The 114,229-nt window shown below is 61.6% G+C and carries 107 protein-coding genes, 1 tRNA gene and 1 pseudogene (1 of these 109 cut by a window edge); 75 read left to right on the top strand and 34 right to left on the bottom strand.

The window, feature by feature from the left end; all coding sequences use genetic code 11:
- Positions 1 to 754, top strand: the 3' portion of a protein-coding gene (tgt, locus tag V7714_RS02935) for a tRNA guanosine(34) transglycosylase Tgt (RefSeq protein ID WP_335387974.1). 374 nt of this gene lie to the left of the window's left edge; the window shows 754 of its 1,128 coding nt (coding positions 375-1,128); the start codon falls outside the window, past its left edge; it ends in the stop codon at positions 752 to 754.
- Positions 755 to 808: 54 nt separating this feature from the next.
- Here the strand turns inward: tgt and V7714_RS02930 are convergent, their stop codons facing one another.
- Entirely contained in the window at positions 809 to 1,393 is a 585-nt protein-coding gene (locus tag V7714_RS02930) for a glycine zipper 2TM domain-containing protein (RefSeq protein WP_335387972.1), read from the bottom strand.
- 191 nt (positions 1,394 to 1,584) lie between these two features.
- On the opposite strand from V7714_RS02930, the gene yajC reads away from it, so the two are divergent.
- From yajC to V7714_RS02875, 11 genes are all read left to right on the top strand, one after another.
- The gene (gene yajC / locus V7714_RS02925) at positions 1,585 to 1,911 is read left to right on the top strand and encodes a preprotein translocase subunit YajC (protein ID WP_284194656.1); all 327 of its coding nucleotides are present in this window, start codon (positions 1,585 to 1,587) and stop codon (positions 1,909 to 1,911) included.
- Between the two features lie 69 nt (positions 1,912 to 1,980).
- Positions 1,981 to 3,804: a protein translocase subunit SecD gene (secD, locus tag V7714_RS02920; RefSeq protein WP_335387970.1), complete on the top strand. Its 1,824-nt coding sequence runs from the start codon at positions 1,981 to 1,983 to the stop codon at positions 3,802 to 3,804.
- Positions 3,805 to 3,819: 15 nt separating this feature from the next.
- On the top strand, positions 3,820 to 4,767 hold the full coding sequence (secF, locus tag V7714_RS02915) for a protein translocase subunit SecF (protein WP_335708642.1): 948 nt from the start codon (positions 3,820 to 3,822) through the stop codon (positions 4,765 to 4,767).
- A gap of 139 nt (positions 4,768 to 4,906) precedes the next feature.
- Entirely contained in the window at positions 4,907 to 5,545 is a 639-nt protein-coding gene (locus V7714_RS02910; protein WP_335387967.1) for a DedA family protein, read from the top strand.
- 22 nt (positions 5,546 to 5,567) lie between these two features.
- Entirely contained in the window at positions 5,568 to 6,443 is an 876-nt protein-coding gene (gene bioC / locus V7714_RS02905) for a malonyl-ACP O-methyltransferase BioC (protein WP_335387965.1), read from the top strand.
- Positions 6,444 to 6,450: 7 nt separating this feature from the next.
- Positions 6,451 to 7,146: a dethiobiotin synthase gene (gene bioD / locus V7714_RS02900; RefSeq protein ID WP_335387963.1), complete on the top strand. Its 696-nt coding sequence runs from the start codon at positions 6,451 to 6,453 to the stop codon at positions 7,144 to 7,146.
- Between the two features lie 177 nt (positions 7,147 to 7,323).
- A complete protein-coding gene (coxB, locus tag V7714_RS02895; RefSeq protein WP_335387959.1) occupies positions 7,324 to 8,445 on the top strand; it encodes a cytochrome c oxidase subunit II in 1,122 nt (373 codons plus the stop codon).
- 26 nt (positions 8,446 to 8,471) lie between these two features.
- On the top strand, positions 8,472 to 10,106 hold the full coding sequence (ctaD, locus tag V7714_RS02890; protein ID WP_284194650.1) for a cytochrome c oxidase subunit I: 1,635 nt from the start codon (positions 8,472 to 8,474) through the stop codon (positions 10,104 to 10,106).
- A 110-nt stretch (positions 10,107 to 10,216) separates the two neighbouring features.
- Positions 10,217 to 10,756, top strand: a complete 540-nt coding sequence (locus V7714_RS02885) for a cytochrome c oxidase assembly protein (RefSeq protein ID WP_284194649.1) — start codon at positions 10,217 to 10,219, stop codon at positions 10,754 to 10,756.
- A 2-nt stretch (positions 10,757 to 10,758) separates the two neighbouring features.
- A complete protein-coding gene (locus V7714_RS02880) occupies positions 10,759 to 10,968 on the top strand; it encodes a DUF2970 domain-containing protein (RefSeq protein ID WP_335387956.1) in 210 nt (69 codons plus the stop codon).
- A 36-nt stretch (positions 10,969 to 11,004) separates the two neighbouring features.
- On the top strand, positions 11,005 to 11,859 hold the full coding sequence (locus V7714_RS02875; RefSeq protein ID WP_335387954.1) for a cytochrome c oxidase subunit 3: 855 nt from the start codon (positions 11,005 to 11,007) through the stop codon (positions 11,857 to 11,859).
- A gap of 103 nt (positions 11,860 to 11,962) precedes the next feature.
- Here V7714_RS02875 and V7714_RS02870 read toward each other — a convergent pair whose 3' ends face one another.
- Entirely contained in the window at positions 11,963 to 12,163 is a 201-nt protein-coding gene (locus V7714_RS02870) for a twin transmembrane helix small protein (protein ID WP_284194646.1), read from the bottom strand.
- An 89-nt stretch (positions 12,164 to 12,252) separates the two neighbouring features.
- Between V7714_RS02870 and V7714_RS02865 the strand changes: the two genes are divergently transcribed.
- The 6 genes from V7714_RS02865 (at position 12,253) to V7714_RS02840 (ending at position 16,893) form a co-directional block, all read left to right on the top strand.
- A complete protein-coding gene (locus V7714_RS02865; RefSeq protein WP_335387952.1) occupies positions 12,253 to 12,936 on the top strand; it encodes an SURF1 family protein in 684 nt (227 codons plus the stop codon).
- A complete protein-coding gene (locus tag V7714_RS02860; protein ID WP_335387950.1) occupies positions 12,933 to 13,502 on the top strand; it encodes an SCO family protein in 570 nt (189 codons plus the stop codon). Before V7714_RS02865 ends, V7714_RS02860 begins: the two co-directional genes overlap by 4 nt.
- Before the next feature lie 2 nt (positions 13,503 to 13,504).
- A complete protein-coding gene (locus V7714_RS02855) occupies positions 13,505 to 14,476 on the top strand; it encodes a COX15/CtaA family protein (protein WP_335387948.1) in 972 nt (323 codons plus the stop codon).
- Between the two features lie 23 nt (positions 14,477 to 14,499).
- On the top strand, positions 14,500 to 15,411 hold the full coding sequence (gene cyoE / locus V7714_RS02850; protein ID WP_335387947.1) for a heme o synthase: 912 nt from the start codon (positions 14,500 to 14,502) through the stop codon (positions 15,409 to 15,411).
- The gene (locus V7714_RS02845; protein ID WP_335387945.1) at positions 15,408 to 15,992 is read left to right on the top strand and encodes an SCO family protein; all 585 of its coding nucleotides are present in this window, start codon (positions 15,408 to 15,410) and stop codon (positions 15,990 to 15,992) included. Before cyoE ends, V7714_RS02845 begins: the two co-directional genes overlap by 4 nt.
- 118 nt (positions 15,993 to 16,110) lie before the next feature.
- Positions 16,111 to 16,893: a flagellar brake protein gene (locus V7714_RS02840; protein WP_284194640.1), complete on the top strand. Its 783-nt coding sequence runs from the start codon at positions 16,111 to 16,113 to the stop codon at positions 16,891 to 16,893.
- Here the strand turns inward: V7714_RS02840 and V7714_RS02835 are convergent, their stop codons facing one another.
- Positions 16,894 to 17,781: an NAD-dependent epimerase/dehydratase family protein gene (locus V7714_RS02835; RefSeq protein WP_335387943.1), complete on the bottom strand. Its 888-nt coding sequence runs from the start codon at positions 17,779 to 17,781 to the stop codon at positions 16,894 to 16,896.
- Between the two features lie 42 nt (positions 17,782 to 17,823).
- Here V7714_RS02835 and V7714_RS02830 point away from each other — a divergent pair, with 42 nt between their 5' ends.
- A complete protein-coding gene (locus tag V7714_RS02830; protein ID WP_284194638.1) occupies positions 17,824 to 18,849 on the top strand; it encodes a CDP-6-deoxy-delta-3,4-glucoseen reductase in 1,026 nt (341 codons plus the stop codon).
- A gap of 25 nt (positions 18,850 to 18,874) precedes the next feature.
- Positions 18,875 to 18,950, top strand: a tRNA-Thr gene (locus tag V7714_RS02825).
- 213 nt (positions 18,951 to 19,163) lie between these two features.
- On the opposite strand, the gene V7714_RS02820 is transcribed toward V7714_RS02825, so the two are convergent.
- The 6 genes from V7714_RS02820 to V7714_RS02795 form a co-directional block, all read right to left on the bottom strand.
- Complete coding sequence (locus tag V7714_RS02820; protein WP_335387939.1) at positions 19,164 to 19,745, bottom strand: DUF4276 family protein; 582 nt, start codon at positions 19,743 to 19,745, stop codon at positions 19,164 to 19,166.
- Entirely contained in the window at positions 19,738 to 20,973 is a 1,236-nt protein-coding gene (locus V7714_RS02815; protein WP_335387937.1) for an AAA family ATPase, read from the bottom strand. Before V7714_RS02815 ends, V7714_RS02820 begins: the two co-directional genes overlap by 8 nt.
- 351 nt (positions 20,974 to 21,324) lie before the next feature.
- A complete protein-coding gene (locus tag V7714_RS02810; RefSeq protein WP_335387935.1) occupies positions 21,325 to 21,765 on the bottom strand; it encodes a response regulator in 441 nt (146 codons plus the stop codon).
- Between the two features lie 21 nt (positions 21,766 to 21,786).
- A complete protein-coding gene (locus V7714_RS02805; RefSeq protein WP_335387933.1) occupies positions 21,787 to 23,679 on the bottom strand; it encodes an ATP-binding protein in 1,893 nt (630 codons plus the stop codon).
- Positions 23,676 to 24,338: a YfiR family protein gene (locus V7714_RS02800; protein ID WP_335387931.1), complete on the bottom strand. Its 663-nt coding sequence runs from the start codon at positions 24,336 to 24,338 to the stop codon at positions 23,676 to 23,678. The genes V7714_RS02805 and V7714_RS02800 overlap by 4 nt, the downstream gene beginning before the upstream one ends.
- Entirely contained in the window at positions 24,313 to 26,229 is a 1,917-nt protein-coding gene (locus V7714_RS02795; RefSeq protein ID WP_335387929.1) for a TonB-dependent receptor plug domain-containing protein, read from the bottom strand. Before V7714_RS02795 ends, V7714_RS02800 begins: the two co-directional genes overlap by 26 nt.
- Positions 26,230 to 26,541: 312 nt before the next feature.
- Here V7714_RS02795 and V7714_RS02790 point away from each other — a divergent pair, with 312 nt between their 5' ends.
- The 10 genes from V7714_RS02790 (at position 26,542) to V7714_RS02745 (ending at position 40,630) form a co-directional block, all read left to right on the top strand.
- On the top strand, positions 26,542 to 29,457 hold the full coding sequence (locus V7714_RS02790; RefSeq protein WP_335387927.1) for an ATP-binding protein: 2,916 nt from the start codon (positions 26,542 to 26,544) through the stop codon (positions 29,455 to 29,457).
- A complete protein-coding gene (locus V7714_RS02785; protein WP_335387925.1) occupies positions 29,454 to 29,903 on the top strand; it encodes a response regulator in 450 nt (149 codons plus the stop codon). Before V7714_RS02790 ends, V7714_RS02785 begins: the two co-directional genes overlap by 4 nt.
- Positions 29,900 to 31,018 (top strand): sensor histidine kinase, encoded by a 1,119-nt coding sequence (locus V7714_RS02780; RefSeq protein ID WP_335387922.1) that lies wholly within the window; start codon positions 29,900 to 29,902, stop codon positions 31,016 to 31,018. Before V7714_RS02785 ends, V7714_RS02780 begins: the two co-directional genes overlap by 4 nt.
- Before the next feature lie 12 nt (positions 31,019 to 31,030).
- A complete protein-coding gene (locus tag V7714_RS02775) occupies positions 31,031 to 33,532 on the top strand; it encodes an EAL domain-containing protein (protein WP_335387920.1) in 2,502 nt (833 codons plus the stop codon).
- Entirely contained in the window at positions 33,525 to 34,913 is a 1,389-nt protein-coding gene (locus V7714_RS02770) for an ATP-binding protein (protein ID WP_335387917.1), read from the top strand. Before V7714_RS02775 ends, V7714_RS02770 begins: the two co-directional genes overlap by 8 nt.
- A gap of 29 nt (positions 34,914 to 34,942) precedes the next feature.
- Complete coding sequence (locus V7714_RS02765) at positions 34,943 to 35,764, top strand: response regulator (RefSeq protein ID WP_335387915.1); 822 nt, start codon at positions 34,943 to 34,945, stop codon at positions 35,762 to 35,764.
- Positions 35,761 to 36,624, top strand: a complete 864-nt coding sequence (locus tag V7714_RS02760; protein ID WP_335387914.1) for an HDOD domain-containing protein — start codon at positions 35,761 to 35,763, stop codon at positions 36,622 to 36,624. Before V7714_RS02765 ends, V7714_RS02760 begins: the two co-directional genes overlap by 4 nt.
- A 12-nt stretch (positions 36,625 to 36,636) precedes the next feature.
- Entirely contained in the window at positions 36,637 to 37,965 is a 1,329-nt protein-coding gene (locus V7714_RS02755; RefSeq protein WP_335387911.1) for an HD domain-containing phosphohydrolase, read from the top strand.
- 40 nt (positions 37,966 to 38,005) lie between these two features.
- Positions 38,006 to 38,551, top strand: a complete 546-nt coding sequence (locus V7714_RS02750; RefSeq protein WP_335387909.1) for a response regulator — start codon at positions 38,006 to 38,008, stop codon at positions 38,549 to 38,551.
- Between the two features lie 66 nt (positions 38,552 to 38,617).
- Positions 38,618 to 40,630, top strand: coding sequence for an ATP-binding protein (locus tag V7714_RS02745; protein ID WP_335708641.1), 2,013 nt, complete (start codon positions 38,618 to 38,620; stop codon positions 40,628 to 40,630).
- Positions 40,631 to 40,680: 50 nt separating this feature from the next.
- Here V7714_RS02745 and V7714_RS02740 read toward each other — a convergent pair whose 3' ends face one another.
- Positions 40,681 to 41,415 carry an RCC1 domain-containing protein gene (locus V7714_RS02740; protein WP_335387907.1) on the bottom strand — a complete coding sequence of 245 codons (735 nt, stop codon included), beginning with the start codon at positions 41,413 to 41,415 and terminating at the stop codon, positions 40,681 to 40,683.
- 285 nt (positions 41,416 to 41,700) lie between these two features.
- On the opposite strand from V7714_RS02740, the gene V7714_RS02735 reads away from it, so the two are divergent.
- From V7714_RS02735 to glgX, 3 genes are all read left to right on the top strand, one after another.
- Positions 41,701 to 42,666: a succinylglutamate desuccinylase/aspartoacylase family protein gene (locus V7714_RS02735; protein ID WP_335387906.1), complete on the top strand. Its 966-nt coding sequence runs from the start codon at positions 41,701 to 41,703 to the stop codon at positions 42,664 to 42,666.
- A 746-nt stretch (positions 42,667 to 43,412) separates the two neighbouring features.
- A complete protein-coding gene (gene glgB, locus V7714_RS02730; protein WP_335387904.1) occupies positions 43,413 to 45,572 on the top strand; it encodes a 1,4-alpha-glucan branching protein GlgB in 2,160 nt (719 codons plus the stop codon).
- Entirely contained in the window at positions 45,569 to 47,653 is a 2,085-nt protein-coding gene (glgX, locus tag V7714_RS02725; RefSeq protein ID WP_335387902.1) for a glycogen debranching protein GlgX, read from the top strand. The genes glgB and glgX overlap by 4 nt, the downstream gene beginning before the upstream one ends.
- 46 nt (positions 47,654 to 47,699) lie before the next feature.
- Here the strand turns inward: glgX and V7714_RS02720 are convergent, their stop codons facing one another.
- The 3 genes from V7714_RS02720 to V7714_RS02710 all read right to left on the bottom strand — a co-directional run bounded on the left by V7714_RS02720 (position 47,700) and on the right by V7714_RS02710 (position 52,681).
- Positions 47,700 to 48,773, bottom strand: a complete 1,074-nt coding sequence (locus V7714_RS02720) for a SagB family peptide dehydrogenase (protein ID WP_335387900.1) — start codon at positions 48,771 to 48,773, stop codon at positions 47,700 to 47,702.
- A 223-nt stretch (positions 48,774 to 48,996) separates the two neighbouring features.
- On the bottom strand, positions 48,997 to 49,323 hold the full coding sequence (locus V7714_RS02715) for a hypothetical protein (RefSeq protein WP_335387899.1): 327 nt from the start codon (positions 49,321 to 49,323) through the stop codon (positions 48,997 to 48,999).
- Between the two features lie 184 nt (positions 49,324 to 49,507).
- Positions 49,508 to 52,681: a response regulator gene (locus V7714_RS02710; protein ID WP_335387897.1), complete on the bottom strand. Its 3,174-nt coding sequence runs from the start codon at positions 52,679 to 52,681 to the stop codon at positions 49,508 to 49,510.
- A gap of 226 nt (positions 52,682 to 52,907) precedes the next feature.
- Here V7714_RS02710 and V7714_RS02705 point away from each other — a divergent pair, with 226 nt between their 5' ends.
- From V7714_RS02705 to glgA, 3 genes are all read left to right on the top strand, one after another.
- Complete coding sequence (locus V7714_RS02705; protein WP_335387895.1) at positions 52,908 to 54,539, top strand: alpha-D-glucose phosphate-specific phosphoglucomutase; 1,632 nt, start codon at positions 52,908 to 52,910, stop codon at positions 54,537 to 54,539.
- Between the two features lie 164 nt (positions 54,540 to 54,703).
- Positions 54,704 to 55,987, top strand: coding sequence for a glucose-1-phosphate adenylyltransferase (gene glgC / locus V7714_RS02700; RefSeq protein ID WP_335387893.1), 1,284 nt, complete (start codon positions 54,704 to 54,706; stop codon positions 55,985 to 55,987).
- Between the two features lie 282 nt (positions 55,988 to 56,269).
- Positions 56,270 to 57,733: a glycogen synthase GlgA gene (glgA, locus tag V7714_RS02695; protein WP_335387891.1), complete on the top strand. Its 1,464-nt coding sequence runs from the start codon at positions 56,270 to 56,272 to the stop codon at positions 57,731 to 57,733.
- 168 nt (positions 57,734 to 57,901) lie between these two features.
- On the opposite strand, the gene V7714_RS02690 is transcribed toward glgA, so the two are convergent.
- Positions 57,902 to 58,492, bottom strand: coding sequence for an acyl-homoserine-lactone synthase (locus tag V7714_RS02690; protein WP_335387889.1), 591 nt, complete (start codon positions 58,490 to 58,492; stop codon positions 57,902 to 57,904).
- Positions 58,493 to 58,640: 148 nt separating this feature from the next.
- Here V7714_RS02690 and V7714_RS02685 point away from each other — a divergent pair, with 148 nt between their 5' ends.
- Positions 58,641 to 58,925 carry a hypothetical protein gene (locus V7714_RS02685; protein WP_335387887.1) on the top strand — a complete coding sequence of 95 codons (285 nt, stop codon included), beginning with the start codon at positions 58,641 to 58,643 and terminating at the stop codon, positions 58,923 to 58,925.
- A gap of 234 nt (positions 58,926 to 59,159) precedes the next feature.
- Here the strand turns inward: V7714_RS02685 and V7714_RS02680 are convergent, their stop codons facing one another.
- The 4 genes from V7714_RS02680 to V7714_RS02665 form a co-directional block, all read right to left on the bottom strand.
- On the bottom strand, positions 59,160 to 59,897 hold the full coding sequence (locus V7714_RS02680) for a helix-turn-helix transcriptional regulator (protein ID WP_335387885.1): 738 nt from the start codon (positions 59,895 to 59,897) through the stop codon (positions 59,160 to 59,162).
- Positions 59,898 to 60,508: 611 nt separating this feature from the next.
- On the bottom strand, positions 60,509 to 61,984 hold the full coding sequence (locus V7714_RS02675; RefSeq protein WP_335387883.1) for an amidase: 1,476 nt from the start codon (positions 61,982 to 61,984) through the stop codon (positions 60,509 to 60,511).
- A 50-nt stretch (positions 61,985 to 62,034) separates the two neighbouring features.
- Positions 62,035 to 62,916, bottom strand: coding sequence for an HDOD domain-containing protein (locus tag V7714_RS02670; protein WP_335387881.1), 882 nt, complete (start codon positions 62,914 to 62,916; stop codon positions 62,035 to 62,037).
- A 21-nt stretch (positions 62,917 to 62,937) separates the two neighbouring features.
- A complete protein-coding gene (locus tag V7714_RS02665) occupies positions 62,938 to 64,248 on the bottom strand; it encodes a putative bifunctional diguanylate cyclase/phosphodiesterase (RefSeq protein WP_335387878.1) in 1,311 nt (436 codons plus the stop codon).
- Between the two features lie 448 nt (positions 64,249 to 64,696).
- Here V7714_RS02665 and V7714_RS02660 point away from each other — a divergent pair, with 448 nt between their 5' ends.
- From V7714_RS02660 to V7714_RS02585, 16 genes are all read left to right on the top strand, one after another.
- Positions 64,697 to 66,187, top strand: a complete 1,491-nt coding sequence (locus V7714_RS02660; RefSeq protein ID WP_335387876.1) for a pyridoxal phosphate-dependent decarboxylase family protein — start codon at positions 64,697 to 64,699, stop codon at positions 66,185 to 66,187.
- Positions 66,184 to 66,741 carry a cob(I)yrinic acid a,c-diamide adenosyltransferase gene (locus V7714_RS02655; RefSeq protein ID WP_442890319.1) on the top strand — a complete coding sequence of 186 codons (558 nt, stop codon included), beginning with the start codon at positions 66,184 to 66,186 and terminating at the stop codon, positions 66,739 to 66,741. Before V7714_RS02660 ends, V7714_RS02655 begins: the two co-directional genes overlap by 4 nt.
- Positions 66,738 to 67,274 carry a GNAT family N-acetyltransferase gene (locus V7714_RS02650; RefSeq protein WP_335387874.1) on the top strand — a complete coding sequence of 179 codons (537 nt, stop codon included), beginning with the start codon at positions 66,738 to 66,740 and terminating at the stop codon, positions 67,272 to 67,274. The genes V7714_RS02655 and V7714_RS02650 overlap by 4 nt, the downstream gene beginning before the upstream one ends.
- Positions 67,274 to 67,909 (top strand): trimeric intracellular cation channel family protein, encoded by a 636-nt coding sequence (locus V7714_RS02645; protein ID WP_290332071.1) that lies wholly within the window; start codon positions 67,274 to 67,276, stop codon positions 67,907 to 67,909. Before V7714_RS02650 ends, V7714_RS02645 begins: the two co-directional genes overlap by 1 nt.
- An 88-nt stretch (positions 67,910 to 67,997) precedes the next feature.
- A complete protein-coding gene (locus V7714_RS02640) occupies positions 67,998 to 68,609 on the top strand; it encodes an NUDIX hydrolase (RefSeq protein ID WP_335387872.1) in 612 nt (203 codons plus the stop codon).
- A gap of 57 nt (positions 68,610 to 68,666) precedes the next feature.
- Positions 68,667 to 69,242, top strand: coding sequence for a GNAT family N-acetyltransferase (locus tag V7714_RS02635; RefSeq protein ID WP_335387870.1), 576 nt, complete (start codon positions 68,667 to 68,669; stop codon positions 69,240 to 69,242).
- Positions 69,239 to 69,679, top strand: a complete 441-nt coding sequence (gene rnhA / locus V7714_RS02630; RefSeq protein WP_335387868.1) for a ribonuclease HI — start codon at positions 69,239 to 69,241, stop codon at positions 69,677 to 69,679. The genes V7714_RS02635 and rnhA overlap by 4 nt, the downstream gene beginning before the upstream one ends.
- Positions 69,680 to 69,780: 101 nt before the next feature.
- Positions 69,781 to 70,128 carry a hypothetical protein gene (locus tag V7714_RS02625; protein WP_335387866.1) on the top strand — a complete coding sequence of 116 codons (348 nt, stop codon included), beginning with the start codon at positions 69,781 to 69,783 and terminating at the stop codon, positions 70,126 to 70,128.
- 15 nt (positions 70,129 to 70,143) lie between these two features.
- On the top strand, positions 70,144 to 70,884 hold the full coding sequence (gene dnaQ / locus V7714_RS02620) for a DNA polymerase III subunit epsilon (protein WP_335387864.1): 741 nt from the start codon (positions 70,144 to 70,146) through the stop codon (positions 70,882 to 70,884).
- Positions 70,881 to 71,576, top strand: a complete 696-nt coding sequence (ispD, locus tag V7714_RS02615; protein WP_335387862.1) for a 2-C-methyl-D-erythritol 4-phosphate cytidylyltransferase — start codon at positions 70,881 to 70,883, stop codon at positions 71,574 to 71,576. The genes dnaQ and ispD overlap by 4 nt, the downstream gene beginning before the upstream one ends.
- A complete protein-coding gene (gene ispF, locus V7714_RS02610) occupies positions 71,573 to 72,052 on the top strand; it encodes a 2-C-methyl-D-erythritol 2,4-cyclodiphosphate synthase (RefSeq protein WP_335387860.1) in 480 nt (159 codons plus the stop codon). The genes ispD and ispF overlap by 4 nt, the downstream gene beginning before the upstream one ends.
- A 178-nt stretch (positions 72,053 to 72,230) precedes the next feature.
- Positions 72,231 to 73,172, top strand: coding sequence for a DMT family transporter (locus tag V7714_RS02605; protein ID WP_335387857.1), 942 nt, complete (start codon positions 72,231 to 72,233; stop codon positions 73,170 to 73,172).
- Positions 73,160 to 74,005 carry a sulfurtransferase gene (locus V7714_RS02600; protein WP_335387854.1) on the top strand — a complete coding sequence of 282 codons (846 nt, stop codon included), beginning with the start codon at positions 73,160 to 73,162 and terminating at the stop codon, positions 74,003 to 74,005. The genes V7714_RS02605 and V7714_RS02600 overlap by 13 nt, the downstream gene beginning before the upstream one ends.
- 259 nt (positions 74,006 to 74,264) lie before the next feature.
- Positions 74,265 to 74,561 (top strand): hypothetical protein, encoded by a 297-nt coding sequence (locus V7714_RS02595; RefSeq protein WP_335387852.1) that lies wholly within the window; start codon positions 74,265 to 74,267, stop codon positions 74,559 to 74,561.
- Positions 74,562 to 74,776: 215 nt separating this feature from the next.
- Positions 74,777 to 76,072 (top strand): phthiocerol/phthiodiolone dimycocerosyl transferase family protein, encoded by a 1,296-nt coding sequence (locus V7714_RS02590; protein WP_335387851.1) that lies wholly within the window; start codon positions 74,777 to 74,779, stop codon positions 76,070 to 76,072.
- Positions 76,073 to 76,296: 224 nt separating this feature from the next.
- Positions 76,297 to 78,267 carry a PhoX family protein gene (locus tag V7714_RS02585; protein WP_335387849.1) on the top strand — a complete coding sequence of 657 codons (1,971 nt, stop codon included), beginning with the start codon at positions 76,297 to 76,299 and terminating at the stop codon, positions 78,265 to 78,267.
- 86 nt (positions 78,268 to 78,353) lie between these two features.
- Here V7714_RS02585 and V7714_RS02580 read toward each other — a convergent pair whose 3' ends face one another.
- Together V7714_RS02580 and V7714_RS02575 are read right to left on the bottom strand one after the other, a co-directional pair.
- The gene (locus V7714_RS02580) at positions 78,354 to 79,247 is read right to left on the bottom strand and encodes a cation diffusion facilitator family transporter (protein ID WP_335387848.1); all 894 of its coding nucleotides are present in this window, start codon (positions 79,245 to 79,247) and stop codon (positions 78,354 to 78,356) included.
- 2 nt (positions 79,248 to 79,249) lie between these two features.
- The gene (locus V7714_RS02575) at positions 79,250 to 80,158 is read right to left on the bottom strand and encodes a LysR family transcriptional regulator ArgP (RefSeq protein ID WP_335387846.1); all 909 of its coding nucleotides are present in this window, start codon (positions 80,156 to 80,158) and stop codon (positions 79,250 to 79,252) included.
- A 119-nt stretch (positions 80,159 to 80,277) separates the two neighbouring features.
- Between V7714_RS02575 and V7714_RS02570 the strand changes: the two genes are divergently transcribed.
- Complete coding sequence (locus V7714_RS02570; RefSeq protein ID WP_335387844.1) at positions 80,278 to 80,745, top strand: hypothetical protein; 468 nt, start codon at positions 80,278 to 80,280, stop codon at positions 80,743 to 80,745.
- A gap of 11 nt (positions 80,746 to 80,756) precedes the next feature.
- On the opposite strand, the gene V7714_RS02565 is transcribed toward V7714_RS02570, so the two are convergent.
- The 8 genes from V7714_RS02565 to fur all read right to left on the bottom strand — a co-directional run bounded on the left by V7714_RS02565 (position 80,757) and on the right by fur (position 88,668).
- Positions 80,757 to 81,803 (bottom strand): DUF1513 domain-containing protein, encoded by a 1,047-nt coding sequence (locus V7714_RS02565; RefSeq protein ID WP_335387842.1) that lies wholly within the window; start codon positions 81,801 to 81,803, stop codon positions 80,757 to 80,759.
- 112 nt (positions 81,804 to 81,915) lie between these two features.
- Entirely contained in the window at positions 81,916 to 82,950 is a 1,035-nt protein-coding gene (locus V7714_RS02560) for an imelysin family protein (protein WP_335387840.1), read from the bottom strand.
- A gap of 72 nt (positions 82,951 to 83,022) precedes the next feature.
- The gene (locus tag V7714_RS02555; protein ID WP_335387838.1) at positions 83,023 to 84,417 is read right to left on the bottom strand and encodes a di-heme oxidoreductase family protein; all 1,395 of its coding nucleotides are present in this window, start codon (positions 84,415 to 84,417) and stop codon (positions 83,023 to 83,025) included.
- Positions 84,418 to 84,506: 89 nt separating this feature from the next.
- A complete protein-coding gene (locus V7714_RS02550) occupies positions 84,507 to 85,655 on the bottom strand; it encodes an imelysin family protein (RefSeq protein WP_335387836.1) in 1,149 nt (382 codons plus the stop codon).
- A 187-nt stretch (positions 85,656 to 85,842) separates the two neighbouring features.
- On the bottom strand, positions 85,843 to 86,760 hold the full coding sequence (locus V7714_RS02545) for a hypothetical protein (protein WP_335387834.1): 918 nt from the start codon (positions 86,758 to 86,760) through the stop codon (positions 85,843 to 85,845).
- A complete protein-coding gene (locus V7714_RS02540) occupies positions 86,757 to 87,518 on the bottom strand; it encodes an arginyltransferase (RefSeq protein WP_335387832.1) in 762 nt (253 codons plus the stop codon). The genes V7714_RS02545 and V7714_RS02540 overlap by 4 nt, the downstream gene beginning before the upstream one ends.
- Positions 87,515 to 88,231 (bottom strand): leucyl/phenylalanyl-tRNA--protein transferase, encoded by a 717-nt coding sequence (aat, locus tag V7714_RS02535; protein WP_335387830.1) that lies wholly within the window; start codon positions 88,229 to 88,231, stop codon positions 87,515 to 87,517. Before aat ends, V7714_RS02540 begins: the two co-directional genes overlap by 4 nt.
- Positions 88,228 to 88,668, bottom strand: a complete 441-nt coding sequence (gene fur / locus V7714_RS02530) for a ferric iron uptake transcriptional regulator (protein WP_335387828.1) — start codon at positions 88,666 to 88,668, stop codon at positions 88,228 to 88,230. Before fur ends, aat begins: the two co-directional genes overlap by 4 nt.
- Positions 88,669 to 88,762: 94 nt before the next feature.
- Here fur and V7714_RS02525 point away from each other — a divergent pair, with 94 nt between their 5' ends.
- From V7714_RS02525 to V7714_RS02495, 7 genes are all read left to right on the top strand, one after another.
- Positions 88,763 to 89,155, top strand: a complete 393-nt coding sequence (locus tag V7714_RS02525) for an outer membrane protein assembly factor BamE (protein WP_335387826.1) — start codon at positions 88,763 to 88,765, stop codon at positions 89,153 to 89,155.
- A complete protein-coding gene (dapB, locus tag V7714_RS02520; protein WP_335387824.1) occupies positions 89,152 to 89,961 on the top strand; it encodes a 4-hydroxy-tetrahydrodipicolinate reductase in 810 nt (269 codons plus the stop codon). Before V7714_RS02525 ends, dapB begins: the two co-directional genes overlap by 4 nt.
- 183 nt (positions 89,962 to 90,144) lie before the next feature.
- Positions 90,145 to 90,624: a ribonuclease E activity regulator RraA gene (rraA, locus tag V7714_RS02515; RefSeq protein WP_335387822.1), complete on the top strand. Its 480-nt coding sequence runs from the start codon at positions 90,145 to 90,147 to the stop codon at positions 90,622 to 90,624.
- 71 nt (positions 90,625 to 90,695) lie between these two features.
- The gene (locus V7714_RS02510) at positions 90,696 to 92,354 is read left to right on the top strand and encodes a response regulator (RefSeq protein WP_335387819.1); all 1,659 of its coding nucleotides are present in this window, start codon (positions 90,696 to 90,698) and stop codon (positions 92,352 to 92,354) included.
- Positions 92,355 to 92,552: 198 nt separating this feature from the next.
- On the top strand, positions 92,553 to 93,131 hold the full coding sequence (locus tag V7714_RS02505) for an RNA polymerase sigma factor (RefSeq protein WP_335387816.1): 579 nt from the start codon (positions 92,553 to 92,555) through the stop codon (positions 93,129 to 93,131).
- Positions 93,128 to 93,658, top strand: coding sequence for a hypothetical protein (locus V7714_RS02500; RefSeq protein WP_335387813.1), 531 nt, complete (start codon positions 93,128 to 93,130; stop codon positions 93,656 to 93,658). The genes V7714_RS02505 and V7714_RS02500 overlap by 4 nt, the downstream gene beginning before the upstream one ends.
- A 10-nt stretch (positions 93,659 to 93,668) precedes the next feature.
- Positions 93,669 to 94,724, top strand: coding sequence for a hypothetical protein (locus tag V7714_RS02495; protein ID WP_335387811.1), 1,056 nt, complete (start codon positions 93,669 to 93,671; stop codon positions 94,722 to 94,724).
- A gap of 30 nt (positions 94,725 to 94,754) precedes the next feature.
- Here V7714_RS02495 and V7714_RS02490 read toward each other — a convergent pair whose 3' ends face one another.
- From V7714_RS02490 to V7714_RS02465, 6 genes are all read right to left on the bottom strand, one after another.
- Positions 94,755 to 95,666 (bottom strand): GNAT family N-acetyltransferase, encoded by a 912-nt coding sequence (locus tag V7714_RS02490; protein ID WP_335387808.1) that lies wholly within the window; start codon positions 95,664 to 95,666, stop codon positions 94,755 to 94,757.
- Entirely contained in the window at positions 95,663 to 96,235 is a 573-nt protein-coding gene (locus tag V7714_RS02485) for a DUF2087 domain-containing protein (protein WP_335387805.1), read from the bottom strand. Before V7714_RS02485 ends, V7714_RS02490 begins: the two co-directional genes overlap by 4 nt.
- A 217-nt stretch (positions 96,236 to 96,452) precedes the next feature.
- Complete coding sequence (locus tag V7714_RS02480) at positions 96,453 to 96,839, bottom strand: hypothetical protein (RefSeq protein WP_335387803.1); 387 nt, start codon at positions 96,837 to 96,839, stop codon at positions 96,453 to 96,455.
- A gap of 136 nt (positions 96,840 to 96,975) precedes the next feature.
- Positions 96,976 to 98,364: an aminopeptidase P family protein gene (locus V7714_RS02475; RefSeq protein ID WP_335387801.1), complete on the bottom strand. Its 1,389-nt coding sequence runs from the start codon at positions 98,362 to 98,364 to the stop codon at positions 96,976 to 96,978.
- A gap of 86 nt (positions 98,365 to 98,450) precedes the next feature.
- Complete coding sequence (locus V7714_RS02470) at positions 98,451 to 100,397, bottom strand: hypothetical protein (RefSeq protein ID WP_335387798.1); 1,947 nt, start codon at positions 100,395 to 100,397, stop codon at positions 98,451 to 98,453.
- A 176-nt stretch (positions 100,398 to 100,573) separates the two neighbouring features.
- On the bottom strand, positions 100,574 to 102,496 hold the full coding sequence (locus tag V7714_RS02465) for a hypothetical protein (RefSeq protein ID WP_335387796.1): 1,923 nt from the start codon (positions 102,494 to 102,496) through the stop codon (positions 100,574 to 100,576).
- A gap of 170 nt (positions 102,497 to 102,666) precedes the next feature.
- Here V7714_RS02465 and argJ point away from each other — a divergent pair, with 170 nt between their 5' ends.
- The 14 genes and pseudogenes from argJ to V7714_RS02395 form a co-directional block, all read left to right on the top strand.
- Positions 102,667 to 103,890: a bifunctional glutamate N-acetyltransferase/amino-acid acetyltransferase ArgJ gene (gene argJ / locus V7714_RS02460; protein ID WP_335387794.1), complete on the top strand. Its 1,224-nt coding sequence runs from the start codon at positions 102,667 to 102,669 to the stop codon at positions 103,888 to 103,890.
- The gene (locus V7714_RS02455; RefSeq protein WP_335387792.1) at positions 103,887 to 104,183 is read left to right on the top strand and encodes a hypothetical protein; all 297 of its coding nucleotides are present in this window, start codon (positions 103,887 to 103,889) and stop codon (positions 104,181 to 104,183) included. The genes argJ and V7714_RS02455 overlap by 4 nt, the downstream gene beginning before the upstream one ends.
- A complete protein-coding gene (locus tag V7714_RS02450; RefSeq protein ID WP_335387789.1) occupies positions 104,170 to 105,015 on the top strand; it encodes an ATP-binding protein in 846 nt (281 codons plus the stop codon). The genes V7714_RS02455 and V7714_RS02450 overlap by 14 nt, the downstream gene beginning before the upstream one ends.
- Positions 105,016 to 105,049: 34 nt before the next feature.
- The gene (locus V7714_RS02445) at positions 105,050 to 106,000 is read left to right on the top strand and encodes a Nudix family hydrolase (RefSeq protein WP_335387786.1); all 951 of its coding nucleotides are present in this window, start codon (positions 105,050 to 105,052) and stop codon (positions 105,998 to 106,000) included.
- Positions 105,997 to 106,416: a hypothetical protein gene (locus V7714_RS02440; RefSeq protein WP_335387783.1), complete on the top strand. Its 420-nt coding sequence runs from the start codon at positions 105,997 to 105,999 to the stop codon at positions 106,414 to 106,416. The genes V7714_RS02445 and V7714_RS02440 overlap by 4 nt, the downstream gene beginning before the upstream one ends.
- Before the next feature lie 208 nt (positions 106,417 to 106,624).
- The gene (locus V7714_RS02435; RefSeq protein ID WP_335387781.1) at positions 106,625 to 107,755 is read left to right on the top strand and encodes a D-alanyl-D-alanine carboxypeptidase family protein; all 1,131 of its coding nucleotides are present in this window, start codon (positions 106,625 to 106,627) and stop codon (positions 107,753 to 107,755) included.
- Positions 107,756 to 107,785: 30 nt separating this feature from the next.
- Complete coding sequence (locus V7714_RS02430) at positions 107,786 to 108,256, top strand: GNAT family N-acetyltransferase (RefSeq protein ID WP_335387777.1); 471 nt, start codon at positions 107,786 to 107,788, stop codon at positions 108,254 to 108,256.
- 9 nt (positions 108,257 to 108,265) lie between these two features.
- The gene (locus V7714_RS02425; RefSeq protein ID WP_335387775.1) at positions 108,266 to 109,123 is read left to right on the top strand and encodes a D-amino acid aminotransferase; all 858 of its coding nucleotides are present in this window, start codon (positions 108,266 to 108,268) and stop codon (positions 109,121 to 109,123) included.
- Between the two features lie 3 nt (positions 109,124 to 109,126).
- A complete protein-coding gene (locus V7714_RS02420; RefSeq protein WP_335387773.1) occupies positions 109,127 to 109,396 on the top strand; it encodes a YbeD family protein in 270 nt (89 codons plus the stop codon).
- A pseudogene (locus tag V7714_RS02415) lies at positions 109,393 to 109,773 on the top strand (GNAT family N-acetyltransferase); the annotation flags it as partial. The gene V7714_RS02420 and the pseudogene V7714_RS02415, both read left to right, overlap by 4 nt.
- 75 nt (positions 109,774 to 109,848) lie before the next feature.
- Positions 109,849 to 110,523 (top strand): lipoyl(octanoyl) transferase LipB, encoded by a 675-nt coding sequence (gene lipB, locus V7714_RS02410; RefSeq protein ID WP_335708639.1) that lies wholly within the window; start codon positions 109,849 to 109,851, stop codon positions 110,521 to 110,523.
- Positions 110,524 to 110,698: 175 nt separating this feature from the next.
- Positions 110,699 to 111,670, top strand: a complete 972-nt coding sequence (gene lipA / locus V7714_RS02405) for a lipoyl synthase (RefSeq protein ID WP_335387770.1) — start codon at positions 110,699 to 110,701, stop codon at positions 111,668 to 111,670.
- A 268-nt stretch (positions 111,671 to 111,938) separates the two neighbouring features.
- On the top strand, positions 111,939 to 113,195 hold the full coding sequence (locus V7714_RS02400; RefSeq protein WP_335387767.1) for an NADH:flavin oxidoreductase/NADH oxidase family protein: 1,257 nt from the start codon (positions 111,939 to 111,941) through the stop codon (positions 113,193 to 113,195).
- Positions 113,196 to 113,803: 608 nt separating this feature from the next.
- Positions 113,804 to 114,229: hypothetical protein (locus tag V7714_RS02395; RefSeq protein WP_335387762.1), on the top strand; the 426-nt coding region annotated here is incomplete at its 3' end.

The raw sequence follows: 114,229 nt of genomic DNA, 5'->3' as shown, positions 1-114,229 counted from the left end.
GTTCCTGACGCCCGAGGTGTCGATGCAGATACAGGATGTGCTCAACTCCGATATCGTCATGATCTTTGACGAGTGCACGCCCTATCCGGCCGATGAGAAGACGGCCGCCGCCTCCATGCGCATGTCGGCTCGCTGGGCGAGACGTTCCAAAGAAGAGTTCGAGCGCCTGCAGAACCCCAATGCCTTGTTCGGCATCGTGCAGGGTGGCATGCATGAGCGCTTGCGCGAAGAAAGCCTGGCGGGGCTGGAGGAGATAGGCTTCCACGGCTTTGCCATAGGTGGGCTGAGCGTGGGCGAGCCCAAGGAGGATTTTGCCCGCATCCTGGCGCATACCGCCCCCAGGCTGCCAGCCCACAAGCCCCGTTACCTGATGGGGGTGGGTACGCCGGAGGATCTGGTCTTCGGGGTGTCGCAGGGCATAGACATGTTCGACTGCGTCATGCCTACCCGCAATGCCCGTAACGGTTGGCTATTTACCCGCTGGGGCGATGTCAAGGTCAAGAATGCGCGTTACAAGGACGATGTGCGGCCGCTCGATGAAAGCTGTGGCTGCTACGCCTGCCGTAACTTCAGCCGGTCCTACCTGCACCATTTGTTCCGTACGGGCGAGATACTGGGTGCGCGGCTCAATACCATCCACAACCTCTACTACTACCAGTGGCTGATGGCGCAAATGCGTGCGGCCATCGAGGCCGGTCAGTTTGCCGAGTTTGTGGCGCAGTTCCATGCCGAACGTGGGCGCGGTGTGGACTGACCCAGGGAAGGGGCGCTGGGGCTAGCCGCCACCTCCTGCTCGTGCTTGGCCTGATCAGCGCTTCATCAGCTTGCCGTCCTTGACGGCCACCTTGTCGCCGGGTTGCATGCCGGGGTCTTCGTTGAACTCGGCATGGGCCACCTCGCCGTTGTACAGCCGGAAGCTCACCTGCCAGACCTTGTGGCGACGGGCCTTCTCCTCGATCTTCTTGCCCAGCAGGGCACCGCCTACAGCGCCGATGGCGGTGGCGACGTTCTTGGTGGAGCTGCTGGCATCGTTACCTGCCATCTGCCGGCCTATCACGGCACCGGCCACGCCGCCGCCCACTACGCCTACGCCCGTGCTATCACCATCACGCTCCTGTTGCTTCACCTCGGTGACCAGGCCGCAACTGTTGCGGCACTTGAGTGCGGCGTCGCGCTCGCGGCTGGCCATCTTGAGACTATCTTGCCGTGCGCGGTCCGCCGTCTTTTTACACTGCTTGTGCTGCGGGCCGCGTTGTTCCTTGCATTCCGCCACGGCTTGCTTGTAAGCGTCGGCGATGCGGGTTTTTTCGGCGTTGTAAGCCTCTGCCACGGCGTCGCCGGCCAGTGCAGGGGCGGCAATCAGGCAGGCCAGGAGTAAGGGGAGGATGCGCATGTCGGAGTCCTTTTTGTGGGTGGGCTGGCTTGGTGTGACCAGCATCTGCTGCTTATTTTAGTCGCCGGTCTTGTGAACTGTTGCGCCGACCATCATCTAATACGCTATCGTCATCGGTCGCTGGTGGATTTTGCCCCCGTGGGGGGCTAGAATGCGCGGCTTGTTTTTTCAATGCTTACCGGGATTTACCCATGTTCATTTCCCCCGCTTACGCTGCACCGGCCCAGGCTGCTGAGAGCTCGCTGTTGCTGCAATTGGCCCCCATGGCCGTCATCTTCGTGCTGTTCTACTTTATGCTGATACGTCCGCAGCAAAAGCGCATGAAGGAACAAAAGGCCATGATAGACGCCATCGGCAAGGGTGATGAGCTGGTCACCAATGGCGGTATCCTGGGTCGTGTGGTCAAGGCTGGCGAACAGCACCTGACCATAGAAATAGCCGATGGCGTGGAAATCGTCATTCAGCGTGGCGCTGTTGCCGCCAAGCTGGAAAAAGGCACGATCAAAGCTCAACGCTAAGTTTCAATCGGGCAGCCCTGTGGGCTGCCCGCTCTTCATTCGGCCATGTGCCGCACGGGTTGCCCCGCCATGAATCGTTATCCCCTCTGGAAAAACCTGATCATCCTGATCGCCCTGGTGGCCGGTTTGATCTACGCCCTGCCCAATCGCTATGGCGAAACCCCTGCTGTGCAGATATCCGGTACGCGCTCCAGCGTAAAGGTGGATACGGCCGTGATGGACAGGATCGAGAAGCTGCTGCAGGCAGCCAAGATCCAGCCAGAGGGTGCCTTCCTCGAGAACAATAGCCTGAAGGTGAAGTTTGCCGGCACCGAGGCGCAGCTGAAGGCCAAGACGGCCATACAAGAGGCGCTGGGCGACGACTATGTGGTGGCCCTGAACCTGCTGCCCAATACCCCGGGCTGGCTGGCTCAGTTGCATGCCAAGCCCATGGCGCTGGGCCTGGACTTGCGCGGTGGCGTGCATTTCCTGATGCAGGTGGATATGCGTGCCGCAGTCGACAAGGCCTATGAGCGGGTGGCCGGCGATGTACGGCGTGAACTCAAGGACAAGAAGATACGAGCCGGCAGCATCAAGCGCCTAGCCACCGGGGTGGAAATACAGCTGCGCGATGAGGCGACCTTGAAGGAGAGCCGCAAGGCGATCGAGCGTTCGCTGCCTACCGTGCAGATCGCCCAGCAAAGCGGTGAAGGCGGCTACCGTCTGTTGCTGACGCTGACGGATGAGGAGCAGCGCCGTATTCAATCCGATGCGGTGAAACAGAATATCGCCACCCTGCATAATCGGGTGAATGAGCTGGGCACCACCGAGCCCGTGATCCAGCAGCAGGGTGCTGATCGCATCGTGGTGCAGTTGCCAGGCGTGCAGGATACTGCCCGTGCCAAGGACATTATCGGCCGTACCGCCACGCTGGAAGTGCGCATGGTGGAGGAAGACAGCGCCAAGCTGGCCGAAGCCCTGGCTGGTAGGGTGCCGGCTGGCTACGAGTTGCTGGAGGAGTTGGATCCGCGTGGCAACCGCCCCATCCTGCTGAAGACCGATGTAGAGCTGACCGGTGAGAACATCAATGATGCCCAGGCTGGCTTTGACGACCAGAACCAGCCGGCCGTGCATATTGGCCTGGATTCGGCGGGCGCTAATATCTTCCGCCAACTGACGGCCGAGAATATCGGCAAGCGCATGGCCATGGTGCTGGTGGAAAAGGGCAAGGGCCAGGTGGTGACCGCCCCGGTCATACGCGGTGAAATTGGCGGTGGCCGGGTGCAGATCACCGGTTCCATGTCCACGGCTGATGCCAACGATACTGCACTGCTCTTGCGCGCCGGTTCGCTGGCTGCTCCCATGGAAGTGGTGGAAGAGCGCACCATAGGCCCTAGCCTGGGTAAGGAGAATATCGAGAAGGGTTTCAACTCGATGTTCTACGGCTTTGGTGCTGTGGTCCTGTTCATGATCATCTACTACCGCATGTTCGGCGTGACCGCTTCGCTGGCCCTGGGAGCCAACCTGGTGTTCCTGATCGCGCTGCTGTCGGTGCTGAGCACTACCCTGACCCTGCCAGGCATTGCCGCCATTGCGCTGACCCTGGGTATGGCGATTGACTCCAACGTGCTGATCAATGAGCGCATACGGGAAGAGGTGCGGGCTGGCGTGCCACCGCAAACGGCCATCAAGGCCGGTTACGAGCATGCCTGGGCCACCATCCTGGATTCCAACATCACCACCCTGATTGCCGGTGTGGCGCTGTTGATCTTTGGTTCGGGCGCGGTGCGTGGCTTTGCTGTGGTGCATTGCCTGGGCATCATCACCTCGATGTTCTCTGCCGTGGTGGTGTCGCGCGCTCTCGTCAACCTGATCTACGGCTACCGCCGCAAGGTCACGTCGCTGGCTGTATAAGGAAGCAAGATCATGTTGGAAATGTTCCACCTTAAAAAAGACATACCGTTCATGAGCTATGGGCGGCTGACGACGACCATCTCGCTCGCCACCTTCCTGCTCGCGGTGTTCTTCCTGTTCTACAAGGGGCTCAATCTCAGTATCGAGTTCACCGGCGGTACGGTACTGGAGGTGCGCTACAGCCAGCCGGCCGACCCTAACCAGGTGCGGCATACGGTCGAGGCCCTCAACCTCAGTGGCAAGCACCAGGAAATCCAGGTGCAACTCTTGGGCAGCCCGCGTGACGTAATGATACGTCTGCCCAATGTCAGCAATATCACCAGCGCCAAGTTGTCCGAGACGGTGATGGCCGAGCTGCGCAAGACCGATGCCAAGGTCGAGAGCCGCAAGGTGGAGTTCGTTGGTCCGTCGGTGGGCGAAGAGCTGGTGACCCATGGCCTGACTGCCCTGGCCCTGGTGTGCGTCGGCATCATCATCTACTTGGGTATACGCTTCGAGTGGCGTTTTGCTGTGTCGGCCATCATCGCCAACCTGCATGACGTGGTGATCATTCTCGGTGTATTCGCCTTCTTCCAGTGGGAGTTCTCGCTTACCGTGCTGGCGGCGGTGCTGGCGGTGCTGGGTTACTCCGTGAACGAATCGGTGGTGGTGTTCGACCGTATCCGCGAAAACTTCCGCAAGGCCGGCATGCGTGGCAAGGGCATCAATGAGGTGATAGACAACGCTATCACTGCCACCATGAGTCGTACCGTGATTACCCACGGCTCGACCGAAGTGATGGTGCTGGCCATGCTGCTGTTCGGTGGCCCGGCCCTGCATGGTTTCGCCATGGCGCTGACCATTGGTATCGTATTTGGTATCTACTCTTCCGTGCTGGTGGCCTCGCCCCTGCTGCTGCTGTTTGGCCTGACCCGCGAAAGCATGGTCAAGCCAGTCAGGGTCAAGGAAGAAGCGGTCGTTTGATTCGGGATGCTCGCCGGCAGTACGACCTGGGTTTGGGTTGTGCTGCCGGCTTTGTCCATTTGTAGCCTACCGCTTGTAGTCGACCGCTTGCTGGCCTTTGCCTAGGGTAAGGCCCTGATTCACCTGCCGGGATGTAGCCTTGGATTTCAACCTGATAGACATCATTCTCCATCTGGACCAGTTTCTGGCCATGATGGTGTCGCAGTATGGCCCCTGGATCTACGTCATCCTGTTCCTGGTCATCTTCTGTGAGACCGGGCTGGTCGTCATGCCCTTCCTGCCGGGCGATTCCTTGCTGTTTGTGGCGGGCGCGGTGGCGGCACAGGGCGGTATGGACCCCTTCCTGCTGGCTGGCTGCCTGATTGTGGCGGCCATACTGGGTGACAGCGTCAACTATGTGATAGGCCGCAGTGCTGGCGAGCGCCTGTTCAGCAACCCGTCGTCCAAGGTATTCCGGCGCGACTACCTGGAGCGCACCAAGGACTTCTATCAGCGCCATGGCGGCAAGACCGTGGCCATGGCACGCTTCCTGCCTATCGTCCGTACCTTTGCGCCTTTTGTGGCGGGTATGGCGCATATGGCGTATGGCAAGTTCCTGTTCTTCAGCGTGGTTGGTACCCTGGCCTGGGTGGGCTCGCTGGTGACGCTGGGCTACCAGTTTGGCCACGTCCCCTTCATCAAGAACAATCTGTCGCTGATGGTGGTGGTGGTGGTGGTGCTCTCCCTCTTGCCCATGTTGATCAAGCTGGTGCATAGCCGCATGGCTGCACGGGCCTGATGGATTGATGGTGGCAGTACCCATGGAAAGTTTCTACACCGATAAATCGCAGGTGCGCCGCGCCTTTGAGCGCTCGGCGCGCACCTATGATGGCGCGGCGGTATTGCAGCGCGAAGTGGCCGATCGTATGTTCGAGCGGCTGGAACTGGTCAAGCTGGCACCTGCACAGATGCTCGATGCAGGCTGCGGTACCGGTTATGCCGGCCCCAAGCTGCGTAGCCGCTATCCGGATGCCAGGCTGATCGAGCTGGACCTGGCCATGGCCATGCTCAAGGTGGCGGCTAGCCGGATAGGCTTGTTGGGCAAGGTATTCGGCAAACGCCACTGGCAGGTGTGCGCCGATCTGGAATCCCTGCCGCTGGCCAATGATTCGGTAGACCTGGTATGGAGCAGTCTGGCCATGCAATGGCTGAACGAGCCCGATGCGGCATTCCGCGAGTGCCATCGTGTGCTGCGGCCAGAGGGCTTGCTGATGTTCAGTACCTTCGGGCCGGATACCCTGCTGGAGCTGAAACAGGCTTTTGGCCAGGTGGATGACAAGCCCCATGTGAACCGTTTTATCGATATGCACGATCTGGGCGATGCCCTGAGTCATGCCGGTTTTTCTGCGCCCGTCATGGATATGGAAAAAATCGTGCTGACCTACGCAGATGTCCGCAGCGTGATGCGCGATCTAAAAGCTATCGGCGCCCACAATGTCGCCATGGGGCGTAGCCGTGGCCTGATGGGCAAGCAGGCTTTTGCCCGTGCCGAGGCGGCCTATGAGCAGTTGCGCCGTGATGGCAAGCTGCCAGCCACTTATGAAGTGGTCTATGGTCACGCCTGGAAGCCGCAACCCAAGCCGCAACTGGCTGATGGCCGTCAGGTCATCGAGTTCCGCCCCCGCCCCAAGACTTGAGGTTGGTATGGCCCATGGCTATTTCATCACCGGCACCGATACCGAGGTAGGCAAGACGGTTGCCACCTGCCTCCTGCTGCGTGCTGCCGTGGCGGGTGGCATGCAGGCGGTTGGCATGAAGCCGGTCGCCTCGGGCTGCGTGCCGGGGCCGCACGGTGGTCTGGATAACGAAGATGTGCTGGCCCATGAGGCTGCTGGCAATGTGGTGGCGCCCCGTACCCTGACCAATCCCTATGCCTTTGTGCCGCCTGTTTCGCCGCATCTGGCGGCACGCGGCGCCGGCGTGGCGATTGATATCGGCCTGATACAGGCACGCTACCAGCAACTGCAAAGACAGGCTGAGCTGGTGCTGGTGGAAGGGGCCGGGGGCTGGCTGGCGCCGCTGGACGACAACCATACCATGGCAGACCTGGCCGTCAGGCTGGGGCTGCCTGTGATCCTGGTGGTGGGCCTGCGGCTGGGTTGCCTGAACCACGCCATGCTGACAGTGGCGGCCATTGCGGCGCGCGGCTTGCCCATGGCGGGCTGGGTGGCCAACTGTGTGGATCCGGCCATGCGTGCGCGCGAAGACAATCTTGCCTATTTAACGCAACACATTGCGGCCCCCTGCCTTGGGGTGATCCCTAATTTCTCTGCCGGGCAAAAAGCCGAGTCGAATCAAGAGCAAATGCTCGGATTTGAGCTCAAAATGCTTATCAAATAAGGACTTCGGCCCTGAACTGCCGTTGAGCCGCCCCGACAGCTCTGCTAGCATACGTGCGACTTTTTGCCACATGCCTTGATCGTCATCAAGACATGTCGCGAAACAGACACGACGCCGGAACACCGGCGCAGAGGGAAAAGACGCCTGCATCCGTGGGCGTTCCGTCATGGGGACAACATGAAAAAACGCGCATCCTGGTCGTTTGCAGCGCTGGCGCTCGGCACCAGCCTATCTGCCTTGGCAGACTACAAGCTCAATCTGCAGACACCTGTTACCAAACTCGGTGAAGAGGTTTATGACCTCCATACCTTCCTGTTGGTGATCTGCTCGGTCATCTTCGTGGTGGTATTTGGAGCGATGTTCTACTCCATCTTCAAGCACCGTAAGGCAGCGGGCCACAAGGCCGCCAATTTCCACGAAAGCACCACGGTGGAAATCGTCTGGACCATTATCCCGGCGCTGATCCTGGTGGCCATGGCCTGGCCTGCCACCAAGGTCATCATTGCCCAGAAGGACACCCGTGGTGCCGATATGACCATCAAGGTCACCGGCTATCAGTGGAAGTGGGGCTATGACTACCTCGACGAGGGCATCAGCTTCCACAGCCGCCTGGCTACGCCGCAAGAACAATACGAGAACTACGAAGGCCAGAAGCCGGTACGCAATGCCGACTACATGCTGGAAGTGGACAACCCCGTTGTGGTGCCGGTGGGCAAGCGCGTACGCCTGCTGCTGACCGCCAATGATGTGATCCACTCTTGGTGGGTGCCGGCTTTCGCCGTCAAGCAGGATGCCATCCCCGGCTATATACGTGACACCTGGTTCAAGGCCGAGAAAGAAGGCGTGTACCGTGGTCAGTGCGTAGAGCTGTGTGGCAAGGACCATGGCTTCATGCCCATCGTGGTGAACGTGGTTTCGCAAGAGAAATACGATGCCTGGGTGGGCGAGCAGAAGAAGCTGATGGCCGCCAGCCAGGACGATCCGAACAAGGTCTGGACGCTGCCTGAGATGGTGGCGCGCGGCCAGAAGGTCTACGACAGCAACTGTGCCGTCTGCCACCAGGCCAACGGCAAGGGCCAGGGTGCCTTCCCGGCGTTGGATGGCTCCAAGATGGTGGTGGGCCCCAAGGCTGATCAGGTGCATCTGCTGCTGAAGGGCAAGGGCGCCATGCCGGCATGGGAAAAGACCCTGTCCGATACCGAAATCGCTGCGGCGATTACCTTTACCCGCAATAGCTGGGGCAACAAGACCGGTGAGCTGATCCAGCCTGCCGAGATCAAAGCCGCCCGTAGCATGTGACGGCAGCACAGAGCGAGGACAAGAATATGACCACTACCGTTCACACGCCTGATCACGCCCACGGCGATGATCACCACGATCACCATCCACATGGCCTGACCCGCTGGCTGGCTGCGACCAACCACAAGGACATCGGCACGCTGTACATGTGGTTTGCCTTCATCATGTTCCTTACAGGTGGCGTGATGGCGCTCTGCATCCGGGCCGAACTGTTCAGCCCCGGCCTGCAGTTCGTCCGGCCTGAGCTGTTCAACCAGTTCACCACCCTGCATGGCCTGATCATGGTGTTCGGCGCCATCATGCCGGCCTTTACCGGCCTGGCTAACTGGATGATTCCGCTCATGATAGGCGCGCCCGACATGGCGTTCGCCCGCATGAACAACTGGTCGTTCTGGCTGTTGCCACCGGCGGCCTTGTTGCTGATGATCAGCTTTGCCGTGCCTGGCGGTGCTGCTGCCGCCGGCTGGACCCTGTATGCCCCGCTGTCCACACAGATGGGCATGGGCATGGACCTGACCATCTTCGCCATCCACATCATGGGTATCTCGTCCATCATGGGCGCGATCAACATCATCACCACCATCCTCAATATGCGTGCCCCCGGCATGACCATGATGAAGATGCCGATGTTCGTGTGGACCTCGCTGATCACCGCCTACCTGCTGATTGCCGTGATGCCCGTGCTGGCTGGCGCTGTGACCATGGTGCTGACTGATCGTCACTTTGGCACCAGCTTCTTCAATGCTGCCGGTGGTGGCGATCCGGTGCTGTACCAGCATATCTTCTGGTTCTTCGGCCACCCCGAGGTGTACATCATGGCGCTGCCCGCATTCGGCGTGGTCAGCCAGGTGATCCCCACCTTCGCCCGCAAGACCCTGTTCGGCTACCACTCCATGGTGTACGCCACCTCGTCCATCGCCATCCTGTCGTTCATGGTGTGGGCGCACCACATGTATTCGGTGGGTATGCCGGTAACGGCCCAGCTGTTCTTCATGTATGCCACCACCCTGATTGCGGTGCCTACCGGTGTGAAGGTGTTCAACTGGATCGCCACCATGTGGAAGGGCTCGATGACATTCGAGACCCCCATGCTGTTTGCCATCGGCTTTGTCTGCCTGTTCACCATGGGCGGCTTCTCCGGCGTGGTGCTGTCGATTGCCGCTGTGGATATCCAGCTGCATGACACCTACTACGTGGTAGCCCACTTCCACTATGTGCTGGTGGCTGGTGCGCTGTTCTCGCTGTTCGCCGCCGTGTACTACTGGTTGCCCAAGTGGACCGGCTTCATGTACTCCGAAACCCGCGGCAAGATTCACTTCTGGTGGTCGATGATCGCCTTCAACGTGACCTTCTTCCCCATGCACTTCCTGGGTCTGGCTGGCATGCCGCGTCGTATCCCCGACTATGCCGTGCAGTTCACTGAATTCAATGCCCTGGCCTCGGTTGGCGCCTTTGCTTTCGGTATCGCCCAGATTTACTTCCTGTTCGCTGTGCTGCTGCCCACCATCCGCGGTGGTGCCGGCCCTGCACCGGCCAAGCCCTGGGAAGGTGGTAATACCCTGGAGTGGGAAGTGCCCTCGCCGGCGCCGTTCCACACCTGGGAGCAACCGCCGTCGCGTGAGCTGGTGGACAAGCTCGCCGCCCAGCAGCAGTTGCACTAAGCATGGCTGGCAAGAACCTGCGTACCGCCGTGGTGCTGGCTAGCGTTGCGGTGGTGCTATGCCTCGGCTTTGCCGCCCGTTTTTGGTTGTTTGGTCAATAAGGCCTGTTGATGGATACGCTGCAGTCCGATAACCGCCGATTGATGGCCAAGCTGATCGTGATTGCGGTTGGCATGTTCGGCTTTGGTTTTGCGCTGGTGCCGTTCTATGACCAGATCTGCGAAGCCACTGGCATCAACAACCTGTTGCGCCCCGACAAGGTGGAAAACACCCAGGTGGTGGCCAGCCGGACGGTGACGGTGGAACTGGATGCCAACCTGCGGGCCGACCTGCCCTGGCGCTTTGCGCCGGAGCAGCGCAAGCTGCAGGTGCATCCGGGCCAGATGGTGCAGGTGGTCTACGATATCGAGAACAACGGACCCCGTCCCATCGTGGCGCAAGCCATACCCAGCTATGGCCCCAAGCGGGCCGGTGAATACTTCAACAAGCTGGAGTGCTTCTGCTTCAGCAAGCAGCAATTTGCGGCCGGTGAGAAGCGCCGCATGCCGGTGGTGTTCGTGATTGATCCCAGCCTGCCTGAGGACATCCATACCATCACCCTGTCGTACAGCTTCTTTGAAGTGGCCGGCACGGCCCAACCGGCAGCCTGAATATGCGTGAGCAAGAGAAGTCCAGCCTGAATCCCCTGCGCGCCGTAGGCGCCGTGCTGGCTGCCTTTACCGGCATACGGCGAGGCAAGGATTCCAAGGAAGATCTGCAGAAACTCAAGCCGGTCCAGATCATTCTGGCCGCACTGATCTGTGCCGCGGTCTTGATCGCCGGCCTGATCATCCTGGTAAAAAGCATCGTGCCGGCGCAGTAGCGGCGGACACGCAAGACCGAAAAGGGAGCAGACAACATGGCAACAACGCAGCAGCCTGATTATTACGTACCCGCACCGTCCTGGTGGCCATTCAAGGGCGCCGTCGCGCTGTTCGGCATCGGCCTGGGCGCCTCCTTGCTGGTCAACTCGGTGCCGTTTTCCTGGGTGCCCCTTTCCATCGGCGTCGCCATCCTGCTGTGGATGCTGTTCGGCTGGTTTGGTGATGTGATCCGTGAGTCCGAAGGTGGCGTCTACTCCAAGCGGGTGGATATTTCCTTCCGCTGGGGCATGGGCTGGTTCATCTTCTCTGAGGTGATGTTCTTCGCCGCCTTCTTCGGCACCCTCTACTACCTGCGCAGTATCTCGGTGCCCGAGCTGGGCAATATGGAACACAAGATACTGTGGCCCGATTTCAAGGCCATGTGGCCCATGTCTGTCGCGCCCAATGGCACCGAACCCTACCAGGTGATGGGCCCATGGGGCTTGCCGGCCTGGAACACCCTGATCCTGCTGACCTCCGGCGTGACCCTCACCTGGGCGCACTGGGGCATGATGGAAAACAAGCGTGGCCAGCTCAAGCTGGGCCTGCTGCTCACCGTATTGCTGGGTGCCTTGTTCCTGGGCCTGCAGGTCTATGAATACGCCCACGCCTGGGGCGATCTGGGCCTGACGATGGCATCTGGTGTGTATGGCGCCTCGTTCTACATGATGACGGGCTTCCACGGCATGCATGTGTTCATCGGCGCGCTGATGCTGGCCGTCATGTATTTCCGCTCGGTCAAGGGCCACTTCACTGCCGAGCACCACTTCGCCTTCGAAGCCGCCGCCTGGTACTGGCACTTCGTGGATGTGGTGTGGCTGATACTGTTTGTATTCGTGTACTGGTTGTAAGGCCTGCCGCAAGGCGTAAAAATGGTGCAGCGCAGGCTGCACCATTTTGTTTGTAAAGGCCGGCTGCAGCGCCAACCAGTTTTGCCTGGCGGCGCCGATTGGCTCAGTACACGCCGTGTGGCTGTATCCAGCCCAGCCGGTAGGACAGCATCAGGAACAGGAACAGGGCGACCGACAGGCTAATGCGCAGGGTCAGTGCCTTGACGGTACGTTTGGAGCTGTCCTTGCTGCGTATCAGCGAGAACATGGCACTACCCAGTGCAAACAGGATGCCAAGTATCATCAGCACGACAATGATTTTCATGATGTAGGGCGTCAGCGGGAAAAACCCGAGTGTATGCCCAGTCTCCCCTCGGTATCCAACCCTATCGCCATCCCCGTCTGCTTCTTGCCATGCCCTTGCGTCGTCCCCGCCTGCTGATCATCATCGCTACCCTGTTGTTTGTGGCGTTGACCGTGCGTCTGGGCTACTGGCAACTGGGGCGAGGGCAGCACAAGCAGGCGCTGGCAGAGCGCCAGCAGGCCATGGACCAACTGGCACTGCTGCCCTGGCGGGGTGAGCTGGGCGATGCCGCCTGGCAAAGGCGCTATCGGGTTGAAGGTGTGTGGCTGGCCAGCGGCCAGATATTCCTGGACAACCGCATACACAAGGGCAGGGCAGGGTTCCATGCCCTGGCGCCGCTGCAATTGGCGGATGGCCGCCTGTTGCTGGTCAACCGGGGCTGGCTGCCCAAGGTGCCAGGGGTACAGCCACAGGTACCGCTACCGGCCGGGCCTGTGGTGTTGCAGATACGCCTGCAGCCGCCCCAGCAGCAGTATGTGGAGCTGGCGGCGGATCAGGCCGGTGGCGTGGTCTGGCAGAATCTGGACTGGGCACGTTACCGCAAGCTGGTGTCGGCATCGGTGGTGCCAGCGCTGGCGCAGCAATTAGGTGAGAGTGACGCGCTGGCGCGCGACTGGCCAGCCGTGGATTTTGGCGTGGAGAAGCACTACGCCTATGCAGGCCAGTGGTTTCTGTTTGCGGCCCTGGCCGTCGTTCTGTTTTTTATCTTGCACTGGAAGCGCCGTAACACATGAATGCTGCCACACAACCCAAGCGCAACGGCCGTTGGATATTGTTTGCCCTGATCGCTATCACCATCGCACCGGTGCTGGCTTCCTACCTGGCTTATTACGTCTGGCGGCCCGAGGGCGGCAAGACCTACGGCGAGTTGCTCAAGGTCGGCCCGGTGCCGGCGTTCCGGCAAGCTGGGCTGGACGGCAAGCCAGCATCACTGGCTGATCTGAAGGGGCGCTGGGTGTTGGTCATGGCGGCCAGCGGCGACTGCCAGCAAGCCTGCCAGAAAGATCTGCATGCCCTGCGCCAGATACGCATGGCGCAAGGCAAGTTCATGGACAGGGTAGAACGACTGTGGCTGGTGACCGATGCCGCCGTGCCGTCAAAGCAGGCCCTGGCCGCCGCCGATGGCGCCCGTACTGCGCGCGCGCTGGAGGTGATTCCCCTGCAGGGCGATGTGGCCACCGGCTACTACCTGATCGATCCGCTGGGCAACCAGGTGATCCGCTATCCGCGTAGCGCCGACCCGGTACGGGTGATCAAGGAAGTAGGCAAGTTTCTGAAGAATAATGAGAACCTGGGTTGATCATGTTTCGTAAACTCGCTCTCCTGGCCGTCGTCTGGACGCTTTGCGTGGTGGTGCTGGGCGCCTATGTGCGCCTGTCTGATGCCGGCCTGGGCTGCCCCGATTGGCCCGGCTGCTATGGCAAGGCTACCCCGATACATGCGGTGGACGAAATACTGGCGGCCCATGCCGAAGCACCCCATGGCCCGGTCAGCATGGCCAAGGCCTGGAAAGAGATGGTGCATCGCTATCTGGCCAGTGCATTAGGCCTGCTGGTGCTGGTGCTGGCCGTGATGGCAGTCAAGCATCGTGATCGGCTGCGGCAATCGCCCCTGCTGGCGGTTTCCATCTTTTTCGTGGTGTGCTTCCAGGGCGCGTTGGGCATGTGGACGGTGACCAAGCTGCTCAAGCCTGCCATTGTCACCAGCCACCTGATCGGCGGCATGACCCTGGTCGCCATGCTGACCTGGCTGGCCTTGCGGCAGCGGGACTGGGCCAGGGTGGAACGTGCAGGCGGATTTCGCTTGGCTGCCTTCGTGGGCCTGCTGGTGGTGTCCTGCCAGATCATCCTCGGTGGGTGGGTCAGCACCAACTACGCCGCAGTCGTCTGCACCGACTTCCCCACCTGCCAGGGTGCCCTGGTACCGCAGATGGATTTCCGCGATGCCTTCCATGTGCTGCGCGAACTGGGCCAGACGCCGGAAGGGGAGCTGCTGAGCATGGCCAACCTGACCGCCATACACTGGCTGCACAGACTGGGGGCGCTGGTGACCTTTTGTTTTATAGGCATACTGAGCTGGCGCTTGTATGCGCAGGGTGTTTTGCGTAGCCTTGCGCTCGCCATTGCTGGCATGTTGCTGCTGCAGGTAGGCCTGGGTATCAGCAATGTGGTCTTCCATCTGCCGCTGTCGGTTGCCGTGCTGCACAATGCTGGCGCTGCCATGCTGCTGCTGCTGATGGTGGTGCTGAATTACCGGCTGGCGCAGCGCCGCTAAGGGCAAAGCGCAGGAGAAATGTGATGAGTGCCGTGACCCTGACCAAACCGCCACTGGGCCTGAAAGCCCGGCTGCGTGAATTCCTTGCCCTGGCCAAGCCCAGGGTGGTGGCCCTGATCGTCTTCTGTGCGGTCATCGGCATGTTCCTGGCCACCCCCGCCTTGCCGCCCTGGCTGCCTGTGCTGGCCGCCACCGTCGGCATAGGCCTGGTGGCCGGTGCCGCTGCGGCCATCAACTGCCTGGTGGAGCAGAAGATCGACGCCCTGATGGCACGCACCCGTGCCCGCCCCCTGCCGCGTGGGCAGGTGACCAGCGGCCAGACGCTGGGCTTCGCCCTGGTGGTTGGCGGCATAGGCTTGTTTATTCTGCACCAATGGGCCAATCCGCTCACCATGTGGCTGACCCTGGCGACCTTTGTCGGCTACGCCATCATCTACACCGTCGTGCTCAAGCCCAGCACGCCGCAGAACATCGTGATCGGTGGGGCATCGGGTGCCATGCCGCCGATACTGGGCTGGGCGGCAGTCACGGGCGAAGTCAGTCATGATGCCATGATCCTGTTCCTCATCATCTTCGCCTGGACCCCACCCCACTTCTGGGCCCTGGCGCTCTACCGGCGCGATGACTATGCCCGTGCCGGACTGCCCATGTTGCCCGTCACCCACGGTGAAGCCTTCACCCGGCTGCATGTGCTGCTCTACACGCTGATACTGACGGCAGTCACCTTGCTGCCTGTGGCCACCGGCATGGGGGGCGGTATCTATCTGGTGTCCGCCCTGATACTCGATGCCATCTTCCTGGTCTATGCCTGGCGTATCTGGCGCAGCTATACCGATGAGTTGTCGCGCAGCACCTTCCGATATTCCATCCTCTACCTCTCGCTGCTGTTTGCCGCGCTGCTGGTGGATCACTATCTGCACATCCCACTACGATGATATCCCTGCGTAATCTGGGCGCCCTGCTGCTGACAGCCTGCCTGGCGCTCACCGCTTGCAGCGAGGCGCCCAAGCCGGCCTTTCTCTCCACCGACGTGACCGGCGCCCCCATAGGCGGCCCGTTTACGCTGACCGATCACCACGGCAAGCAACGGCGGCTGGAGGAGTTCAAGGGCAAGGTGGTGGTGATGTTCTTTGGCTACACCCATTGCCCCGATGTCTGCCCCACTACCATGAGCGAGCTGAAGGCGGCCATGACGCAATTGGGCGATAAGGCCAAACAGGTACAGGTGCTATTTGTGACGGTGGACCCGGAGCGGGACACCCAGGCCTTGCTGAGTCAGTACGTGCCGGCCTTCCATCCCGACTTTCTGGGATTGCGGGGCACCCCCGCCGAAATTCGGGCGGTGACCGACCGATTCCGCATTGTTTTTCAGCGGAATGGCACGGATGCGACAAATTACACCGTAGACCACAGCGCGGGCAGCTATATTCTGGACAGGGAAGGCAAGTTGCGCCTGTTCGTCAGCTATGGCGCTGGCGCAAAGGTGTTTTCTCATGACATTGGTCTATTGTTGTAAAAAAGGGTCGATGTGGTGCCGGACTTTGGGCTGTGGATAACATCGCGCTAGTGTGGATGCCTCGCCGGCTGTGGCAAAATCCCGAAATCATCAATATATAAACAGGCTCCCAAACACTGTGGCGGAAGCGGAAAACAACCCCTCTCAGGAAGGCAAGGCACCCGTTGCGCTGATTCCAGAAGGCGTGGACGTCAGCAGCTTTCTGCTGCGTACGCCGGTAGAAATCGGTTTCGTGCTCCGTTCACTGGCGCAAAAGGGTGATCTGGTCTCGGTGTACTTCGATCACGGCCAGTTCTCCTTCTTGTCCGCCATACTGGAGTGCGACACCAAGCAGCAACGCTTCTGGTTCGACATCTGCGGCGTAGAGGCTATCAACCGCTCGCTGCTGCGTGCCGATCACATCGTCTTCGCGGCCGCCCCCGAGGGCGTGCGTATCCAGTTCGTGCTCGATGGTGGTATCTCACTGGTCGATTACGACGAGCGCCCAGCCTTTGAGGCCAGCTTCCCCAATGATCTGATCAAGCTGCAGCGGCGCGAGTACTTCCGGCTCGATACCCCCATAGGCAAGCCACTGCTGTGCAAGCTGCGCCACCCCAATGGCCGGGTGCTGGACCTCCCCCTGCACGATATCTCCATCGGCGGCATGGGGCTGTGGATGCAAGGTCAGGTCGAAGTCGAGCAGCTGGATGTGTTCCCCGGCTGCCGTGTCGACCTCGGCACCTTCGGCATGGTGGAACTGACCATAGAGATACGCAGCAAGCGCCAGGTGACCAAGCGCGACGGCACGGTGCAGACCATGCTGGGCACCCGCTTTGTCGACCTGCCCCGGCAGACCGAGAACCTGCTCCAGCGCTATATTGCGCAATTGGAGCGCGAGCGCCATCAGCTGTTGCGCAATTGATTACCCGACCGCTCGATCGCCCAGCCGGTCGAGCAGGGTTTGCGGCGTAGGGTAGGCCAGCCGCAGTCGCAACTCCTTGCGCAGCCGCTGATTGCTCAGCTGGCGTGATTCCCGCATGAATGACCATAAAGCCGGAGATACCTGCTGTTCTGCCTCGGCGCGCGATAGCCGAGGTGGCCGGGGTAGGTGATAGGTATCGGCTACCTTGTCAAACCACTCTCCCATCTTCCAGCGGCTGTCGTCGCAAGCGTGGTAGACGCGGCCCTGGCGGCCACGGAACAAGGCCAGGCAGGCGGCGTGGGCCAGATCATCGGCATGGATATGGTTGCTGTAGCCATCGTCCTCCGGCCGTAGCGCGGCCGTGCCTTTATGCAGGCGCTCCAGCGGTAGCCGGTCTGCCGCATAGATGCCTGGGGCGCGCAGTATGCTTACCCGGCAAGCGCTACGCTGGCCAAAGCGCCGGAGCAAGGCCTCTGCCGCAACCCGGCGCCAGGCGCGGGCAGACTCCGGCCTGCAGGGCTGGCTTTCGGTCAGCAGTGCGCCGCCACAATCGCCATACACCCCGCTGGTACTGATGTAGCAGAGCCCCCGTGGTAGAATCGCGCCTTGCGCGAGCATTGCGGCCAATCGCATGCTGCGTGGGTCGTTGTTGCCGGTATTGGGTGGCGGGGCACTATGCAGTACATACTCGGCCAGCCCAGCCAGGCGTTGCAGGCTGCGGCGCTGGTCCAGGTCGCCGCGCACCGGCACCACGCCCTGGCTGCGCAGCCGCTGGGCCTGCTCGGTACTGCGGCACAAGGCATAAACACGGAAACGTGCCGTCAGCCAGGGCAAGGCCCGCTGCATCACGTCGCCGCAACCCACGATCAATAGTCTTCTTTTACGCATGGTGCGATTGTAGCCGTACCGTGTGTGCCAGCAGGAACCAACATGTCGCATCAGCTCACCATCGAACCGAGCAAGCAGCAAATTACCGTGGAAGAAGGCGAAACCCTGCTGGATGCCGCCATGCGTGTCGGCTTCAACATGCCTTATGGCTGCCGTAACGGCGCTTGCGGCGCCTGCAAGGGCCGCGTGTTGCAGGGCGAGATCAGCCATCGCGAACATTCCGGCTCTGCGCTCAACAAGACCGAAGAAGCCCAAGGCCTGGCCCTGTTCTGCTGTGCCGAGCCGCAAGGCGACGTGGTGATCGAATGCCGCGAAATCCAGGCCACCAAGGATATCCAGATACGCACCCTGCCATGCCGGGTAGAGAAGATAGACCGGGTATCGCACGATGTGGCCGTACTCTCGCTCAAGCTACCGACCAATGAGCGGCTGCAGTTCTTGGCCGGCCAGTACATCGATATCCATACCAAGGATGGCAAGAAGCGCAGCTTCTCGCTGGCCAACCCGCCCCACACCGAAGACTACCTGCAACTGCATGTGCGGCTGGTGCCCGGCGGCGAATTCTCCGAGTATGTCCACAACTCGATGCGCGAGCGCGAGATATTGCGCTTTACTGGCCCGCTGGGCTCCTTCTTCCTGCGCGAAGAGTCGGACAAGCCCATCATCTTCCTGGCCAGCGGCACCGGCTTCGCCCCCATCAAGAGCATAGTCGAGTACGCCATCAAGAAGAACATCCAGCGCGAGATGATTCTCTACTGGGGCGCCCGGACGCTGGACGACCTCTACATGCCCGAGCTGGCAGGCCAGTGGCAGGCCGAGATGCCCAATTTCACCTTTATCCCAGTGCTGTCCGAACCCAAGCCAGAAGATGCCTGGCATGGCCGTACCGGCTTTGTACACGAGGCCGTGCTGCACGATTTTGCCGACCTGGCGGGCTATCAGGTCTATGCCTGCGGCGCCCCGGTAATGGTGGAAGCCGCCCACGGCAGCTTCACAGGCCGCGGCCTGCCGGCAGACGAATTCTTCTCGGATGCATTTTTTCTGTCGAAAGATCTTCGCAAAAGCTGATAGATCGGTATAATTCGCCCCCTGTGCCGACATAGCTCAGTTGGTAGAGCAGCTGCCTTGTAATCAGCAGGTCACCAGTTCGATTCCGGTTGTCGGCACCAGAAAATCTAGGGGCTACGTGAAAACGTAGCCCCTTTCTGCTTTGCGGATTGCAGGCGGCTCCACAATTTTTGTCTTGACTGGGCGGTAAATCTAACTTCAGCCCTAGTCTTGCCCTGTGGGCAGAGGACGCTATTAAGAATATCGGCCTCGATACCCATAGACGAGGATGCGGGACTAGCTAGCCCTCAAGAGGGGAAGCAGAAATTTTACGCCTACTTCTTTGTGTTCAACTTAAATATTGATTTTTTTACATATTCATCAAATGCTATGAATGAATGACACCTGCGGAAATTATCTATGGAAGTCTTTTCGGCTATTTTCTTGTTGTGAGTGGTGTTTAGGTAGCGTTTTTTTTCAGCGGACCAAACAAGATTTTCCAAGTGTTCTTTGGGTGATTTTATAGATTCGCAGTCATTAATTCTTTTTGGTTTGATTTTGAGAGAGAAAACATCCTTGATGGCGTTTTCATCGGAAAGCAACCATGCTTCGATTTCTTCAACTGGAATAACAATTAACGACTTTGGGAATTTTAGTTGCGATACTTTGCTCTCAAGCATGGTGCGGAGGTCTGTCTCGTCATTTTTGTCCAAGTCATGAAAAACTAAAACGTGATGACAGCCGCTCTGGAACAAATTCGCAACCCAGATTTCACATTTATTTCTCAACTTTCCGCAACCGTTTCCAACGAATTTCTTAATTGAAAATGAATTGCGATCAACATATTTGCAGAGGATGCTAGAAATTACATCAACATCGCTCGCATCCTCTGCAATAATTCCTATTATTTTAGACATTTTCGAGATCGCCATGCTTCCAAAACTCACCAAGACTGCCTTCGTTGAGTAAGTAATTCTTAAGGGCGGTAAGTTCTTTAGTGCGTAAGTTTTCTCGTATATTTGATATCTGCGTCCCTAATTCTTTTTCCCTTCTTACTTTAAATACATTGTCTATGTCTAGTCTATCTAGAATGGAATCCGAGTGAGTTGATATGAATATTTGCTTGCTCTTTGAGTATATGCCAATTAGCTCCATTATGCTATTGAGTAAACCGTGATGTACACATACCTCTGGCTCTTCGATCATTAAGATAGAACTTTTGTCTGTGACTAGATAGAATATGAGTGCTAGTGTTTTAAATGTCCCTTCTGATAGTTGACTTGGGGATAAGCCATTCCCGGAGATAGTAATGCTTGGTACGATTAATAGATTTTGCTTTTCCCGTTTAAGTACCTTGCCTCCTGTCATGACACTGTAACTGGATTTCGATGTTTCAATTTCATTGAAATTTATGGACTCGACAAGGCCAATTCCATTTTCTCCAATTAGATCTATATACTCCAGGTAAGAGTCGGAGTTGGTTCTGTGTTCTTGGTATAAATCATATAAGAACTTTTTGTGGCCGGAAATTGATATTCCTGTTCGGCGATTGTTGGATCCTTCCATTTCAACTTCAAATGAAATAGGGCAATTTCCTGGGTTTGTGAACTGAGAGGCGCTGTAGTAACTGATGCCTGCCATCAGGCGAATGGCATGCTCTAGTACTGTAAGATCATTTTGAGAAATTCCTCTTTGGGTGAAAAACTCATTAAGGTGGGATTTTCTAATCCCAGATGAGGTGGTTTGAGCTTGTGGTTGCTTGACGAGTTCGTGCAAAATCCAAGATGGTGCATCAATTCTCTTTCTGCGCTTTTCGCCATTGGGGATGGTCCAGCTTTCATTTGAGCCTATAATTTCATCTTGATTCTTCTCATTTGTGGTTAGATATAATTTGGCGGTGTGAATTACAAAGGATGCATCTATCTCATACCATGTTTTAATTTCGCAAGTTGTTGATATTGGCTCCTCGCCGCCATAGTTGCGCCCGGGGTGATAACACAAAGCAGGCAGTAATCGCACTGCGGATAGAATGTTGGTCTTTCCGCTACCATTTGGCCCGATCAGCGCGGTTAGCGATTTGTGTGGGTTGAATTTTGCATCAACGCACGATCTGTAATTCTTAATGCTAATTTTATTAATGCGCATTGTACTTTCCGTCTATGGATATGACTGGCTAAGGGTGGGCCAAGCTAGCCCATCAACATTGTTTATAGCGAACATTGGTTGAATATCAATCTTTTGGTTCCGATTCTAATTGGTTTGCCTAGGCGTGAATGCAGTTTCTTCGTAAGTCCGGTCTGCCTCGGCGCACTCATTCGCATCACCGGTACACCTGTCTGTGTCATTCGGCGCAATTTATAGGCCTTAGCATACACCACTCGGACGGCTCTAGTTCAAGCAGTCGGCACGGTTTCCTGCCCCCCAAAAAAAATTGAGTTTTATATATACACTCTAAATGTGCGGTTTCGCATGTGAGACTCTCACTTGCCACCACCATCACCGCTGCAAATGCCGATTCACCACCATCCAGTAAAAGCCAGCCTGCTTGGCCACGTCGCTGATGCCGTCGAAATCGACCGGCTTCACCACATAGCTATTGGCGCCCAGGTCGTAACTGCGCAGGATATCCGACTCCTCGCGCGAGGAAGTCATGACCACCACGGGGATGCGGCGGGTGCGGCTGTCGGCCTTGACCTGTAGCAGCACTTCGGTGCCGTCTACCCTGGGCATTTTCAGATCCAGCAGTATCAGGCCGGGCATGGCGGCGTCCAGGTCCTGGTATTCGCCCTGGCGGAACAGGTAGTCCAGGGCTTCCTGCCCATCTTTTACCCAGGTAATGGTGTTGGCGATGGTGTTGCGCAGGCCGTACATGGTTAGCTCGGCGTCCAGCGGGTTGTCCTCGACCAGCAGTATGTGTATGTGCTCAATCTCTTCCATGATGCTGCTCCTGCAAGATATTCAATGGCTGCGTGGTAAGGTGAAGTAGAAGGTGGCGCCTTCACCGGGGGTACTGTCCGCCCATATGGTGCCGTTGTGGCGGTTGATGATGCGTTGTGCCAAGGCTAATCCTACGCCTGTGCCGGGGTAGTCGGCAGCGTCATGCAGGCGCTGGAATACGCCAAACAGCTTTTGCTTGTAGGCAGGGTCGAAGCCGGTGCCGTTGTCGCGCACATAGTAGGTATGCTTTTCGTCATCGCTGATGGCGCCGACCTCGATGGTGGGCTGTGCCTGCTTGCTGCTGAACTTGAGGGCATTGGACAGCAGGTTGACCCAGACCTGCCTGAGCAGGCTCATATCCCCCAGAGTATCGGGCAGGTTGCCCAGCCTGAACTGTACGGGCGGCCCCTGGTGCTGGTTTTGCAGATGGCTATAGGTGTTTTGCACCAGTGCCATCATGTCCAGCGGCTTCATTTGCATGGCCTGCCGCCCCAGCCGGGAGAAGGCCAGCAGATCGTCTATCAGGTAGCCCATGCGGGTGGCTTCGCTGCGGACTATGCCTAGCAGGCGCTGGCCCTCGGTGTTGAGCTGGGCGCCCTGGTGCTGGTTGAGCAGGGCCGCGAAGCCGCCGATGGCCCTGACCGGTGCGCGCAAATCGTGCGAGACCGAATAGCTGAAGCTTTCCAGTTCCTTGTTGGCGGTCTCCAGCTCTGCCGTGCGCTCGGCTACCCTTTGCTCCAATTCGGCATTCAACTGGACGACCGCCTGTTCGGCGGCGTAGCGATCGTCTGTATCGCTGATCCCGCCTATCCACTCCACCAGTTCGCCGGCTTGGTCAAACAGCGGGGCGGTGCGCAGGGTGATATGGCGGTGGCGGCCTGAGCCGGCATGCCACAGGCGTGCCGCCAGCTCAAACGAAGCAGGCTGGCTGATCGCTCTTGCCCAGGCCCGGTCCAGATGGCCCTGGTCATCCGGGTGAAAGGCGCTGCGCCATCCCAGGCCCTGGTATTCGGCAAGGGGCTGGCCGGTATAGTCTGCCCAGGCAGGTTGTTCGGCGGCGAACCCGCCCAGCTTGTCGCTGACCCAGATGGTCACCGACATGGCGGTCAGCAGCGAGCGGTTGCGACGTTCGCTATGCTGCAGGGCCAGCTGTGTTTCACGCCGTTCTGCCACCTCATGTTCCAGGGCTTGCTGTGATGCTTCGATGGCTTCGGTACGGCGGCCGATTTCGGCCAGCATCTCGTTGAAGGCATCGACCAGATAGCCTATTTCGTCGTCGGTGCTCTTGTGGGCACGCAGGCTGAAGTCGCGGCGGCTGACCACCTGCAGGGCCGTATCACTGACCGAGGTGATGGGCTTGCTGACATAGGTCTGTAGCCAGGTGGAGATCAGCAGGCTGGCCAGCAGGCTCAACAGGCCCACGCCTGCCAGGATGCCCAGGTTGTGCTGCAGTCGCTGCTGCAGGTCGTAGTGGGCTCGCAGATAGACGGTCCCCAGTATTTCCTGCTGGTTCACTACCCGTTTGTACAGCCACATCTCCTTGTCTGCGATCTGTATGCCATCGAGCCCTGGCAGGGGGGGGAAGCGATGGGGTTGCGAGCGCTGGCGGGAATAGCCGGCGAATAGGGTGCCGGTTGCCGTGTACAGTCCGGCAGCGATGATGCCGGGTTTGATTTTCAGCAGGGCCAGGTTCTCTTGCGCCACCTTGGGGTCGTTGAACTCCAGTGCGGCTATGCTGGCCTGCCCCAGTATCTCCGCCTGGGTATTGAGCTCGCTGCTGAGATTCAGCCGGTATTCTTGCAGGTCGTTGTAGATCAGCACGGCAGCGGCGACCAGCAGGGTGCAGAGATTGCTGGCCAGCAAGGTCAGCAGCAGCTTGTAGCGTATGGAGCGCAAGCCGTATCGGAGCCTCATGGCGCACCGTTCCTGACCTGCGTGGCCACGGCCAGCAAACGGGCGCTCAGTTTGAGCCCGCTGTGTTCTGCCTTACCCAGGGCAATCTCGAATCGTACCCGCTGATCCTGCAGGACAAAGTTGATGATGCTGCCTGCGGTCAGGGCGTTGGCCGATTCGGTGACCACCAGCACCGGTCGTGCTTGCATAGGCTGCAGCAGGGTTTTGAGATTGCTGGCCTCGCTCTTGCCTATGAAGAGTATGTGTATGCCAGCCAGGTCTGCCCCCGGCTGTAAGCGCTTCAGCAACAGGGGGTGCTGCTGGCTGCTGCGGTTTGCCAGCAACGATTCGAGCTCGTGCGCAACCGCATCAGCGCTCAAGACGCCGATAACCAGCGGGGCATCGGGCGAGGCAAATGCGCTCTCCGGCCATTCGATATAGCTGCTGAACTTGTACAGGTAGGCGGCCTTGACCTTGTACTCCAGCGCACTATCCGACGCGGCGGCCACCAAGGGCAGCAGGCAACACAGCATCAGCAGGCACCATGCGCGCCAATGCCAGGTGCTACCCGTGTCAGGTCGCCGTAGCCAGGCGATATCCGGGCCGGTGTCGCGGCAGCGCGATGGCATGCCGGATGGGGGTATGCCGTGGCGATCAGAATCGGTAGCGCAGCTGTACATGCGCCTCCCGTCCGTATTCACTGCGCGCCGGTGCGTTGGCGAACTCGGGGTGGTGATCGCCCAGCAGGTTCTGGGCGGTGAGTGCCAGCTCCAGCCCAGGCTGGGGCGACCACGACCAACTGGCGTCCAGCGTGGTGTAGGCGGGCACGGCTGGCCGGGGTATGGCGCCTACCCTGCGCAGGGCCAGGTCCAGCGTCATATTGGCGGCCAGGTCGTGCTGCGAGCGCAGGCTCCAGTAGTGGTTGGGGTCGGCGCCCATGTTCTGGGCGCCGTTGTTGTCGCGGCTGTCGGCCTTGCGGCTCAGGCGCTTGTGCTGGGCCACCCAGCCGCCGCTGAGTCGCCAGGAGGGCTTTACCTGCCAGTTTCCCCATAGCTCCATGCCGGTGATATGGCCGGCTATCTTGTTGGAGAGTACGGCGTTGCCTGCGCCGTTGGGGTTGGGTTCGCCGCTGCGCAGCTTGTCGTAGCGGGTATAAAACAGCGTAGCTGAATAGGACAGCACGCCGCTGGGCAGGCCCCGATAGCCCAGTTCTGCCGTATCGGCGGTCTCGGCGGCAAAGTTGGGGCCGCCGGCGATCATGTAGGGGGCTACGGCCGGGACGTAAAAATCCCGGTCTATGCGCGATGGCGCTCGGACGGCGCGAGAGACGGCTCCCCATAGTTGGTGCTTGTCGTCGAATGCCCAATTCCAGCGGAGATTGGGCATGGCTTCCAGTCCGCTGTAATTGTTGCACTCCAGCTTTACGCCCAGTATCAGCCGCAGGGTATCGCTCAGGCTGATTTCATCCTGGACATAGAGATGGCCCCAGTAGAGATCCTGCTTTACCGGCAGGAAGGCAAAGCCGCGAGTCTGTGGGCGGATATGGTCTTTGGCCTGGCGATAGCCGGCACCCCAGCTAAGCCGGTGATGCGCATTCAGAGGCTGATGGTGCTGGAATTCCAACTCAGTAGTGTTCAGCTCATCAATATAGGCACCGGGTTGGTCGCGCCTGGTGCGGTCGATATAGGCTTGCAGATAGAACTGGCCACCCTGGGCTAGCGTACGGCTCCAGCTCCCCAGCAGATTGTGGCCACGGGTCAGGATATTGCGGGTGCCCGCCTGGTGCAGCGCGGCCTGGTAGGTATCGCCCTGCAACCTGAAACCGCCATCCCAGTCGGCGCGGAAGCCATACTGGTTGCGCCGCATGCCGGTGGCGGTGCGGGTGCTGTTGGCGCGGTAGGTGTCGTCCTGTTCGGCATGTTTGGCATACAGGCGGAAGTGGCCGTTACTGGGCAGGGCGCTCCCCCAGCGGACGACGCCATTGCCCTGCTGGTGGCTGCGGTCCAGGCTGATCAGGCCGCCCTGGGTGTCCTGCGCCCGCTTGCTGATGATATTGATGACGCCATTGACGGCATTGGCGCCCCATTGCGTAGCACCGGGGCCGCTGATGACCTCGATGCGGGCGATGTCCTCCAGCACCACATCCTGGGCATCCCAGAATACGCCGGAGAACAGCGGCGAGTAGATCACCCGGCCATCGATCAGCACCAGCATCTTGTTGGTGAAGGCATCGTTCATGCCGCGTGCCGAGACGGCATAGTTGCGCGCATCAATCCGCGCTACCTGCAGATTGGGCGCCAGGCGCAAGGCTTCCGGCAGGGTGGTCTTGCCGCTGCGGCGCAGGTCTTCGCCGGTGATGACAAACAGCGAAGCGCTGGTCAGAGACAGGGATTCGGCCTGTTTGGATGCCGAGGTGACCTCGATATTCGCCAGCTCCTCTATGCTGAGGTCGGCCAGTTCGGCCGCAGGCATACCGTTGGCCAGCGTAGGCAGCGAGCACACCAAGGCGACTACCCACATGGCAGAGTGGTGGGTCAGGCGCGCTGATCCACCAAGGGGGTCGTCCCGCATCGCTATCCTCCTGCTTGATTTATGGGTGTTTCCTGCTCTATCCGGCAGGTCTATCGACTATAGGTGTTGCCCTTGGTGACGCAAGGCCTAACTGTTGTATGCCTACCCCACTGCCCGGCGGCGCGGCGAGGCTGTCGGGCGGCGGGAGGTATCTGATTCCTTGACTATTCCCTTGTCGCCAACTTGACTGCAAGAAGAGCAGAGCCATGCCGCCAAGGTAAAGGCTAGGCCTATAAAGACTTCCTGCAACGATGGGAGGCGCGGATCGCCGCTACGGCAGCGAGATTGGTATCGGAGAGAGGAAGTCTGTGTATGGTCACGCCGGCCTGTGCCACCGTTCCCATGCGCGAGCTGGTTCAGCAGATGGATTGGTCGCGCACCCCGCTAGGCGCCATGGCGCACTGGCCGCAAAGTCTCCAGACCCTGGCGGAACTCTGTCTGGCATCGCGTTTCCCTTCGGTGATCTTCTGGGGGGAGGAGCGGGTTCAGCTCTACAACGACGCCTACCGGGTCATCCTCGGCGCCAAGCATCCAGCGGCGTTGGGCCAGCGTGCGGCGGATTGCTGGTCCGAGATATGGCATCTGATACGCGACATGATGGCCAGCGTGTTCGACAGCGGCGAAGCGGTCTGGGTCGAGGCCTCTCCGTTCTCGGTTGAGCGTAACGGCTATCTTGAAGAAGCCTACTTTACTTTTTCCTATACCCCGGCGCGTGCTGAAGGTGGCGTGGTGGGGGGCATATTTGAGACCGTTGCCGAGGTCACCGAACAGGTGATTTCGCATCGCCGGCTTGCCGCCCTGCGCGAGCTGGGCGAGCAACTGGCCGCCCCCGGTTTTGACGAAGCCTGCATACAGGCCGCCGAGGTGCTGTCGCGCCATCAACACGATCTCCCCTTTGTGCTGTTCTACCTGTTGTCCGACGATGGCCAGACAGCCCGCCTGGCTGCCCAGGCCAATATGGTGGCGGGCGCTGCCGGTGCGCCCCTGGAGATATCGCTGTCCAGCACCGATGGCTGGGCGCCAGGTTTGGCGCTGCAAGGTGGGCAAGTGCAGGTGCTGCGTGATCTGGCAGCGCGATTTGGCCACCTGCCTGGCGGCCCCTGGCCAGAGTCGGCTTCCACGGCCGCCATGCTCCCCCTGGTGCGTGCTGGTGCAGGCCTGCCCTATGGCTGGCTGATTGCCGGCATCAGCCCACGGCGCGCGCTGGACGAGGCCTATATGGATTTCCTGCGCCTGGCGGCGCAACACCTGTCGCGGGTGTTGGGAAATGTCGATGCCTACCAGCATGAACGCCGGCGTGCCGAGCAGCTGGCGATGCTGGACAGGGCCAAGACCACGTTCTTCAACAATGTCAGCCATGAGTTTCGTACGCCGCTGACCCTGATACTGGGCCATGTCGAGTCGGCATTATCCGAGCCTGGGGGTACGCTGGATGGCGACCATCTGCAGGCGACACACCGCAGTGCGGTACGCTTGCTCAGCCTGGTCAACAGCTTGCTGGACTTCGCCCGCATCGAATCGGGCCGCCTGCAGGGGCGTTTTGCGCCGACCGATCTGGCAGGCCTGACCACAGGGCTGGCAGGTAGCTTCCAGTCGCTGCTGGAGCAAGCCGGCTTGCGGTTGGTGGTGGATTGCCCGGCCTTGCCGGAACCACTCTATGTCGATGCGGCGCTATGGGAAAAAATCGTACTCAATTTATTGTCCAATGCCTTCAAGTTCACCTGGCAGGGCGAGATAGGGGTAAGGCTGCGTTGGTTGGGGCAGGGCGCTGAGCTGGAGGTCTGGGATACAGGCTGTGGCATACCCGCCGCCGAGTTGCCGCGCATGTTCGAGCGTTTCCACCGGGTTGAGGGCACGCGGGGGCGCAGCTTTGAAGGCAGCGGCATAGGCTTGTCGCTGGTGCAGGAGTTCGTGGCATTGCATGGTGGCCGGGTGACGGTAGACAGTGTGGAAGGGCAAGGCAGCCGCTTCCGGGTTTTCCTGCCCAGCGGCCGTGCCCATCTGCCTGCCAGCCAATGCCAGGATGAAGCATGGATACCTGCATCGGACGGCAAGCGGGCCTACCTGCTGGATGCTGCAACCTGGCTGGGGCAGCCCGCTGGTGGCCAGGCCGCCGTGGCGGCACTGCCAGCCGAAGCTGCACCTGCCCAGATGGCACGCATCCTGGTGGTGGACGACAACCTGGACATGCGTCACTACCTGAGCGGGATATTGTCTGCGCACTGGCAGATAAGCCTGGCCGTGGATGGCGAGGACGCGCTGGCCCAGGCGCTGGCGGCACCCCCCGATATGGTGGTCAGCGATGTGATGATGCCCCGGCTAGATGGCGTAGGCCTGCTGCGCGCGCTCCGGCGGGCAAGCGCCACGGCGCAGATCCCGGTGCTGCTGTTGTCGGCCAGGGCCGGCGAGGAGCCGATGCTGGAGGGTATCGATACCGGCGCAGACGACTATATGGTCAAGCCGTTCTCCACCCGCGAGTTGCTGGCACGTGTGCGCACCCATCTGGGCATGGCACAGCGGCGCCGGCAATGGGCCAGGGAGCTGGAGAGCGTCAATGCCGAGCTGGAGTCGTTCAGCTACTCGGTATCGCACGATTTGCGGGCGCCGCTGCGCAGCATCGACGGTTTCAGCCGTGCCTTGCTCAGCCACGCCGGCGACAAGCTGGATGCGCAGGAACAGCACTATCTGGCTCGTGTACGCACGGCTGCGCAGCAGATGGGGCACTTGATAGATGACCTGCTCAATCTTGCCCATATTACCCGGCAGCACGTCCACCGCGAGCGGGTGGAACTAGCGGCCGTGGCCTCGCGCTTGCTGGCCTCGCTGGCCGAGCGCGATCCGACGCGCCAGGTAGCCACCACCCTGGCCGGGTCGCTGCCGGTACAGGCTGACGCACGGCTGGTGGGCATCCTGATGGAGAACCTGCTGGGAAACGCCTGGAAGTTCACCGCCCACCGGCAAGCCGCCCTGATTGAGGTGGGTGCAACGGTGAGTGATGGCTGCCCAGCATTCTATGTGCGGGATAACGGGGCCGGTTTTGACATGCGCTATGCCAGCAAGCTGTTCAGCCCCTTTCATCGCCTGCACGACGACAGCGAGTTCAGTGGCACCGGCATAGGGCTCAGCATCGTCCAGCGCATCGTAACCCGCCATGAAGGCCGGGTCTGGGCCGAGGCCACACCCGGCCAGGGTGCCTGCTTTTACTTCACGCTGGAGGCCGTGGCATGAACAACGAGCAGATCATCCTGCTGGTGGAAGACAGCGATGCCGATGCCGAGCTGACGGCCATGGCCTTTCAGGAGGCACGCATAGGCAACCCCATCCTGCGTATGCGCAACGGCCTGGCTGCGCTGGATTACCTGTTTGCCCAGGGAGACCATGCGGGCCGTGATGTGACGGATATGCCAGCCGTGGTGCTGCTGGATCTCAATCTGCCGCTATTGCCCGGACTGGAAGTATTGCGGGCCATACGCGGCGATGCACGCATACGCCATCTGCCGGTGATCATACTGACCTCGTCCAACGAGGATAGGGATCGGCTGGAGGCCTACGACCATTTTGCCAATAGCTATGTGCAAAAACCGGTGGATTACGACCAGTTTGTCCAGGCATCCCGCCAGTTGGGGCTGTACTGGCTGGTGCTGAACCGTCCCGCGCCCAGGAGGGATGTATGAATGCCGATAATGCGAATGCCGTGCTCGCCTCGACCAGGCCGCCTGTGGTGGTGACAGAGGGGGCGCAGGATGTGGCAACCGCCACCTTTGGCCGGGAAGGCGAGCTGCTGTTGGCCAACCATGCCTGGCAGGTAATGATGCAGCGTAGTGGCGTGGGGCCGGCCAGCATGAGCAATCTGCTGTCGCCACACTTGGCGCGGGGATGGGCGGGGGAGGAGGTCAACACCCGCTTGCAGCTGACCGACCGGCAAGGAGTGGGCTGCGACTACCAGATAGCCATAGAAGGCTTGCAGGACCGCGAGGGAAAGGTGATTGCCCTGCTGTTGAATTGCCGCGTAGTGCGCGATACACCCAGGCCGGATGGCCGCGAGCAGCTGCTGCAGGCACGCCTCGAGACCGTAACCCGTGAACTGGATGACCTGTGCTACTCGATTTCGCATGATCTGCGGGCGCCGCTCCGCGCCATAGACGGGTTCTCCGGCATGCTGGAGCGACGGGCGGCCGAACGGCTGGACGAGGAGGACAAGCGCCTGTTGGGGGTGGTGCGGGATAGCGGCCGTACGGTGTGCCGCTTGATCGACAAGCTCCTGCTGCTATCGCGCATTACCAACCAGCCCATGGCGCCGGCAACCACTGACATGACGTCGCTGGTGCGCGATGCCTGGCTGGACGTGGGTGGGGAGTTTGGCGGGGAGTTCGAGGTAGATGCACTGCCTTCGGTCTGGTGTGACCGCCCGCTGCTCAAACAGCTATGGCTGCAACTGCTGACGAATGCCATCAAGTACCAGCAACCTGGGCGCAATGCGCACATCACCATACGGGGGCGGCGGGAGGCAGGCGAATGCCTGTATGAGGTGTACGACAACGGTGTGGGCTTTGATCCGCGCTACGCTGCCAAGCTTTTCAAGGTATTCCAGCGTCTGCACGGGCCTGATGAGTTCCCTGGCGATGGTATCGGCCTTGCCATCGTGGCCCGTATTGTCAGTCGGCACGGTGGACGGGTATGGGCACAGGGGGAGCGCGGGCAGGGGGCGACTTTTGGCTTTGCGCTACCGCAAGAGGCGCTTTTCCCGGCGCCGGGCGAAGTTTATCCACCAGCCCTATCCGGGCATTGAGACGGGCTGGTCATGGAGCGCTCACTGATCAAGGTATTGATGCTGGAGGATGTGCCGGCGGATGTGGAGCTGACCAGCGACGCATTGAGGCGGGCTGGCCTGGTGATGGAAATACACCATGTCAGCAACGAGAGCGACTACCGCTCCGCCTTGCAGAGCTGGCAGCCGGATCTGATTTTGGGGGACTACACTCTGCCGCAATATGACGGCCTCTCGGCCCTATTGCTGCGGCGCGAGCTGGCACCCGATGTGCCTTTTGTGTTTGTGACAGGGTCGCTGGGCGAAGAGCGGGCAGTGGAAACCCTGCGGATGGGGGCAACCGATTATGTGCTCAAGCAGAATCTGGCCCGGCTACCGGTGGTGGTGCTACGTGCCCTGGCGGAGAGCGATGCCATGCGGGACCAGCGCCGCATGCAGCAGGAGCTGGATCACGAGCGGCAGTTGCTGCGGGCAGTGCTGAACACCACGGGTGCCTTGATTGTGGTGCTGGATCACGGGGGGCGTATTACCCGGCTGAACCCGGCGGCAGAGAGCGCAATAGGGCAGACGCAGGAGGCCGTGGCCGGGTTGGATTACTGGAACCTGTTTGCTGCAGAAGAGGAGCGCGAAGGGCTGCGGCAGCAGTTTGCCCAGCTGGATGCGGACGGGCACAGGGAGGCAGGTGGGCAGTCGCCCTGGCGCACCACCCTGGATGGTTGCCGCGCCATACTCTGGTCCGCCGGCAGGCTGCAGCGGCTGGGGTCGGAATCCGAATACGTGGTGCTGGCAGGCATCGATGTGACCGAGCAGGAAAAGGCTGAGCAGCAGGCTTATTTCCTGCGCCACTACGACAGCGTGACTGGCCTGCCCAACCGCGAACTGTTGCAGCACAGGTTGCAGCGCGCCACGCCCAAGCGCGAGCCTGACCAGCTGGCGCTGGTGCTGATAGGGATAGAGCGCTTGGCGGAAGTGCGCGACAGCATGGGTATCGCCACTTGCAACCAGTTGCTGCGGGAGGCCTCGCGCCGTCTGCAATCCTGGCAGCAGGCGGGGGATTGGCTGGCCAAGGTGGGTGAAAACAGTTTTGCCCTGATGCTGGAAGTACAGGACGAGGGAGAGCTGCCCAGGCAGTTGCAGCGCATGCTGGATCAACTGAGGCAGCCCTACCGCCTTGACCAGCGTGAATTCTTTCTGCCCGCCTACCTGGGGGCCACGCTGCATAGTGTGGGGGGCGACCCCATGGCATCAGTACAGGCGGCCGAGGCCGCGCTGCACCGGGCGGTGTTTGATCAGGCTTCTGGTTTTCAGCTTTACCGCGCCATCTTGTCTGACGAAGCACATGAGCGCTTGATACTAGAAGGCCAGTTGCACGAGGCGCTGCAAGGGGCGGGCCAGCTTGAACTGCACTACCAGCCGCAAGCCAGCCTGGCGTCGGGCCGTATCGTGGCGGTGGAGGCCTTGGTACGCTGGCGCCATCCCACCCGTGGGCTGATTCCGCCCGCGCAGTTCATTCCGCTGGCCGAGGCATCGGGCTTGATCATCGCCTTGGGCGAACGGGTGCTGCATACCGCCTGCCAACAGGCGGCAGATTGGCAACGCGCCGGCCTGCCGGCCATCACCATGGCGGTCAACCTGGCATCGGCGCAGTGGGCGCAGCCTGGCGCGCTGGTGGCCACGGTACGGTCTGCACTGTCGAGCAGCGGGCTGGAGCCGCAATGGCTGGAGCTGGAGCTGACCGAATCGACCTCCATGCATGCGCCCACCACCACCATCGAGGTCATGAAGCAGTTGCGCAAGATGGGAGTACATCTGTCTATCGATGACTTCGGTACCGGCTATTGCAACCTCAGCTACCTCAAGCGCTTCCCGGTCGACAAGCTGAAGATAGACCGCAGCTTTGTCAGTGACATCACCAACGATCCCGATGACCTGGCCATTTCCCGTACGGTGGCGGCCATGGCGCACCAGCTGGGGCTGGAGGTGGTGGCCGAAGGTGTGGAGACCGAGGGGCAATTGGCACTGCTGGCCGAGGCCGGTTGCGATCTGATACAGGGCTTTCTCTTCAGCCGGCCGCTACCACCCGATGCCTGTGCCAGCATGATGGCGGATCGCGCCACGCTGCCGCCATGGCGCAAGGAGCGCGAGCAACAGACCTTGCTGCTGCTGGATGATGAGCAGCACGTGCTGGCGGCCCTGCGCCGGCTGCTGCGTAGCGGCAGTTACTGTGTGCTGACAACCTCCAGCCCCACCGAGGCGTTCGAGCTGCTGGCTACCCATGAGGTCGGCGTCATTCTGGCCGATCAGCGCATGCCGGAACTGAGCGGTACCGAATTCCTCAACCGGGTCAAGGATATGTACCCCGCTACCGTGCGCATGATCCTGTCCGGCTACACCGATCTGAAAACGGTGACCGAGGCCATCAATCATGGTGCGATCTACAAGTTCCTGACCAAGCCCTGGGACGATGAGCAATTGCTGGCTGCGGTTGCCGAAGCCTTTATCAAATATGAGTTGGACAAGGATCGTCATGGATGAGATCGAGCACACACCGGCAGCACAGGCTGCGCTGGCGACACCGGCTACGGCCATGCCGTCCAGGCAGAATAGTTTCTGGGCTAACCTGAGCTTGCAACAACGCTTCCAGCTGCTGCTGTTCTTTTGCCTGGGTTCGCTGGGGGTATTGGGGTTCATCGCCCTGCAAGGTGTGGAACAGGTATTGCCGCCTGCTGAGGCCAAGCTCTATATGTTGCTGGTCTTGGTGCTGGCCGTTGTCGGTGGGGTCTACCTGATTGCCATGCTGACCAGGGGGGCCAGGCAGGCGATAACCGAAATTTATGATGGGCTGAACGAGATCAACGACAACCATGACTGGGACTTGCGCCTGCGCGTGCATGGTGATGATGAGTTCAGCAAGATCGCCGAGCGCCTGAACTACCTGTTCGAGAACATGGCGCAGATGGATAGGCATATCAAGAGCAAGACGCACCGGCTCAAGGAGGCCAATGCCGCCCTGATAGACGAAGTGGAGGCGCGCCGGCAGATTGAGCAGGAGCTGGAAGAGAAGGCCCATAGCCAGGCCCAGTTGATCAAGCGGCTGGAAGCGGCGCAGAGTCAGTTGATCCAGGCGGAGAAGCTGGCTTCCATCGGCCAGTTGGCGGCGGGGGTCGCGCACGAGATCAATAACCCCATCGGTTTCGTGAACTCCAACCTGGGCACTCTGCGGGACTACACCCGCAAGCTGATAGGCGCGCTGGATGCCTACAAGCAGATGGAAAACATCGAGGAGGGGGCCAAGCAACTGATCGGTGAGCGTTACGACCTAGCCTACATCACCGAGGACGTGCCGGTGCTGGTGCAGGAGTCGATGGAGGGGATAGACCGGGTCAAGAAGATAGTGCAGGACCTCAAGGATTTCTCGCACGTGGACTCGGGTGAGTGGGTCTCGGTCAACCTCAATAAGTCGATAGACAGCACTCTCAACATTGTTCGCAACGAGATCAAGTACAAGGCCGACGTGGTGAAGGAATACGCCGAGCTACCGGAAATACAGGTACTGGGCTCCCAGTTCAACCAGGTGGTGCTGAACCTGCTGGTCAACGCCGCACATGCCATCGAGAAGTTCGGCACCATCACCATCCGTACCCGCCTGGATGCCGAGAATGTGTTTGTCGAGGTGGCCGATAACGGCTGTGGCATTCCGCAAGAGAACCTCAAGCGGATATTTGATCCTTTCTTTACCACCAAGCCGATAGGGACAGGCACAGGCCTGGGTCTGTCACTGGCCTTCGGCATCATGAAGCGCATGCATGGCGAGGTATCGGTGCAGAGCGAGTTAGGGCAGGGCACCTGCTTCACGCTACGAATACCAGTCAATGCGGCTGAACTGGACCAGGACGCAGCGCAGCAAGCGGCCTGAGATCAACCCATCGAGATGACGGAAATTCCATGGACAGAGTACTGCTCGTGGTGGATGACGAGGCCAACATCCTGTCTGCGCTGGGCAGGCTGTTTCGCCGTGACGGCTACACCATCCTGTCGGCCGGGTCGGGCGAGGAGGGCTTGGCACTGCTTAACAAGACGACCGTGGGGGTGATTATCTCGGACCAGCGCATGCCTGGCATGACGGGCACCGAGTTTCTCAGCCTGGCCAAGGAGATACAGCCCGACAGCGTGCGCATTGTGCTGTCTGGCTACACCGAACTCAATTCGGTGACTGATGCCATCAACCGGGGCTCGGTATTCCGCTTTCTGACCAAGCCGTGGGAGGACGACCTGCTGCGCGAGCAGGTGGCGGCAGCGTTTGCCCACTATGAGCTGAAGATCAATTACGAGAACCTGTCAAAAGAGCTGTTGCTGAAGAATGCGGCGCTGGAGAAAGCAACGCAGTTGCTGGAAAGCGCGCTGGTTGGCGCCGAGGGCGAGCGTGACTTCGGCATGTCGGTGCTCAAGGTTACCCAGCAGGTGCTGCACCAGGCACCGGTGGCGGTGGTGGGCTATGCCCAGGACGGCACGGTGGCCGTTAGTAACCAGATGGCTAGTCGCTTGTTCCCGCAGCTATGTGTCGGCCTCAGTATCAATGGGGCGTTGCCGCCGGCCATACGCGCCACCCTTGCCAGTGGACTGGCGCAGGGCTACCACGCCCTGCCAGATGGCCACCGCTACTTTTACCAAGCCACGCCCTTCAAGGTCGGCGATGCCGAGCTGGGCATGATACTCACCCTGATCCCCTTGCTGGATAACGCTGCAAAGACAGGACTTGATTCATGACGACGGTGTCTGACGAGACCCAGGCAGGGCCTGCTTCGGCAGCCGAAACCTGGCTGAAACAGCATAGTGGAGAGCTGCCCAAGTTCAATCCGGCCTTTGCCAGCCTGATTGCCAAGCTTGATTGGGAGGCAGGCGATGTGCATGAGCTGGAGCGTGTGATCGCGACCGACCCCGGCAGCGTGGTATGCCTGTTGCGGGTGGCCAATTCGCCGTTCTTTGGCCTGAGCAAGCGGGTGGACTCGATACGGCATGCCTTGACGGTGCTGGGCATGTCCTCGGTACGCAGCATCGTGATGCGTGGCTACCTGATTGATACTTTTGGCTTGCAACTGGATGACCAATTGGCCGGAGACTTGGTCACCCATTCCATTGTGACCGGCCTGGCGGCGCGTGAGCTGGCGGGTGTGCTGAAGGCCCCCGAGGATGTCGCCTTTGTGGCGGGCATGCTGCACGGTGTGGGTAAATTGATGCTGCTGGTTTACGCGCGGGAGCTGATAGAGCGGATTTATCAGGATGGGGCGACCGCGACCGACTATACCGCTGATGAGATGGGTGTGCTGGGCTTTGACCACATCGAGCTGGGGGTGCTGACACTGAAGCTATGGCATATGCCCGACAACATCATAGAGGCCGTGCGTGACTACCAGGATATAGGCCGTTGCGATACACCGCTCAAGCAGACGCTGTTCGCGGCCTACCAGCTGGCACGTTACCTGGAGTGCCTGCGACGACAGAACCGGGAGGAAGCCGAGAGCCTGGGGCAGCAGTTGGTGGAGAGAATAGGCGAGAAGCGCTTTGGTGGCGTGGTGAAGCGCGTCAACGCCGAGGCGACAGCGATGTTTGCGCTGAGCGCGGGATAAAGGGAGCACGCCATGGATGCGAATGTACAGCCGGATACCCCTGCCGCCGTGAGTGGCCGACGATCTGTCATCCTGTTTGTCGACGACGAGGCGAACATCCTGTCTGCCATGCGCAGGCTGTTTCGCAGTGCTGATTACGAGATTGCCACCGCCGGTAGCGGCAGGGAGGCGCTGGCCTATCTGGAACAACACCCGGTCGATATGGTGGTCTCCGACATGCGTATGCCGGAGCAGAGCGGGGCGGAGCTGCTGTGCATCGTCAAGGAGCGCTGGCCGGATACCCTGCGCATCATCCTCACCGGTTACGCCGACATGACCGACACCATGCGGGCTATCAATCGGGGCGAGATCTATCGCTATCTGCTGAAGCCCTGGCAGGACGACGAGTTTGTCGCCGTGGTCAGGGATGCGCTGGTGGTGAAATCGCTCCGTGACGAGAAGGCAAGGCTGGAACAACTGGTCAGGCAGCAGAATCGGGAGCTGGAGCAGAAGGTCAAGGAGCGCACCGCCGAACTGCAGAAGGCCATGGGTCTGCTCAGCAACGCGCACGACAGCCTCAAGAAGAGCTTTGTCACCTCGATCAAGGTATTTACCTCGTTGATAGAAATGCGGGGGGGCAGCATAGGCGGACACTCGCGCCGGGTGGCCGACCTGGGCAAGCAACTGGCCAGGCAGATGGGCCTGAGTGATGCGGACGCGCAGGAGATCATGGTGGCGGGCCTGCTGCACGATATCGGCAAGCTGGGCCTGCCCGACAAATTGATACAGACCCCCTATGTCCTCTTGAGCCCGACCGAGAGGGCCGAGTATGAGAAGCACACGGTCAATGGCCAGGCGGCGCTGATGGCGCTGGAACAGCTGCAGAAGGCGGCATTGCTGATACGGCACCATCACGAGCGCTTTGATGGCAAGGGCTACCCGGATGGGCTCGCGATGGAGCAGATACCCGTGGGCGCTCGCATATTGGCACTGGCCAACGATTTCGACTCATTGCAGAGCGGCACGCTGGAGGAGCACGCCTTGAGCCGGGACGATGCCTACAAGAGCATCATTGCCCACGCCGGCAAGCGTTACGACCCCGCTGTGGTAGAGGCCTTTACCACGCTGCTGGGCAATACGCTGGCAGAGCCGTTACGGGTGGAGATGGCCATGCGCAGCAGTGAGCTCAAGCCTGGCATGGTGCTGGCACGCGACCTCAGCACACAGACTGGCATGCTGCTGCTGGCCAAGGATTACCCCCTGGATGAGCGCCTGATAGAGCAGATATACAGCTTCGAGCGCAGTGCGCGGCAACCCTTGCCGATCTATATCTACAAGCCTGAAGAGCCGGCACCTCAGTAGCGGAATCTGAAAACAGGATGGGCGAAGCCCGGAGGAAGCGATGTTCTACATACTGGTAGTCGACGATGAGCCCGGCATACTGAGCGCCCTGCGCCGCAGCCTCAATAATCTGGATGACGAGCAGGGCAACAGCATACCGCTGACGGTGGATTGCTACGCCGACCCGATGGAGGCGCTCAAGGCGGCAGATGTGAAGGCCTACGACGCCGTGATCTCGGACTACCGCATGCCGGGGATGAATGGTGTGGAATTCCTGCTGTTCTTCCGCACCAAGCAAAAGGATGCGGTGCGCATCCTGCTATCGGGCTATGCCGATATCGACGGCATCATCGGTGCCATCAACGAGGCACAGATATTCCGTTACATCACCAAGCCCTGGCATGAGGGCGAACTCAAGCATGTACTGCGGCAGGGGCTAGCCACCCGGCAGCTATTGCAGGAGAACAAGCGCCTGGCCGACATGGTGCGGGCCGAGCAGGCCAAGGTGAACAAGCATGAGTTGCTGCTGGCCAGGCTGGAGGCCGAGAGCCCTGGCATCACCCAGGTAAAGTGGGGGCCGAATGGCGAGGTACTGCTGGATGAGTGATTGCGCAGACCAGGGGAGGCCCTATGCTGGACAGTGCAGGGGACAAGCTCAGGCAAGGGCGTGCTGATGCTGTTCAAGGCGCTGAGGGCCTATCGCCAGGAGAGCCCGCTGAGCTGGCGCCTGCTGGTGTTCATACTGGGCTTCAGCGCCTTCGCCGCCTTGTTTTCCAGCGGTGTGCAGCTGGCATTCAATTATCGGCAGGAGGTATCGCAGGTAGACCTGCGCATACAGCAGTTCAACTATGTGAATCAGGCGGGCCTGGCTGCCGCAGTCTGGAATTTTGACCGCTACCAGATCAGCAGCCGGCTCAACGGCCTAGTGAGCCTGCCGGACATCAAATATGCCGAGGTGACCGACCCGCAAGGCAAGCCCATGATCGTGGCGGGGGTCAAGCCTAGCGTCTTGCCTGGCAAGGTGCACCGGCTGGATCTGACCTATATGGACAGCACCGGGCTGGTGACGCGGGTCGGGCAACTGGTCGTGATTCCCTCGCTGACCGGCGTGTATGAGCGGGTGTTGGATTATGGCCTGCTGATCGTGGCGGCCCAAAGCGCCAAAACTTTTTTCGTCTCCATTTTCATTCTCTATATCGTTACGCAATGGATCAGCCGCCCGCTCACCTTGCTGTCTAGGCAGATACGCGAGCGCAACATCGGCAAGCTGGATCAGCCCTGGTCCCTGTCGCGCCCCCGCTGGGCCGGCGAGAATGATGAGCTGAATGTGCTGGTCAGCGCCTTGAACAATATGCAAGAGACCTTGCGTGGCGAAGTGGCGGCGATTCGCCATATGCAATTTGCCCTGCAGCAGTCGGAAGAGCGTAACCGTGCCTTGCTGGAAACAACCCATGCCGTGCCCTGGATAGCGGATTGCCGAACCGCGGTATTTAGCTATATCGGGCCACAGTGCGCAGCAATACTGGGCATAGAAACCACGGCCTGGTTGCAGGCAGATTTTCTGCTGCAGCGTACCCACCCGGACGATTACGCCTTGTTGATGACGGTCTGGCAGGCAGAGGAGACTACGGCCCTGCAGCACGAGTTGCGACTGCGGCGAGATGACGGGGGCGAGCAATGGGTGGCCTTGCATGGTGGCCGATTTGAGCAGGATGGCGTGTTTCGGGGTTATCTGCTGAATATAGAAAAACAGAAAAGCGCCGAGCTGGCGCTGCATAACTATCAGGAGAAGCTGGAGCAGCAGGTGAGGGAACGTACGGTGCAATTGCAGTTGCGCAATACCGAATTGACCGAGCTGAACAATCGCTTGGCCAGTACCCAGTCACAATTGCTGCAGTCCGAGAAAATGGCATCCATAGGCCAGTTGGCTGCCGGTGTGGCACATGAGATCAATAACCCGATAGGCTTTGTCTCATCGAACGTCAATACGCTGAGCAGCTATGTGATGGACATACTTGAACTGTTGGGCCGGTATGAGGCCTGCCAGGCGCAATTGACCGAGCAGCAACGTGAGGATATTGCCCGCTTCAAGCAGAATATTGATTTCGCCTTCCTGCGCCAGGACATAGACGACCTGTTGGCGCAGTCTCGTGAAGGGCTGATGCGAGTGAAAAAGATCGTGCAGGATCTGCGTGAGTTTTCGCGGCTGGATAATCAGGACGGCTGGCAGCAGGTGGATATACACCAGTGTATAGACAGCACGCTGAGCATTGCCCACAACGAGATCAAGTACAAGGCAACCGTGAGCAAGGACTACGGCGATTTGCCCGAGGTCTATTGCCAGCCAGGACAGATCAATCAGGTATTGCTCAATCTGTTGGTGAATGCGGCCCAAGCCATGCAGGTGCCAGGCCATATCGGCATACGTACCGGGGTGGAAGGCGAGCAGGTGTGGCTGGAAATCAGCGACGACGGTGATGGTATCCCAGCCGAGGTGCTGCCCCGTATTTTCGAGCCCTTCTTTACCACCAAACCGGTGGGCAAGGGTACGGGGCTGGGCCTATCGATTTCTTATGGCATCATCCAGCGACACCGTGGCCAGATCATTTGCCGTAGCGAAGCCGGGCACGGTACGACCTTCCGCATCGTGTTGCCCATCCGGCCCGAGCTGATTGAGGGCGCCTAGCGCTGTGTAGGCATTCCTATGGGTAGGAGCAAGCAAGGCCCGGAAGGCCTTTACCGGGGTAGTTGATAGGCCGGCGCGGCCTGAGCCATCAGCTGGGCTGCCTGCAGAAAGCAGGTTTCATCCCCCAGGCTGATATCGTCGTACTGGACGCGGGTGGTGCCTAAGCTGTTGTCTTCGGATTCTTCGCCAGGGGTGACACCCCAGCGTATCAGCTGGCCGCTATGGTGCAGTGCCATGCTCTGGTAGTCAGTCGTGGCGATTTCACGGTAGCCGTGGCCCATGGGCGTGGGCAGTGTCTGCTTGGTATCCACGGTATGGCCCAATTGCCCCTGGCCGTTGTGGCCCCAGGCCCAGAGCGTGCCGTCGTGCTTCAGCAGCAAGGAGTGCAAGGCGCCGGCGGCAATGGCCATGCAGCCACGGGCTATCTGTACCGGCCGAGCCTGGTCAACCAGGCTGCCATCGCCCAACTGGCCATCGCCATTGTAGCCCCAAGCCCAAAGGCTGCCGTCGCGCTTCAATCCCAGGCTATGGAAGCGCCCCGCCGCAATGGCGCAGAAGTTGCGCCCTACCAGCACTGGCCGGCGCTGATCCTGGCGGCTACCATCGCCCAGCTGACCATAGCGGTTGTCGCCCGACGCCCACAGCGTGCCATCACGGCGTAGCTGCAACTGATGCCACAAGCCATGCGCCATCATGCTGGCCACTTGCGCCGAAGGGGTATCGCCCATCAGGCGATGCGGCAGGGTGGCTGGGGTGCTGAGATGCTGCAGGCTATCGAATTTCATGCGGTCTGGTCCTGGCGGGATAATGCGGGCGGCCTGTTTCTTTGGAGATGGCAACCCATAAGAGCGTTTTCAGCGCCCCAGTTTTGTCGCGGTACGGTATGGCTCATGAACAGGAATTTAGCGCCTGTGGTGCTGGAAGCCACCTTAAAGCGGCGCCATTATGCCTATAGCATGGGTAGAATGCTGTGAGGGAAATCACACCTGCGGTTATTTGTTGGTTTATGCCAACAGCATTGTGCAGTGCGGCTTATACTTGTTTCCCCTTTTCGCCTGACCAGCCTACCCATGCAACAGTTCAAATCCGTCACTTATGCCGGCTTGCAGCCGGGCCCTCGTCTGATTGTGCTGGGGGCGGTTCATGGCAATGAAATCTGCGGCACTCAGGGCATCACCCGCCTGATGGCAGAGCTGGACAGCGGTGTGGTGCAACTGCTGGCAGGCAAGCTGACGCTGGTGCCGATAACCAATCCGCTGGCCTATGAGCGCAAGCAGCGCATGGGCGATCGCAATCTCAACCGCAATCTGTGCCCTACCGATCAGCCGGTCGAATTTGAAGACCATATTGCCAACTGGCTGTGCCCCCTGCTGGCAGAACACGACGTGCTGCTTGATCTGCATTCCTTCCAGGCACAGGGGCGCCCCTTTGCCATGGTGGGGCCGGAAGACAATACCGGCACGCTGGAACCCTTTGCCCATGCGGCTGCGGAAGAAGCGTGGTCACTGCGGCTTGGGGTAGGACGCTTGGTCGATGGCTGGCTGAGCACCTACGCACGGGGCGTAGAACGCCGTCGTGCGGCCATGGGGCCGGATGCCAGCCGTAGCCAGCTATTGAATGCCGATGCACGCTATGGCGTAGGTACCACGGAATACATGCGTGCCCAGGGGGGTTATGCCCTGACCCTGGAGTGCGGCCAGCACGACGACCCGCATGCACCCGAGGTGGCTTACCAGGCCATACACAACACCCTGGCCCATTTGGGCCTGATTGCCGCCAACGCACCTCAGCCTGTCGCCGAAGTCGAGGCCCTGCATATCTATGAGGTGATTGATCGCGCCCACCCGGACGATGCCTTTGCCCATGGCTGGTCCAGCTTTGACCGCTTGTCCGCAGGCGACCTGATTGGCACCCGCCACGATGGCACGCCAGTCAGGGCGGATTGCGAGGGCTACATCCTGTTCCCCAACGCCCGGGCGCAGGCAGGGCAGGAATGGTTCTACCTGGCTCGGCCTACTCCGCGTTTTGCGGCCTGAATCCAGGCTGGGATGCCCCGTGGGAGCAGGCACTTGGCCTGTGCGTTATCTGCCAGCGATGATCGGCATCCATGACATAGAAGACAAGAGGCCGGACAACTGTCCGGCCCCTTGCTTTCTGCTACCCGCTCTGTAGGCGCGTCGGGCTCGCGGTATGCGGCCCTTGGTGCCTTACGGGTTCATCCTGCCACAGCTTCAGGTAATACACCCCACGCTTGCAGCACGTTTCAGCCGTGTAGCCCAGTGCCCGATACTGGGCCGCAACTTCGGCAACGGTGCGCATATCAGCTCGGCAAAACAGCTGGATCAGCATGGCGGGGCTCCTGGCGGAGCAGTCGCCCCGTACCTGACTTATCGGCAGGATTGCCCCGAAGTTGAGCGGTATTCCGACCCATGGCAAAACCCCCGACCCTGCAAACTGCCTGCAATAAAGCAAGGGCAGAATCCGCGCACGTTTCCGCTGCCGTTGGGCGGATGTGGCTCCTGCCCGGACGAGCCCATGGTACCGGGCACCAATCCTTGCCCCCGCGCTATGTGCGGGGGGCATTATTCTTGCAGCTACTGCCGGTGCCTGCTTGCCACTGACTGGCCTGTAGCTATGCGGTCAAGCTGCCTCTAACGCCCGTTGCTCACCCTGCCGTGCCACAGCCCTTGCATGGTGAGTAGTTGCCCAAGCGTGCCTACCTGGCCAATCCCATCTAGGATAAGGAGACGTCGATCTGGCGGCGTTTAATCGGGGAGCCGGCATGGCGGGCGCGATGCTCGATCACTGGGTGGTGGAGGCGATATGTCGGGGTGAGCATGGCGACCCCTTTGCCGTGCTGGGGCCTCATCCCGGCGAGTCGGGGGTGTGGCTGCGTACCTGGCAGCCGGAGGCCTGCCGGGTTGAGGTGACCGATGCCCTGGGCGCGCCTTTGGCGGTGCTCGATCAACTGGATGCGCGTGGGTTGTTCGCTGGTTGCTTGCCCAGCCTGCCGTCGAACTACCGCCTGCGCGTTGCCTGGCAGGCAGTACAGCTTGAGCTGGACGATCCTTACCGCTTCCCGCCGCAGCTCTCGGCCGAGGCCATGTGGCTTATCGGGGAGGGCAGCCACCGCCAGCTCTGGCAGGCCTTGGGTGCCCATCCGCAATGCCAGGATGGCATTGATGGCACCCTGTTCTGTGTCTGGGCGCCCAATGCCAAGCGGGTCAGCGTGGTGGGGGATTTCAACTTCTGGAACGGTGCGGCTCACCCCATGCGGCTGCGGCGTGAATGTGGGGTATGGGAGCTGTTCCTGCCTGGCGTGGCGGCGGGTGAGAAATACAAGTTCGATGTGCTCGATTGGGACGGTGTCGCCCTGCAGAAGGCCGACCCCTTTGCGTTTGCAGCCGAGCTGCGCCCGGCCAATGCCTCGGTAGTGACGAACCTGCCTACCGCGTTGCCGGCAGGGCCGCGGCAGGGGGGGCTGGATCAGCCCGTCAGTATTTACGAGGTGCATTTGGGCTCCTGGCGCAGGCGTGCCGATGGGGGCTGGCTGGGCTACCGGGAACTGGCTGATGTCCTGGTGCCCTATGTGCGAGAGATGGGTTTCAGCCATATCGAGCTGTTGCCGATCAGCGAGCATCCCTTCGATGGCTCCTGGGGTTATCAGCCCACCGGCCTGTATGCGCCCAGCGCCCGCTTTGGCACGCCTGCGGATTTTCGGCATTTTGTGGAGGCCGCGCATGCTGTAGGGCTGGGCGTGCTGCTCGATTGGGTGCCGGGGCATTTTCCGGCCGATGAGCACGGATTGGCTTGTTTCGATGGTACGCATCTGTATGAGCATGCCGATCCGCGCGAGGGCTTTCATCGCGATTGGCACACCCTGATCTACAACTATGGCCGGCGGGAAGTGGCCAATTACCTTAGCGCCAATGCCCTGTTCTGGCTAAGCCAGTACGGCCTGGATGGCTTGCGGGTCGACGCCGTGGCCTCCATGCTCTACCGCGACTACAGTCGGGCCGATGGCGAGTGGGTGCCCAATGTGCATGGTGGGCGGGAGAATCTGGAGGCCATTGCTTTCCTGCGCCAGACCAATCACTGGGTAGGTGTGGCGCAGCCGGGGGCCATTACCTTGGCTGAGGAGTCCACCGCTTTTCCGCAGGTCAGTCGGCCGCCCGAGCATGGTGGCCTGGGGTTCCATTACAAGTGGAACCTGGGGTGGATGCACGACACGCTGGACTATATGCGGCGCGAACCTGTGCATCGCAGCCATCACCATGGGCAGTTGGGCCTGGGCCTGACCTACGCATTCAGCGAGAACTATGTGCTGCCGCTGTCCCACGACGAAGTCGTCCACGGCAAGGGCTCGCTGCTGGGCAAGATGCCGGGCGATGACTGGCAGCGCTACGCCAATCTGCGTGCCTATCTGGGATATATGTGGGCGCATCCGGGCAAGAAGCTGCTGTTCATGGGGGGGGAGTTTGCCCAGCAGGCGGAGTGGAATCATGAGGCCAGCCTGGACTGGCACCTGCTGGAGGATGAGCGCCATGCCGGCATGCAGCGTCTGGTCAGGGATCTCAACCGCTGCTATCGGCAGGAGACGGCGCTGCATAGGCTTGATTGTGATCCGGCCGGGTTTGAGTGGATATGCTGGGATGACCAGACCCATTCGGTGCTCAGTTTTGTCCGCCATGATGGGCAGGGCGGCATGGTGCTGGTGGTGTGCAACTTCACCCCCGAGGTGCGTACCGCTTACCGGGTAGGGGTGCCGCAGGCCGGTTGCTGGGTAGAGATACTGAACACCGATTCGCGCCACTATGGCGGCAGCGATGTGGGCAATGGCGATGCCCGTAGCGAGCTGCAGCCAGGCCATGGCCGTATGCATACCGTATCGCTGACGCTGGGGCCGCTGGCGACCCAGTTCTTTCGCTGGATGCCATCATGACACTGGCGCTTGGACTGGTACCGGGCGATCCGTTCCGCCTGGGCGGCTACTGGGATGGCGCAGGGGTGAACTTTGCCGTCTATGCGCTCAATGCAGACCGGGTCGAACTCTGTCTGTTCGACCCGGCCGGGCACCGCGAGCTGGCGCGCCTGCCCTTGCCCGGCCACCATGCGGGCGTCTGGCATGGCTATCTGGCCGAGGCTGAGCCTGGCCTGATCTATGGTTTCCGTGCCCATGGCCTGTGGATGCCGCAACGCGGCCATCGCTACAATCCGGCCAAACTCCTGCTGGACCCTTACGCGCGCCGTCTGCATGGCCGCTATGCAGGCCAGGGGGATTTCTGCGATCACCTGCCGGGAGACCCGAGCCGGCCCGATCCGCGAGATAACGCCGCCCATGCGATCAAGAGCGTGGTCGATGCCCCTGACTACGGCAGCTATGCCTTTGACTGGCAGGAAGACAGGCGGCCGGAGATAGCCTGGGTTGATACGGTGATCTACGAGCTGCATGTCAAGGGTTTCAGCCAGCTGAACCCGGCGGTACCGGCGGCTTTGCGCGGCAGCTATGCTGGCCTGGCCCATCCGGCCAGCATAGATTGGCTCAAGTGGCTGGGCGTGACCACGGTGGAGCTGCTGCCTGTGGCGGCCTGTGCGGATGAGGGCCATTTGCTGGCCCGTGGCATGGTGAACTATTGGGGCTATAACCCGGTGGCGCTGATGGCGGTAGAGGCGCGCTATGCCGCTGGCAGCGACCCGGTGACGGAATTCAAGTCGGCTGTGCGGGCTTTGCACGCTGCAGGCATCGAGGTATTGCTGGATGTGGTCTACAACCACACGGCCGAAGGGGGCGTAGGTGGGCCCGTCTTCAACCTGCGCGGGCTGGACAACCGTAGCTATTACCGGCTGGCGCCAGACGGCCACTGTGAGAACTGGACGGGCTGCGGCAATACCCTCAACCTGGCCGAGCCACGTTGTCTGCAGTTGGTGTTGGACAGCCTGCGCTTCTGGGCGTTGGAGTGCCATGTCGATGGTTTCCGCTTTGACCTGGCGCCCATACTGGCGCGTGGCATGCATGGGCAGTTCGAGGCCTGGTCCGGTTTCTTTGCGGCCATACAGGCCGACCCCTTGCTATGCCGCCTGAAACTGGTGGCCGAGCCCTGGGATATCGGCCCCGATGGCTACCGGGTAGGGGGCTTTCCGCCCGGCTGGGCAGAGTGGAATGATCGCTACCGCGACAGCATGCGCAGCTTCTGGCTGCATCACGGCCCCACCCGTGGCGAATACGCCCGGCGGCTGACGGCCAGCAGCGACCTGTTCGAGCGGCGCGGCCGCCCGCCGTGGGCCAGTGTCAATTTCCTGACCGCCCACGATGGCTTCAACCTGCGAGATCTGGTCAGCTACAGTCAGAAGCATAACGAGGCCAATGGCGAGGAAAACCGCGATGGCCATGGCAACAACCACAGCTGGAATGGCGGCGTGGAAGGGCCTACTGACGACCCCGGCATTCTGCAGACCAGAGGGAGGCTGCAGCGGGCACTGCTGGCCTCGCTGGTCTTCAGCCAGGGTACGCCCATGCTGCTGGCGGGGGATGAGATGGGTCACACCCAGCAGGGCAATAACAACGCCTATTGCCAGGATGGCCCGATCAGCTGGCTGGACTGGCAGCATATCGACCTTGCCCAGGCGGCGTATGTGGCACGGCTGCTGGCCTTGCGCCGACAGTATCCGGCACTGCGCCATGGCCGCTGGTTCAGCGCCGAGGCCCACGGTGGTTACGAGCGCCGCGACGTGGACTGGCGCAATGCTGAGGGCCGTGCGATGACGCCGGCCGAGTGGGACGGCCGCGAGCAGTTCAGCCTGGCGGTGGAGCTGGGGCCGGAGGGAACCCGTGACCGCTGCTTGCTGCTGATCAACGCCGAGGCCGTTGCCACCGAGTTCAACCTGCGGCCAGGCCGCTGGCTGCGTGTGCTGGATACGGCCGAGCCCGATGCCGGTGATGCGCTGTTCCAGCAGCAGGTGGTGCTGCCAGCCAATACCGTATGGCTGCTGGTACTCGATACCGGCGGCAGGGTGACCTGGTAGCCAGGTTCGCCACCGGCACAAGGCAGTGCACGGCGGCCTTGGCGGCCTATTCCGGTTCGGTAGCGTCTGCGGCCTCGGCGGGGTGGCCCACACCGGTCACGAACAGGACGGACTCGCTAATCCCATCTATGCCCAGGTCCTGCTCGATCAGGCTATCGCGTAGGGCGGCTGTGCCCCACGGCGCCAGGCCCATGGCGGTTGCGGTGAGGCAGAAGGTCTGGCCCAGGTGGCCGGCATCCAGCATGACTACCCGGTAGGCGCGCGGCTTGTGGTACTTCCACATGGTGCGCTCAAACACCGCCGTCATCAGGAAAAGCGCAGCAGAATCAGCAAAGTATTCCTGATCGGCGCAATACAGGCTGGCTTGCGCGGGCGTGGCGACCGGGTTGACCAGGGTGAGTGTGTGGTGCAGGGGGTGGTAGTGATAGATGCCCGGCGCCAGCCCCGCCACCCTGAGCGCCATGACATAGACTTCGACCGGGTGGCGGGCGCCGCCCGAGGGGCTGGTCTTGAGTGGCAAGCGGCCAAAGGCTGCGCTGTCGACATGCCCCTGCACCCCCCAGACCAAGGCCAGCAAGCGGCTCAGTTCATCCAGGGCCAAGGCTTGTGGCGAGAATGCCCTATGGGTGCGGCGTGCCAGCAGTGCCTGGTGGAAGGCATCCTTGGGATAGGGGGCACGGGGCAGCTTGATGGGCGCTCCGCCCTGGGGGGAGCGGTAGAGAGCCGGCGGTTCGGAGGCCGGCACAATGGCTGCCAGCTCTTCTTCTGATGACGCTGCGGAGGCGAACGGGGTGTCCTTGGTGGCAAAGTGAAATGCCCCCTCGGGCAGCCAGGGCGCCCATTGTTCCGCCAGTAGTGCATCGCTGCTGGCCTGGGCAGACCCTTCTTCCAGCAATAGCTGTTCGGCCACCAACTGGTCCAAGGTCTTGCGCAGGCTCTGCGGGGAATACTGGGTGAAGTGGGCCACTACCTCATCCAGGCTGCGCCACTCCGAGAAATAGTCCAACACCTGCACGGTGAGCGGATGCCCGCTGACATAGTGCTGCTGCAGATAGTTGCTGAACGCCAGCTGTTCGTCCTGCCAGTGGATGCTCAGGGCGAGGGCGCGTTTATAGCGCATGGTTGCTTAGGCTCCGTTGACTGGCTGGGCGAGCTGGACCACGAAAAGGGGAAGGCGGGCCGCCATCAACCCGGCCTCCTGATGCTCGCAAGATGCACCATCGTGCCGTGTGGTGATGGGTCTCGCCGCGCTGTTGTCGAGCTGTGCTAACAAATAAAAGCGGCGTTATGTACCGCAGTACGATAACGCCGCAGACAAGCCAGCAGATGGCTCGCGCCGAGATTTACTTCTTCTTGGCGGCGGGCTTGGCAGCAGGTTTTGCTGCTGCAGGCTTGGCAGCGGGCTTTGCCGCTGCGGGTTTGGCGGCCGGCTTGGCTGCTGGCTTGGCTGCAGCAGCAGGCTTCGCGGCAGCGGGTTTGGCTGCTGGCTTGGCCGCAGCTTTGACGGGAGGGTCGACATGGAAGGGAGCGAGCTTGACGCCATCCGCAACACCTTTCACATGCTTCTTGATGGTCTTGAGTTCCAGTTCCAGGGTCTCAATGTGTTTGACCGCATTTTGCAGCGCGGCGAGCACGTCGTCTTTCTTGGGGGCGGCCTTTTTTTCTGCCATTGCTCTCTCCTATTTAGAGGTGGTGGTTCAGTCCGTTAGCACTCGCGCCCAAGCGCTGGTGTGCGGGCTGCTTGAGTATTGTACGCGGGCAAAAGATTAGCAATCCTGCATGTCCATATTTTGTGCGGGTTTGCGGGGTTTGTTCCGCCCCTGCAACGCTGCGCTCCGGTGGCAGCGGTGAGTATCAAGTGGCCGCTATCGAGGCCGCGGCATTCAGGCTGGCCAGTTTTGCCAAGTCGGTCAGCAGTGGTTGCAATACCCGGTCCAGCTCGGTCAGCACAGACAGGCAGTGATCAGTGGGTGTTTCTCCCTCGATAGGCAAGGTGGCCTCCAGCTCGGCAGCCACCTCCGAGACCTGCGTGGCGCCCATGCTGCCGGCCAAGCCGCGAAGCGTATGGGCCAGCCGCTTGGCTTCCTCATATTGCCCCTGTGCCAACTGGTCGCGCAGTAGCGCGACGGTATTGCCATAGCCGGTGGCAAACCGGGTCAGCAGGCGCAAATACAGGTGCTGCTTGCCGCCCATATAGCGCAGCCCCAAGGCCACGTCGACACCGCGCAGCACGGGCAGCGGCAGGTCGCCTGCCTCCTCATCGCCTGGTGCCGGCACTGCCTGATGGCCGCGATCCAGCCAATGCCCTACCAGCTTGTACAGCTGCTCGGGCTGTATGGGCTTGGTCAGGTAATCCTGCATGCCTTCTTCCATGCAGCGCTGACGCACATCGGAGATGGCGTGTGCGGTCAGGGCCACGATGGGGATGGCATCCAGCTGGCTGTGCTGGCGCAAGGCGAGGGTGGCGGCATGGCCATCCATCTGCGGCATTTCCAGGTCCATCAATATCATGGCGTAGTCGCCCGGCGCGGCGGCCAGGGCCATTTCCACGGCTTGCTGGCCATGCTCGGCCAGGTCCACCTCCAGTGCCATGGCGCTGAGCAGCTCTACCACGATCTGCTGGTTGATGGCGTTGTCCTCGGCCAGCAGTATGCGTTTGCCGGCATAGCTGCGGGCCGGCGGGGCGTGCTCGGCTGGGGCGGCAGCCGTGGGCGCCTGGTGGAATACGCCGGTGAGGGTATTGACCAGGGTGGATGGGCTGACAGGTTTGAACAGCAGGCCGTCTATGCCAGCCTGCTCTGCCGCATTGACGACGGATTCCAGCCCGAAGGCAGTTACCAGCACCAGCTTGGGTGGGTGACTCAAGCTGCCATCGCGCTGCAGGGTGTGTATCAGTTCCATACCGTCCATGTCGGGCATGTGCCAGTCCGTCAGCACCACGTCGTAGGGGTCGGTCTGGTCGGCTGTATGCAGATAGGCCAGTGCCTCGCGGGCCGAGCCTACTTCATCCACCCGCAAGGGGAGCGATGTCAGCATCTCCGCCATGATGGCGCGGGCGTGTTCGCTGTCGTCCACCACCAGTACGCGGGCATCGTTGAAGCGGGCCGGCAGCACCAGACTGGCCTGCGGTCCGGTGGGCAGGGGCAGCGTCAACTGGAAGTGGAAGGTGGAGCCCACACCGGTGTCGCTGCGCACGCCTATTTGCCCCCCCATCAGTTCCACCAGGCGGCGCGATATCGACAGGCCCAGGCCAGTACCACCATATTTGCGGGTGGTCGAGCCATCGGCCTGGGTAAAGGGCTGAAACAGACGCGCCTGCTGCTCAGCCGTCAGGCCTATGCCGGTATCGCGCACCTCGAAACCCAGTTGCACCTTGCCGGCCTCGGTTCCCAGCAGGTTGACGGCCAGTTCAATCTCGCCGCCAGGCTCGGTGAACTTGATGGCATTGTTGATCAGGTTGATCAGTACCTGGGTGAGTCGCAGTGCATCGCCCATCAGGTTGCGCGGCACATTGGGAGCGATGTGGAACAGGTACTCTATCTGTTTGTCGGCAGCCTTCTGGCTGGTCACGGTGGCCACATTGATGGCGACGTCGTCGAGGGTGAAGGGCTCGCTCTCCACATCCAGCTTGCCGGCTTCGATCTTGGAGAAATCCAGGATGTCGTTGATGATGGCCAGCAGGGATTTGCCGGCGCGGTGGATCTTGCTGACATAGTCACGCTGCTTGGCGCTGAGTTCGGTTTGCAAGGCCAGGTGGGCAAGGCCGATCACCGCATTCATCGGCGTACGTATTTCGTGGCTCATATTGGCCAGGAACTCGCTCTTGAGGCGGGTCGATTCTTCTGCCTTTTGCCGCCTCAGCCGCTCGGTATCCACATCATGCTGTATGGACATGCTTTGCAGGCGCAGGCTGTTGGCACTGTTGAGCATGGCTGCCTGGCGCCGGGCGTAGTCGACATGGGCCGCCAGTGCGGCGGCGTTGTCGCCGAGGGCGGCGTGGCACAGGTAGAGCTCATGCCGAGCATCTACCTGGATGAACATGGATTCGCACAGGTCGTAGACCAGGTCTGCTGCGTGCAATGCGGTGATGGCCTCGGCGAAGCGCCCCTGCCGCCGCCGCAGGCTGCCCTTGGCCCAGGCGTAGAACACACCGAACAAGTCCAGGCTGCCCATATCGTCGCTGGCACGGCGACGGGCAATTTCGAGCTCGACCCGCTTCAGCCAGATTTCTGCTGCAGCCCATTGCGACTCTTGCAGACCCCCCAGGTAGATGGCCATCAGGTTACCGATGAAATCGAAGTAACCCGGTGTGCGATTGCTTTCGCGACGCATCCAGTCATCCATCAGGCTGGCGGCCGTCGCGGCATCACCCAATGCGATATTGGCCATGGCCAGATAGGGGGGAACGCCCCATAGCCGGTTACGCAACTGGAATTGCTGCGCCAGCGCCAGCGCCTCACGCAGGCAGTCACGGGCTTCTTCGAAATTGCCGTAGTTCAGGTGGACTTCGGCAATATTGTGCAGGGCCAGGGCGATGCGGGGTGGGTCGTCCAACTGCCGGGCCAGCCGCAGCGAGGCGTAGTCATGGCGTAGCCGGGTGACTTCATCCTTGACGCCACCGGCCACGCAATGCAGGGCGATATAGGCGGTATAGCGGTGCAGTGGCGACAGCCTGTCCAGCTGCGGCTCGACCTTGTCCTGCAGTATGGCCCAGGCCTCGTCGCTGCGGCCGGTACTCCACAGTGTCATGCCCTGCTGCGCATAGGCCAGCAGTACGGCTTCCTCATCGCCCTGCTCACGGAAAGTCTGCAGCAGGCGCTCACAGATCTTGACGTGGGAGGCGTGGGGGTTTTCCAGCGTGGAGTGGGTCAGTATCAGGAAGCGCGCCATCGCTGCGTCACGCTGTGCCGTTGGCCCCCCGCAACTGGCCAGCGCAGCTTCGGCCAGCCGTCGCGCCTCACCCGCATCCTTGTAGCGGTACTGCCAATACTGTTCGATCAACTGGCTGGCTTGGGAGCGGGTGGTCATGGGCTGGTTCGGGTATCAGCAGGATTGGGCGCTGCACCAAAACCAACCCCAGGGCCGGTATGGCCTCAAACAGCAGGGTCATGGCGCGGTGCAATCAACAGGGTACAACAAGCAGCCTGCAGGCGTGATGAACACTTTGCTGCGATGGCGCCGACTGTTGCCTTTTCTGGCACGGATGGCGGGTGTGGACGGATAATCCCCCTGCTTACCCGGAGACAACCATTCCATGGCCGTACTGACATTTGCCACTACCCCCTTCCTGGACCAGAAGCCCGGCACCTCGGGATTGCGCAAGAAGGTCACCACCTTCAGCCAGCCGCACTATCTGGAAAACTTCGTCCAGGCCATCTTCAACGCGGTGCCGGCGCTCAAAGGTGGCTTGCTGGTGGTGGGGGGCGATGGCCGCTATTTCAATGATGGGGCCATACAGACCTTGCTGCGCATGGCGGCGGCCAATGGCGTAGGCAAGGTCATCGTGGGTCGGCATGGCCTGTTGTCCACCCCGGCGGCCTCGCTGTTGATACGACGTCATGGTGCGGTGGGCGGCATCATCCTGTCGGCTTCCCACAACCCAGGTGGCCCGGAGGGCGACTTTGGCATCAAGTTCAATGCGGCCAACGGCGGACCAGCACCAGAGCGACTGACCGAGGCCATGCATGCTGCCAGCCAGGTGCTGCAGTGCTTCTATTGCAGCGACAGCCAGGATATCGACCTGGGCAGCCTGGGACGCAGCCAGCTGGAGGCCATGCAGGTGGAGGTGATAGACCCGGTGGCCGACTATGCCGGACTGATGCAGACCCTGGTGGATTTCGATGCCATACGTGACTGGTTGCGCGCAGGCCATCGCGTGCGACTGGATGCCCTGCATGCAGTAGGCGGGCCCTACGCCGTCAAGCTATTTGAAGACCTATTGGGCGCCCCCTTGGGCAGTGTGCGCAATGCGGCGCCCCAGACCGACTTTGCGGGCGAGCATCCCGATCCGAATCCGGTGCATTGCGCGGGCCTGGTGGCCCACATGATGGGGTCGGGAGCAGCAGATTTTGCGGCCGCCTTTGATGGTGACGCGGATCGCAACATGATACTGGGCAGGGGCTGCGTAGTAACGCCGTCGGACAGCCTCGCCATTCTGGCGGCCAATGCCCGTACCTTGCCGCAGTTTCGCGATGGTCTGCCTGGCGTGGCCCGCTCCATGCCCACCTCCCGCGCAGTGGATGTGGTGGCGGCACGGTTGGGTTTCGATTGCTATGAAACCCCCACAGGCTGGAAATACTTTGGCAATCTGCTCGACGCTGGCCGGATAGCCCTGTGTGGTGAGGAGAGCTATGGCACCGGTGCCAGCCATGTCAGGGAGAAGGATGGCATCTGGGCGGCGCTGGCCTGGCTCAACCTGCTGGCAGTAAGGCGGCAGCCGGTGGCCGAGATCGTGCGCGAGCACTGGGCCAGCTATGGCCGGCATTGCTATAGCCGACACGACTATGAAGGTTTGCCCCTGGCGGCAGGCGAGGCTGTGATGGCGACCTTGCGCGGCAAGCTGGCCGCACTGCCTGGGCAGACGGTGCATGGCCTGCAGGTAAGCCTGGCAGATGATTTCTCCTATACCGATCCGGTCGACGGCACGGTCAGTGGGCAGCAAGGCATATGGGTGGCCTTGGCCGATGGATCGCGCGCAGTGTTTCGCCTGTCGGGCACGGGCACTGAGGGGGCCACATTGCGGGTCTACCTGGAGCGCTATCTGGCCGATGTGGCGCAACATGCGCAGCCTGCCCAGGCGGCCTTGGCCGAAGTGGCCCGGTTTGCTGCACAACTGGGCGACATCACCGCGCTCACCGGCAGGGTAAGGGCTGATGTAGTCACCTGATTCGGCATAACAAATTTCCCAAGGCCGGATTTTCTGCCAACAATGAACGGGTAGGCCGGCTTGCATGACAGGGCGGCAACAGGCGAGGCGGCAGTGGTGCTGCCGTCCCGGCCTGGAGGCGGAGCAGGGGGCCGGGCAGGGGGCCGGTAGTGCATGGGAGCCATATGGATGATCTGATCATTGCTCGGCAATTGCCGCGCCGCAGTATTGCCCTGGTGCTGGCCGGAGGGCGAGGTTCCAGGCTGATGCAGCTGACCGACAAGCGGGCCAAGCCGGCGGTGTACTTTGGCGGCAAGTTCCGTATCGTCGATTTTGCCCTGTCTAACTGCCTGAATTCCGGTATACGCCGCATAGGCGTGGTAACCCAGTACAAGTCGCACTCCCTGCTGCGCCACCTGCAGCGTGGCTGGGCCATGTTCCGCTCGGAGATGGGCGAGTTCATCGACCTGCTGCCCGCCCAGCAGCGGGTGGATGAAGACAGCTGGTACCGTGGCACGGCCGACGCCGTGTACCAGAACCTCGATATCGTCCGTAGCTACCGGCCCGAGTATGTGGTCATCCTGGCCGGTGACCATATCTACAAGATGGACTACGCCCGCATGCTGCTGGATCACGTCAAGTCGCTGGAGACCCTGGGCGTGAAGGGAGGTGTCACGGTGGCCTGCATCGAGGTACCGCTGGCCGAGGCCAAGGCCTTTGGAGTGATGGAGGTCGATGCCGACCGCAAGATCGTGGCCTTTGTCGAAAAGCCGGCGCAACCGCCTGCCATGCCTGGCAAGCCCGATAGGGCGCTGGCCAGCATGGGCATCTATGTATTTGATGCGGATTACCTTTACCACCTGCTGGAGGCGGATATCCATGACAGCAGCAGCGAGCACGACTTTGGCAAGAACCTGATCCCGGCTGCGGTAGCGGAAGGCCGGGCGGTGGCCCATCCGTTCTCGCTTTCCAGCGTGGCCAGTTATCCCCATGCCAAACCCTATTGGCGTGATGTGGGCACGATCGATGCCTATTGGGCGGCGAACCTGGACCTGGCTTCGATTACACCGGAATTGGACCTGTATGATCGCAACTGGCCAGTCTGGACCTATCAGGAGCAGTTGCCGCCGGCCAAGTTTGTGCAGGATGCTGGCGGCGAGCACCGGGTCTACAACACCATCGTGTCGGGCGGTTGTATCGTCTCCGTGGCGCAGGTGACCAACTCCGTGCTGTTCAACAAGGTGCGGGTGCATCCGCATTGTGTGATTGATCAGTCGGTGCTGCTGCCTGATGTGGATGTGGGCGAGGGTGCGCGCTTGACCAAGGTGATCGTGGATCGCGGCTGCAAGATACCGGCAGGCCTGGTCGTGGGAGACGATGCCGCCAGGGATGCCAAGTCGTTCCATCGCAGCGAGGGCGGTGTGGTGTTGATTACCCGTGACATGCTGGCGGGACTTGCTGTGTCGTGAGCGTTTGCCAGGGGCTCTGCTCATGGGTGGGTGGTGTCGAACTGGACGGGCATTGGTGCAGCCCTGGTGCTGGCGCGGCCTGTCGCGGCGGGTGCCCCGCTGATTACGCTCTCCCTGGCAGCGGCCGGCTATCAGCTGGATAGGTTGTCGGTTCAAAGAGCTAGTTTCATGGCAGGCTAGCTGCACCCGCCCTAGGCTGAACCTGGGCGCGCTGGTCTGGTCCGATGCCGAGATACCGTTTGGGTGTCATACCCCTGCGTTTTACCTACCGAGTGACCGCTGATGAAGGTTTTGCACGTCGCTGCTGAATGTTACCCCCTGCTCAAGACGGGCGGCCTTGCCGATGTGGTGGGGGCGCTCCCGGCGGCGCAGCGCCAACTGGGGCTGGATGCTCGTATCGTGTTGCCGGGCTTTCCGGCCATACGGGCAGGGCTGCAGGATGCCAGGGTACAGGCCAGCATGCCGCCGCGCTTGGGCAGCGGCCCCTTGACCCTGTGGCAAGGCAACCTGCCTGATGGCGTACCTGCCTATGTGATAGATGCACCGGGGCTGTATGACCGCGTGGGCAATCCCTATGCCGATGCCGAGCACCACCCCTATACCGATAACCATCGACGCTTTGCTTTGCTGGGTTGGGTGGCGGCACGCATGGCGCAGGGTTTGTTGCCGGATTGGCGGCCCGATGTATTGCATGGTCATGACTGGCATGCCGGCCTGGCTGCGGCCTACCTGAAGCAGACCCCGCCGACACCTGATATGGCCGACGCAGCCTGTGTGTTCACCATACACAATCTGGCTTATCAGGGGCTGTTCCCTGCCAGCCTGTTTGCCGAGCTGGGCTTGCCGGCGCACTGTTATGCCATGGATGGCATGGAGTTCCACGGGCAGCTGTCGTTTATCAAGGCCGGGCTGTATTACAGCGACCGGTTGGCGACGGTCAGCCCCAGTTATGCCGCAGAGATCCAGACCGCCGAGCATGGCTGTGGCCTGGAAGGCTTGCTGCGGCATAGGCGGGCTGCCTTGAGCGGCATACTCAACGGTGTGGATGAAACCCTGTGGAATCCAGCTACCGACCCCACCTTGCCGGGACATTTCGATGCCGAGAAAACTGGTGGCAAAGCACGCTGCAAGACTGCCTTGCAGGCAGAGCTGGGGCTGGCGGCAGAACCGACGGGCTTGCTGTTCTGTGTAGTGAGCCGGTTAACCGAGCAAAAGGGTTTGAACCTGGTGCTGGCCGGGGCTGAGGCCTTGCTGGCCCAAGGGGGACAACTGGCCGTGCTGGGGAGTGGTGAGCCTGAACTGGAAGCGGGCTTTAGCGAACTGCTGGGCCGCTATCCAGGCCGCGTGGCGGTAAGGTTGGGCTTTGACGAGCCTTTGTCACACCGGCTGTTTGCCGGTAGTGATGTGGTGCTGCTGCCCTCGCGTTTTGAACCCTGCGGACTGACCCAGATGTATGGGATGCGCTATGGTGCGCTGCCGTTGGCACGCCGCACCGGTGGACTGGCCGACAGTGTGCGGGATTGCAGCCTGGAGAACCTGCAGGACGGCAGCGCCACCGGCATGCTGTTCGAGCGATTTGAGCAGGCCGATTTCGGCGCCGCAGTGCGACGGGCATTTGCCCTGTATGCCAAGCCCCAAGCGTGGCGCGAGGTGAGGCGGCATGCCATGCAACAGCATTTTGGCTGGGTGGGTCCAGCCAAGGCTTACCAGGCTTTGTACCGCGCCGCGCTGAAGCAGGCGGCCTGATCGCTGCAGCAAGGCCAGGGTCAGTGCGCCCCACCTGAGGGTGGGGCGCCTGCCTCTTTTCTCCTCCTGCTCTTGCTCCGTGCTGCGTTTGATACTGTTACCTGCCAGCGGTATCCGGCTGTTCGGGCCTGTGGCGCCTATTTAGTCCATTAGCTGGTACTGGCTTGGCTAGTGTTTCAGGCCGAACAAGGCATGGTGCGTCTGATCGCCCAGTTCTATGGTCAGCGCCACGGCATTCTCGACACCGATGCGGATAGGCGGGCCGAAGCGGCTGATCTCAATGCCTGCGCGGCGCAGCATGCGCTCTATGGCGGTCGTGGTGACGGTGACATAGCGACGTATGCCGTTCTCGTCAGCAAAGCGGACGATCTCGCGCATGGCATCCAGTGCCTGGTCGGCAAAACCGAAGGTGTGCGAGCCGTCTGTTTCGATGGCAAAGCGGCTCAGTTCCCATACGTCGGCTTGTTCGGGCGCCTGCTGGCCGTGCAGCAGCTCGGGGAAGGTGTCCTTGAGCATATAGGGCCCCAGCGTAGGCAGCAGGCGCCAGCAGCCATAGACATCCTGGCTGGTATTGCGCAACACCATGTAGTGGGGCTCAAGGGCGTCATAGCCGTCGATTTCCATGCCTGCGAGCACCGGAACTTCCCAACCCATCCTGTCCCTGAAGACGCGGGCGCGCAGGCAATGTATGGCGCGCAAGTCGCCGCCGTTGAACTGCTGGCGCCGGCTGATCTGTATGGTTTGAGACATGGTTTGCATTTACATCCTCCCGTGATTAGGCATACCCAGGCCGCATAAAATATATGCAGTTAGGTTAATAGCGGTACTAGCTACCTTGCTAGGTGTGGCTGGATGGGGTGCATGACAGACTTTGCGCCCGTCGTTCACGGCAGAATAGCGAGGCGGTATGTCCGCACAGGCAATGTACGTGCTCAATGCACGAGAAAAGCGGGGCTTTGCCCTTCCTTTGGCTCATAAGGACAAATTGCGCTGCTTGCGCAAGATCCTGGGAGAGAACCAGACCGAGTTCTGGCGACGCTTTGGCGTCAGCCAGTCCAGCGGCAGCCGTTTCGAGCAAGGCCTGCCCTTGCCGGCATCGCTGCAGATCCTGATACACCTGTACCTGGATGGTCGTGTGACCGATCATGACTTATCCTTGGCGATGGCTAAGGTAGAAGTAGCCTGCGACTGAATCCAGTCCGGCTTGCAGCCTGATCCAGCAGCGGGACGTGCCCAGGCGCGCCTTGCTGCTGGGGGCGTGGTTTGCCTACGCGTCTTTCAGGCGGGCGATGCCCACGGTGATCGTGCCAGCCGCTGAATGAGTATCGGCGCGGCGGCGCGGCCTACATCTGCCATGTCAGGCGGCCGGTTCGGCCGGCCGCCTGGCAAGCCTTGAGCGCCGTGTCTGCCTAGTCCATCGACTGCGCTAGAGCGCAACCAAGCCCATCTGCAGGGCGCGGACGACCACGTCGGTACGTCGGCTGACGTCAAACTTGCGTCGCAGATTGGCGATATGGAAGCGTGCGCCAGCGACCGATACCCCCATGATGCGGGATATCTCCCAGTCGGTTTTCCCTGCAGTCAGCCACTTCAGGTACTCCATTTCCTTGCTGGTGAGGCTGGGCAGTATGGGTTCCGGCTGTTGCTTGGCCGGTGTCTGGGCGTGGATATGCGGACGCAATACTTCGAACGCGAGGTCGCGTAGCAAGGCCAGATCGCTCATTGAGGATCGCAGCGACTCGTAGAATCCCTGATTGGCCACTTCATCCCGTACCAGCGTCAACATGCCGACCTCGCCCCCAGGCCCGTGAAAGGGCAGGGTGATGCCAGCCTTGAGCCCATAGCCTGATGCTTCTTCATACAGGGCGCGCTCGTCCTGTGTCTTGAAGCTATCCGGACTCCATACCATGGGGGCTGAATGCGAGAAACAGTGCGACACGGTAGGGTCGATTGCGCCGAAGCCCCGCTTGTCGTAGGTTTCGCGCCATGCCGTATCGTAGGTGCTGCGCAGATAGGCTGTTTCGAGTGGTTGGCCGGGCGTGGGCACGGCTGCCAGCAATAGGCTGTCGTAACCATACTGGCTGGCGACATGGCTCAGTTGCTGCAAGGCCTCGGCTTCGGTTGAAGCCGAGATCAGGCTTTGATATTTCTCTAGGTACAGCATTCTCTGTGCTCATAGATGCTTTCGTACACTACGCTTCACCAAACACCTGCCGGCGCCCGAGTGCGCCACAGGTGTTTGATCCATTTCTCCCCTGATTGCAAACTACCGTCGGTGCAGGTTTATCCACCCGTCTACCGACGCAATCATTGCTGCTGCCACCTGGATGCCGAGTTGATTCTATCCAGGCAGGTGTTGCCGGCGTTTCATGCGTCCTCCATCTAACGCGCAGTGAAACCCCTTGCCAGACGATGCTGCGTGCCCAGCGTTGCCAGTGTATTCAAGCAGTTCGCTACTTGATATGGCCTTGCGGGAATCGAGGCAAAGCCACCACAACGCAGGATACCCGCAACCACCGAGACTGGGGTGAAGCAGGCTTTGTTGAAGGTGAATCTGTGTGTTTCAGAAGACGAACCGGCACTGGACACCACTGCCTCAAACCGGCTCGCCTGACCGTAGCATAACCTTGTCTACACCGGCTGCGATACGACCAGCTCTGGCAGGGTGTTCTACCAAATGATCGCAACGCCCCGGATGCCGACTCAGTATGGCGGCGAGCGCCAGGGTCTCCCTTGGCGCCCGCTCGGCGCCTTACCTGAGTGTATAACTGGCGTTTACGCTAACACCGGACGCCTATGTGCCCATGGGCGAGCAGCTTCCAGTTGGCAAGCCAGGGACAACAGGCAGTCCTCGCGGTTGGTGGCGGCGACGAACTGCACGCCTATGGGCAAGCCGGCGGCGTTCCAGTGCAGCGGCACCGACATGGCGGGTTGGCCTGTGAGGTTGGCCAACTGGGTGTAGGGCATGCGGGCGAAGTTGATGCAGGCTTGCTCATGTATGGCCTTGCGCAGCAGACCTATGCCACCCAGGGTGGCGATGGCCGACAGGGCTGCGCGCTGCATGGGTGGCGTCTTGAGTTCACCAATACGGGTAGGCGGTGCCGCCAGCGTGGGGGTGAGCAGCAGATCGTACTGTTGGTGAAAGCGCCCCATGGTCCGTGCGAGCAGATTCCAGTCGCGTTTGGCAGCGCTAAAATCGGCGGCGCGCAGTTGCTCGCCCATGCGCCCGAGTATCCAGGTTTCCAGCTCCACATCGCCACGGCGCAATGGTCGGCCCAGGTGGCGTGCCAGCCAACGCAGATCGGTGGCGGTTTCGCCGTAGTACATGGTGAGGTAGCAATCCAGCAACTGTGCATGGTCGTAAGGTAGGGTCACTTCTTTCACATCGTGACCCAGTTCGTGCAGCAGTGACATGGTGGTCTCAACTGCTGTGCGGCAGTCTGCATGCATGGGCGTGTCAGGCGTACTCAAGACGGCGCCTATGCGCAATCGGGGGGGCGGTTGGCTGGCTGCATGGGCAAAGGTGGTGGCTGGGCCGGCAATCACATAAGGTGCGCCCTGCTCGGGCCCGGCAATGCAATCGAGCATGGCGGCGGTATCGCGCACGCTACGGCTGACCACGCCTTCCTGCACCGCACCGGCCCAGACCTCGCCGAAATCCGGCCCCAGGGGGATGCGCCCACGGCTGGGTTTGAGCCCAAACAGGCCGCAATTGCTGGCGGGAATGCGTATGGAGCCACCGCCGTCTCCGCCGTGTGCCATGGGCACGATACCGGCTGCGACGGCCGCTGCTGCGCCGCCAGAGGAGCCTCCGGGTGAGTGGGCCAGTGACCAGGGATTACGGGTCGGCCCCCAGGCTTCGGGTTCGGTATAGCCCAGCAGGCCGAACTCCGGTGTATTGGTCTTGCCGAAAATCACCACCCCCGCCGCCTTGAAGCGCCTGACCAGTTCGCTGTCGTAATCGGGCACCCAGCCTTTGAGTGCCCGGCAGCCGTTGGCCAGGGGCGCTCCCTGCAGGGCGGCCAACAGATCCTTGAGCAGAAAGGGTACGCCGGCAAAGGGTGCCTGCGATGGTGGCTGGCGCGCCAGGCTGCGGGCCTGTTCGTAGAGTGGCACGATCACGGCATTGAGTGCTGGATTCACTGCCTCACAGCGGGCAATGGCGGCTTCCAGCAAGGCTGATGGTGTAGTTTCGCCTGTCTGTATCAGTTGGGCCAGGCCCAGGGCATCGTAGTCTTGGTATTCGCGCATGGCCTCTGTTGTAGCCTGCCTGGCGCAAAACTGGAAGTGCCCGGCGGTTTCTAATCGATATCTGCCTGTGCGCTGCGTGTTGCCACCTGTGCCACCAACTCGTCCAGTTGCACCTGTCCCAGCTCCAGGGTGCTGAGGCTGGCCGTACCCAGCTTGGCCCACTCCTCGGTCTGGTTCATGCCGCTATGCTGCTGGTGTATGTACTCGGCCAGTTGCGCCAGCGCCACCAGTCGCCGGCTGGCTGGCGGCAGGCTGATGGCGCCAGACTGCATCAGTAAAAAGTCGTGATGATGGCGGATGGCCAGGCAGATTTCCTCGGGCAACGACCAGCTTTGGGCCAGCAGGCAACCCACTATGGCATGGTTGGTGGGGAAGTCTTCGTCTTCTATGGTGGTGAAGCGCTTGTCGGGGTTGGCATTGGCGCGCAGCAGGGTGTCGCGATAGGCGGGGAACTTGCGCATCAGTACCGGCATGCCACAGTCGCGAAACAGGCCGAAGGTATAGGCATCGTCGCTGCGTATCCCCTCACGCACGCCCAGCAGCCCCACCAAATGGCCCGAGTATTCGGCAATGCGGGCGGAGGCATCCCAGAAGCGCTCTAGTGCCGGGCTGGCTGGGAAGGCATTGCGTAACGCCACCCCGGCGATGGCCTTGCCGGCGATATTGATGCCCAGCATGGTCAGCGCATGGGAGACCGTGCGGGCGCGGATACGGAAGCCGAAAAAAGGCGAATTGGCGGTCTTGATCAGGCCGGCCGACAGGCTGACGTCTTCGCTGACGCATTGGGCGATACGGCCAAAGTCGGGCTCGCCACTGCGCAATTCGCGCGCCAGTATGTCCAGTATGGTGGGCCGTGGCGGTATGCCGATATCCAGCACCGTTCTGGCATAGATTTCTTCCACCGAGGGCGGTTGGGCGGTTTCCGTAGTCATGTGCGATCGGTTCCCATCTGACTAGGCTTTCAGCAGGGCGGCTTGATGATCCAGCCAGCCGGTGACGGCATCGGCGCTCATGGGGCGGGCGTGCAGATACCCCTGGATGGCATCGACCCCGGCGTCCTGCAATGCGCAGGATTGCTGCTCGTTCTCCACGCCTTCTGCCACCACGGTCATGCCCAGCTCGCGTCCCAGCTGGCTGATGGCCTTGACCACAGCGTACACCCGCTTGTCCTCCGGCAGTGGCACCACGAAAGCACGGTCGAGCTTGAGCTTGCCGGCCGGAATATCCTTGAGCGTGGCTAGGCAGGAGTAACCGGTACCGAAGTCGTCTATGGACAGGCTGACGCCCATGGCGATGGCGGCGCGCATATTGGACTGCACCAGTTCGGACACGTCCATGAACAGCGATTCGGTGATTTCCAGCTCGATCAGCCTGGGTTCCACATCGCTGCAGAGCAGTGCAGCATAGAGCGCCTGGGAGAACTTGGGGGCGGTGAGCTGGGCGCGGGAAACATTGACTGCGACCTTGGTGGGCAGGCCCAGGTCGGATAGCCGCTTGGCCTGCATGGCGCCCTGCATCAGGCTCCACTCACCCAGGCGGATGACCAGGCCGGTTTTTTCTGCCACCGGGATGAACTTGACCGGCGGCACCATCTCGCCATTGAGTTCGCAACGCATCAAAGCCTCGATGGCCTCGATACGGCCATTGAAGCCGACGATGGGTTGGTAATGCAGGTACAGCCCGCCTATCTGCAGCGCGGCATGTAGCTTGTGCTCGACTTCGAGTTCTTCGCGGGCCAGCTTGATGCCCAGGCGGCCCGGTAATTGCTCGTCACCCGACTGCACAACCCGGCCGCCGCCCTGGCGCTTGGCTTCGTGCATGGCATGCTCGGCCCTTTGCAACAGGCTTTCTGCTTCCTCGGCATATTCCAGCGAGGCCACACCTACTGAGCAGGTAGGGTAGAGGCTCATGGCGCCCACTTCCATGGGCTGGGCGATCAGTTGCAGCAGTTCGCTGGCCAGGCTGGCGGCCTCCTCGCAACCGTGGGCTGGGGCAAGCAGCAGAAATTCATCACTACCCATGCGGGCAATATGGGTACGGTGCTCGTTGCGGCTGCGCAGGCGGTCGCCCATCTTGGCGATGACGGCATCACCACCGCCCATGCCGAGCGAGCCATTGATTTTACGGAAGCGATCCAGGTTGACCCAGATAGCCGACAGCGGCTTTTGATCGCGATGGGCGTGCTCGGTCAAGCGTGCTGCATTGCGCAGGCAGCCGTGCCTGTCCAGAAAACCGGTGAGAGGGTCGATGCCAGCAGTATCCAACGTCGCGCGCCCGTTCGTTGTTGTCGATCGCCCTGGCAGTCACGTCCTGGCCGAGTCGGGATTGCACGCGTCGTGGCGGGCTGATCCTGCCCAGTGACACCGCTCAGACACACCAGCCTGGGCTGTTGCGCAAACCTGCTGTATTGCTTGATGCCATCGTTTGCACATACAGCCTGAATCGCTAGGCTGGGTTTTGTTGGCGGCGCATTATGAATATTGGCGGACTTTTTATATCAGGCCTCTTAGCGTCGGCATAAAACCAGCAATAATCAAGTGCTTGCCTGACCGTATGTCCTGTTTTTACAGTGGTAATAATGGCGAGTGGCGCACGTGCATGGCCTGTGCACCGCGATGGCGCGGCGGCAGGGTGGATTTCATGAGAAAGCCTGCGCTGGCTGCGTTAGACTCGCCCCCCTTGCATCTGAACCGCGGCTCCGGCCAGACAACCATGCGTACGACCCAAGACACTCCCTTTACCGCCAAACCCGATACGCTGGACCCCCAGGACTGGGAGGCTGTCCGCAGCCTGGGGCATCGCATGGTGGACGATATGGTGGCGTTGCTGGCCGGTGTGGGCGATGGCCCGGTCTGGCAAGCCATGCCGGGTGAGGTACGAGAGGCATTCAAGACGCCGCTGCCACGAGAGGCCGGTGATCTGGCGGCTAGCTATGCTGAATTCCAGGCACTGGTGCAGCCCTATATCGGCGGCAATATCCACCCGCGCTTCGTCGGCTGGGTGCACGGCGGCGGCAACCCGGTGGGCATGCTGGCCGAGTTGCTGGCCGGTGGGCTCAACGCCAACCTGGGGGGACGGGATCACGCCCCGGTGGAGGTGGAGCGGCAGGTCATACGCTGGTCGGCTGAGATGCTGGGCTTTCCGGCTACTGCCAGTGGTGTCCTGGTTACCGGTACTTCGCTGGCCAATCTGATTGCCGTGCTGGTCGCACGCACCCGTGCGCTGGGTAAGGCAGTGCGCCAGGACGGTCTGCAGGGGCGTTCCCTGGTGGCCTATGCCTCGACTGAGGCACATAACTGCGTATCGCGGGCGATGGATATGGCTGGCCTGGGTACGGCCGCACTGCGGCTGATACCGTGCGATGCCCAGCACCGGATGGACATGGCTGTACTCGCAGCAGCCGTGGAGCATGACCAGGCACAGGGTCTGCAGCCCTTTATGCTGGTGGGTAGTGCGGGTACGGTGGATACCGGCGCCATTGATGACCTGGCGGCATTGTCACGCTTCAGTCGCCGGCATGGTTTGTGGTTCCATGTCGATGCCGCCTTTGGTGCGCTGGCCATGTTGTCGGCCCATAAGCGGCCCCTGTTGGCCGGTATTAGCGAAGCCGATTCGGTGGCGTTTGATTTTCATAAATGGGCACAGGTGCCCTATGACGCAGGTTGCATACTGGTACGGGATGCCGACCTGCATGCGGCCACCTTTGCTACCCAGCCGGCCTATCTGCGGCGGGAGGAGCGGGGCTTGGCTGCCGGCCGGCCCTGGCCAACCGATTTCGGGCCGGACCTGTCACGCGGCTTTAGGGCGCTCAAGGTATGGATGACCATCAAGGTCTATGGTGCAGACAAGCTGGGGGCCGTAATAGACCGCAGTTGTGAGTTGGCGCAGCAATTGGTGCAGCGGGTCTTGGCCGAGCCCGAGCTGGAGATGCTGGCGCCGGTGGCGCTCAACGTGGTGTGCTTCCGTTTCCGGGCCGCCGCAGTCGAGCTGGACCAATTGAATGCCGATATTGTGGCCGACCTGCAGGAAGAGGGACTGGCTGTGCCCTCGACTACCATGATCAACGGCCAACTGGCCATACGGGTGGCCTTGGTGAATCATCGTACTAGCGAGGCAGACCTGGCCCTGTTGGTGGATGGCTTACTGGCCGCAGGCCGTCGTCGTGCGGCAGCTAATCTGCATTTGAACTCGCAAGGAATATGATGGCAAACCGACTCAGCAAGATTGTGACGCGTACCGGCGATGACGGCAGTACCGGTCTGGGGGATGGTAGCCGGGTATCCAAAGCCAGCCACCGCATCCATGTACTGGGTGAGATAGACGAACTCAACAGCCACCTGGGCGTGGCCCTGGCTGAGAACCTGCCTGATACCTTGCGCAACAGCCTGGTGCGGGTACAGCACGATCTGTTCGATCTGGGGGGCGAGGTCTGCATACCTGGCCGCATTGCCCTGCAGGAGGTGCATCTGGCGCGGCTGGAGGCCGATGTGGCAACGTTCAACAGCACCCTGATGCCACTGAAGGAATTCATATTGCCCGGCGGCTGCCGTGCCGCGGCCGCGCTGCATGTGGCCCGTACTGTCTGCCGCCGCGCCGAGCGTGCGTTGGTGGCGTTGGCCGTAAACGAATCGGTATCGACACTGGCGCCGCAGTATCTTAATCGCCTGTCAGACCTGTTGTTCGTGCTGGCCCGCAGCGCCAACCAGGCCGCTGGCCAGGCCGATGTGTGTTGGCAACCAGGATTGAATGCAGCATGAATTACACGCTACGCGCGGCAACGCCGCAAGATACGGTATCACTGGCTGCACTGGCCATACAGGTATGGCTAGATACCTATGCCTTTGACGGCGTCAACCCTGCCATTGCCCGCTATGTGCTGGATACCTATACGCCGGCGCACTTCGAGCAGGTGCTGGCCCACCCGCTCCGGCGGGTGTTGGTGGTCGAAGCCCGCGGCTACCTGCTGGGCTACCTGAAGCTGAGTATGGCAACGCCCTGCCCGCAAGCCGAGGGCGGGTCGGTGGAATTGGAAACGCTTTATCTCTCCCGCCATTTCAAGCGACAAGGCCTGGGCTCGGCCCTGTTGCAGGCGGCAGATGAGCTGCTGCCTGAGCTGGGTGGCGCCGGGATGTGGCTCCGTGTTTACCACGGCAATGCCGATGCGCTGAGTTTCTATGCGGCACGCGGTTTTACCGCCTTGGGCAAGACGGTATTCGAGCTGGACGGCGAACAGCACGAGAACATTGTGCTCTACCGCGGTCTGCAACCCAGCCGGCAGGATGGGGGCTGATGGTGGATTGGCAAGGATTGTCCGGCCTGCTGTTCGATATGGACTGGCTGTTCCTGGTGGGGACGGCGGCGTTCAGTGTCTCGGGCTACCTGATAGGCGTGAAGAAACGTTTCGACCTGCTGGGCGTGCTGATCGTCGCCTTGCTCACTGCCATAGGCGGTGGGGTGATACGCGACATCCTACTCAATCGCATACCGGTCATCTTCTTTGATGCCAGCTCCGTCTGGGTCATCACCGCCACCTTGCTGGTGAGCTGGGCCATGAGTCTGCACAAGGTCTACGGCGTGGGTATGTACCGGGTGTTTATCGTCGCCGACTCCATCGGCCTGATTGCCTTCAGCCTGGCGGGTGCCGAGCTGGGCATCCATTACGGCCTCAATTTCTTTGGTGTGCTGTTCGTGGGCTTTGTCACCGCCATAGGCGGCGGCATCGTGCGCGACATGATGGTCAACGACGTGCCCTTTATCCTGCACAAGGATGTCTACGGCACCGTATCCATGCTGGTGGCTGGCCTGCTCTATGCCGCCAACAGCCTGGGCTGGAAGGGCGCCGCCGTCATCTGGAGCCTGTTTGCCCTGGGCCTGGCCATCAGGCTGATTGCCCATTGGCGCGATTTCCGGCTGCCGCAGGTGTAGGGGTGATGGCATTTATTATCAGCTGCCTATGGGTCTGATAATGAACGGTGTTCTGCCCTAGCAGGTTGCACGCTGGTAAAATAGACCGATGTTGATACTGCCCCCCGATTTCGATGCCGCACGCGACTGGCTTGCGCATAGGCTCGATACCGTCAGGCTGCCGGCAGGTGGTGATGTACACACTGACGATGACACCACGCCCGCTGCGGTGCTGGTGCCCATCGTCATGCACGCTGCAGGCCCCACCGTGCTGTTTACCAAGCGTACCGAGAAGCTGGCCAAGCATGCCGGCCAGATCAGTTTTCCCGGTGGGCGCATGGAGTTGGGTGAAACGCCGGAAGTGGCAGCACTGCGCGAGACCGAGGAAGAGGTCGGCATCGCTACCAGGCTGATGCAGCCGGTAGGGCGCCTGGCACAGTACACCACGATTACCCGCTACCGGGTGACCCCGGTGGTGGGCTTGCTGGCACCAGGTTTTGAAATGCGTCTGCAATCCGATGAGGTGGACGAGGCGTTTGAAGTGCCGCTGGCTTTTTTGCTGGATAAGGCCAATTACACCGAACGGGTGTTGAATTTCCCGGAGCGGCGGGCGGTGACTTACGCGCTCAATTGGGAAGGCAAGATTATCTGGGGGGCGACCGCGGGGATGCTGATGACCTTGTATCGGACCTTGCTGGATGAACCCCCTGTTACCCCCTAGCTTTATGGCTGGGGTTTCGTTTTTGTTTGTTTTATTTGAAGAGTTGAAGAGAACACCATGAGCGCAGCCAATACTGTACTTACCACCCAGCGCCTGACGCTCGAACCCCTTACTGCTGCGCATGCCGCCTTGCTGCACGATGGCTTTAGCGATGCCAGCCTGTTCAGCTTTGTGCCACAGAACCCGCCCGCCTCGCTGGAGGCGCTGACCGCACGCTATCAGCGGCTGGAAAGCCGCAGTTCGCCCGATGGCGCCGAATGGTGGCTGAACTGGGCGGTGCGCCTGACCGATGGCGAGTATGTCGGCCTGGTGGAGGCGACGGTGGATGAAGACAATGTGGCCAGCATGGGCTGGTTCATCTTCACACCGCACCAGCGCAAGGGCTATGCGGCCGAAGCCGTGGCCAAGCTGCGCGAGCATCTGATGGGCCCATTCATGGCCGAGGAATTCAAGATATTCATCGATACCCGTAACAAGGCCTCGATTGCCCTGGTGGAAGCGCTGGGCTTCAAGCGCGAGGCCTTGCTGCCCAATGCCGACAACTTCAAGGGCAGCAAGAGCGATGAGTACCGCTACAGCTTCAAGCCGGCTGCGGCCAAGGCCAGTGGCGGTGCGAAGAAGGCCAAGCGATGAGCGAGGATGTGGTTGTCGCCTATACCGATGGCGCCTGCAAGGGTAACCCTGGCCCCGGCGGCTGGGGGGCGCTGCTGGTCTACAAAGGCCAGGAGAAGGAGGTATTCGGCGGCGAGCGCGATACGACCAATAACCGCATGGAGCTGATGGCCGTCATCATGGCGCTGGAAACCCTGAAGCGGCCGTGCAAGGTCAAGGTCTGGCTGGATTCGCAGTATGTGAAGAACGGTATCGAGACCTGGATACACGGCTGGAAGCGCAATGGCTGGAAGACCGCCGACAAGAAGCCGGTCAAGAATGCTGAGCTATGGCAGCGGCTGGATATCGCCCGCAACCAGCATCAGGTCGAGTGGGCCTGGGTGAAGGGCCATGCTGGCCATGCCGGTAACGAAAGGGCAGACAGCCTGGCCAATCGCGGGGTTGACTCCCTGCGTTGATCGACTTGCCCGGCACGGGGGCATGGCGCCTGCGCCAGCCCGGTGCCGGGTTTCTGAGCCACCTCAGCAGCTAGCCTACCTACACACATCAAGGAAGCCCCATGGCTACTCTTTGCATACAGATACAGCCTGATCGCATTGCCAACTTCGATCACCCCGCCGTGGTAGCGGCCTGCGAGGCTTTGCGGGTACACAAGCCACTGATCAGCGGTTTTCAGCGTGAAGAAGGGGACGATGACGGCCCTTACGTGAACCTGATGTTCGAGACCGAACAGCCTGGCCGTGTCTGGCCGCTGCTGGAGGCGGCGTTCTACGGTGCCGGTGCCCTGGGCGATGCCTTGCGCGCCACCTCGATGGCCATGTGTACGGGCGAAGAGGGCTGGGAGGACTACCTGCTGCTTTACCATTATGACGATAACCTGCCGCTGGATACCCTGCCGTTGGATTGAACAAAGGAACACCCCGTGCGCCAGATTATTCTTGATACCGAAACCACCGGCCTAAGGGTGGAAGACGGCAACCGCATACTGGAAATTGCCGCAGTCGAGATGGTGAACCGCAAGCTGTCGCCGCCAGACCGCCACCTGCACCGCTATATCAACCCCGGCCGCGACAGCGAGGAAGGGGCGCTGAATGTGCACGGCCTGACCACCAGTTTTCTGGCCGACAAGCCCAAGTTTGCTGATATCGCCCAGGAGTTCATCGAGTTCGTGCGCGATGCCGAGTTGATTATCCATAACGCCCCGTTTGACGTGGGGTTTCTCAATATGGAACTGGGCAAGCTGGGTCTGGGCAAGATCACTGATTACGTCAGCGGCATCATCGACACGCTGAAAGAGGCCAAGGAGCTGTTCCCCGGCAAGCGCAACAATCTGGATGCCTTGTGCGATCGCTATGAGGTGGACAGGAGCGCCCGTACCCTGCACGGTGCACTGATAGACTGCGAGCTGCTCAGTGAAGTCTATCTGTGCATGACGCGTGGTCAGGACAGCCTGCTGATGGACTTTGTCGCTGCCGACGACACCGGCTCGGCCCATGAGGCCGCGTTGGGGCTGGCCAAGGTGGCCCGAGGCCCGCTCCGGGTACGCGCAGCCACTGCGGCCGAGCTGGCCGAACATGCAGCCTATCTGGACGGGCTGGATAAAGCGGTCAAGGGCAGCTGCCTGTGGCGTACCCTGGAGCCCAAGCCGGAAGCAGCTGCATGAGCCGCTACGTCGCCCTGCTGCCCGCAGCGGGTGCGGGCAGCCGCATGGCATCCAATGTGCCCAAGCAGTACCTGCCCTTGTTGGGCGAACCGCTGTTGCTGCATACCGTGCGGGCCATGCTGGCGGTGGCCGAGCTGGACAAGGTGGTGCTGGTGCTGTCTGCTGAAGACAGCTGGTTCGAGCCGGCCTGGGTGGTGGATATGCCCCGCTTGACCGTGCTGCGCTGCGGTGGTGCCAGCCGTGCCGAAACCGTGCGCAATGGCTTGCAGGCACTGGCGGGCGAGCTGGCGGCAGACGACTGGGTACTGGTGCATGATGCAGCCCGACCCTGCATCGCCCCCGCCGATGTGGCCCGTCTGATTGCCGCTCTGAGGGACGACAGTGTGGGGGGCCTGCTGGCCGTGCCGGTGGCCGATACCCTCAAGCGTGCCGATGCGGCTTGCCGGGTAGCCGGCACGGTGCCGCGCGATGGTCTGTGGCGCGCCCAGACACCCCAGATGTTCCGCCATGGCGTGTTGTGCAGGGCCTTGGCCGAGGGCGCCTGCGAGGCGATTACCGACGAGGCCAGCGCCATTGAGGCTGCAGGCATGTCGCCCCGATTGGTGGTGGGCGACGAGCGCAATATCAAGGTGACCTATCCGCAGGATTTGGCGCTGGCCGCGCTATACCTGCAAGCAAGGACGACACGATGAGCATACGTATAGGCCAGGGCTGGGACGTGCACCGGCTGGTGGCGGGGCGGCCACTGATACTGGGTGGCGTGACCATTCCCTTCGACAAGGGGCTGCTGGGGCATTCCGATGCCGATGCCTTGCTGCACGCGATTACCGACGCCATCCTGGGCGCTGCGGGCTTGGGCGATATTGGTCGGCATTTTCCCGACACGGATGCCAGCTTCAAGGGGGCCGATAGCCGTGCCTTGCTGCGCGAGGCCTATCGCCGGGTACAGGCTGCAGGCTGGCAACTGGGTAATATCGATGCCTCCATCCTGGTGCAGGCACCCAAGATGGCGCCGCATATTCCGGCCATGGTGGCCAATATCGCGGCCGACCTGGGGGTGGCGCAAGGGCAGGTCAACGTCAAGGCCAAAACCTATGAAAAGCTGGGGCCGGTGGGGGCGGGTGACAGCATAGAGGCGCAGGCTGTCTGCCTGCTGCTGCAGGCCTGAGCCGACCACAGACTGGCGCGTGGCAGCAACGGTGCTGTCTGTAACGGCTTATATTCTGGTGCGGTGGTGCCGGCAGCGGCAGTGGCTGATGCACAATAGGACGTCGGTACAAGTGTCGCCCATCGGCGGTGACCCCGCCCCTTGGGCGGCCCGTCGTACCGACTAGCCCGAGCCGCCCATGAATCGCACCATCGCCTGTGCCTGTCTTGCCCTCAGCATGTCGCTGGTGGGGAGTTATGTTGCGCTCTCCAAGCCATTGACGGCCGTGTTCCCCGTTTTCCTGCTGGCCTGGCTGCGTTTTGGCATTGGCGGCCTGGCCATGCTGCATTGGCTCAGGAAGCCGGTAGATGAACCGGCGATGACCTCCCACACCCGCTGGTTGCTGTTCCTGGAGTCATTTGTCGGCAACTTCCTGTTCTCTCTCTGCATGCTGTTTGGTGTCAGCCTGACCAGCGCAGTCTCGGCCGGCGTTATCATGGCGGCCATCCCCGCTGTGGTGGCACTGATGAGCTGGGTCTTCCTGGGCGAGCGTGTCGGCCTGCGCATCTGGCTGGCGATAGCCTGCGCAGCCCTGGGCATAGGGCTGCTGGCACTGGCCAAGCCGGCCCATGCAGTGACTGCCAGCCAGCATGGCCAGGCCTGGTTGGGCAACCTGCTGGTACTGGGCGCCGTGCTGTGCGAAGCAGCCTATGCCGTTATCGGCAAGAAACTGACTGGCAGCCTGGGGCCGCGCCGCATCAGCGCCTTGATCAATCTCTGGGGCTTTGTGCTGATGACACCCATGGGCTTCTATGTCGCCCTGCAGTTTGATTTTGCCGGGGTCGCAGGCCCGACCTGGGTGCTGCTGGTGTTTTACGCCCTGGCTGCCAGTGTCTGGACTGTCTGGCTATGGATGACGGGGCTCAAGGCGATTCCCGCCAGCGAAGGCGGCGTATTTGCCGTGATGCTGCCGGTTTCGGCTGCCCTGGTGGGGGTGTGGTGGCTGGGTGAGCGACTGGGCGGCATGCAGTTGCTGGCTTTTGGCTTTGCCCTGTTGGGCGTGATACTTGCCACCGTGCCGGCCCGGTTCTTGGGCCTGGGCGGTGCTGATAAGACGGAGAAGGCTGTATGTCCCCCTTGATTTCCGTAACAGAACTGTTGGCGCTGCAAGGGCGCGCCAAGGTGGTGCTGGTGGATTGCCGGCATGATCTGATGAATCCGCAGGCCGGTCGTGAGGCGTATGCCCTGGGCCATTTGCCCGGTGCCGTGTTCGCCCATCTGGATGCAGACCTGTCTGGCAGCAAGACCGGTAGCAACGGCCGCCATCCGCTGCCCGAGCCTGCAGCGCTGGCGGCCCGGCTGGGGCAGCTGGGCATAGGTGATGATAGCCATGTGGTGGCCTACGATGCCCACGGCGGCCCCTATGCCGCCAGGCTGTGGTGGCTGCTGCGCTGGCTGGGGCATGACGCGGTGCAGGTGCTCGATGGTGGCTTGCCTGCCTGGCAGGCCGCAGGTGGCAGCATGGAAAGCAGCGCGTCTACCTTGCCGGCACAGCAACTGAGTGCCAGGGTGCAGGATGGCTGGATAGTCGACGTCGATACGGTGTTGGCCAATCTGGACAGGGCCGAATTCACCGTGGTCGATGCCCGAGCACCAGGTCGATATGCCGGCGAGGGCGAGACCATAGACCCGGTGGCAGGCCATATCCCCGGCGCGCTGAATCGCTTCTTTCAGCTCAACCTGCAGGCCGATGGTAGTTTCAAGCCAGCCGGCGAACTACGCGCCGAGTGGCAGGCTTTGCTGGCCGGGCAGGATGCGCATGATACGGTGCAGCAATGTGGTTCAGGCGTCACGGCCTGCCACAATCTGCTGGCGCTGGAAGTGGCGGGTTTACCTGGCGCACGGCTGTACCCGGGCTCCTGGAGCGAATGGTGCAGCAGTCCTGATAGGCCAGTGGCTGTCGGAGTCGAATAAAAGTGATTGTTGCCGCCAAGTGGCAAGCGGTTGGAAGCGGGGGCCGTGTGGTGGGTTAGGCTGGCGCCACGGAGTGGCTACCCAATCAAAGCCTGCGGTTGAACGATTGCCACCACCATGGCTTGGTCTTGTGAGTGCGGTGCCATACAAGGTTCATCCGGCCCCTGCAGTGTCGTCAGCGCCTGAAGCGGCTGGCAACTGGCGCCAGCCCGACTATGCTGTCTGGGTCGTTACATACTAGCGAGGAGAGAGGGCGGCCATGAGCAAAACAGACAGGATAGACCCGCTGGCGGGGCTGATAGCGCAGGAGATGAGCGCGGCGCAGAAGGCAGACCGCTGGGCTGGCCGCTTGCTGAAACTGACCTTGCTGCTGGTGTTTGCGGCCATTGCCTTGTTTATCCTGGTGCTGCTGGTCAATGTAGGAGTGCTGTCAGAGTCGCTGCTGGCACCCGTGCTGCCCTATTGGTCCTGGTTGGCGGGGGCGACGCTGGCGACGGTGCTGGCGACCCTGATCACCGGTCTGCTCAAGATGAGCTACGAGATGACAGAGCAGTGACGGCAGTCGCTTTGAGCCGGGTTACAACCTGTTTGCGTTCAGATCGTTGAATACCGGAAGGCAAGCCTGGAGCGGGTTGCCGACCTGCTCGCCAAGTAATGGCTGTCGGACGGGCAATGCCGCCCTCTGCGCGCCCGGCGCCGCACACCGCAAAACTGCTGCCAAGCTGGCAGGTGCTGGTTATAGTGGTGGCCTTGCCGCCCAGGTTTGCCACCATGTCTATCGCACGACCGCTGGACCCCGCCGAGTCCCTGTTCTGGATGCTGGATCGTGTGTCGTCCATGAACTTTGCCGTCTATGCCGAGGGGCGGACGGTGCTGGAAGAGCAGGCTTTGCGACCGGCGTTACAGGCTGTTCAGGCGGCTCATCCGCTGCTCAATGTGGCCATCCATCTTGATACGGCCGAGCAGCTGCAATTTGTACCCCAGGCGGACGCAGTGAGACTGGACATCAGCTATCCGGCGGATGACGGCAGGCAGGCGCTGGCACAGTGGGTGGTACAACCCTTCGCCCTCGATAGCGCCCCCTTGTGGCGGGTGCTATGGCAGCGTTGGTCAGATGGGCGCTGGCGCTTGGCATTGCTGTTCCATCATAGCGTGGCGGATGGCCGCTCTGGCCTGGCACTGCTGCTTGAACTGCTGGCCTTGGCGGTCAAGCGACAGGCCGTGGCGCCATCCAGGCCGGCAGCAATGCCGCTGCATGCCTGTTATCCCACCGCTTGGCGGGATCAAGCGGGAGAAGCGGCGGCGCAGGCGATCAAGGCTGCGCGCAAGGCCGAGTTTGGGCCGTTGGGCAAACCGGCTGAACTGCCCGGTTACGATGGTGGTTCAAACCGGGCACTGCAGCCAGGTACGCATGCGCTGCAACTGGATGCGGCAGAGTTGGACTGCCTGCAGCACCGGGCGCGTGCTGCGGCTACCACCGTGCATGGCGCCATCTGCGCGGCACAGCTGCTGGCCTTGTACGGGCGTTTTGGCGATGGAGATGCCCATACCCTGGCATTGACCAGCCCGGTGGATCTGCGCAGCCAACTGGCCCTTCCGCTGGCGGCGGATACCCCGGCCTTTGGCGTAACCTTGTTGACCAGCCGCGCCTGCCTGGCGTCAGGCCTGGATTTCTGGACGCTGGCGCGCACGCTATCGGCCGACCTCAAGCATTGCCTGCAGCGTGGTGACGGGCATCTGTTCTACCGTTTGATGCCTGGCGCTGCGCGTCTTGGCGCGGGAGAGCAAGGGCAGCTGCGTTTTGCCGCACTACTGGCGGCAAGCCCGCAAACCAGCCTGGTCAGCAATGTCGGCAGATTGGCGCTGGAAGAGGATTACCCGCTAGCGCTAGACGATGTGGGCTTTGTGCTGTTCCCCATGCCGAATCAACCCCTGTTCACCGCCGTGACCACCCATGCCGGCAGGCTGGGCTTGAACATCAACTACGACCGCAGCCGCTGGCAAGCCGATGCCTTGGCAGCAGTCCTGCGCGATATGGAGACCTGGTTGCGGCAGGCCTGCCACTAGCCAGCAGGTGCCGGGTTGCGCGCGGTGTTGTCTGTTACCCAACTGGTGTACTGCGGCTACACGGCTGTCTCCAGTGTCCGCCAGGTGTCGCCTTTAGCGGGGTTTTCTGTATGGCGTGTCTGCAACAGGAAGCCACCATGTAGTCCTGTGTGTGCAATCTGTCACGGTCCTGTCATGCTCGGGCATTAGCGTGCTGCGTCTTCTTCCCGATCAGGACGCGCACCATGTCGCACCTCAACAAACAAGACGAGCTGGTCAGCAACGGCTCGGATAATCCCAGCCTGTCGCAATTGATCGACGCCCATCTGAGCCGCCGTACCGTGTTGGCTGGCGGCGCCGGCCTATCGGCGGCAGGCCTGTTTGCCGGGCTGCTGCCCTTGCAGGCACTGGCGGCCAAGCCCGCGCTGCCGGCCATGCCGCGCAAGGCCACGGCCCTGGGTTTCCAGTCCGTGCCGTTCTCGACTGCCGACAAGGTGGTGGTACCTGAGGGTTACACGGCGGAGGTGCTCTATGCCTGGGGCGACCCTGTTGGTATCAAGGGCAATATGCCGGCTTTCAAGCACGATGCCAGCAATAGTGCGGCAGAGCAGGGGGTGCAGGCCGGCATGCACCATGACGGCATGCACTTCTTTCCGCTGCCCATGGGCTCACGGGCAGCCAAGCATGGCCTGCTGTGCATGAATCACGAGTACATCGATCCGGGTTTGCTGACGCCTGACGGCAACAAGCAGATGACTGAAGAGAAGTACAAGAAGGCGTTGGCGGCGGTAGGCGCATCAGTGATCGAGGTGGCCAAGCAGAAAGATGGCAGCTGGCAAGTGGTGCGTCCGTCCCGCTATGCTCGCCGTATCACCCTGGAGACGCCGATGGTGCTGCAGGGGCCGGCCGCTGGTCATCCGCTGATGCAGACCCAGGACGACCCCACGGGTCGTGAAGTGCTGGGTACCTTTAACAATTGTGCCAATGGCTGGACACCTTGGGGTACCTACCTGACCTGCGAAGAGAACTTCGACGCCGCCTTCTGTGATTTCAGCCAGAAGCAGGATCACGATTTCAACAAGACACGCTATGGTGTGCAGGACGAAGAAAAGCTCTATAAATGGGCCGATGTCGACCTGCGCTGGGACAGGCAGATCAATCGCAACGAGATCAACCGCTTTGGCTGGGTGGTGGAGATCGACCCCTATGATCCCGCTGCCAAGCCGGTGAAGCGTACTGCCCTGGGGCGTATCAAGCACGAAGGGGCGACGCCTGCCCTGGCCAAGGATGGCCGGGTGGTGATCTATATGGGCGATGACCAACGCTTCGAGTACATCTACAAGTTTGTCAGCGCCAAGGCCTGGAACCCCAAGAACCGCAAGGCCAATCGCGATCTGCTGGACGAAGGCACGTTGTATGTGGCCCGCTTCAACGAGGATGGCAGCGGCAACTGGCTGGAACTGACCCAGGGCAAGAACGGCCTGACGGCCGACAAGGGCTTTGCCAGCCAGGGCGAGCTGTTGATCAAGACACGCTTGGCGGCTGACCTGGTGGGTGCCACCAAGATGGACAGGCCGGAGTGGATATCGGTCAACCCCCATAAGGCGGGTGAGGTTTACTGCACGCTCACCAACAACAACCAGCGCGGCGCCGAGGGCAAGCCTGGGGTGGATGCCGCCAATCCACGCAAGAACAACCTGTTCGGCCAGATCATCCGCTGGCAGGAGCGCGACGGTGATGTGGCCGCAGCGGATTTCAAGTGGGATATCTTTGCCATGGGCGGCCGGCCTGACGCGGCAGCCGAAGAGCACAAGAACCACAAGCAGCTGGGCGATCTGTTTGGCAGCCCCGATGGCCTGGCCTTCTCGGATAGCGGCATTCTGTGGATACAGACCGACATCAGCACCAGCATACTGAACCAGAAGGAATATGCAGGCATGGGCAACAATATGATGCTGGCCGCGTTGCCCGAAACGGGCGAAGTACGCCGATTCCTGACCGGCCCGAATGGCAGTGAGATCACTGGTATCAGTTTCACCCCAGATCAAACCACGCTGTTTATCAATATCCAGCATCCTGGCGAGCCCGCCAGCGAAGTATCGGATCCGGCCAAGCCGACGGCGGTTTCTGCCTGGCCCGATGCCAACCCCGCAGGCCGGCCGCGCTCGGCAACGGTGGTGGTGCGTAAGCTCGATGGCGGGGTAATTGGCCTGTAGTTTGGCTAGCTAGCCGACAGGGCGGTACAGACAAAAAGGCCGGTGATGAAACCGGCCTTTTTGCGTCCAAGACCACACCGAGGGGATCAGGAGGTCAGCGGTTCCACATGGATGGTGACTTGGCAGCGGTTCAGCTCAGCCATGATGGCCGCCTCCAGTGCGTCGCAGAATGTATGGCTATCGGCCACGGTCATATCGGGTGCCACCAGCAACTTGAATTCGACGAAGCGCCGATTGCCTGCCTTGCGGGTGCGCAAGCCCGTGTAACCCAAGCCAGGGGCGAGTTGCTGCTCCAGTATCCGGCGGATGCTGTCCAGCTCTTCGGCGGGCAGTGCTGCGTCCATCAGGCCGTCGGCGGATCGGCGCAGCAGGTCGGCGCCGGTACGAACAATGTTGGCGGCCACCACGATGGCGATCAGCGGGTCCAGCCACCACCAACTGGGCGGCAGCACCAGCAGCAGGCAAAGCGCGGCTACCACGCCGGCCGAGGTCCAGACATCGGTCAGCAGGTGCTTGGCATCGGCTTCTAGCACGATGCTGTCGTGCTTGCGTGCGTAACCCAGCATCAGCCAAGCCAGCCCACCATTGACTGCGCTGGCCACCAGCGAAATCAGCATGCCCACGCCCAGCTGGGCCACCGGCGTGGGATGCAGCAGCCGCTGCACGGCTTCGTACGCGATGGCCAGGGCGGCGACGAAGATCAAACCACCTTCCAGACCGCTGGCAAAGTATTCGGCTTTTTCGTGCCCGAAAGGGTGGCCGGGGTCGGCGGGCAGGGCGGCGATGGTCAGCGCCACCAGCGCCGCAATAGCGGCGGCCAGGTTGACGAACGACTCCATGGCGTCTGAGTACAGGCCGACCGAGCCTGTCAAATGGTAGGCCCAGAACTTCAGCCCCAGGGTAAGGCAGGCCGCCGCGATGGAGAGCATGGCCAGGTGGCGGGGTTGCAGGCCGGAGGGGGCGGGGTGCGGGCTGGACATGATCAGTGCGTGGTGTGTGGGAGTTGAACAAGGGCCTGTTGCCCTGCCGCCATCACGGCCTGGCTCAGCCGCTGTGCGGCTTCGGGCTCCAGCCGCCAATGCTGCCAGTAAAGCATCACCCGCTGGCGCTGCGCGGGGGCGAGTTCGATCAGCTCGGCCTCATGGGCCAGGTTCGGCAACTGTAATACCGGCACAAAGCCGTAGCCCAGCCCCAGCCGTATGGCAGACAGGAAGGCCTCGGGCGAGGGTAGCAGATGGCGCGGAAACTGGGCGGCCGCTACGCCAAAATGCTGTTCGATAAATTGGGTGTGCAGGGTGTCCTTGCGATTGAAACTGATGGCGGGAGCCTGCTGCCAGCAAAGGCCCTGCAAACCGTGGGGAAGCCATTGCGCGGCAAAGCTGCGGGTGGCCACGCAGGCATACTCCATCATGCCCAGGGGTTCTGCCACGCCCCCGGCCAGCGGTGTGGCCAGGGCCGTGATGCAGCCGCTGACCTCACCGCGTTGCAGCCAGCTGTGTGTGTGGTTTTCATCATCGAGCATCACCTCCAGCAGCAGGCCTTGGCGCACGCAAGCGGGCTGTACGCCGGGCAGGAACCAGGTGGCCAGGCTGTCGGCATTTACCGCAACGCTGAGGCTGATGCTGCGGCCCGGTGCCGGGCATAGCTGATCGGCCACGGCCGCCTCCATCAGGCGTAGCTGGCGTATATGCCGCAGCAGGGTGTGGCCGGCCGCCGTGGGTTGCGGCGGCGATGTGCGTATCAGCAGGGCGCAGCCCAGGGTCTGCTCCAAGGTGCGCAGGCGCTGTGAGATGGCGCTTTGTGATAGGTGGAGGTGCTGGGCCGCGCGCTCGAAACCGCCTTCATCGAGTATGCAGGCAAACGCTTCCAGTTGTTGTCTATCTAGGTTCATCAGTTTTGCTAATGATTTATTCAATGTCTTGATAATAAGTGATGCTGGCCGACTTGCGGCCTAGGCTATGTCTGCCAACCATGCAGAGAGGCTGCAGGGGGCAAGACAAGGAAACAGGTATGGCTTTTCTGCCACGTGAGTTTGTGGTGCCGGCAACGCTGGTCACCGAGCGCTGGAAGATGCGCAGCATCAACATCAATGATGTGGTGAAGGATTTCGATGCGGTGATGAGCAGCCGTGAACATCTGCGCGCCCGCTTTGGCGATATCTGGGGCTGGCCCAGTGATGACTGGACGCTGGAACAGAACCTGGTGCACCTGGGCTGGCACCAGCATGAGTTCGTGCTGCGGTCCTCATTCGACTATGCGGTGATGAGCCTGGACGACAGCCGCCTGCTGGGCTGCGTGTATGTGGATCCACCGTACGGTGGGGCGCCGGGCATAGAGGCCGAGGTCTGGTTCTGGGGCCGGCAGAGCGAGCTGGCCAGTGGCCTGGAGGGGCATATGGAGGCGGTACTACGAGCCTGGTTGGCCAGCCACTGGCCATTCAAGCGGGTGCTGTTTCAGGGGCAGGCGCTGGATATCTAGCCTGCTCCGCGCTACACCACCGTCAGATGGTTGTCCCAATGGTGGGGGTAACGCTGGCTGGCCTGTACCGTCAGCTTGCCCGGCACAAGCTGCCAAAGCTCGCCTTGCTCGCCGCTTGCCAGCCAGCGGTCAGGCAGGGCTGCTGCGCCGAATACCCTGGGCAGGCTCAGTTGGGCGGTAGCCTGGCCTTCGCTGCTCCATTCGGTCAGCAGGTTGCCTGTGGGGCAAGGCATGAGGAAACGATTGCCCAGGGCAGCCAGGCTGGCGGCGTATCCCTGCATGGCCTGGGCCAGTTCGGGCGGCGTACTGGCATAGGCAAACTGGCCGTCGCGCAGGATGGCCAGCATGGGGGAGGTATTGCTGCCCTCGTTCTGCAGCGCCGTGCCTACCGTACCATCGGCCGTGACGGCCAGGTGGCGGATAGAGAGCTTGCTGTCGGGTAGCCGGTATTCTTGCAGCAGTCCGCCATCACGGCTGTCTATCAGCACCAGCGAGGGGTCCATGCGGTCGAGATTGCGTTTGTAGCGCCCTGTCTCGGGCAGGGTGAGGATGCCACCGTTGGCTACCACCAGGGTATGTGGGTTCAGCCAGAGGATTTCATGTGGGCCGACGCCATGACTGGGGCGGTCTTCCAGGCGTTTGAAACTGCGGGCATCCCGGATTGCCAGACGGCCAGCACCGGTATTCTCGTCGGTCTCGGCGGTGATCAGATGCCGTCCATCCTGGCTAAAGACTGCATGGCCCACCAGGTTGCGTTCATCTTCCAATGCAAACTGCTTGAGCAGCTTGCCACGGCGCCAGTCTATCCGCGCCAGGTAGTAACCTGGCCGGCGGGCAACCACGATGGCTTCGCCATAGCGCTGCGGGTCGGGGACCAGTACATGACCGCGTGCCGGCAAGGGTGCACTGGCACGCTCCAGGGTACCGGCGCACCATTGTTCATCGCCATCCCAGCCGGCGGACAGTACGACGGGCTGGCGTTGGCGGCCGGCTGCCAGCAGGGGCAGGGTGGCCAGCGTCAGGCCGGCGCCGAGCAGCTGGCGGCGGCTTAGGCGCATGTTTGCTGTCCTGGGGGCATGGCAAGCGCCGGCAAGCCTGGGTTGCCGCGATGGGGCTCAAGCATGGCTAGCTGGTGCGCCACGCAGTGGGTGCAAGCGACGGATGTCACGGCTAGTCACCGTCGCTGTCCTTGAAGCCTATGGTCACGCCTACCGCATCGGCTACTTGCAATTCGATGATGCCTTGCAGCTTCTTGATGCTATCGAGAAAGGGTTGGATGCTGGCAGGCTTGGCGGCTGCGCTGGCGGCCATATCGGCAGGCAGCTTGGCCAGGTGTTCGCGGGCGATGGCAAATTCTTCGCGCAGGTGCTGGGCCAGCAGGGGTTTTTCTACCGCCAGCCGGTCGACGAAGCTGGGTGCCTGGCGATTATCAAGAAACAGCTGTTCCAGCGCATTGAGCGTGGCCGCCATGCCGGCATGGGTGCCGTGGCTGCGCCAGGCATCGAATATCTGGCGGGTGGGTTTCTGGGTCAGCTTGGGGCTGCCCAGGCGGCCCACCTTCTTGTCACGCAGTGCTTCCACGCTGCCGGCGATCAGGTTGACGGCCTCCTCAAAGGCCTGGCGGCCTGCATCGGTATCCAGCGCAGTGCTGCTGTAGCCTTGCCAGTCCTGTTGCAAGGACTGGGCTTCGCTTGCAACATCGGCCGCTAGTGCCTGGGTGTACTGGCAGCGCTGGCGGAAATGCAGGCGGCCCAGCTGCGCATTGGCCCGGTCATCCCCCCACAGCAGGTATTCCAGCGCAGGCAGGCCCTGTGCATTGGCGCCGACACTATCGGCAATGGGGGCATCGCGTTCCACCAGCCGCACGGCTTCTTCCACCTTTTGCGGCTTGACCGGCCAGGCGTCTATCTGCCAGGCGGTACGGCGGCTCAGGGCCGGCCCCATGGGTAGCGCCTCCACGGCACGCCAGGCCACATAGGTTTGCAGCCAGGCTTGCCGGGCGGCCCGTATCTCGCTGTTGCCCAGGCGTTTGCACAGTGCATCCACGCTGTCTTTCAGCACCAGGCTGCTGGCTTGCAAGGTCTGCACCCGGCCCAACTGCTGGCTTTGCCACGCCTTTACCACGGCAGTGGCATCCAGCCCCTCTGCATGGACGTTGAGCAGCGAGCCGCAGGCGAGGGCAATCAGGGCAGGGCGTAGCAACATGCGCGGTATTCCTGGTAAGGGTGAGGCTGGGTATTGGCAGGGCCGGCGCGGGGTAGGCGCCGCCCTGAAAAGCTACAGAGACTGCAGGAAGCGGGTTAAGTTCTCGCGATCGGTGCGGCTGAGCTTGAGTACATGCTGCTTGCTGGCTTCGGCTTCGCCACCGTGCCACAGCACTGCCTCCATCAAGTTGCGGGCGCGGCCATCATGCAGGTAGCGGCTGTGCTTGTTGACCGTCGGTACCAGCCCCAGGCCCCACAGCGGTGGTGTTTTCCAATCGCGGCCGCCAGCGGCATAGTCGGGTCGGCCATCGGCCAGGCCTTCGCCCATATCGTGCAGCAACAGGTCGGTATAGGGATAGATGGTCTGCTGGCCCAGTTGCGGCACCGCCTTGAAACTGCCGGTAGTGTAGCTGGGTACATGGCAGCTGGCGCACTGGGCCTGGTGGAAGACTTCACGGCCACGGCGTACCTTGGGGTCGTCCTGATGGCGGGCAGCCGGCACGGCCAGGGTACGGCTGTAGAAGATGACAGACTCCATCAGGTGATCGGCGATCTCCAGCTTGCCGCCGCTGGGGGCTTTGCGGCAGTCGGTCTGTGCCTTGGTGCACTCTTCATGGGGGAAGCGGCGTGAGGTGATGCCGATGTCGCCCAGGAAGGCGCCTGCGCTCTGGTGCGCCACGCTGCCGGTGTTGGCCTTCCAGCCGTAACGGCCTATCACCATCTTGCCGGCATAAGCGTCCCAGACCCGGTTGGGCCTGCCCTTGATATCGCCACCCGTGGCGGCCTGCCGCTGGGCATTGGCCAGGATATCGCTCTCCTTGATGGCCTCCAGCAGGCCCAGGCCTATCATCTGTGGCGCAATGCGGGGGGACAGCATGGTCTGCGGGTGCATGGCGCCATAACCCAGTTCAGTCAGCTGATAGCTGGGCTTGAGCAGGCTATAGCGCTCACCATCGGCAAACTGGCCGCTGATCTCCTGGTAGCGGATCTGTACCTGGCCCTCGGGTTTGACATCGGGGATGGCATCGTTGTTGAACTGGCCGCCGTAGACCGGTTCGCCCACGGGGCCGCCATGCGCGTCTGTGCCGGGTATGGACAGGCGTATCAGCAATGCCAGTGGCTGTTCGGTCTGCAAGCCGTTCTCGAAGCTGGGTGGGGCGCCGCGGCCGTCCAGCGCATGGCAGGCGCCGCAGGAGCGGGCGATGAAATGGGGGCCCAGGCCGTCGCGTGCCGTCGTGGAGGCGGGCGCCTCTACCCAGTTTTTCTTGAAGAAGGAGTTGCCGATGACAAAGGTTGTCCGCTGCTGGTCATTGAGATTGGCAGCGGGCAGGGAGAAGGCATTCTGGCCGGCATCGATGGTGGTGGTCTTGCCGCCAGGCAGGGCCTCGTCCGGGCTGTAGGGCGGAACCAGGGACACACCGGTGGCGAGCACGGTGCCGGTCAGTATCAGGGGAAGCAGCAGTTTCATATCGGGGCCGGGAAACGACAAAGAGGGCATGGCCGCTGTGCGGTCATGCCCCCAGGGTGGGCGATCCCCCTGGGTAAGGGGGACGGGAATTATACGTTGGTATTGAGGTTCTTGATGCCCAGGCTCTTGGCGGCGCTGACTATGCCCTTGGCCTGCTTGCGCAGGGCATCGATCACGGCGCGAACGCGCTGGCGACCGGGGGCGGTGTTCTTGCCGACGATCTCCTGATCGAACGGTGCCTTGATTTCGCCAGCGAGCTTGACCGAAGCGGCAATGTCGGCGCTGGTCTTGTCAGCTAGTTTGGCATCTTTGGCGGCGACCAGTGCACGCAGCGAGGGGCCGGCCAGCACGGAGCCATCGGCACGCTTGTAGCTGCCTTCCCAGACGTTCTGTATGCCTTGGGCGTTGGTCACCACATCGCGGTGGGTATTGTCGGCAAAGCAGCTGTGCTCGTCTTCCTGTGCCTTGGAGGCCAGTGCCACTTCCATGCGCTCGCCAGCCAGCTCGCCATGCGAGAGGGTGCCGATACCGGTCAGCATTTTTTGTACGGCAGCCGGGTCGGCTACGAACTTGGCGCGGAAATTGGCGGCATTGGGCGCCCATTCGCGGCTGACGCTGGCCAGGTCGTCAACCAGCAGGTCGCTGACGATCTTCAGGTAAGCACGGCGGCGATCGGCATTGGGGGCCTTGCCGTCCACAAAGTCGGTATAGGGGCGTGCACCTGGGCCGTCCTTGGACAGATCCTGGCCCCACAGCAGGAATTCGATGGCATGCCAGCCGGTGCTGATGTTCTCTTCGCCGCCCTTCTCATTGAGGCCTATCAGTGCGTCGCGGCTGAGCTTGGCCTTGGCGTTGTTGACCACGCCAGCCTTGGGTTTGCCCTTGACGTAGTCGACATAGGCCTCGTCCATCGGCCAGGCGTTAATCTGGCCTTCGGGGCCATTGTCGCCATCGATGGGGCCGCCATAGAAGCGGAAGGCTTCGGTCTGGCCATACCATTCGCGGGCAGCCAACCAGCTCTGCCGGGCTTTGTTCAGGCCTTCCTCAGAAGGGGCGGCCAGGAAGGCGTCGATGCTGGACTGCAGCTGCTTGGCGCCAGCCAGGCTGTCTTCATAACCTGCGTGCACCAGCGCGGCGTAATGGTTGGCCACGGTGGCGGGCGTAACAGGCTCGGCTGCCTGGGCAAACAAGCTGGTGGCCAGGGCGGCGGCGATCAGGCAGGGGCGGAACAGCGACATGGCGAGCTTCCTCTTGGAGGGATGGCGTTTATACGAAACCATAATGCTAACGGTAATGGGAATTGTTATCAACCTTGCCAGTTGACGCTGCGCGCTTTGTTGGTTTTTGGTGCATCCCTGTGCGGCGGGCAGTGGGCGGGTGGGGTTAAGCTCGCGCAGCAAAGCTGGCGCTTGGATAGTTAGCCTTCTAGAGCAGGGTATACAGGCGGGCCATGGCGGCGCATAGCACACCAGCGATGAGGGTGTGGGCGCTACGCCTTAACCAGCCGGGCCGGCTGCTGCCGGCCACGTAATGCACCAGCAGTGCCCCCAGGGTGGCTGGCGCCAGTTGCCAGCTGGCCTGAGTCAGCCAGCAGGGCCAGGCTACGGCCGATACACCAAGCAGCCAGCTGGCCGCCGTCAGCCGCGTGGCCCGGCCTATATAGCCTCGGGCGGGCGAGGCCAGCCCCAGTTGCAGCAGCTCCTCGGCAAGTATGCTGTCGGGCTCTTGGGCCAGGCGCTGGCAGGTGGCCTGGGCGGCCGGGTAATCCTGGCCGGCGGCAATCAGCAGGCCGGCCAGGCCCAGGGCCGACTCGCTGGGGGTGAGTGCTGCGGCGACTTCGGCATGCTGGGCTTGTAGGGTTGCACGTAGCCGGCTGGCCTGGCGCCAGCTTTGCCAGGCAAAGGCGCTGGCACCCAGTAGTGCCAGCATGATCAGCAGCAGTTCACGGCTGGCATTGAGGCTGTCCAGCCCCCATAGCGTGCACAGCAGGCACAGTGCCAGCAGGGCCGCGTCCTCCGCCCGCTTGGCCAGGGGGGGCTGGTAGGGAAGGCGGTAGGGCGCCAGGCCGCTCATGCCTGCGGCAGCCAGCCAGGGCAGCAGGCGGCGACCTTGGCCGCGGGCCAACAGCCATGCCAGCAGGCGCACCCACCGTGGGGGCGTGGCAATAGGCAAGGTGGCGGCGATTTCCAGGTGCCACCATTGCCGTGGCGTGCCGGACGCACTATCTGCCAGGGCAAGATGCAAGGGACGGGTGTGCTGGGGAGCGAGGCGCATCAGCTGGAACAGCGGGGGGAGCGGGCGTGGATGGCGGGGGCGGGCGTCCGCATCAGCGGGGCGGCTCATTCGTCCGGGGGGCTGGCGTCAGGATGGGGCGGCGCATCCGTCAGCAGGCGCCAGGCGCCATCCAGCAAGCCTTCTATGGGTTTGAAGCGGGTTTTGTAGGTCATCTTGCGGCACTCTTCTATCCAGTAGCCGAGATAGACATAAGGCAGGGCCAGTTCCTGCGCCAGGCTGACCTGCCACAGCACGTTATAGGTGCCATAGCTGGCCTGTGGGTCGTCAGGCTCAAAAAAGGTGTAGACCGAGCTGAGACCGTCATTCAGCTTGTCTATCAGGCTCACCATCTTCAACTGGCCGTCCAGGCGGAACTCGGCCAGGAAACTGTCTACCTGGCTCTTGAGTATGAAGTTCTCGTACTGCTCCCGGTTGTCCTCGTCCATACCCCCGCCGCTGTGGCGGCTGAGCTGGTAGCGATGGTAGAGGGCGTAGTGTTCGTCGCGGTACTCCAGCGGCAGCATGGTGACACTGAGATCACCATGGCGCCGCAGTATGCGGCGTTGGGTGCGGTCGGCAACAAACTCGTTGCTGCGCAGGCGTACCGGTACGCAGGCACGGCACTGGTCGCACCAGGGGCGATAGGTGAACAGGCCGCTGCGCCGAAAGCCGTTGCGCACCAGTTGGCTGTAGATATGGGTATCGATCAGCTCCGCCGGTATGGCCACCTGCGAGCGTGCCATCCGGTCATCCAGATAGCTGCAAGGGTAGGGGGCGGTAGCGTAGAACTGCAGGCGTATCAGTTTGCTGTCGCTGGGATGGCTCATGGCAGGCGCCCTTCGCTGGCTGACTGATGGCGATAATGCCATGCACCGGCCTCGGCCGGCAGGGCGGTCAGCCTGCGCAGTTCGGCCAGGAAATCCACGCGGCCGATCTCACGCCCGCCGAAGCGAGCCAGATGGTCTGTCCGCATCTGGCAATCGATGAGGCCATAACCCTGTTGCTGCAACCACTGCACCAGGTGCACAAAGGCCAGTTTGGAGGCATCGGGACGCTGGGTGTACATGGATTCACCGTAGAACATTTTTCCTATGGCCACACCATAGAGCCCGCCCACCAACTCACCGTCCATCCAGCACTCAGCCGAGTGCGCCCAGCCCAGCGTATGCAGGCGGCAGTAGGCATCGATCACTTCGGGCACGATCCAGGTACCGTCCTGGCCGGGCCGGGCGCTACCGGCGCAATGGCTGATCACGCTGCGGAAGGCGGTATCGAAACGGATTTCGTAGGGCTTGTGGCGCAAGGTCTTGGCCAGCGAGCGGGGAATGTGCAGCTCGCTGGGCACCAGCACCATGCGCGGATCGGGGCTCCACCAGAGTATGGGCTCGCCAGGCGCAAACCAGGGAAAGATGCCCTGATGGTAGGCAAGCAACAGGCGATCAGGGCTGAGATCGCCGCCAGCGGCCAGCAGCCCATTGGGTTCGGTCAGCGCGCTTTCCAGTGGCGGAAACGCCAGCGCGCGGCCCAACCAGGGAATCATCGCGCCTTCAGTTTGCCGGCCAGACGGGTCTGGCAGTCGGCGCAAACGCCGTACAGGTACATGGCATGATCCTGTATCAGGAAATGATGCTGTTCGGCGATGGTGTCCTGACGCTTTTCGATTTCAGCATCGTAGAACTCCTCTACCTTGCCGCATTTGACGCAGACCAGGTGGTCGTGGTGCCCGCCCTGGTTCAGTTCGAACACGGCCTTGCCGGACTCGAAGTGATGGCGTACCAGCAGGCCTGCCTGCTCGAACTGGGTCAGTACCCGATAGACGGTGGCCAGGCCCACGTCGTCCTGTTCGTCCAGCAGCAGACGGTAGACGTCTTCTGCGCTCAGATGGCGCTGCTCGCTGGTTTCGAACAGATTGAGGATTTTCAGACGCGGGCCGGTAGCTTTCAGGCCGGCATCCTTGAGGTCACTTGCTTTGCTCATGATCACGTCCAGGATGAATGATTAGGCTATGATACGGCACTTCTTGGGCTGAACGCAGTCTCCTCCGTCTACTATCGATTCCAGTATTCCATCCATGCGTACATTGCTGATCGCCACTTTGCTAGCCTCGCTTACCGCCTGCAGCTACCTGACTCCCTACAAGCTGGACGTGCCGCAAGGCAACGCCGTCACCGCAGACCAGGTGGCCAAGCTCAAGCTGGGCATGACGCGTGCGCAGGTGCGCTTTGCCTTGGGTACGCCACTGCTGGTCGATGCCTTCCACCCCAACCGCTGGGATTACCTCTACTACGATAGCAAGGGTGGCAAGGTGGAGCAGAACAAGCGCTACCATGTGTTGTTCGATGGCGATCGCGTGATAGGCATGGGTGGCGACACCTTGCCGGCCCGTGCCAGCGTGGCTGACAAGGCCCCCAAGGATCCGCGCGCCACGGCGGCGCCGGAGGCTGCTGCGCCGGTGGCGAAATGAGCGGCCCCTTGCGCGTTGCCATTGCGGGCACCTCGGGCCGCATGGGCCGGGTATTGATAGAAACCGTGCTGGCGGCTGGCGACTGCCGGTTGACGGTGGCGCTGGACAGGGCGGGGTCAGCCAGCCTGGGGCAGGATGCAGGACACAATCTGGGCCAGCATACTGGTGTGGCTATCCGTAGCGATGTGGCTGCGGCGCTGCGTGAGGCCGATGTATTGATTGACTTCACCCGCCCCGAAGGCACGCTGGCCCACCTGGCCATTTGCCGTGAACTGGGGGTGAACCTGGTCGTGGGCACCACCGGCTTCGATGAAGCCGGCAAGGCGGCGCTGAAGGATGCTAGCCAAGATATAGGCATCGTGTTTGCCCCCAATATGAGCGTGGGGGTCAACCTGACCTTCAAGCTGCTGGAAATGGCTGCCAAGGTGCTGGCCGAAGGTTACGATATCGAGATCGTCGAGGCGCACCACCGCCACAAGGTGGACGCTCCTTCCGGCACCGCGCTGCGCATGGGCGAAGTGGTGGCCGACGCCCTGGGGCGCGACCTCAAGACCTGTGCGGTCTATGGCCGGGAAGGCGTGACCGGTGCCCGCGATCCATCCACCATCGGCTTTGCCACCGTGCGTGGCGGCGATGTGGTGGGTGACCATACGGTGATGTTCATGGCTGATGGCGAGCGGGTGGAAATCAGTCATAAGGCCAGTTCACGCGCCACCTTTGCACAAGGCGCTGTACGCGCTGCGCGCTGGCTGAAGCAGCAGCCGGCGGGGTTGTACGATATGCAGGATGTGCTGGGCCTGCGCTAGGGAGAGCCTGGCGCTGGACGCCGGCGCAGCCTAAAACAGGTGCTCGGCATCAGGTGTGGACGATGGCGGAAAATCGACACTTTTGTCGCCCGCCCAGCACGAGAGACAAAAAACGGGGAGCCATGTGCTCCCCGTTTTGCTAGGCTCCAGCTACCTCTTACTATTTTGCATGGAGCCTGCCGCATGACCTTCCATACCACCGATATCAGTGATCATCAGGGCGAACGGGTGCAGGTGGCTGACACTATCTTCCGCCATTTTGGCCAGCGCGGACGGTTTGCCGGGCAGATTGCCACGCTCAAGGTATTCGAGGACAACAGCCTGGTGCGTGCTGCACTGGAAACCCAGGGGCATGGCCGGGTGTTGGTGGTGGATGGCGGCGGCAGCCTGCGCTGTGCCCTGGTTGGTGGGCAACTGGGTGAGCTGGCGGTGCAGAATGGCTGGTCCGGCATCGTGGTATGGGGCTGCGTGCGCGATACGGCCGAACTCCAGGGCCACGATGTCGGCATCCTTGCGCTGGCTAGCCACCCACGCAAGAGTGTGAAGAAAGGTGAGGGCAGCCGCGACTTGGTACTACACTTCGCAGGTATCAGTTTTGTCCCTGGCCACTGGTTGTATGCCGACGAGGATGGCTTGCTGGTCGCGCCTGAACCCGTTATCTGATAACCCGGCCTGCGTGCCCTGGGCCGGCACGCACAGGCCCTGATGCGGCCCTTTGAAGCCAGGCAAACACCATGCATCAGCGTTCCCTTTCCGCCCTGGTGGCGGACCCGTCATCCACCGTTAGGCTGTCCTTGCGCGCCATCCTGCAGGGTTGCGACGTGGGCCGCATTGATACCGCCTCGACCATCAGCGAGGCGCGCCGCCGATTGCTGGACAGCAAATACGATCTGGTGTTGTGCGAGTTCCATTTCGAGTCGGAAGAAACGGGCCAGGATCTGCTGGAAGAGTTACGCGAGAAAAAGCTGCTACCGCTCTCCACGCTGTTCTTCATGGTCACGGCCGAGGCCAGCTATGCCAAGGTGGTGAATGTGGCGGAGGAAACCCCCGACGACTACATGCTCAAGCCGGTACAGGCCGGGGAGTTGTCGGAGCGCATAGAGAAGGCCTTCAATCGCCGCCAGGCGCTGATGGAAATCTATGAGGCGCTGAACGACAAGCACTACAACAAGGCGCTCAAGAGCGCACAGCAGATGATGGCGGTGAAAACGCCCTACCTGGGCGATATCGTCAGGCTGGCTGCCAATATCCTGTTCCGCCTGGGGCGGCTGGAAGAAGCCGCCACCATGTACAAGCGTATCCTGGCCACCCGCAATCCGGCCTGGGCCAAACTGGGCCTGGCCAGGGTGGCTTTGCGCATGGGCGACAAGGCAATGGCCGAGACGGCCATGCTCGATATCGTCAACCTGCATTTCCGCTACCTGCCGGTCTATAACCAGCTGGCCGAGTTGTACCTGTCGGAAGAGCGTTACGATGATGCGCTCGATATCACCGAGCAGGCGCTCAAGATCACGCCCAACAACCTCAAGCGCCTGCAGCGGGCGGGGCAGATAGCCTGGAGCCTGGGGGATGCGACCAAGGCGGCCGAGCACCTGGGCCGTGCGGTGCGCTTGAATGGCAAGGCGGTAGACCTGGATTACCGCAGCATCTTTCACCTGGCCCTGCTGCAGTTCAACGCGGGCGGGCTGCCCGACGGCGCCAGCCTGGTCAAGCAACTGCTGGCCAAGTGCAAGGCCGAGGAGCTGGGGGTGGAAGGGCGTCGGGGGGAGTGGTATGCCGAGCTGGCGCAGGCGGCGGAATCAATCGCCCGGCGCGAGCCGCTGGCGGCCATCGATGTCATGCGCAAGCTGGCGACACACTGGGACGCACCGGATTTTGACTTTGCCTTTGCGCTGGATTACCTGGCCTTATTGGCACAGCTGTATGCCGAGGATATCGCCAGCACCCTGATAGCCTGGATAGAGCCCATCGCCTTGCGGTTTGACAGTGGCCGGCATGCCGACCAGCTGTTGGTGCAGCCCCTGGTCAAGCACCCCAAGCTGGTGGAGGTGATCACAAGGGCGGGCGAGGTGATAGCCCAGACCACCAATCAGGCGGCCAAGATGATGGTGGAGAACGACTCACGTGCGGCCGCCGAGCTGTTGATCCAAGAGGGGCAGCGTACCCGCAACAACCGGCTGCTGGCGGCGGCGGCCAATGCCGCCGCAAAGAACTATCTGAGCTACAAGGAGCCGGCCTTCAGGCAGCAGGCTGAGACCTGCCTGGCCTTCATGGTGCCGGCCGACGACCAGCTGACCTTGCGGTTGCGGGCGCAGATGGGCAGTGTGAAGGTGGCCGATGACACCGCTGACACAGCCGCCGCTTCGGTCCCGCCAGCGGACGGTAGCGACTAAGCGCCGCTCACAAAGACCATCTGGTGTGTGCAAGCTTGCCGTACCCATGTACTGTCTGCTGCGCGCGCCATCGCTAGCACGCTTAGCCAGATCCGCTGCGCTGAAATAGGTTATCAGCGCCAAGCTGGAACTTTTTTGCCGCCAGCACTGAATACGGGTAGAGGGTGCCGTGTCGGGCACCCATAACCCGAGCCCAATGTGTCCGCCCTAGCCCAGCCTACCGATGCCGAGCTGCACCACCGCCTGATGGCGGGCGACGAGGCGGCCTTTACCCAGGTCTATCGCCGCCACAAGGATGTGGTCTACCGCTTTGCGCTGATGCTGTGTGGCGCCAGCGGACTGGCTGCCGATGCCACCCAGGAAACCTTCTTGCTGTTGATACGCGAGCCTGCCCGGTTTGATCCGGCACGGGGTGGGCTGTCCGCCTTTTTGCTAGGTGTGGTGCGCAATCTGGTGCGGCGGGGGCGCGACGACCAAGCCGTCGCGGCGCCGGACGAGGACGACGCGACCGCCGACTGCAGCCATGACCCCACCCCACTGGCGACCCTGCTGGCGGGCGAGACCCTCAACAGCCTGCATCAAGCCATTTTGTCCCTGCCATTTGCCTACCGCGAAGCCCTGGTGCTGTGCGATCTGCAGGAACTGCCCTATCTCGATGCTGCCAACGTGATCGGCTGCCCCATCGGCACCGTGCGTTCGCGCCTCAACCGCGCCCGCGCCCGGCTGGCTGAACTGCTGGCCGAACACGCGCCCTTGCGCCTGGAGACCACCTTATGACACCCGATGAGAAAGCCCTGCATGCGGCCTATGCGCCGCTGCGCCAGGACCTGGCCACCGCAGTGCCGCCTGCCGGCCTAGAGGAAGGTCTGTTGGCCGCCTTCCGCCAGCAGCATGCCCCCGTCAGCCGTTGGCAGCGGCTTTTGCAGTGGTTACGGCAGGACAGGGGGCTATATCTCTCGCTGGGCGGCAGCTGTGTGGCCGCCCTGGCGGCCTTGATGTGGCTGCGCCCCATGCTGTGGAACGAGACACAGGCCTTGCAAGCTGCCCCTGCCGGCACCTTGGCGCCCGCCGCCAGCACCGAGCTGACCACGGCTTTTTTCCCCCTGGGCGACCCAGCCCGTATCGAGGCCGCCCAGCATGCCCGCATGGTGAGGGTGTCCATGCCCAGGGCCTCGCTGGCGGCCTATGGCTTGCCGGTCAACCCGGAACTAGCCGACGAGGCCATCGAGGCCGACCTGCTGGTTGGCGACGATGGCGCACCGCTGGCCTTGCGCTTTGTACGCGGTAAATACCAACTGATCTGAAAGGAATGCCATGACAACCCAATATCTGCCGCTGGGGCTGCTGCTCTGCCTGCTGACCCCCCAGGCCATGGCCGACGAGGTGGTGGAGGAGCGCATCGTGCTGGCTGGCGATCCATCCCCCGCAACGGGCGGCGGCAAGAGCACGGTGGAGAAGCGCATTATCATTACCCGGGTGGGTGGCGAAGGGGTTGGCGCACCGCCTTTACCGCCGCTCCCCCCGTTGCCGCCCACGCCGGAGATGATCAACCTGCACATGCCCGGCATGCCCTTTGCCGATGGCAATACCCTGGCCTTTGCCGGGAGTGAGTTTGGCCCCGCAGCCAACGTCAAGGGCGCGCCCTATAGCGCCGAGGCCATCAGCGAGAAAGTGCAGACCCTGCTGGATGGCAATCGCATCGTGAAACGGACGGTTACCCGGCTGTATCGCGATGGCGAGGGGCGCAGCCGGCAAGATACCTTGAACGATGATGGCAGTGTCCGCAGTGCTTTCATATTCGACCCTGTCGGCGGCGCGCATTGGCTGCTGAGCCCAGGGCGCAAGACGGCCACCAAGCTACCTTTCCCTGTGATGCCCAATGCGCGGGTCGAGGTGCGGCACCATGAAGGTGGGCCGGAAAGCGACGGCCAGGCAGGCAAGGAGCTGAGGGTGGAGCGCAATGTGGTGGTGTTGCGTGGCCAGGATGGCAAGGAGATGCGCCTGGAGCATGGCAGCGAACCTGAGTCCGGCGCGGCCCGCAAATCCTTGGGTAGCAAGGAGATAGAAGGGGTGAAGGCAGAAGGCAGCCAGCTAGTCCGTATCATACCCGCCGGCCGTATAGGCAATGAAAAGCCTATCCAGATCGTGACGGAGCGCTGGTACGCACCGGAGCTGAAGGTGGTGCTGGCAACCCAGACCCGCGACCCACGCAGCGGCGAATCCAGCTATAAGCTGACCAAGCTCAAGCGCAGCGAACCAGCCAGCGACCTGTTCAAGCCGCCGGCTGACTACAAGGTGCGTGATGTCATGGCCAAACAACCCAAGGCACCAACCCCACCGGCCCCACCCGCACCACCCAAAGCACCTTGAACACCAGCCGCTGCGGCGGCTGGCCTGGTACTAGCAGAGGGATAGCTGATACACCGTGCGCCTGGGCTGGTGCTCATACCCGCCCAGCCGCACATGCAGTGCCATGGAAGCGCTGTTGCTGCTGGCCACCATGGCACGCAGATGGTGCACCCCCCGCCGCTGCAGCACCTCGCCTGCCTGGGCATACAACGCCGCAGCCAGGCCCTGGCCTTGCAATGCCGGCATGACCCCGACGGCATCGACCTCTACGCCGCTGACCAGCAAGAAGGCCTGGTAGCGGCCCTGCTCATTGACCAGCACGCGGCTCACTGTCCAGTCTGCAGCCGACCATTCCTCCCGCATGGTGTTTTCATCCGGCACCGGGGCGTTGGGCACCTGCTTGAAGCACTGGGCATAGCATGCGCGCAGGGCAGGCCAGTCTATCTCGGCGTAGGGCAGGCTACGCAGCCCTGCTGCCAGCGTGGTGCTGCCGGCAATCGGCAGGGGGAGCGCCCAGTGGACAAACTCGAACACCGGCACGAAGCCGGCAGCCAGCAGCGCCGCCTGCTTGGTGGACTCGGCCGCAACGGCGCTGATGCGCAAGCGTTTGGCGCCAGCCTCGCTTGCCATTGCGACTACCCGGGCAATCAGCAAGCTGGCTACCTCCTGGTCTGCTGCCACTACCGGTGCGCCATAGCCGCAGCCATCCTGTTTTATCCCCAACAGCACCCAGCCTGCACAACCCACCGCCCGGCCATTGCGCCATGCCAGGCAGGCGTGCTGGCCATGGCCGCGTGCTACGTCGGTCAGCTCCTCGGCCAAGCCCGGTTGGGCGTGGGGGGCCAGCAAGTCATCGCGCAATTGCTGCAATGCCGGTAAGGCGGCAGGCTGCAGAGGGGTCAGGGTGATGGTGTACACGGTAGCGTGGCTGGGCTTGGGGCTGCAGAGCACCAACGGGCTCATGCGGCGGCCCGCTGGCGGCAGCGCTGCATCAGCTCGCGTACATCGGCCGGCGGCGCCTGTTCCAGCCGGCGGTATCGAGCGCCATCGGGCGTGCGCTCCAGCAGGCGGTAGTTCACCAGTTCGCGCCGCAGCAGCACATGGTCGCCAAACACCTCGCCCTGTCTGATGTAGTCATTCACTTCGCGCTCAGTCATATCCTGTCGGGCCGGCAGGCGGGCCCAGACAGTCCAGAGCGCGGGCAATTGTTCCGAGAACTTGCCGGGCCAGCGCAGCAGGCGACCCTGCGCATCGAAATGGCGCAATAGCCGCTGGGCGTTGGCCGGTGCCACCATCTTGCCGGCCACCAGCCTGGGGCTGGTGAGGGGAGGTGGGGCGACGGGCGGCGCGGAGACTAGCGCCTCGGTGCCTTCACGGAAATGCTGGAAGTTCTGATAACCGGCAGCGCGCGCCAGCATATTGAGCATCTGCAGATGGCTGGGGGGCGTGCTGGCACCTGCCCATTGCTTGACCAGCGAGCGGGCCAGGGAGGAGATATCGTCAGTGTGAAACGGAAAAACGGGACGAGACATGGTCGATTCCTTGTCGTCGTGCCTGCAGTCCAAGCTGCATGCCATGGTCGCCGTTGTGGCCTGGCACTCGGGTTTCGAGCCAAGCTGCGCCGAGAGGCGCATGGAGTGGTTTTGCCTGGCAGGTTTAGCGTGGTTCAGATGAACCGGCGACGCCTGGGTGAACTGCCGACCAGCGCGCAGGATAAACCGGAAGAGGCGCTTGACTCAAGCGTGGCGATTAATCCGCTTCATACCGAGTTAGGATGGGGACGTTGCGGCGCAGCATTTCAGTAATGACGGCGTGATTCACGGCATCATCGTCAGACGGGAGATGTGCAACCCTATTGATGCGATGGATAGGTTGGTAGATGACATGCGAGGCATCCTTGAGATGTGCGTTCAGCCCCAGTTTTTTCGCTTTGTCATGAAGACGCCGGGCCTCAAGATTTCCGTAGAGGCCGAGATCAAGTTCCCGCTCCTGATGTGCCAAATCCCTGACGGCTGCGGGTGCCATGGTGCCAAATTGAGGAAGTAAGCCACGTAAAGCCACCAACTCCTTGCTTGATACGCCTGTTTCAGCAAAGCTGATAATGACATGCGCTTCGCTATGTATGCCTTGCGCCAATGCCCAGTCTCCGGACTCCCAAAGGTAAGCTAGGTGGTTGATGCCAGGCACTTTTCATGTTCCGGTTGATACGGTGGACAAGGGATGGCCGGGCCACTTGTCCGCCGTATTTAGATACCAGTTGGCCTGATTCGAGTTAGGCACTCGCCAGTGCTTCAATCTCGGCAATGGTCTTGGGTATGGGCTTGCCCAGCACGCGGGCGCCATCGGCGGTGATCAGCACGTCATCCTCGATGCGTATGCCACCGAAGTCGGCGTACTGGCGCGCCACGTCGTAGTCTATCAAACCGGTATGGCGCTGCTCGGCCGCCCAGCGTTCGATCAGCGCCGGAATGAAGTAGGCGCCTGGCTCCACGGTCACCACCCAACCCTCACGCAAGGGCCGACCCAGGCGCAGCGATTTGCGGCCGAATTCGCTGGCGCGCTCCACCCCTTCGCCGTAGCCCACCCAGTTCTCGTTGAGCGCTTCCATATCGTGCACATCCAGGCCGATGTGGTGGCCCAGCCCATGCGGGAACACCAGGGCGTAAGCACCGCTGGCGACCACCTCGGCTGCATCGCCCTTGAACAGGCCGGTGGGGGCCAGGCCGTTGACCAGCACACGGGCCGCCAGATCGTGCACCTCGCGGTAGGGTACGCCAGGTTTCATGGCATCAATGGCGGCCAGCTGCGCATCCAGCACGGCCTGGTAGACCAGCTTCTGCCGCTCGTTGAAACGGCCTGCCACCGGAATAGTGCGGGTGATGTCACTGGCGTAGTGCAGCGGGCTCTCGGCGCCGGCATCGTTGACCACCAGATCACCGGCCTTGAGGGTGTAGCTATGGCCGTGGTTGTGCAGGATATGGCCGTCGCGGCTGAAAATGACAGGGTAGGCCAGCGCACGGCCCTGGCTCTGCGCCAGGCCGGTCATCAAGCCGACCACCTCTTGCTCCTTTACGCCGGGGCGGGATGAGCGCATGGCCAGCATATGCATGCGGTAGGCGACTTCAAGGGCGTTCTCCATCTGCGCAATTTCCTCGGCCGACTTGACCGAGCGCAGTGCGATGACCGCACGGGTCAGCGATTCGGAGGCCGCATCGTCCACCGCTGCGACATAGAGCTGCAGCAGCTCCGCCAGCCAGACGCGGTGTTCGGCGCGATAAGGCGGCAGGAAGTGCACCTTGCGGCCACCGTCGCGGGCGCGGCTCACAACGCCATCGAGCTTGGACAGCGCCAGCGTCTGGCTAACCGCCACCGCCTGGGCCTGCTCGGCCAAGCTGGGCAGCGGGCCAGTCCAGACTATGCTGTCCAGGCCGCCATCGTCGCCAAACAGGGTGGCGCTATCGGCTTCCACGTCTATCACGGCAGCCAGCCCCGGCAAATCCAGCCCGAAGAAATACAGGAAGCTGGAATCCTGGCGGAAGGGGTAGATGTTGTCGGTGTAGTTCATGGGGCTGTCGGCATTGCCTAGCAGCAGGATAAGGCCAGAACCGACCTGTTGGGCCAGTGCCGCGCGACGGGCGCGATAGATGTCGGGTGCGAACATGGGGCTACCTCAATGGGAGGGTGGCAGAGTTGCGCGCATGATACCCCCGTCAGGTTGGTTTGGATGCAGGGAGCGGGCTGCAAGCGTTAGCTGGAGGTGTGGCTTGCGGCCAAGGGGTATGGCTTGAGCGGGGTATGGGCATGCCGGTAACCATACCAAGCGTGGGCTATACCAGAGACGGCCAGCAGATAGGCAATGGGCTGGGATTGCGGGCTGATACCCAGCACGATGAACGCTAATAGCCCGACCATTGCAATGGCGGCGGTAATGCCTGCAGCAAGCAAGCGCTGCTTGCGTAAACGGTGTGCCTGCTGCTGAAGCCAGCTATTACGGGTATCCGTCTTCATGCCGGTCAACCAGTCTGCGCAAAAAACCTGCACAGGAGCATGGAGGAAAGCGAGATCGTAACTGCCATTCTGATCGCTGAATCTGACCGCCATGCATGGGTGCCGGAGCGAGTCTGCGCCTGGCAAGCGGATTGTTTGGATACTCTGCATATCGGCATAGTTGAACCGGTGCAGCGACAGCAGCGAGAAATCGCTCTGGCGAACCTGCGCCAGTAGCAAAGCTTCATGACAGAGCAGGACGATGGCCTTGTCTGCGATCAAAACCAGGTAACAGCCTCGAGCTGCGTCGATGGCTTGAGGCAGGGTGGCATGATCCACGTTTGCCAAGTTGAGCAGCGTTTTCGCAATGGGCTGCGGCAGTATTTTTCCCAGTTGCAAAGGGGCAATCAGAAAGTGGGGGACAGCGTCGAACTGTAACCACAGGCCCAGCACAAGTGGCCAGAGCACCATCCACAGCGTGTAGCTGCCGCATACGCTAATGACACCGCAAAGCTGTTGTTGGGTATCGCTGCTGCCCAGTACATAGGTCGGTAATCCAAACAAGCCAAACGCAATCGCGAGCGCGGCAACACCGTATATCGTCACCCGCCACCGCTTGTGTGATGAGTGCAAGGAGGTATCGAAGAGTGCATGCCTAGGCACTGCATATACCCGGCGATATAGACGGAGGTGTGTGTATATTGCGTAAACCGTTGCACTGAAAATCGTGCCTATCAAGCCAAGGGCCAGCCACAGGCCAATCTGTTTGTTGCTGTGCAGCATGCGCCAGCGGTGCCGGTCAAAATGTGCTTTGAGTTCTGCTCCACCAAAATCGTCCAGGCGCTCCCCGCTTGCACTGTAGTGGAGGATGCGGGTTGTGCGGGGGTCCACTGCCAGCAGGGAGCCATCCCTTAGGCTGGCCATACCGAATGGATTGCTCCACCAGGGGGAAGCAGGATGTGCAGTCAGACGGCTCTGGCTATCCAGCGTACGCAGACTACCTACGCTCAAGCTGCCTGATTTCAGGGTTAACCACCAGCCAGCCTTGCCCTTGCTGAGCAAGGTTACGGGTTTGCTCATGCCCAAATGGGTGGGTAATACCAGGGTATCCTGAACCTCCAGATCCAGGCTATGGGCGACCAGACGTTTGCCCTCAGTGTCTGCTAACCAGACAAGGCCGTCAGTTGCAATATCTACCCCATAGGCGCCTGGATAGTCAGCGCGCTCGGCTATCTGTCGTGTGCCCTGAAATGCACGCAGCTTGCCAGTGCGCTTCTCCATCACAAAGGTTCTGTCGTGCTGCGCTGCATAGGCCAGCGTGACAGTGCCTTGGAATACCATATCCAGCTGTCCGACTATTTTTCCGTTGCGATCCAGTTGGTAGATGCGTTTGTCGTTCAGGCTGGCTACCAGCACACCGCCGTTTTTCCAGGCCGCCACGCTGCTGAAGGGAGCCCTGGGTGCGTTGGGAGAGGCTATTGTCGCGACAACGCTGCCATCGGCACGTGTCACGATGAGTCTGTCGCCGCCATCTATCCAGACGCGGTTCTCACTATCTACCGCCAAGGTGGACAACTCGTAGCCGTCACTCGACAGCGCCAACCATAAGCTCAAAGCGATGAGCCCGACGCCGACAACGATGATGCCAAAGTACGCCAGCAGCATGGAGGATAGGCCATGGTTCAATTGCAGCAGCTTCATCAGCATTTGGGCGTTTTTGGGGCTCAAAGGCAGAAAGGGCGTGTCTTGTTCCTGGCTCATGATGGGCCTTGGTAAATTTGGCGGTACAAAGCGCTAAGAAAGCGTTCCCGGTGTTATTACCCCGTGCACCAGTATGGTCCTGGTAGCGGAAATTTGCTCAGTGCCAGCTAGAGGCTGGGCTGCTATGGCGCAAGCGGCATGGGTGCCGGTGCAGGTGGTGGCGTCAGTACGCCGCGCAGCGTAATTAACAGCAGCAGCAGGGCAAGCAGCAAGGGGAGGGGGGCGTTGTAAGCCGTGGCACCCAGCGCAAGCAAGGTGGTCAAGCTGCTGCCGTACAGCAAAAGCAGGAAGCTGTATGCTCGGCGCGTGCGCCGTACGAGTGTCTGGTGCTGCTCTGCCAGCCAGCTATCTCGCGTCGCTGGGTGCATGTTCTGGAGCCAGGCCAGTAATGTGCGCTGGTGTTTGGGGCTTGGGGTCTCGAATTCCCGCCGCACGGCGCCGTGCTTGAAGCGGATGCGGCTTGATCCGGCATCCAGTATGAAAGATACCCCTACCGCTTCAAATTCGCCCAGGTCCTCGTAACGAAGGGTCTGCAAGCTATCCAGGCTGTAGTCCGGCGATCGTAGGCGGACCACCAGCAGGGCATCGTGGCAGACCAGGAGCAGCGCATTCCTCACACAGTAGCCAAAGTAGCAGCCGCCGGCCGCTTCCACTGCCTGACGTAGTGCGGGGCCGTGGGTGTTGGCCTTATTCAGCAAGTTATGCAGCACAAGCATATAGGCCTGGAAGTCGTATCGAGGGATACGGTGAGGTGGGAACATAAAGGCCGGCAGCATGACAACAACTAGGCTGCCCAGCTTGAGCAGCAAGAGCCCCTGGCAGTCGGTAGTACCTTGGCAAAGTTGCGTGGCGAAATCTGCCGAGAACAGCGGCACGCCTATCTTGAACATCTGCATGACAATGATAGCCCACAGGGTGAGGCCGGCCAGTCTGCTTACGTTATCGAGCTTGGCGTGGGTAGCAAATAGCGGAGACGAAGCGGGACCAGGGCGACTATCTCGCCGGACTATGTAGCCACCATAGATCACCAGAGCGGCCATCATGGCCAGGCATAGCTGAAGGAATGGATTCTTCAGGTGGTGCCAGCGATGGCGGTTCAGGTATTCCTGTAGTGTGCTATCGCCAAACTGGCCCTGTACTTGTCCTTGTGGATCCAGTTGCAGCACCCTGCTGCTGCGTGCATCGGTGACCAGCCAGCGGCCATCGGGCAAGCTGGCGAGCCCGGCCGGCATGGACCACCAGGGTATCGCTGGTGCAGTCAGGGCATTGCCTTGCCTATCCATGCGCAGCATGCGACCGCGCTGCCAGACTTGTATGGCACCCGTCATCCACCAGCTTCCATCTGGCCCTGCCTGTGCCTGGCCAGGCGGCACGGCATCGAATGCGACGGGTAGCGGCACGGTCTTCACCGGCTGCAAGTGGTCATCGTGTGCAAGCAAGCGTGCGTTGTATCTATCCAGCAGCCACAGCCTGCCATCAGGGCTGAGGCTCATGCTGCTGATGTCCCGATAACCTTGGCGCTCGGCAATCAGGGCATCGCCCTGATAAGCACGCAGCACCCCGGCGTCTTGCTCCAGCACATAGGTAGTATCACTGCTGGCTGCATAGGCCAGCAGCACCGTGCCCATGAAGTACGTTGGTAGCGTGCCGACGATTTGTCCTTGCCGATTCAATCGGTAGACATGGCCGTTGTTGGCCGCATCCAGTAGTACACCACCCTGTTTCCAGGTCACCAGCACCTTGTAGGCGGTGCTGATCTGTTCGCTTGTATCAACTTCTCCCACTACCTGGCCTTGGGGATGGGTGATGACCAAGCGGTTGCCTAGGGCTATCCAGACCCGCTGTTCAGAGTCCAGCGCTATTGGGCCAAGATTGTGCGCACTGGAGGAAACCAGGGACACGCCAACGGCTATCAGCAGGCACAGGACGCTCGCAAAAAAGAGCAGGCTTATGCCCATGCCCATGCCCATGCCCATGCCCATGCCCGTGCCGAGCGGAGGGTATTGGAGCTCGATGGCCGCGTCCTTGATGGGGTTTACTAGCATGGCAGGAGTGACGCCGTGGGGATCTCATTACAGGCTAGCCCAGTTTGTGCAGCCATGTGGATGCTGCAAAGCAAGATGCGCTGTTTTCGCGGGCCGGCAACGGTACAATCTCGCACTCTATCTGTGCAGCCACCAGGCTGCCTTGCCTACGCTACGAAACAGGAACCACCATGCCCGTCAACCTCACCGCCCCCGACCCCGCCAGCCTGCACGCCGTTCCCGGCATTACCCTGGGCATAGGCAGCGCCGGTATCAAGAAACCCGGCCGCAAGGATGTGCTGGTGATGCTGCTGGCGGAGGGCGCAAAAGTGGCAGGGGTGTTTACCCGTAATCGCTTTTGCGCCGCACCGGTACAACTGTGCCGCGAGCATCTGGCTGCCGCGACGCCGCGCGCGCTGGTGGTCAACACGGGCAATGCCAATGCCGGTACCGGCTTGGATGGACGTGAACGGGCGCTCAAGGTGTGCGATGCACTGGCGGCGGAGCTGGGTGCCGAGCGTAGCCAGATACTGCCGTTCTCTACCGGGGTGATACTGGAGCCGCTGCCCTTCGAGAAGATCGTGGCAGCGTTGCCTGGCGCAGTGGCCAATCTGTCGCCCGCCAACTGGGCCGATGCCGCCGAGGCCATCATGACCACCGATGTGGTGAGCAAGGCTGCCAGCCGGCAGGTACAGGTGGCTGGGCAGATCATTACCATCACCGGTATTGCCAAGGGCGCCGGCATGATCCATCCCAATATGGCGACCATGCTGGGCTATGTGGCGCTGGATGCCAAGCTGGCCCAGCCGCTGCTGCAGGCCCTGGTCAAGCATGCGGCCGACCGCAGCTTCAACTGCATCACCATTGATGGCGATACCTCGACCAACGATAGCTTCATGCTGATTGCCACCGGCCAGACCGGTGCCGAGATCAGCGATGCCGGCAGCGCTGAATACGCGGCGCTGCGTGATGCCGTGACGGCAGTGGCGCAGACACTGGCGCAGGCCATAGTCCGCGATGGTGAAGGCGCTACCAAGTTCATGACCGTGCAGGTGGAGGGTGGCCGTGACGAGAGCGAATGCAAGGCGGTGGGCTATGCCATAGGCCGTTCGCCACTGGTCAAGACCGCCTTTTTTGCGTCCGACCCCAATCTGGGCCGCATCCTGGCGGCCATAGGCTATGCCGGCATTGACGACCTGGATGTGGACAAGCTGGATCTCTATCTGGATGAGGTGCTGGTCGCCACCCAAGGGGGGCGTAACCCGGCGTACCGCGAGGAAGATGGCCAGCGCGTGATGAACAAGGCCGAAATACTGATACGCGTGGTGCTGAACCGTGGCCCGGTAGCGGCAACCGTCTGGACCTGTGATTTCAGCTACGACTACGTCAAGATTAACGCGGACTACCGCTCATGAGCCAGCGCAGCCTCGCGCCACAGATCATTACCGGGCTGGGCTTGATGCTGCTGACGGGTGCCTTGCTGCGGCAGGGGGTGGAATGGGCCATGGTGGATGTCTGCCTGGACGGCGGCGGCGCTTATGACTATGCCCGCGCCGTCTGCCGGGAGCCCGGCTACAGTGCGGCCATACCCGCTTTGTGGCAACGCAACCCGGCCGTGGTGCTGCTGGCGGGTAGTGGTACGGTGCTGGCACTGCTGGGGGCGGGATTGATCTACCTGAGCCGCCGTGGAGGCAATGATGAATCTTGAGCAGCTGCTGGCCCGACTGGAGGCCATACTGCCGCCAGCGGACGCTGCGCCGGATTGGTCTGCAACGGCTTTTCGCTGGCGCAAGCAGGCTGCCTTGGGTACCACAGTGGGCTGGCTGGAAGCCGTGCACCAACCGCATAGACTGCGGCTGGCCGATCTACAGAACATCGAACCGCAAAAGGCCGAGATCAGCCGCAATACCCGCCAGTTCGTGCAGGGGCGGCTGGCCAACAATGTATTGCTGACCGGCGCACGCGGTACCGGCAAATCCTCGCTGGTCAAAGCCCTGTTGCATGAGTTTGCCGACCAGGGCCTGCGGCTGGTGGAAGTGGACAAGGACGATCTGTGCGACCTGGCCGATATCGTCGCCAGGCTGGCGCATCGCCCGGAACGCTTTATCGTGTTCTGCGACGACCTGAGCTTTGAAGAAGGCGAGGGCGGTTACAAGGCACTGAAGTCGGTACTGGACGGCAGTATTGCGGCAACCAGCAGCAATATCCTGATCTATGCCACCTCGAATCGCCGCCACCTGCTGCCCGAGTATTTTGACGAGAACAGCCGTAGCCGCCATGTGGATGGCGAGGTGCACCCGGCCGACGCAGTGGAGGAAAAAATCAGCCTGTCCGAGCGTTTTGGCCTGTGGTTGAGTTTCTACCCCTTCAGCCAGGATGAATACCTGGCTGCCGCGCGCCATTGGCTGGCGGAGTTCGGCCGGCATGAGTGGAACGAGCCGCTGGAGCGTGCCGCGCTGAACTGGGCACTAGGCCGTGGTTCACGCTCGGGCAGGGTGGCCTGGCAGTTTGCCCGTGATCGGGCTGGGCGCATCAGCTAGGGCCTAGCTGTCCATTACCTTTATCAGGGCAAAGATGACCGAAACCAAGACTACCCATGTTGCCGCCGGCATACTGATACGGCCTGATGGCCAGTTCCTGCTGGGCTCGCGCCCGGAAGGCAAGCCCTATGCAGGCTGGTGGGAGTTTCCAGGGGGCAAGCTGGAGGCGGGCGAGACGCCCCTGCAGGCGCTGGTGCGCGAGTTGCACGAGGAAATGGGCGTTACCGTTTCGGTGGCGAAGCCATGGCTGGTGCAGACCTTCACCTACCCCCATGCCCATGTCAGGCTCAATTTCTTCAAGGTGACCGATTGGCAGGGTGAGCCCCACCCACATGAAGGGCAGGCGTTTGCCTGGCAGGTGCCGGGTGCCTTGACGGTGGACCCGGTGTTGCCCGCCAACACCCCTATCCTGCGTGGCTTGCAGTTGCCGCTGGTGCTGCCGTTTTCCAATGTGGCGGAACTGGGCGAAACCGCCTGGCTGAAGCAGCTGGATCTGGCGCTGGCGCAAGGCCTGCGCTGGCTGGTGCTGCGAGAGCCGCAACTGCCTGCCGCTGCCTATGCAGGCCTGGCGGCCGAGGTGCAGGCGCGGTTGCAATCCTATGGTGCCCGGCTGCTGGTGCATGGCCTACCGGAGCGGGCGCGCGAATTGGGCGCGGCTGGTGTGCACCTGCCTGCCCGCGTGCTGATGGAAACTACCGAGCGGCCGGCGGGCTGGTGTGGTGCCTCGGTACATAACGCGACAGAACTGGCCAGGGTGGCGGAGCTGGGCCTGGATTACGCCGTGCTGGGGACGATACAACCTACCCAGACCCATCCAGGCAGCGCGACGCTGGGCTGGGATGGTTTCGCCGCGCTGGTGGGGCAGGGTTGGCCCTTCCCCGTGTACGGCATTGGCGGTCTCAAGCCGGTCGATCTCGCTGCGGCCCAGGCCGCAGGCGCTCAAGGTGTTGCCCTGCTGCGAGCCGCCTGGCAAGGGCTGTCATGAAGCACGCCGGCTGGCTATTGATGACGGTGGCTAGCCTGACGGCCCTGCTACTGCTGGCCAATCGCCTGCGGCCCGTGGCGCCCCCCTCGGTGCTGACAGCCAGCTGCGCTGATCTGACCCAGCCCTGTCGCATCCCCTATGGTGCCCAGGTGGTGGAGGTCCGTGCCTTGCAGATTCCCTCCGCCCTCAAGCCATTTCAGCTGGAGGTGCGCGGCCTTGCCGGGCCGATCACCGCCCGTTTTGGCATGGTAGGGATGGATATGGGCCCGATAGCGCTACCGCTCAAGGATGAGCCGGGCGGGGTGGCCGCCGCCCAGGTGGTGCTACCGCTCTGCGTGCAGGGACGGCGCGACTGGCTGCTGTGGCTGGATAGCCAAGCCGGACGGATAGAAGTGCGCTTCGTGGCAGGGGCATGATCCAGCCATCGCTGCAACTGTCACAGCGGCCCGCTTGGTCAGCAGGGGGATACCACCGGAAAACGCTGTGGCTGGGGAACATCGCTGCACTGTGCGAGTCGCAACGGTATCAGCAATCTAATAGCTATTTCGGGATCGACCGCGCCGGTTAGTGCGGGCGATTGCTTTATAATCCTGCGTTCTCGCATCACTCCGCCTTATATCCCGCATGAAAAATACCCTGATTGCCCTGGCCGTCGCCTTGTCCGTCCAGGCCGGTGCTGCTGCACTGCCCGTGCCGCCCGCCCCTGATCTGTCGGCGACTGCTTATTTGCTGCTGGACTTCAATAGCGGTACCACCCTGGCTGCCAAGGATGCCGACCGCCGTATTGAACCGGCGTCCCTGACCAAGTTGATGACGGCCTACCTGACCTTCCAGGCATTGAAGGATGGTCGCATCAAGATGGATCAACAATTTACGGTATCGGAAAAAGGCTGGCGCACCGAAGGGTCGCGCATGTTTCTTGATCCCAAGAAGCCCGCCTCGGTCAGCGATATGATCAAGGGCATGATCGTGCAGAGCGGCAACGATGCCTGCGTGACGCTGGCCGAAGCCATCGCCGGCAGCGAGGAAACCTTTGCCGGCATGATGAACCAGCAGGCAGCACGGCTGGGCATGAAGCACACCCACTTCATGAACTCCACTGGCCTGCCTGATCCGCAGCACTACACCACGGCGCGCGACCTGGGCATCCTGGCGGCCGCCATCATCCGCGATTTTCCGCAGCACTATCCCATCTACTCGATGCGGGATTTCCGTTACAACAATATCTCCCAGCCCAATCGCAACCTGTTGCTGTACCGCGATCCGCAAGTCGATGGCATGAAGACCGGCCACACCGACAGCGCTGGCTACTGCCTGGTGGCAAGCAAGCGCGATGGGCAGCGGCGGGTGCTCAGCGTGGTGCTGGGTACGGATTCGGATGTTACCCGTGCCAATGAAAGCGCCCGCCTGCTGGGCTATGGGATGCAGTTCTTCGACGTACCCAAGCTGTTCGCAGCACTTCAGCCGGTGAGCCAGGTCAAGGTATACAAGGGCGCCAGCAATACGGTGCCGGTCGGTTTTGATACTGATCAGTATGTGGCGGTGGCCAAGGGCGCCACGGCCCGCCTGCAGAAACAGGTACTGCTCAAGCCGCATTTGACCGCACCGGTGGCGGCTGGGCAGGTAGTGGGTAGCATCAAGCTGAGCGTGGATGGCCAGCCCTTGGCCGAACTGCCGCTCAAGGTTCTGACTGCCGTGCCGGAGGCAGGTTTCTTCGGCCGTAGTGTCGATAGCGTCAAGCTGTGGTTCAACTGAGCGCCTGTGCTGGACTGGAGCCATGGATAAATGGTGACAGAAGGGACAGTTGCCAAAGGAGCTAAGCCGGAGTGGTCGCTGCGCCCGGCGGTATTGGCCGATCAGGCGGGCTTGACCCGCCTGTCGGCGCAATTGGGCTATCCAATTGAAAATCAGCTGCTTGGCCACAATTTGCATTTCATCCTGGCCAGACCAGATCACTGGGTACAGGTAGTGGCCGATGCCCATGAGCAGGTACTGGGCTGGGTGCATGGCTATGTGCGGGTGGTACTGGAGTCGGCGCCAGCGGTGGAAGTGGGCGGTCTGGTGGTGGATGCCGCCTGCCGTGGCCAGGGCATGGGGCGGGCGTTGATGGCTGCTCTGGAGGCCTGGGCACGCACCCAGGCTGTGGGCAGGGTCACCCTGCGCTCGGGTATGGAGCGGCCCGAGGCACACCGCTTCTACCTGAGTTTGGGCTATACCGCTATCAAGCAGCAGCAGGCGTTTTCCAAGTCTCTCTAAGGGCTAGCAATGCTTTATCTGAATGGCCGGTTTTGCCGTGCTGAGGATGCCATGATCTCGGCGCTGGATCGTGGCTGCCTGTTTGGCGACGGGGTGTATGAGGTGATCCCGGTCTACTCGCGCAACCCTTTCCGGCTGGACGAGCACCTGGCCCGGCTGGACACCAGCCTGGCCGCCATCTCGCTGCCCAACCCGCACACACCGCTGCAGTGGGCCGAGCTGGTGCGCGAGGCGATACGACTGCAGGCATACGATGATCAGTCCGTTTACCTGCATGTGACACGCGGCAACGCAGGCGAGCGGGATTTTCCCTTCCCGGCTGGCGTGGCTCCCACTGTGCTGATCAACCCCAGCCCGCTGGTCACACCATCGGCCGAGGCCAAGGCGCAGGGCGTGCGCGCCATCAGCCATGCCGATTTCCGCTGGCTGCGTTGCGACATCAAATCGCTCAACCTGCTGCCTACGGTGCTGCTGCGTGAGGCCGCCAAACAGCAGGGCTGTGCCGAGTGCGTGATGTTCCGCGATGGCATGCTGACTGAGGGAGCGGCAAGCAATGTATTCGTGGTGAAGCAGGGTGTGATCGCCTGCCCACCCAAGAACCATCTGATACTGCCGGGCATTACCTACGACCTGGTGATAGAGCTTGCGCGCCAGCATGGTGTATCCATGGAGGTACGCCCGGTGACCGAGGCCGAGGTACGCAATGCCGATGAGCTGTGGATGACCAGCTCCACCCGCGAGGTGCTGGCCATTGTGGAACTCGATGGCCAGGCGGTGGGCGATGGTCGTGTCGGCCCCGTGGCCAGGCAGTTGGACCAGTACTACCAGGATTTCAAACGCACCGTGATGCGGGCAGGAAAGGAATAGACGATGAGTGAACAGGATAAACCCCTGCTCGAGTTTCCAACGCGTTTCCCCATCAAGGTGATGGGGGCGCGGCATGATGAATTTTCGCAGACCATATTCGAACTGGTACGGGTGCATGCGCCCGATATCGTGGCCGAGGATATCGAGCTGCGTATCAGTTCCGGCGGCAATTATGTGTCGCTGACCGTCACGGTGACTGCCATCTCGCAGGCACAGCTGGATGACATCTATCGCGCCGTGACCGGACACCCCATGGTGAAGTACGTGCTATGAGTGACAGCTTCAGCTTGCGCCCGGCGCGGCCGGGAGAGGCAGCAGCGCTTAGCGCCATTGCCCATGCAGCCAAGGCCCACTGGGGTTACCCGGCAGAGTGGCTGGTGCTTTGGCGCGACGGTTTGACTGTCACCGAACCGGAACTGGCCGCTAATTGGGCGGTGGTGGCTGAGCGCGGCGCCGACATGGTGGGTTTTGCCATGGTGGAACGGGTAGACGGCCTGGCCGAGCTGACCCATTGCTGGGTATTGCCAGGCACTATGGGGCAAGGTCTGGGAAGCCAACTGCTGGCGGCTGCCAGACAGCACCTGGGCCGCAACGAGCCCTTGCTGATTGCCACCGAACCCAAGGCTGAGGCCTTCTATCGCCGCTTTGGCGCCCGCACCATAGGCATGCTGCCATCCCAGCCTGAAGGCAGGCAACTGCCTTTGATGCTGCTGCAGGACGAGATCATGTTGGCCGGTTCGACCGTGGCAAGCCGCTGGCTGGGGATGCAGGAATACATCCCGACCTGGCGTGCCATGCAGACCATGACCAGCCATCGCAATGGCGACACCGCCGATGAGCTCTGGTTGCTGGAACACCCACCGGTGTTTACCCAAGGCCAGGCCGGCAAGCCGGAACACGTGCTGCAAAGAAGCAATATCCCCATCGTGCCGATAGACCGTGGTGGCCAGGTGACCTACCACGGCCCCGGCCAGTTGATAGGTTATCTGCTGATGGACCTGGGTCGCCGCAAGCTGGGTGTACGCGAGATGGTGCGCCGTATCGAGCAAAGCATCATTGATCTGCTGGCTGACCACGGCATACGCGCCTATGGCAAGGAAGATGCCCCCGGCGTCTATGTGGACGAAGCCAAGATCGCCTCGCTGGGCCTGCGCATACGCGATGGCAAGTGCTATCACGGCCTGGCCCTGAATGTGGACATGGACCTGTCGCCGTTCAACCAGATCAACCCCTGTGGCTACGCCGGTTTGCGGGTGATACAGCTGGCCGATTTTGGCATTCGGGAAACGCCGGCCTCGCTTGCGCCGCAATTGGCCGCTAAAATCAATGCCTTGCTGGGGCAGGAAGGTACTGCCTCGCCAGCAGACTACGCCCTGAGCGCCAAGCCGGCCGCTAGCTGAGCTGCTTATATAAGGGTGCAGCTGCAAGCTGCTTGGTCTACGCAAGGCGCAGCGCACATCTATCGTATCGGCCTTGCATGGCTGGGGGTCGAACCGATATGTCCTGTGCGCCATGTCGCATTGCGATCCAGGGTGGCGTGCGGTCGTACCCATAACAAAGAAAGAACCCCCAAGCATGTCCTCGCCCGTCGTTACTACCCCGCCCGCCCGCGCCGAGCAAGGCGTCAAGCTCAAGGGCGAGGCCAAGACTGCCCGTATACCCATCAAGATCGTACCGCTGGACAAACCGCTGGAAAAGCCGGACTGGATACGCGTCAAGGCGCCCAGTGGCAGCCGTTTTTATGAGATCAAGAATATCCTGCGCGAGCAGAAGCTGCACTCGGTGTGCGAAGAGGCCAGCTGCCCCAATATCGGTGAGTGCTTCGGCAAGGGTACGGCCACCTTCATGATCATGGGCGACATCTGCACCCGCCGTTGCCCCTTCTGCGATGTGGGCCACGGCCGCCCCAATCCGCTGGACGCCAACGAGCCGCGCCACCTGGCGGAGACCATCGCCGCGCTGCGGCTCAAGTATGTGGTGATCACCTCGGTAGACCGGGACGACCTGCGCGACGGCGGTGCCCAGCATTTTGCCGATTGCATCAGCCTGACCCGCGAATTGTCGCCCGGCACCCAGATCGAAGTGCTGGTGCCGGATTTCCGCGGCCGGCTCGATATCGCTATCGATATCCTGACCAAGACGGCGCCCGATGTGATGAACCACAATCTGGAAACCGCACCACGACTCTACAAGCAGGCACGGCCAGGCTCCGATTACCTGCATTCGCTCAAGCTGCTGAAAGACTACAAGGCGCTCAACCCGAATGTGGCGACCAAGAGCGGCATCATGGTGGGCCTGGGCGAGACAGATGAAGAGGTGCTGGAAGTGATGCGCGACATGCGCGCCCACGATATCGACATGATCACCATAGGCCAGTACCTGGCACCGTCGAACTCCCACCTGCCGGTGCTGCGCTATGTCACCCCCGACCAGTTCAAGGCCTTCGAGGCCGAGGCCTACCGCATGGGCTTCAAGCATGCTGCCGTCGGCGCGCTGGTGCGTAGCTCCTACCATGCAGATCAGCAGGCGCATGATGCTGGTTTGTAATGAGGGCTCTCTCGCCTAATACAGCCACGACAGCGATAAACGTGACCGAGTCTAATAGGTAGGCCCCGTAGGGTATTTGAGAGCAAGAAAAGCCGCGTTTGCGGCTTTTCTTCTGTGTGAGGGGGCCGTAGGGTTTTGCTATGCTTTGATGGTTGCTTCGTAAAGAGCTTGGTCTGGAGGCGGAAAATGCTGCCGTGTTGATACGCGGCGCCTGCTCACCATCCAAGCAAGACCAATAAGCCAGTCAACCTACCTCTCAGGGTATTCCATGCAAACCGCCGCCAGCAGCCCCGCGCACGAGATACTAGGCCAGCCACTCACCCTACCCAATGGCCTGATCCTGCCCAACCGGCTTGTCAAAGCCGCCATGAGTGAAGCCTTGGGGACAGCCGATAATCGCGTGACCCATGCACTGGAGCAGCTGTATTCGCGGTGGTCCGAAGGGGGCGCGGGTCTGTTGATCACCGGCAATGTGATGGTGGATAGACGTGCCTTGGGCGAGCCCGGCAATATCGTGCTTGAAGACGACCGGGATAGGGAAAGCCTGCGGCGTTGGGCCAGCGCAGGTACACGCCAGGGTAACCAGCTGTGGATGCAGCTCAACCATCCTGGTAAGCAGGCACCACAGGGGCTTAACCGTGAAACCGTCGCGCCTTCGGCCGTACCGTTTGTGCCAGCCCTGCAGCGCTTTTTCGCGACACCGCGCGCCCTGGAGGAGGCAGAGATCGAGGACATCATCCAGCGTTTTGGCACGGCAGCACGGCTGGCCAAGGAGGCCGGGTTCACCGGCGTGCAGATTCACGGCGCCCATGGCTATCTGGTGGGCCAGTTTCTCTCGCCGCATCACAATGTGCGTGAGGACCAGTGGGGCGGAAGCCCGGAAAACCGCCGCCGTTTTGTGCTACGTGTGCTGGCCGCGATCCGCGATGCAGTGGGCAAGCAGTTTCCGGTGGGTATCAAGCTGAACTCCGCCGATTTCCAGAAAGGGGGCTTCGGCGAAGCGGAGTCGATAGACACCTTCAAGGCCTTGGCCGCCGCTGGCGTGGACATGATAGAGATATCGGGCGGCACCTACGAGGCACCGGCCATGACGGGCGTACGCGCCAAGGAAAGCACGCGCCAGCGCGAGGCGTACTTTCTTGAGTTTGCTGAAAAAGCACGTGCCGCCGTCGATACGCCGTTGATGCTGACCGGCGGGTTCCGCACGGCAGAGGGTATGGCCGCTGCCATCGATTCCGGCGCCATCGATCTGGTCGGGCTGGCACGCCTGCTCGCTATTGAGCCTGATGCACCTAACCGGCTACTGGCCGGCCACGCCACCTACCATCATGTACGCCCCATCCGTACGGGTATCAAGGCCGTGGATCGTATGGCGCTGATGGAAATCACCTGGTACACCCGCCAGTTACGCCGCATGGGCAAGGGCCGCAATCCCAAGCCGACAGAGTCGGGTTTCAAGTCCTTCCTGATAGGCCTGCTGGAGAATGGCTGGGGCACCTTCAAGACGAAACGCATGCGGGCGTAAGCGTCGGTCATTTTAAACCATGGCGTTCTAGGCGAAGTGCATAAGGCAAAAGCCTGTGATTTGACTCCGTGGTTGACGCGCCATCGGCTCCATCGTGCGCCTGGAACTGAGCCGTGATGCCTACGCCGGCCAGCGCTATGCCTCGGGCGAGCGGGTCTATATACGGCCACGTTCGGCCAGGGTGTTTGCTGAGGATTATGCAATCTAATCTCGTGAACAGGATTCGACAGGCATTGCTGCTAGCCCAGGCAGCTAACGTCCCGGTCGGGTTACACCCCTAGCGAAGGCCATGGTGCGTGATCAGGTTAGACAGAGTCTGATGGGGATGGCGTTTTGATCGACGCCCCGTGCCGACGCCCCGTGCCGACGCGATAGCTGACCTCACGCCTTGTTCGCTACAGGGTTTGCTACCTACATGATAAATATAAGAAATTTGTCAATTCAGTTAACTGTGATAATATATTAAGATATTTTATCGCTTGATCGTTATGCCCAGTGCCCGGCACCATTTCTCCGCATTCCCCTATTATCCCCTCCGCCGTCCCGCTACCTCTGATAGAGCAAATACTCCCCAGCTGAAGCCCGCCCTTGGCATGGGGGTGGCTGTCATGTTGCATGCCTTGCTGTTGCTCGGCCTGTTGCACACCGCCTTGCCCGCCGGCGTGCCGCAAGCGCAAGTCATCTCCCTGAGTCTTGGCCTGCTGCCCGAAGCTGGCAGCGACGCAGCATTGCCGTCTGCCGCTCGCGAGACCTCGCCAGAGGTGACCCCGGCGATGGAGTTTGCCGTCCCTGAAGTCGACCTGACCACCGTGTCGGCCCCCGGCACTCCCGAGGTTGGCACTGAGCACGCAGACCCAGGCAGCCTCATCACCCTTAGCGACGCCATGGGCGCCGCTACCGCCGACTACATTGGCCAATTGCGCCTCTACCTCGACATGACCAAGCGCCAGCCTGCCTCTGTCGAGCCACGGCCCAAGGGTGGCATCACCTATTTCATCCTCCTGGATCGCGCCGGTAGCGTACGCGACTACGGT

It is taken from the genome of Chitinimonas sp. JJ19 (assembly GCF_036961565.1).
Classification (GTDB): Bacteria; Pseudomonadota; Gammaproteobacteria; order Burkholderiales; family Chitinimonadaceae; genus Chitinimonas.
The sequence above is the reverse complement of the archived record's forward strand: the minus strand, read 5'-3'. Positions and strand labels throughout refer to the sequence as shown.

Coding starts and splice junctions, on each gene's coding strand:
- V7714_RS02440 (WP_335387783.1), top strand. CDS start 105,997: ATGAAGCACGCCGGCTGGCTATTGATGACGGTGGCTAGCCTGACGGCC.
- V7714_RS02680 (WP_335387885.1), bottom strand. CDS start 59,897: ATGCTGTACCTAGAGAAATATCAAAGCCTGATCTCGGCTTCAACCGAA.
- V7714_RS02560 (WP_335387840.1), bottom strand. CDS start 82,950: ATGTTGCTACGCCCTGCCCTGATTGCCCTCGCCTGCGGCTCGCTGCTC.
- V7714_RS02550 (WP_335387836.1), bottom strand. CDS start 85,655: ATGTCGCTGTTCCGCCCCTGCCTGATCGCCGCCGCCCTGGCCACCAGC.
- V7714_RS02865 (WP_335387952.1), top strand. CDS start 12,253: ATGCCCTTGCGTCGTCCCCGCCTGCTGATCATCATCGCTACCCTGTTG.
- V7714_RS02805 (WP_335387933.1), bottom strand. CDS start 23,679: ATGAGGCTCCGATACGGCTTGCGCTCCATACGCTACAAGCTGCTGCTG.
- V7714_RS02875 (WP_335387954.1), top strand. CDS start 11,005: ATGGCAACAACGCAGCAGCCTGATTATTACGTACCCGCACCGTCCTGG.
- V7714_RS02720 (WP_335387900.1), bottom strand. CDS start 48,773: ATGCGCTATAAACGCGCCCTCGCCCTGAGCATCCACTGGCAGGACGAA.
- V7714_RS02810 (WP_335387935.1), bottom strand. CDS start 21,765: ATGGAAGAGATTGAGCACATACACATACTGCTGGTCGAGGACAACCCG.
- V7714_RS02650 (WP_335387874.1), top strand. CDS start 66,738: ATGAATTACACGCTACGCGCGGCAACGCCGCAAGATACGGTATCACTG.
- V7714_RS02455 (WP_335387792.1), top strand. CDS start 103,887: ATGAGCCAGCGCAGCCTCGCGCCACAGATCATTACCGGGCTGGGCTTG.
- V7714_RS02715 (WP_335387899.1), bottom strand. CDS start 49,323: ATGGCAGAAAAAAAGGCCGCCCCCAAGAAAGACGACGTGCTCGCCGCG.
- V7714_RS02420 (WP_335387773.1), top strand. CDS start 109,127: ATGAGTGAACAGGATAAACCCCTGCTCGAGTTTCCAACGCGTTTCCCC.
- V7714_RS02830 (WP_284194638.1), top strand. CDS start 17,824: ATGTCGCATCAGCTCACCATCGAACCGAGCAAGCAGCAAATTACCGTG.
- V7714_RS02450 (WP_335387789.1), top strand. CDS start 104,170: ATGATGAATCTTGAGCAGCTGCTGGCCCGACTGGAGGCCATACTGCCG.
- V7714_RS02655 (WP_442890319.1), top strand. CDS start 66,184: ATGATGGCAAACCGACTCAGCAAGATTGTGACGCGTACCGGCGATGAC.
- aat (WP_335387830.1), bottom strand. CDS start 88,231: ATGATTCCCTGGTTGGGCCGCGCGCTGGCGTTTCCGCCACTGGAAAGC.
- V7714_RS02575 (WP_335387846.1), bottom strand. CDS start 80,158: ATGAACCTAGATAGACAACAACTGGAAGCGTTTGCCTGCATACTCGAT.
- V7714_RS02475 (WP_335387801.1), bottom strand. CDS start 98,364: ATGTTCGCACCCGACATCTATCGCGCCCGTCGCGCGGCACTGGCCCAA.
- argJ (WP_335387794.1), top strand. CDS start 102,667: ATGCCCGTCAACCTCACCGCCCCCGACCCCGCCAGCCTGCACGCCGTT.
- V7714_RS02710 (WP_335387897.1), bottom strand. CDS start 52,681: ATGACCACCCGCTCCCAAGCCAGCCAGTTGATCGAACAGTATTGGCAG.
- V7714_RS02685 (WP_335387887.1), top strand. CDS start 58,641: ATGTCCGCACAGGCAATGTACGTGCTCAATGCACGAGAAAAGCGGGGC.
- cyoE (WP_335387947.1), top strand. CDS start 14,500: ATGAGTGCCGTGACCCTGACCAAACCGCCACTGGGCCTGAAAGCCCGG.
- glgA (WP_335387891.1), top strand. CDS start 56,270: ATGAAGGTTTTGCACGTCGCTGCTGAATGTTACCCCCTGCTCAAGACG.
- V7714_RS02595 (WP_335387852.1), top strand. CDS start 74,265: ATGAGCAAAACAGACAGGATAGACCCGCTGGCGGGGCTGATAGCGCAG.
- glgC (WP_335387893.1), top strand. CDS start 54,704: ATGGATGATCTGATCATTGCTCGGCAATTGCCGCGCCGCAGTATTGCC.
- ctaD (WP_284194650.1), top strand. CDS start 8,472: ATGACCACTACCGTTCACACGCCTGATCACGCCCACGGCGATGATCAC.
- V7714_RS02775 (WP_335387920.1), top strand. CDS start 31,031: ATGGAGCGCTCACTGATCAAGGTATTGATGCTGGAGGATGTGCCGGCG.
- V7714_RS02495 (WP_335387811.1), top strand. CDS start 93,669: ATGACAACCCAATATCTGCCGCTGGGGCTGCTGCTCTGCCTGCTGACC.
- V7714_RS02545 (WP_335387834.1), bottom strand. CDS start 86,760: ATGAGCCGCCCCGCTGATGCGGACGCCCGCCCCCGCCATCCACGCCCG.
- V7714_RS02675 (WP_335387883.1), bottom strand. CDS start 61,984: ATGCGCGAATACCAAGACTACGATGCCCTGGGCCTGGCCCAACTGATA.
- V7714_RS02635 (WP_335387870.1), top strand. CDS start 68,667: ATGAGCGCAGCCAATACTGTACTTACCACCCAGCGCCTGACGCTCGAA.
- V7714_RS02880 (WP_335387956.1), top strand. CDS start 10,759: ATGCGTGAGCAAGAGAAGTCCAGCCTGAATCCCCTGCGCGCCGTAGGC.
- V7714_RS02490 (WP_335387808.1), bottom strand. CDS start 95,666: ATGAGCCCGTTGGTGCTCTGCAGCCCCAAGCCCAGCCACGCTACCGTG.
- V7714_RS02815 (WP_335387937.1), bottom strand. CDS start 20,973: ATGCGCATTAATAAAATTAGCATTAAGAATTACAGATCGTGCGTTGAT.
- V7714_RS02750 (WP_335387909.1), top strand. CDS start 38,006: ATGTTCTACATACTGGTAGTCGACGATGAGCCCGGCATACTGAGCGCC.
- V7714_RS02425 (WP_335387775.1), top strand. CDS start 108,266: ATGCTTTATCTGAATGGCCGGTTTTGCCGTGCTGAGGATGCCATGATC.
- lipA (WP_335387770.1), top strand. CDS start 110,699: ATGTCCTCGCCCGTCGTTACTACCCCGCCCGCCCGCGCCGAGCAAGGC.
- V7714_RS02540 (WP_335387832.1), bottom strand. CDS start 87,518: ATGAGCCATCCCAGCGACAGCAAACTGATACGCCTGCAGTTCTACGCT.
- glgX (WP_335387902.1), top strand. CDS start 45,569: ATGACACTGGCGCTTGGACTGGTACCGGGCGATCCGTTCCGCCTGGGC.
- V7714_RS02660 (WP_335387876.1), top strand. CDS start 64,697: ATGCGTACGACCCAAGACACTCCCTTTACCGCCAAACCCGATACGCTG.
- V7714_RS02670 (WP_335387881.1), bottom strand. CDS start 62,916: ATGACTACGGAAACCGCCCAACCGCCCTCGGTGGAAGAAATCTATGCC.
- V7714_RS02690 (WP_335387889.1), bottom strand. CDS start 58,492: ATGCAAACCATGTCTCAAACCATACAGATCAGCCGGCGCCAGCAGTTC.
- V7714_RS02580 (WP_335387848.1), bottom strand. CDS start 79,247: ATGTCCAGCCCGCACCCCGCCCCCTCCGGCCTGCAACCCCGCCACCTG.
- V7714_RS02510 (WP_335387819.1), top strand. CDS start 90,696: ATGCATCAGCGTTCCCTTTCCGCCCTGGTGGCGGACCCGTCATCCACC.
- V7714_RS02790 (WP_335387927.1), top strand. CDS start 26,542: ATGGTCACGCCGGCCTGTGCCACCGTTCCCATGCGCGAGCTGGTTCAG.
- V7714_RS02845 (WP_335387945.1), top strand. CDS start 15,408: ATGATATCCCTGCGTAATCTGGGCGCCCTGCTGCTGACAGCCTGCCTG.
- V7714_RS02445 (WP_335387786.1), top strand. CDS start 105,050: ATGACCGAAACCAAGACTACCCATGTTGCCGCCGGCATACTGATACGG.
- V7714_RS02525 (WP_335387826.1), top strand. CDS start 88,763: ATGCGTACATTGCTGATCGCCACTTTGCTAGCCTCGCTTACCGCCTGC.
- V7714_RS02760 (WP_335387914.1), top strand. CDS start 35,761: ATGACGACGGTGTCTGACGAGACCCAGGCAGGGCCTGCTTCGGCAGCC.
- V7714_RS02640 (WP_335387872.1), top strand. CDS start 67,998: ATGTTGATACTGCCCCCCGATTTCGATGCCGCACGCGACTGGCTTGCG.
- V7714_RS02565 (WP_335387842.1), bottom strand. CDS start 81,803: ATGCGCCTAAGCCGCCGCCAGCTGCTCGGCGCCGGCCTGACGCTGGCC.
- ispD (WP_335387862.1), top strand. CDS start 70,881: ATGAGCCGCTACGTCGCCCTGCTGCCCGCAGCGGGTGCGGGCAGCCGC.
- V7714_RS02465 (WP_335387796.1), bottom strand. CDS start 102,496: ATGCTAGTAAACCCCATCAAGGACGCGGCCATCGAGCTCCAATACCCT.
- lipB (WP_335708639.1), top strand. CDS start 109,849: ATGTTGGCCGGTTCGACCGTGGCAAGCCGCTGGCTGGGGATGCAGGAA.
- V7714_RS02795 (WP_335387929.1), bottom strand. CDS start 26,229: ATGCGGGACGACCCCCTTGGTGGATCAGCGCGCCTGACCCACCACTCT.
- V7714_RS02470 (WP_335387798.1), bottom strand. CDS start 100,397: ATGCTGATGAAGCTGCTGCAATTGAACCATGGCCTATCCTCCATGCTG.
- V7714_RS02430 (WP_335387777.1), top strand. CDS start 107,786: ATGGTGACAGAAGGGACAGTTGCCAAAGGAGCTAAGCCGGAGTGGTCG.
- V7714_RS02705 (WP_335387895.1), top strand. CDS start 52,908: ATGGCCGTACTGACATTTGCCACTACCCCCTTCCTGGACCAGAAGCCC.
- V7714_RS02500 (WP_335387813.1), top strand. CDS start 93,128: ATGACACCCGATGAGAAAGCCCTGCATGCGGCCTATGCGCCGCTGCGC.
- V7714_RS02740 (WP_335387907.1), bottom strand. CDS start 41,415: ATGAAATTCGATAGCCTGCAGCATCTCAGCACCCCAGCCACCCTGCCG.
- bioC (WP_335387965.1), top strand. CDS start 5,568: ATGGAAAGTTTCTACACCGATAAATCGCAGGTGCGCCGCGCCTTTGAG.
- glgB (WP_335387904.1), top strand. CDS start 43,413: ATGGCGGGCGCGATGCTCGATCACTGGGTGGTGGAGGCGATATGTCGG.
- secD (WP_335387970.1), top strand. CDS start 1,981: ATGAATCGTTATCCCCTCTGGAAAAACCTGATCATCCTGATCGCCCTG.
- V7714_RS02605 (WP_335387857.1), top strand. CDS start 72,231: ATGAATCGCACCATCGCCTGTGCCTGTCTTGCCCTCAGCATGTCGCTG.
- coxB (WP_335387959.1), top strand. CDS start 7,324: ATGAAAAAACGCGCATCCTGGTCGTTTGCAGCGCTGGCGCTCGGCACC.
- V7714_RS02555 (WP_335387838.1), bottom strand. CDS start 84,417: ATGAAACTGCTGCTTCCCCTGATACTGACCGGCACCGTGCTCGCCACC.
- V7714_RS02735 (WP_335387906.1), top strand. CDS start 41,701: ATGCAACAGTTCAAATCCGTCACTTATGCCGGCTTGCAGCCGGGCCCT.
- V7714_RS02785 (WP_335387925.1), top strand. CDS start 29,454: ATGAACAACGAGCAGATCATCCTGCTGGTGGAAGACAGCGATGCCGAT.
- V7714_RS02625 (WP_335387866.1), top strand. CDS start 69,781: ATGGCTACTCTTTGCATACAGATACAGCCTGATCGCATTGCCAACTTC.
- V7714_RS02585 (WP_335387849.1), top strand. CDS start 76,297: ATGTCGCACCTCAACAAACAAGACGAGCTGGTCAGCAACGGCTCGGAT.
- V7714_RS02645 (WP_290332071.1), top strand. CDS start 67,274: ATGGTGGATTGGCAAGGATTGTCCGGCCTGCTGTTCGATATGGACTGG.
- rraA (WP_335387822.1), top strand. CDS start 90,145: ATGACCTTCCATACCACCGATATCAGTGATCATCAGGGCGAACGGGTG.
- V7714_RS02800 (WP_335387931.1), bottom strand. CDS start 24,338: ATGTACAGCTGCGCTACCGATTCTGATCGCCACGGCATACCCCCATCC.
- V7714_RS02855 (WP_335387948.1), top strand. CDS start 13,505: ATGTTTCGTAAACTCGCTCTCCTGGCCGTCGTCTGGACGCTTTGCGTG.
- dapB (WP_335387824.1), top strand. CDS start 89,152: ATGAGCGGCCCCTTGCGCGTTGCCATTGCGGGCACCTCGGGCCGCATG.
- V7714_RS02860 (WP_335387950.1), top strand. CDS start 12,933: ATGAATGCTGCCACACAACCCAAGCGCAACGGCCGTTGGATATTGTTT.
- V7714_RS02885 (WP_284194649.1), top strand. CDS start 10,217: ATGGATACGCTGCAGTCCGATAACCGCCGATTGATGGCCAAGCTGATC.
- rnhA (WP_335387868.1), top strand. CDS start 69,239: ATGAGCGAGGATGTGGTTGTCGCCTATACCGATGGCGCCTGCAAGGGT.
- V7714_RS02570 (WP_335387844.1), top strand. CDS start 80,278: ATGGCTTTTCTGCCACGTGAGTTTGTGGTGCCGGCAACGCTGGTCACC.
- V7714_RS02485 (WP_335387805.1), bottom strand. CDS start 96,235: ATGTCTCGTCCCGTTTTTCCGTTTCACACTGACGATATCTCCTCCCTG.
- V7714_RS02435 (WP_335387781.1), top strand. CDS start 106,625: ATGAAAAATACCCTGATTGCCCTGGCCGTCGCCTTGTCCGTCCAGGCC.
- bioD (WP_335387963.1), top strand. CDS start 6,451: ATGGCCCATGGCTATTTCATCACCGGCACCGATACCGAGGTAGGCAAG.
- V7714_RS02755 (WP_335387911.1), top strand. CDS start 36,637: ATGGATGCGAATGTACAGCCGGATACCCCTGCCGCCGTGAGTGGCCGA.
- V7714_RS02745 (WP_335708641.1), top strand. CDS start 38,618: ATGCTGTTCAAGGCGCTGAGGGCCTATCGCCAGGAGAGCCCGCTGAGC.
- V7714_RS02835 (WP_335387943.1), bottom strand. CDS start 17,781: ATGCGTAAAAGAAGACTATTGATCGTGGGTTGCGGCGACGTGATGCAG.
- V7714_RS02870 (WP_284194646.1), bottom strand. CDS start 12,163: ATGAAAATCATTGTCGTGCTGATGATACTTGGCATCCTGTTTGCACTG.
- V7714_RS02770 (WP_335387917.1), top strand. CDS start 33,525: ATGGATGAGATCGAGCACACACCGGCAGCACAGGCTGCGCTGGCGACA.
- ispF (WP_335387860.1), top strand. CDS start 71,573: ATGAGCATACGTATAGGCCAGGGCTGGGACGTGCACCGGCTGGTGGCG.
- V7714_RS02600 (WP_335387854.1), top strand. CDS start 73,160: ATGTCCCCCTTGATTTCCGTAACAGAACTGTTGGCGCTGCAAGGGCGC.
- V7714_RS02400 (WP_335387767.1), top strand. CDS start 111,939: ATGCAAACCGCCGCCAGCAGCCCCGCGCACGAGATACTAGGCCAGCCA.
- V7714_RS02765 (WP_335387915.1), top strand. CDS start 34,943: ATGGACAGAGTACTGCTCGTGGTGGATGACGAGGCCAACATCCTGTCT.
- V7714_RS02930 (WP_335387972.1), bottom strand. CDS start 1,393: ATGCGCATCCTCCCCTTACTCCTGGCCTGCCTGATTGCCGCCCCTGCA.
- yajC (WP_284194656.1), top strand. CDS start 1,585: ATGTTCATTTCCCCCGCTTACGCTGCACCGGCCCAGGCTGCTGAGAGC.
- V7714_RS02590 (WP_335387851.1), top strand. CDS start 74,777: ATGTCTATCGCACGACCGCTGGACCCCGCCGAGTCCCTGTTCTGGATG.
- fur (WP_335387828.1), bottom strand. CDS start 88,668: ATGAGCAAAGCAAGTGACCTCAAGGATGCCGGCCTGAAAGCTACCGGC.
- V7714_RS02820 (WP_335387939.1), bottom strand. CDS start 19,745: ATGTCTAAAATAATAGGAATTATTGCAGAGGATGCGAGCGATGTTGAT.
- V7714_RS02780 (WP_335387922.1), top strand. CDS start 29,900: ATGAATGCCGATAATGCGAATGCCGTGCTCGCCTCGACCAGGCCGCCT.